Source organism: Microvirga lupini (genome assembly GCF_014191055.1).
In the GTDB taxonomy this organism is placed as follows: Bacteria; Pseudomonadota; Alphaproteobacteria; order Rhizobiales; family Beijerinckiaceae; genus Microvirga; species Microvirga lupini_A.
Genome location: NZ_JACHWB010000006.1, coordinates 1 through 115,343, shown reverse-complemented (window position 1 = coordinate 115,343; position 115,343 = coordinate 1). Strand labels below are relative to the sequence as shown.

The window sequence follows — 115,343 nt, the reverse complement described above, 5'->3', positions numbered from 1 at the left end:
CCGTCAGCGCTCACCGGACGGCAGCGCAAGATCATTCACATCGACATGGACGCGTTCTTTGCCTCAGTCGAACAGCGCGATAACCCGGAGCTGCGCGGCAAACCCGTCGCAGTGGGTGGAGCAGGTGAGCGGGGCGTCGTGGCGGCTGCCAGCTATGAGGCCCGCGAGTTCGGTGTCCGCTCTGCCATGGCCTCGACGACGGCGCGGCGTCAGTGTCCTGACCTCATCTTCGTGCCACCACGTTTTGAGGTGTACCGGGAGATCTCGCAGCAGATCCGCACGATCTTTGCCGAATACACGCCTCTCATCGAGCCGCTCTCGCTCGACGAGGCGTATCTCGACGTCACCGAGAACCTCAAAGGCGTCACATCGGCCACGCAGATCGCAGAGGAGATCCGGGCGACGATCCGCGAGCAGACGGCTCTGACGGCTTCAGCTGGAGTGTCCTACAACAAGTTTCTGGCCAAACTCGCCTCGGACTACCGCAAGCCGGATGGCCTCTTCGTGATCACACCTCGGATGGGCCCTGCCTTCGTCGAGTCTCTGTCGGTGGGCAAGTTTCATGGCATCGGACCTGCCACCACGGCAAAGATGAACCGGCTGGCGATTCACACCGGCTTGGACCTGCGATCCCAGTCCCTTCCGTTCTTGCAGGAGCACTTCGGCAAGGCCGGATCTTACTACTACTGGATTTCCCGGGGCGTGGATTACCGTCCCGTGCAACCGAACCGGATCCGCAAGTCGGTTGGAGCGGAAAACACCTTCTCGAACGATCTCATTGCCTTCGAAGAGATGACGCAAAGCCTCGTACCGATCATCGACAAGGTCTGGCGGTACTGCGAGGGAACAGGTGTCCGTGGGCGCACGGTCACGTTGAAGGTCAAGTACGCGGATTTCCAGCAAGTCACCCGCAGCCGTTCCTTTGCAACCTCGGTGGACAGCAAGGCTGCCTTGGAACACGCAAGCGTCGAGCTTCTGAAACCCCTGCTGCCCGTATCAAAGGGTGTGCGTCTGCTTGGGATCACCCTGTCGGCACTTGAGGCGGATAAGAACCAGGTGAGTCCACAACTGGCTCTGGCGCTCTGAGGTTTGGCGCAGCAGCAGCGCCCTGACCCACCAAGACAGTCGGTTCCCGTCACTATTGCTATGGCTGCTGCCACAGTTCCTCCCCGTTATCCACAGCCCAGGATCGGACCCCTCACGTTGACTCGATCCGTGAGAGTATGTTCATGTTTTGTTCCATTTTGTCGCAGTGAGTCATGGAGCATGACGGTGTCCCCAAATTCCTCGTCGCCCGCCCGTCCCCTGAGCCTCGCTGCCATGCCGGCATGAGCAGGACCCATGCATGCCAAGCCCCCAGAGGCCATTGCGGAGTTACGCCGGCAGATCACGCACCTCGAGCGTGGGTCGGAGCGCCGCAAGCCCCTGCCCTTCGGCGTGCCACCCATCGACGAACACCTGCCCGGCCATGGCCTGGCCCGTGGCACCCTGCACGAGATCATCGAGGCAGGACCAGCCTCCGAGTTTGCTGGTGCAGCCACGCTATTCACGGCCGGCATCGCAGCCCGGCTCAAGGGGCCAGTACTCTGGTGCCTGACCCGGCGCGACCTCTTCGCCCCGGGCCTGCTGCGGGCCGGCTTGCATCCGGATCGTGTCATCTATGTCGAGACCTCCCATGACCGTGATGTCCTGCCCCTCGTTGAAGAAGGCCTGCACGAGAGAGGCCTTGGAGCTGTCGTTGGCGAGGTCACGCGGCTCGGCCTCACCGCCTCACGCCGACTGCAGCTGGCAGCGGAGGCCTCAGGCGTCACTGCTCTCCTGCTGCGGCGCTGGTGGACCGTTGCCGAGAAGGACCTGACCCGGCTGCCCACCGCCGCGTCCTCCCGCTGGCGTGTAGCGCCGGTGGAATCCGAACTCCTGCCAGCTCCTGGTCTCGGCCGGGCCCGTTGGCAGGTCGACCTCGTGCGCTGCCGTGGCGCTGAACCCCGATCCTGGATCCTGGAGGCCTGCGATGCGAAGGGTCGTCTCGCTGTACCTGCCGACTTGGCCGACCGACCGGATCCGGCGCAGGTTCGGCGAACCGCCACGCGATAAGCCACTCGTGACCGTGGGTGCCACGGGATCCCGCCGCCTGATCGCAGCCGTTGACACAACGGCGGATGATCTAGGGCTTCGCGTCGGTATGCCACTCGCTCAGGCGCAGGCACTCGTGCCTGACCTGCGCGTGTGTGATGCCACGCCTGACGACGACGAGACATCGCTGCGGCAACTCGCCTGCTGGGCCATTCGCTATTCGCCTGTGGTTGCGCCCGATCCGCCTGACGGTCTTTGGATCGACATCGCCGGAGCAGACCATCTGCTCGGCGGAGAGGAGGCCTTGCTGGCCGATCTAACCACTCGTCTCAGTGATCGAGGCATCGCTGCGCGGGCTGCTGTCGCTGACGCACCCGGAGCGTCCTGGGCCATAGCCCGTTACGGCAAGGGCTGCGTCGTGCCGTCCGGGCGTACCGTCGATGCGGTGGCTCCCCTTCCCGTTGCCGCCCTCCGTCTGTCCTCCGAGACGTTGAATGCCATGCACCGGCTTGGCATCGAGCGGGTCGGTCAGCTGGCCGCCATGCCGCGGGCCCCCATGGTGCGGCGGTTCGGCAAGGAGGTCGGGCTACGGCTCGATCAGGCGATGGGCCATGCCTTTGAGCCGATCTCTCCGCTGATCCCACAGGAGACGGCAATCGCCACCCTCACCTTCGCTGAGCCGATCGCACGGCTTGAGGACCTGAAGCAGGTGGTGCGCCGGCTCTCCCAGGATCTCTGCCGCAAGCTGACTCAGCGGGGAGAAGGCATCCGCCGGCTCGATCTGGTGGTCCGCCGAGTTGACGAGAAAGGAGCGTCCCTGCGTGTGGGAACGGCGAAAGTAACGCGGGATCATGTTCATCTGGCAAGGCTGTTCGACGAGCGCTTGCCGACGGTCGATCCAGGCTTTGGCATTGAGGAGGCGGCTCTCATCGCCAGCCACACCGAGCCGCTCGTCGAGCAGCAGACGGAGGTTCCTGGTATCGCCCAGGACGACACCGTTGATGCAGACATCAGCCGGCTCGTCGACCGTCTCGGCGCGCGCGTGGGTGCCCATCGCGTCTACCGTCTTGCTCCGATCCCAACCCTGGTGCCGGAGCGTATGGCGCGAAAGATCTCGCCTCTTGCACCACCCACCGGTTCTGTTTGGCCCGAAACTCTGTTGAGGCCAACACGGCTGCTTGATCCGCCGGAGCCGGTCGTGGCGACCGCCCTCCTCCCGGATCACCCGCCGGCCTTCTTCATCTGGCGCAGGCTCCGTCACAAAGTCGCCAAGGCCGATGGCCCGGAACGAATCACGCCGGAGTGGTGGAACGGCGACAAGCGCGCGGCTCCACGGGACTACTACCGGGTTGAGACGGACCAGGGCGGGCGGTTCTGGATCTTCCGTGACGCGCCGGCCGACCAGGGCGGGCGCTGGTGGCTGCACGGGTTGTTCGAGTGAGTGAAGGAATTGCCGAATGAGTTACGCGGAACTGCAGGTCACCACCCATTTCTCGTTTTTCCATGGCGCCTCGAGCCCCCACGAGCTGTTTGCGCAGGCAAAGCAACTCCGCATCACCGCACTCGGCATTGTCGACCGCAATTCGTTGGCCGGGATCGTGCGCGCCTACGAGGCGTCGAAGGAGACCGGAGTTCGGCTCGTCATCGGCTGCCGGCTCGACCTCACAGACGGAACGTCCCTGCTTGTTTATCCAAAGAGCCGCGCCGCCTACTCCCGCCTGTGCCGCCTTCTCAGCATCGGCAAGAGCCGAGGTGGGAAAGGCAAGTGCCTCCTGACTTGGGACGATGTGGTTGCCTGGAACGAAGGGATGATCGCCATCCTGCTGGGCGACGAGGCGGGTCATGAACTCAAGGCCAACCTCGTTCGCCTGAGAGCCACCTTCGGCGATCGCGCCTACATGGCCCTGATCCGGCGCTTTGCTCCCAACGAGCATCTCCGGCTCTATTACATCGAACAGATGGCCCAAGCGGCATGCGTTCCGACAGTCGCCATGGGCGACGTGCTCTACCATCATCCCGACCGCAGACGCCTGCAGGACGTGGTTGCCTGCATCCGACAAGGCTGCACCATTGACGAGGCGGGCTACCGGCTGGAGCGTCATGCCGACCGCTACCTCAAGGAGCCGGTCGAGATGCGGCGCCTTTTTGAGCGGCACGAGCAAGCCTTCGAGCGCATCCAGGAGATCCTGGACCGATGCACCTTCTCTCTGGACGAGTTGAGCTACCAGTACCCAAGCGAAACTGGGCCGAACGAGACAGCTCAGGAGAAATTGGAGCGGCTGACCTGGGACGGAGCGAACCGCCGCTACCCCAACGGCATTCCCGATGGCGTCGCCGGTACGATCCGGCATGAACTTCACCTAATCGAAGAGTTGGGCTATGCGCCCTACTTCCTGACTGTCAATGCAATTGTCCAGTTTGCCAAAGGCCGGGGCATCCTGTGCCAGGGACGCGGCTCCGCGGCGAACTCCGCCGTCTGCTTCGTGCTCGGCATCACATCGATCAACCCTGTCGAGCACGACCTCCTGTTTGAGCGCTTTGTCTCTCAGGAACGCCGCGAGCCGCCTGACATCGACGTCGACTTCGAGCACGAGCGGCGGGAGGAGGTGATCCAGTGGATCTACGACACCTACGGCCGGCATCGGGCGGCGCTCACGGCCGTTGTGTCCACGTACCGAGCCCGTGGCGCCGTCCGCGAGGTCGGTAAGGTGCTGGGCGTGCCCGAAGATGTCACGGCCGGTCTCTCGGGACTTGTTTGGGGTTGGGGCAATGATGGCGTGTCAGAGAAAGAGGCCAAGGAACTCAATCTCAATCTCGATGATCCGCGCCTGCGGATGACGTTGGAGCTCGCGCGCGAACTCATCGGCGCGCCGCGCCATCTCTCACAACATCCGGGCGGGTTCGTGCTCACCCAGGATCGTCTCGATGATCTCGTGCCTATCGAGCCGGCGGCGATGGAGAACCGTCAGGTGATCGAGTGGGATAAGAACGACATCGATACCCTGAAGTTCATGAAGGTCGATGTGCTCGGCCTCGGCATGCTGGGGTGCATGCGGCGAGCCTTCGATCTGCTGCGCGAACACAAGGGTGAGGACCGCGACTTGTCGACGATCCCGCTCAACGATCGCCCAACCTATCAGATGATCCAGAAGGCTGACACGGTGGGCACATTCCAGATCGAGAGCCGCGCCCAGATGGCGATGCTGCCGCGGATCAAACCGGACAAGTTCTACGACATCGTGATCCAGGTCGCGATCGTGCGTCCCGGTCCAATTCAGGGTGACATGGTGCATCCGTACCTGCGCCGCCGAGAGGGTCACGATGCACCCGAATATCCACGCCCTGAACTCAAACGCGTTCTGGAGAAGACGCTCGGCGTGCCGCTCTTCCAGGAACAGGCCATGCGGGTCGCCATCGAGTGCGCCGGCTTCACGCCCTCCGAGGCCGATCAGCTTCGTCGTGCCATGGCGACCTTCAAGCTGACAGCCGGCGTCACCAAGTTCCGCGACAAGCTGGTTCGCGGCATGATCGCCCGCGGCTATGACGCGGCCTTTGCCGAGCGCACCTTCAAGCAGCTCGAGGGCTTTGGCTCCTATGGCTTTCCGGAGAGCCATGCAGCGAGCTTTGCCAAGATCGCCTATGCCTCGTCCTGGATGAAGTGCCATCACCCGGACGTGTTCTGTTGTGCCATCCTGAACGCGCAGCCCATGGGCTTCTATGCTCCGGCACAACTCGTCCGGGATGCACGCAACCACGGGGTGGAGGTCCGGCCGGTCGATATCAACCATTCGCGCTGGGATTGCACCCTAGAGCCGACCCGCAGCCCGAGGCGCTTTGCCGTCCGTCTTGGGCTGCGCCTGGTGCGAGGTCTCGCGAATGCCGATGGCGCGATGATCCCGCTGGCCCGAACTGAGCACCCGTTTACCTCGATCGAGGATCTGTGGCGGCGTGCAGGAATCCCCATCTCGGCTCTGGAGCGCCTGGCGGACGCCGACGCTTTTGGTTCGATCGGCATCAGCCGACGAGACGCTCTCTGGACGATCCGGGGCTTGTCCGACGAGCCGTTGCCGCTCTTTGCCGCTGCGGACGCACGGGACACGGTCATCCGGCCCGAGGGAGAAGAGCCAGGCGTTGAGCTCGTTCGAATGACCGAAGGACGCGAGGTCGTGGAGGATTACCGGGCAAAGGGATTGACGCTTCGACAGCACCCACTTGCTTTCCTGAGGCAGGAGTTACGGGAGCGCCGGATCCACCGCTGCTCGTCTCTGCGGAGCATCAAAGACGGTCATCGCGTGACGGTCGCTGGCTTGGTCCTCGTGCGCCAGAAGCCGGGCTCGGCCAAGGGCGTAATGTTCATGACAATCGAGGATGAGACGGACGTCGCCAACCTTGTGATCTGGTCCTCCCTCTTCGAAAGGCAGCGCTGGCTCATTCTGTCCTCGGGAATAATCGCCTGCCGGGGGCGTCTGCAGCGTGATGGCGGCGTAACGCATCTCATCGCTGAGCACCTCATGGACCTGTCACCTCTGTTGCGCGGCCTCAGCAACCGGGATGAAGCTTTCCTGGTTCAGCCTGGGCGTGGCGACCAAGCCAGGATCGGAACCCGTGACAGGCTGCGACCGGGAGCCAAGGAGATGATAGATCAGCCAGATGAAGATGTAATGGAACATGTGAGTAGGCCGACGATCCGGCTGTCAGTCAGAGACTTTCGGTGACAGCCCTCAACGGGAGCGAATCACAGAGCCTGCCCTACGTTCCTCTAAACGCAAGGCTCATACGACGAAGGAGAGCGCACTATATGTGTAACCTGTACTCCTCCTATACCACTCAGGAGGCCATGCGTCGGGCATTCGAGGTCAGTCGCGACAGTGCGGGCAACATGCCTCCGTTGCCAGCGATCTTTCCCGACCAAATGGCCCCCATTGTCCGTCTCCACGAGGGTGAGCGTGAATTGATGCGGATGCGCTGGGGCTTCCCGCCGCCGCCGAAGGTCGGCACGCAGCCAGTCACGAACGTCCGCAATGTGTCCTCGCCGTTCTGGCGCGCCTGGCTCAAGCCCCAGTATCGGTGCCTGGTGCCGCTGACCTCATTCTCCGAATACAAGGACACCAAACCACGCAAGACTCCCGTGTGGTTCGCCTTGAGCCAGGATCGCCCGTTAGCCGCCTTCGCAGGCATCTGGCGACCATGGACGGGCGTTCGCGGCACGAAGTCCGAACCGGTCGAGGGCGAGCATCTGCTCTACTCGTTTTTGACTTCCGAGCCGAACAGCGTCGTGGCTCCAGTCCATCCGAAGGCGATGCCGGTGATCCTAACCAGTCCAGAGGAGTACGAGACCTGGCTCACCGCACCGGCGGAAGTCGCGCTCAAACTGCAGCGGCCGCTGCCGGACGACATGCTCAAGATCGTCGCGGAAGGCGCTCGATCCGATCAACTCGAGGGTGAACGAACCGCGGTCAACTCACATGCCTAAGGAGATCGGATACGCGGTCGTGGGGCTGGTGACCGACATTCTTGGAGCCTCCACAACGGCAACGTCCGAATGGCTAGTGCGTCCCCGCCGGGTCGAGTGCGGCGATCGCTGGCCACTCGACTGCACGATTTATTCGGAGCTGACTGGGCTCAGGCTCGACGGCGGCAGCTGCGGCCGGTCCATGCCGCCGCTGTTCCCCGGCGATGGAGGTCGGCATCGGCAGCGTAGCTTTCGAGACGCTTTGACCGACATCCTCGCGCCCCGCTACGGATTCTCGCCGACGCTGCGGATTGCGGACTTCGAAGTGAAGGACTGGATCAACCAGCCCGACCACGTGGACAGGATGCGGCAGCTTCTTGCGGGACGCATGTGAAAGGCTGATCAGATCAGGTTGACGTTGGCAGCCTCAGCAGCCCGAACATCATTTTCCAACCGTTCGGTGCATTCACACCAATTTTATCGATGGCCTACGTACCATGAAGGTCGGCTTACCGCCTCGGTGCAGAAGTTCGGTTTACTTCCGACAAGTGCCAACTGCGGTCATTCAGCCCCTTGCTGGCAATGGCGAAGTCCCAGTCACATGGCTTTCTGGTTCGAAGTTCGGCGGATTTGACCTTCAGGACGCCTGCACCTCTTCCAATAGCCAATTCCGGAAAGCCTCCAGCCCCGGACGCATGGGGCGATCCTCCGGTGTCGTGAACCAATAGGCGTTGCGGCTTTTGAAGCCGAGACCTGCTGGATTGACCAATCGTCCTGCCTCGAGTTCCTCCTGCACGAGTCGGCGCGGAACAAGTGCGAGGCCCTGGCCGGCTATCGCCGCACGGATGACGAGCGAATAGAACCCGAACCGAGTCGTATGCACGGGCGTGAAGTCATCGAGCCCATGGGCCTCGGCAAACTCGCTCCAGCGCAGGGGCGTTTGAAAATGATCGAGTACGGTATAGCGGCGCACATCCTCCGCCGTTTCGATGCCGCCCAAACGCGCAACGAAGGAGGCTGCGCCAACGAGGGCAACATCGCGGCCGAATAGGTAGCTGCCTCGATGCCCCGGCCACTCACCCTCCCCGAACCGGAAAACCCCATCGGCCGCTTCCTCCGTATCCGTCGTCACGAAAGTCGTGAACTGCACGTCGATCTCTGGATAGCGTTCCGCAAAGCGCGAGAAGCGCGGTACGAGCCACCGATCGCCAATGATCGGCAGCACATGGAGCCTGACGGACCAAGGCGAAGCCTTGAGGGCAGAGACCTGCGCGTTGCCCGCTTCGAGTTCCGCTAGGGCCCGGCGAACATACTTCACGTAGATCCGCCCGGCCTCCGTCGGCACGAGACCACGGTTGCCGCGAGCGAACAGGGAAACTCCCAATGTCTCCTCCAACCCGCGTAGATGTTTGCTCACCGCGCTCTGAGACAGGTTGACGGCCGCCGCAGCGGCGGAGGCCGTGCCGTGCTCGGCAACGGCGAGAAGGACGCGCAGGGCGGTCATGGAGCCTGGGAGGCGCTGGATCGACATGGAACAAAATAACCGAGGAGAGAAGAAGACCGAGGGCTCCTTCTATTCTAAAATAGAATATCAAGACGACATAATTTCATTTGCCAGCCGAAGTTCCCCTTGGGAAACCGAAGGAAAGGAGATTGGCATGACATCAACCAACGTTCTGTGGGCCTCACGCTTCCGCTCGGGCCCTGCCTCAGAGCTCATGGCCCTCTCGCGATCCGATGCCAGCCATTTCCGCCTTACAGCTTATGATCTAGCCGCCTCCTTTTCCCATGCGCGCGAGCTTGTGAGAGCCAAGCTCCTCACCCAGGAGGAGGGTGAGGCAATCGAGGCGGCCCTTGGAGACCTCAGGGCCGAGATCGACGCTAGAACCCTCATTCCATCGGAACAGGATGAGGATGTACACACCTTTCTGGAGCGTAAGCTCACGGAACGGCTCGGCCCCCTCGGCGGCAAGCTCCGGGCCGGACGCTCCCGCAACGATCAGGCGGCCAACGATCTCAAGCTCTATCTGCGCGATCAGGCTCGCCGCATCGTCACCGATCTGCTGGCCCTGCAGGATGCTCTTGCGCTTCAGGCGGAACAGCATCTCGAAACTATAGCCCCCGGGTTCACCCATCTTCAGCCCGCGCAGCCGGTGAGCTTTGCGCACCAGCTCCTTGCTCATGCTCAGGGCTTCACCCGCGACATCGAGCGCATGCAGGATTGGGATCGGCGCGCGGCGCGTTCTCCGCTCGGGGCGGCGGCGCTTGCCGGATCGGCCATTGCCAAATCGCCGGAATCCTCCGCCCGTGAGCTCGGTTACGACGCACCTTGCGAAAACTCCATTGATGCGGTTGGCAGCCGCGACCATGTCGCGGAGTTTCTCTTCGTAACCGCGATGACCGGCGTAAACCTGTCCCGTTTGGCCGAGGAGATCTTCCTCTGGTCCTCGCGCCAGTTTCGCTGGATCGCGCTCGACGATGCCTATGCCACCGGTTCATCCATCATGCCGCAGAAAAAGAATGCCGACATTGCGGAATTGACTCGCGGCCGGGCCGCGCGCCTCATCGGTGCACTCGGGACGATGCTGACGGCCCTCAAGGGATTGCCCTTTGCTTACAATCGCGATCTCGTCGAGGACAAGCGGGCCGCATTCGAAGCCATCGATACCCTCGCCCTAGTACTTCCGGCCATGGCCGGAATGGTTCGGACGATGCGGGTCGATGTGGATGAAGTGCGCCGCCAAGCGACCGATGGATTCACGTTAGCCACCGAAGTGGCTGACTGGCTTGCGCGCCAGGGTGTTCCGTTCTCGGAGGCCCACGAGATCACCGGCCGACTGGTTCGATATTGCGAGGACCGCAATATCGGCCTTGAGGATCTGAGCGCCAAGGATCTATCGATCGTGGATTCGCGCCTGGACGCAGCCCTTATGACGAACCTAACGCCGGATGCCGCCATCAGGGCCCGAGACGGCTATGGCGGGACGGCGCCGCTTCGGGTCACCGAACAGCTTGCCCGCCTGCGCATGGATTTTGTTAAACAGCGCGAATGGGCGATGCATTACGACGGCCCTCGGGTCTGAACAGGCACGAATGGAGAGAAACGGAATGAGCAGCACCACCGCACCCTCCTCAATCGGTACGGGGCAGACCGCGCGCTTCGATCCGTCGATCGCGCACCTGACCCATGTACCGCGCCGCCATTACGGACGCTGGATCGCCAGCGCCTTGATCCTCGCGGCGTTCGCCCTTGTGGTGAAGTCATTCGCTGAAGGACAGATCGACTGGGCCGTGGTCGGCCAGTTCTTCACGGCCCAGTCCATCATCAGCGGCCTCGGCAACACGATCATCATGACGATCTGCGCCATGGCCCTGGGCATCACGCTCGGCGTTCTGTTCGCTATCTTGGTGATGTCGCCCAACCCGGTCCTGAAGGGCATCGCCGTCTTCTACATCTGGTTCTTTCGCGGAACACCCCTCCTCCTTCAGCTCCTGCTCTGGTTCAACCTTGCTCTCGTTTTTCCGCGCATCGGCATCCCTGGATTGTTCGAGGCGCGCGTGGTCGATGTGATGACGCCTTTCGTGGCAACCCTGCTCGGCCTCGGCATCAATCAGGGTGCCTACACGGCCGAGGTCGTCCGGTCAGGCATCCTGTCGGTGGATGCAGGCCAGACAGAGGCAGCCAAGGCCATCGGCATGACGCGCCTGACCACCCTGCGCCGCATAGTCCTTCCCCAGGCCATGCGGGTGATCATTCCGCCGGTGGGCAACGAAGTGATCAGCATGGTGAAGCTCACGTCTATCGCCAGCGTGATCGGCTTCGCCGAAGTTTTGCGCAACGCGCAAACGATCTATTATGCCAATGCGCGGGTGATCGAGCTTCTGATCGTTTCCGCGGGCTGGTATCTGATCATCGTTACGGTCCTGAGCATCGGCCAGCATTTCCTTGAACGCTACTTCGCGAGGGGCTCGGGCCGGCGGTCTCGTCCTGCCGCGCCCTCGGCTGTGGAGAGCTGAGCCATGATGCCTATCGTCGTCGCAGCTGATGTGCGCAAAACCTTTGGGTCCGTTCAGGCGCTCAATGGTGTGTCGATGGAAATCCCCGCCGGACAGGTGCTCTGCATCGTCGGCCCCTCTGGGTCGGGAAAGAGCACGCTCCTTCGCTGCATCAACCAACTCGAGCGGATCGATTCCGGAGCCATCTGGGTCGATGGCGAACTCGTCGGCTATCGCCGTGTCGGGGACAAGCTCTATGAGTTGACAGATTCAGAGATTGCCCGCCAACGGCTAACGAGCGGCATGGTCTTCCAGCGGTTTAACCTGTTCCAGCACATGACGGCCCTTGAGAACATCATTGAAGGCCCGGTGACGGTGCAGAAGCGCCGCCGCAACGAAGTCACTGACGAAGCAATGGTGCTTCTGGAACGTGTGGGGCTCTCGGCAAAGCGCGATGCCTATCCGTCAGAGCTCTCCGGCGGTCAGCAGCAGCGCGTCGCCATTGCCCGCGCACTCGCCATGAAGCCCAAGCTGATGCTGTTCGACGAACCGACCTCGGCGCTCGACCCGGAGCTGGTCGGCGAGGTTCTTGCTGTCATGAAAGATCTGGCGCGTTCGGGCATGACGATGATCGTCGTGACGCACGAGCTTGGATTTGCACGCGAGGTCGCGAACGAAGTTGTCTTCATGGATCGGGGAGCCATTGTGGAACGGGGCTCACCGCAAGAGGTGCTGGTGCACCCGCAACAACAGAGAACCCGCGATTTCATCGCCGCGGTTCTCGCTTGACAAATGTTCCCCTCAGGAAAGGACAGACGACAATGAAACTGACAGCAGGTCTGCTCGCGAGCGTGATCGCTCTGGGCTTTGCAGCCCCGTCCCACGCAGCGGAGCTACCGGATCGCATCAAGAAGGCTGGCAAGATCGTCGTCGCGACGATGCCGAATTACGCGCCCATCACTTTCAAGGATCCGGCTACGAACAAGCTTACGGGCTTTGACATTGATCTGGGCGAGGCTCTCGCGAAGGAGCTCGGCGTTGGAATCGAATGGCAGGAAATCGCCTTCGCTCAGATGATCCCATCGCTTCAGACCGGACGTGTCGACATCGCGCTCGCCGGCATGAGCGATCTCCCGGCCCGCCGCGAGATCGTCGATTTCGTCGACTACATGAAATCCGGCGCGCAGTTCTACACTTCACCCGCCATGGCGGCGACCATCAAGGTGCCTGAGGACCTGTGCGGCAAGAAAGTCGGCGCGAGCCGCTCCACCAACTGGCCCCGCCAGATCGGCGAATGGAGCCAGGCCAACTGCGTGGCGAAGGGAAAGCCGGCCATTGAGGCCATCGGCACCGAGGGATCGGCTGATGCCCGCACGCAGCTGAAGACGCAGCGCCTCGATGCTGCCGTCCAGGGCAACGAGACCCTGCCGTACTTCCAGTCGCAGGAACCCAACAGCTATGTTCTCATCGGCGAGGCCTTCACGGTTTCCCTTTCCGGCATTCCCGTTCTGAAGACCGAAACCCAACTGCGTGATGCGATCAAGGAAGGTCTTGAGCGCCTTCAGCAGAAAGGCGTCTATGATGAGATCGTCAAGAAATATGGTCTCCAATCCAACAAGCTGACGCCCATCGGCATCAATCAAGGCACGGACTAAATCTGGACATGGGCTCACGCATCACTGCGTGAGCCTTTTCCTCATGTTCGGTTCACGCCAGCGAACATCGCTGCGCATTCAATGATTGCTCTTCCGCTCCTGGGCCATGAGCGCCGGCAGATCATCCCAGACATAAAGATAGTTCTGGGAGCGCCATACAGGACCCGGATCGGTATAGCTCCCGGCCCTTTCTCCTCCCATTCGTTCGTAGAACGCGATGGCCGGATCGTTCCCGACAACCACACCAAGTCCGACGCCGTTGTAGCCGGCCTCCATCATGTGGCGCGCAAGGTGAAGCAGCAGATTACGGCCAACGCCTTTGCGGTTGAAGGCGGCTGCCACATAGAGAAACTTGACCTCGGCTCGGCCCTGAAAGATGTCGTCGGAGGCTGGTCCGGCTGCACCGAATCCTGCCATTTGCCTCTCCGCTTCGGCAACCATAACGATCCGCTCGCTTTCGGCGTTTGAAAGCATACTCTGCCAACGGGCCAGCCTGACCTCCTCCGTCACCTCGTCGTATGCAGTTTGCGGAGCAAGACCGCGATAGGTCTCCCGCCACGTATGAAAATGCAGCCGCGCAATCGGCAGAACATCGGTCTTCTGTGCCAAACGGATCGTGATGGTCATTTTATACCTTGTGACTTCATGGCAGCTGTTCTGCTCCCACGTCTCCTATGGGTCAAAATCGGCCCTTAAGCTTGGCCGTGTGAAGGTCAGCTCATCGCGCAGTTGCAGACACTTTTGCTGTCCAGCGCTGCTGAGGCGGGAATTGCGCGAATTGTGTCTGCTGTTACCCGTGGCGTTACCCGAGAGAAAAGTCGGCCCAGACCCTCAGAGACAGAAAATCCACGAAACCCTTGCCTGTTAAGGGTTTGATGTGGTGAGCTCGCTGGGACTCGAACCCAGGACCCTCTGATTAAAAGTCAGGCAGCAGCGCATTCCCGGCGATTGATGATGATAGCTCAGTGAGCATAAATAGCTGATATCCTTAAATTTCTGTGGGTTGATCATTCCTGGCAATGGCTCTGCTTGCAAAATTCTGGCTACCTATTTGCTGTCCAGGTAGCCATACACGAGCCCATCCGCCATGCCCACTTGCAAGCTCACCAAGCGCACCATCGATACCCTCCCCGCCCCTGTCGGTCGTGATGAGATCTGGTGGGATGAAGACCTGAAGGGCTTTGGCCTGAAGATCACTCCAGCAGGGCGCAAGGTCTTCCTCGTTCAGTACCGGCCCTCTGGCGATCGCCGCAATCCTCGCAAGTACACGATTGGGGAATATGGCCCGACCACGCCTCATCAGGCCCGCGTCGAGGCCCATCGGGTCCTGGCCGAACGGGCGGCCGGGCGTGACCCTCAGGCTGAGAAGCAGATCGCGAAGCGCCGGATCGCCTCTGAACAGGTGGCAGACCTTGCTGCGGAATTCATCGCTAGGCACGCGTCACAGAACCGGACGGCCGCCGAGACCACCCGCATTCTGGACCGGGAGGTCCTACCCTACTGGGGCTCCTGGACGGTCGCCGAGGTGCGCAAGAGGGACGTCATTGCCCTACTCGACCGTGTTCGCGAGCGAGGCTCACCCATCATGGCCAATCGGGTGCTGGCCGCCGTACGCAAGTTCTTCAACTGGTGCATAGGACGCGGCATCCTAGACATATCACCTTGCGCCGGCATTGCAGTTCCAGCTCGAGAGCAAGCACGTCATCGCACTCTGACAGACTCGGAGCTTGCTGCAGTGCTTGAGGCCGCACGGTCGATCGGCTTTCCATTCGGTTCAATCGTTGAGACACTCATCCTGACAGGACAACGCCGAGATGAGGTTGGACGGATGACTCGGGAGGATCTGGATCTTGAGCGACAGATTTGGTTGGTTCCGGGCGAGCACGCTAAAAACGGGAAACCACACATCGTGCACTTGAACCAGCCCTGCCTTTCAGTTCTGAGGAGCATTCCCCAAACAGGAGACTTAGTCTTCTCAGTCAATGGCAAGGTCGTCTTCCAAGGTTTCTCGAAGGCCAAGAGACGCTTGGATCAGATATCCGGGGTGGAAGACTGGACTTTGCATGATCTGCGGCGCACTGTTGTCTCCGGTATGGCTCGACTCGGAGTAGCACCTCACGTTGCTGACAAAATCCTCAACCACCAGACCGGAACCATCTCAGGGGTTGCTGCCGTGTACCAGCGGCATGAGTTCATTTCAGAGCGCAGAGATGCCCTTCATCTTTGGGGAAGACACGTCGCAGGGCTTTTCCCAAAAGCAGTAGCAGCATGACTTTCAACCAAATATCGTAGTTTCGGCTCCCACTCTCAACGCCTAATCCGTTGTCATCCATGGCCATCTATTCGGGTCGTCCTGGTCACCCCGATATTGACCCTAACAAAGCGAACCGTCAGCGTTTTGGGCACAGCCATTAGATACAACAATTCATAACACGGCAGAAATTTCGAGAGGCCTGAGTCAAAGGTTCTAATCGTATTGTGCGTGCTTATTGCGGCTGGGACGAGCTACGCCCCCCTTCGGATAACGAGGCTGCATCGTTTCCTCGTAGGCCTTTTCGACCCACGTCTGGATGACTCGATCTGCTTCGGACAATGATAGGATGGTGGGCCATTCTGGAGGCTGTCGCCAACCTCTACCCCAAGTGCTCCGTTCTCCAAGTAACTTATCTAAAGCCTCGCAAGCGCCAAGCTCCCTATCGCCCAGTTGATACAATCCTTCCTTAGCGAGCATTAGTTTAACGGTGAATGGGTACACAAAGGCAGCTATCACAAGATGCTGCCAATCCTTCCAGTTCTGACTGAATTTCGGGCGATTGCCTCGATGAGCCATCGAACTGCGCGCTTCGTAAAGCTCTTTCATCCACTTCCGATGCAGTGGCCAGTTCTGCTGCGCGCCAGCGAATTTCGGATCGTTATCGGGTTTGATCCTACCCTTCGTATCGGAAATCGTCTGTCCGGTGAAAGGCTCCCATACAGTTGCGAAGGTCCTCGCTAAGGCATGTGCAGTGCCCTCTCCCTGTTCCCGCTTTGGCTCAAGCAGTCTCTCAAAAGCCATTGCGGAAAGCATTATGCAGGTGTCCCAACTAAGCTCAGGCGTCTCCGAGTGACCAAGGAGGAACAGTTCCAAAGACGATGCGATCCGCTCCGAAAGCTCAATTTTGGCGCTTTTGGCCTTATCTAGCGCCTTCGCAAGGCGCACGCCGACTACCCTGCATTCCGTGCCTTCGATTTGAGATGGCCTTTGAAAGACTACATCCTTGAAGCGCGCGCCCCCGACACGTAGCCCGCCATCCCGCCTAGAATAGAACAATCCTATCTTGTCTGAGCCAGCTACAATGTTGTGACCAATGAGATTAAACATCGTAGCGTTGAGGTGCGGACTGCCATGACCATCTAAAAATCGCTGCTCTGCCAAGCAGGCTAAAGCCAGAGTTTCCGCCGCAGTCTGCGCTCGCCTCCACATTCGCTCGGGAACGTTCCAAGCTTGCTGGTGCCGCAACCGGAGAAGGATGGTACATGCCTTGATCGGGTAGCCCTTACGGTCGACATAGAGCCGGAGAACTGATGCAACCGTATCAGCGATGTCCGCAGAGACTACTGCCGCTGGATCGTTGACCGTTATTGGTGAGAACCGAAAACCTCCTACGCTAATAGGTTCGGGTAGCGTTACCCACGGCAAAATGAGTATTTGGCCAGCGCAAGACACTATACTTTACCATCCACCGTTGACAGCCTTTTGCAGAGCAAGACGTACTGTCTCGTGCAGTTGTTGGTCATCCTCTGCGAGCCGTTGCTTGGCCTTTCGTATAAATGCTTCATAGCTATACAACTTTTCAATGCCAGGCTCATCGGTACTGAAACTTGCCCCGAATAACATTAAGGCAAGGCCATCGACCGCGCGCTTATCCTCCAACATTTTTCCTACTTGGCTGCGGCACTCATCATCCCACAACTTAGTATCCATCATGGCGTAAACCTGTTGTAGGCTCCAGTGGCATGGAATGAGCTTCCCAGATAGATGGGCCTGCTGCCACTTTTGTGTCAGTTCAAGTGCGTATTCACTAGTCTGCTCAGCTGTCAGGAACCACTTTTCGCCACCACGTTTCTCTCTACCAAATAGGCCATAGACGAAGATGTGGCGTCGCAACCATTGCGCGGTCAGTTCGCTTTCACCTGCATCGGCAAGTGCTTTGAAAACTGCAGCGCCCTCCGCCCGCAATTCGTTCCTCCGCCTCATAGAGCGGTCAAGCGTTGACGCGAGGCTACGAATAATTTCGTACATCGGCTGGTAGGCAGCTTGCCACTCGCAGTCGGGCTTCCTCACAAATTTGGCGATCCCATGCCAGAATGCGACGTGATCGATAGATGATGCTAGATCCACGTAGACGTCATCAAGACGATCTATCAGATGCTCTAAAGTACCGTCCGAGAATGCCCGCTGAAGCCGTCCTTCGACTTCGAAAGGTGAACCGCTTGTTAGCGCGATAATGTCGTCTCGTGAAACTGCTCCCGGAAGTAGGCCGAGTCGCAAGGTCGTAAGCAACGGCCGACGAAATCTGATCGCATCAGAGTGGTTACTCCGATTCCCAGGATCTTCAGCAAAATACGGGAACAAAAATCCAAGAAGAGCCGTGGTCCCGACATGTCGTTCTGAACTCGGGACGATTTCGCCAATACGGTCCTCGCGAGACTTGGTCCCATCATTGATGTGCCGGAGGATGCCGCGTTCTGAGATGGGATTTTCAACAACAAGGTCGGGTTCCCTCCGAATGCTCTCGCAGGTTCGAGGAGCCTTTATCGATAGGGCGGAGAAACCTAGAAGGTCGATCCAATCGACCTCGCCTTGGAGCATTCCAGCAAGGACATGGTAAGTTCCTACCAGACGTCGGACATCTCGGGGGGTGTCAATGACATCTTCTATTAGGAGCTGAACAAGTTCCCTATAGCGGTCAATTTGATCAAAGGCCTCTGGAATTGATAGTTCCGACGCTAACGTCGCAATCTCAGCATTAAGCAGTCGGGTTATCTCATCGGCAAACGTTATTGGCAACGGCAACTGAAGCTGGACGATCTTCTCAAGGTATGCCCTGCCTCTCTCTTCCCGGTTCTCCGGTGAAGCCCCAGAGCCGAGTGCCTGTACAACTCGGTCGGGATCATAGGCGAGTACGTAGGAAATTCCTGGGAAGTCGGCCACAGATCTCACGAGTTGTGCAACCGTGCGAATTTCATCATCTTCGACGCGGTCTATCTCGTCGATCAGGACCACAATCGGACCTTGGATCGCATCAAGATCGTCTATCAAGCGACGACGTAGGACGTCCAGGCTTTCTTTCTGTGAAAGCGCATCCTTGAGTGAACGCAACCCTCCCGCGAGGATCGTTCCGAAGCCAGGTTTCCAGAGATTGCCTATTGGAGCGAGTTGCGCCCCATAGTCTGCCAAATTCGCTGCTAGCTTCTTGTATTTACCCAGCCGTTTTGCGTCAGCCCTGATGGTGCCGATAAGTTCCCCAAGGAATTCCCCGATAAGGTCGTTACGCCCCGACACAAGCCAGGGATCGAAGCGTACTATTAGAGCATCCTCATATTGGGTTTCGAGGTGATCCTGCAGAAGGTTAAGGATAGATGATTTACCACTGCCCCATGGGCCTGTGACACCGACGACGACACCTGTAGCCTTCCGGGTGGTTGGATTGACCAACGCCGCCGCTAGTCTCCCGATGAAGCGTGAGCGATCTAATCTATCGTCAGGTGTTTTCTGAATAGGCCTCTCAGGATGGGGAGGTGTCGGCGACATATGAAGCTCATCGTTCCTTCTTTGGAGTTCGACATACCACTTATCGATGATGCTTGTCTTCCGCCGCTTGAACTCGTTAAGAATGTGTAAATACCGTCTAAGTACGACGTGGAATGCGACTTCGATTGGCTAGCTGCTTCAAATTCCCAGGCTAGCTCCAACAACCTATCCAGCTCGCAGTCGCTTCCAAAGCTTTCTAATTTTTGGGCGCGCCCAGTCTTCGGAGGGAGCTCCACCTGCACAATTTGCCTCTACGTATGCATCGAGTGCACGTCTCCGAAGATCAGCTTCTGTCTTAGGAGCTGGATTACTCTCATACAAAATTCTAAAGGCTTCCATTAGAAAAGCCTCTGCATCGTACTTGGTAGGAGCTCCACCTCGATTGCGAGCCTGATCGTATACGCTATTCCTACGTTCATAGTCAGCTGAGAGCTTTGCGAGCACTGTGATCTGCTTCCGCGGGACGACCACCTTTCCGGAAAGCTGATACTCAATGTGCTGATCAGTGATGCGCTGCGTTTCGGTGACTTCAACGGTGGGGCGCTCATCCCAGAATTCAGGCGGGAGCGAACTTAGTGAGCCACTCTCGTTCTCAAAATACCCCTGCAACGCGCCTTTGAGCAGCAACTCCCGTAACAGAGTTGGTATACTCTGAGGCAAACGTCTAATCTGATTTTGGGCTGGAGACTCACGAAGCCTTCCCTCGCCCCAACTCCTCTGCCTGTCTGAAGGGGAAGGTTCAAGGATATCCACATGGGAAGTTGATCGGTTCTCCAATATGGGTTCATTCCGCCAAAGCGGTGATGCGTCCGCAAGTTCTTGCGAAGCCTCTCGCAAAGAGATGTAATTCGATGGGGTACGAGACCGGAAGAGTTTCCACATCCTGCAATTATGACTCAAATCCTGTGACGGCTCACCGCGGGGGAACGTCGCGGAAAGGACAGGGCTCCGGAGCACTCAGGGGCCCTCCCCAGACGTCACCGAGTTGTTCCAGGTTCCTCTAGGTTCTTCAAGGACCGCCATCTCAAACGCGGGTACTCCTCAGGGCAGAACGGCAGCTTCTCAGCAGTTCATATCAAGGAGAGTGAGATGGTGAAGGCATATGGCGCCGCGCAAGGTTCTGAGGATTCCCTCACTACTTCACAAGCGGCCAAGTATCTCGGAATGAGCGCCAGCTACCTGGCGAAGGCCAGGATGGACGGCACAGGCCCTCGCTTTATGAAGATCGGCCGCTCAGTTCGATATCGTGCAACAGATCTCGACGATTTTCTGCGCTCGTGTACGCGGAGTTCGACTTCCCAAGGCTGACCTAAATCGCACTGCGCAAGATGGCAACGTCACGTTCTCGTGAAAATTAAAGTGTCTGCGCATAACCATCCATCGCGATCTAACAAGATATACGAACGTATACTTCAGTAAATTAAGATTAGTATTCTTTACTACAGTACCATGCAATGGTATTCACTTGACGTATTCACAATACGAACTATCGTCAATCGTAATACATCTTGGGGAACACCCAGCTATCTTCAGGAGATCATAATGAGCCCTGCCCAGGAGCCATCTTTCCAGGATCTAATTACCGCCCTCACCAATGACAGGACACTCCCGCTGCCGCGGCGGCGCCAGTTGACTTGCTCCGTTCGGAGGATCGCAAAGGCCCTGGATCGCAGGCCTGACGAACTGCCTGCTTCCTGGAGCAGGGTGCGCTCTCGTGTTGAGCAGATCCACCCGGCCGAACTCGGGTGGACTCCTCAGACGGCCGCCAATCACCGCTCCGGCCTACGCAAGGCCCTGCAGTGGTTCCAGCCCAACCCTACGTCTCAGCAGACGGGCAGGACACTTACTCCAGCATGGGCGGCGGTTTGGGCGCACCTCGCGGATGAGACCCTGAAGAAGCGGTTGGGGTCGCTGATCAAGTACTGCTCGGCCCGGGACATTCGGCCTGAGGACGTTGGTGAACCGGTTCTCGATGCCCACATGCGCTACCGAGAGGAGGAAACGCCAGAAGCCTTCGGTGTTTCTGAGCGACGGCAGATCGCCCGGGCATGGAACCGTTGTGCCCAGTCCATCGCAGGCTGGCCCCAGCAGCAACTCATCGTGCCGCCTGACCGGCGCTACAAGGGGCCAGCTTGGACCGACTTTCCCAATAGCCTCCGGGCCGAGGTCGAGGCCTACTTTGATGGTATCACGTGCCATCCGCAGCGGCTTGGAACAGGCAATGCAAGACGTTGCTCGCCCAGAACCATCCAGACCCGGCGGCGGGAGCTCATTGCCTTTGCCGGCAAAGCGGTCTCAATCGGATATTCGATCAAGACCCTCACCTCCCTGTCGGTCCTCCTGGACCCGGCCTTGGTCCGCGATGTGGTCGAGGCGTATTGGGCGGAAGACGGTGAAAAGCCTAAGCGCTACACAGTCGACCTGCCCTGGCGGCTTCTCGTCATTGCCAAGGGAACCCAATGCTTGAAGCCAGAGGCCCTGAGGGAACTGTCGGAGATCCGGTCCGCAGCACAGAAGAAGCAGCCACGTGGCCTGACCGAGAAGAACCGGAGTGTCATCCGATCGGTCAAGTCAACCGATGTCTGGGCGCGGGTCGGAGCGCTGCCGGCGATCCTGATGCGGGAGGCACGGCGGCACAAGGCCAGCAGCCCCTACAAGGCTGCCCTGAAAGCGCAGATCGCTGTTGCAATTGCCATCCTGACGATGGCGCCGGTGCGCATCGGCAATCTCGCAGCAACCAAACTCGATCAGCATCTCGTCCGTGTCGGCGGGCCTAAAGGGCTCTTCTGGCTGCTGTACGAAGCCCATGAGGTGAAGAACCACATGGATCTCGAGTTCACGTTTGATGCTGAACTGACGGCTCTCGTGACCGAATACATCGAGATGCACCGACCGGTCCTACTGCGTGGTTCAAACGAGCGCTGGCTCTTTCCGGGGATGAGAAGGGGACGGTTCAAGGCCCCTCACCTGCTGAGTGCCCAGATCCGCAATATGGTCGAGAAACGTACCGGCCTGAGGATCACGGCCCACCAGTTCCGGCACGTCGCGGCGGCGATGCTGCTCAAGAAGTTTCCTGGCAACTATCCGCTCGTCGCGAAGGTGCTCGGGCACAAGAGTGTGGTGACGTCCGTGAACAGCTACATCGGCCTTGAGACGCTTGAGGCCAATCAGATTTTTGCGGCGCTCGTTCGCGAGAACACGTGCTCTCTTCAGCTGGCATGAGGTGACTGAGATGATCCGTTCGCTCCCCCTCTCCTCCTGGCCAGACGACGACCAGCGGGCCTGGGCTGAGGCGTGCCGTCCGACACAGCGGCTTCGTCTTGGTGGCCGTGCATCGCATATGAAGCCTGTGTCCCAGAACGATCTCGCGCGGCGCTATGGCTATTTCCTCTGGACCTTGATGCAGACAGGGCAGCTCGATTTGGATGCCCCTCGAGGCGCTCAGGTGACTTCGGAGGCCGTGGCGCAATTCATCGCGAGGGTCGAACCTCATTGGAGCAGCGTCACCCGATCTCAGTCCGTGTTCAAACTGCGGCGGATGACCGAGATCTTGGCGCCCGAAAAAGACCTGGTCTGGCTGCGTGCGATCGAGGCGGATCTGCGGTCCGAGGCACGCCCGAAGCGCCGACGCGAGAACGTAACGACCAATGAGCTGCTGCAGGCCGGGGAAGCGCTGTTCCAGGAAGCCGAGAATGCCTCCCACTTCAGTCCGAAGAAACGCGCGTGTCTGGCGCGCAATGGGCTGATGGTGGCCCTGCTCGCAGTCGGCCCCATTCGGCACAAGAACTTTGGCGAATTGACGCTGGGAACCAGCTTCCGCCGTCTTGAGGGTAGCTGGTGGATCATCCTCGAGGCCGAGGACACAAAAGCCGGCCGAGTGGACGAGAGGCAGGTGCCGGAGTATCTCAACCTGCTGGTGGAGCGATATCTCGCCACCTACCGGCCTATTCTGCTGGCCCGACAGGCTGCCACCTCTGACTGTGAAAGGGCGCAGGCCAAAGCCACGCGATTGCTTCTGGACTGCTCATTAGAGGTCATGTCCGGCCCGTTATGGATCGCAGTCACGGGAGAGCCCCTCACCTACTCGGCTGTCGGCGCTGCAATCACCGACACCGTCGAAGCCACAATTGGGGTCCGGCTGAGCCCGCATGCGTTCCGCCGCGCTGTAAGAACAACCGTGACGTATTCTGGCGGGGAGCATCGCGGCCTCACGCGAGGGGTACTGCAGCACAACAGCACGCGTGTCGGGGATGAGCATTACGACAGCGACTCAACCCGGCGAGCAGGCCTCGAGCTGACCGCAATCATACGAGGGCTCACGAAGTAGCTCTCTATGCGTGCTCTGGGGAGCCCCTTCAAGTCAGGACCGAAGCTGCTGATCTAATTGGTCAGTGGAGCGACACCACCGCAGGCCTCTGAGGGAAGGAGGAGCAAGGGAAATTCCCTGCCCTTTCGGACGTCCGCTTTATGCCTCTAACCTGACCAAGGCCTTAGGTCTCAGATGTGCCAGTTTCCGACATTCCCGGGTCGGCCCGGCCTCAGGAGAAGCGGAGATCGACGGGCCGTTCACCGCGCAGTTCCCGCAGCGTCTCGGCGTTGGGGCAGTACCCGCGGTAGGTCAGCGACGCCTGTCCCTGATCGAGGTCCCGTCGGCAGCGGGCGGCAACCGCACATTCCGAGCAGGTCACGCTCATGTCGCGCATCAGCGCGGCCCGCTCGTGCCTGATCCCTTCGGGGTCGAGGGAGAGTACCTGCATCAGCCGCGGCAACTCCTTGCCGGCTTGGGCGCCACGTGCCACGAGGCGGACCACCACGTCCTCCGCCACCCCGATGTCGCGGGCCAGTGCTTCCCTCTGGTCCGGACCGAGGGCATCGAGCTCGTGCGCCCGTGCCCGGTTTGAATGCCATTGCCTGATCGTCTCTGCCAAACCCATGTTCGCCTCCATGCTGCCGGGCGAGGATGCCGGAGGCCACGGGTCCGGACGTTGATCCAGCGCAAGCTCAAGACCGCTTTTCCGGTCTCAAGCGGCCAAGCCCGGGCCGGTGAACACCTTCCAGTAGGCCAGGGCGAAGCCGACGAACGCTCCTGCCCACGCGCCGCCCGCCACATGCAGCAGCGCGTCGCTCCAGGCCGGGTGGATCGCGGCGCAGACCCGCGCGAGCGCGGCCGTGACGAGCAACAGGTAAATTCCCTGCATGGATGCCGTTGCAACGAGCGCCCTCCCCGTATGACCGAGGCTTGCCCGGGACATCACCGCCAAGGTCATGATGCCCATGGCCCCGCCCGTCCAGGCATGGATGCCAGCGCCAGACGGCAACAGCCCTAGGGCCAACAGGCCGACCAGGATGAAGCCGAGCGGCACGAACGCGTAGGCGACATGCAGGATCAGGACGAGGCGGTTACGCCAGGTGCGCTCGCCCGCCCAGCGCGCCAGCCGAACAGCCTGGAGCACGCCAGCGGCAATCAAGGCTGCGCCGGTCACGCTCCAGTCCGGAGCGGCAATCCAGGCCAGGAGCGCGACGCCCGCTGCGATCAAGGAGGCCACGTCGAAGCGTCCGAACGAGGCCGGCAGGCGGCCCGGGTTCTCGCGCACGATCCAGTTGCGGGTGAAGCTCGGGATGATGCGCCCGCCGACCAGCATGATCAGCATCATGGTGGCGGCGATCCCGAGGCGGATGCCGTAGTCGGCGGCGCCGAGGAGATGCGCTTCGACATGGAAGACGATGTTGCCGACGGTGAGCACCCCAAGCGCGATCAGGACCTTGAGGTTGCGCCAGTTCTTCCCTCTGATGATCTCGCGGCCCATGGCGGCCGCGACAAGGACCAGAAATGCGCCGTCGATGACGGCGGCCGCTTCCCAGCCGATCCAGGCGGACGTGGTGACCGCGATCCGGCCCGCCGCCCAGACCAGAACGAGGACGAGCAACGGTCGTCCCTGGAGCGGCATCTGCCCGGTCCAGTTCGGGACAGCCGTCAGCAGGAACCCGGTTATCACGGCAGGAAGGTAGCCGTAGAGCATCTCATGGATGTGCCAGTCGCGTGGCGCGAAGGCCGTCGACAGCTCCAGCTCGCCGTAGAACAGCGGCAGCCAGGCCAGGATCGCGAGGCCGGCATAGAGCGATCCGAAGAGGAAGAATGGCCGGAAGCCGTAGGAGAGAAGCGCGGGGCCCTTGTAATCCCGCAGGCGGGGAATGGGAGCCATTACCGATCTCCTTTCAAGCTCTCGCAGCCGGTCGCGGCTTGGACCGCGCGAAGACATTGGCGCCGCCGCGACGATGCTGCCGCGGCGGCCCATGGGTCATACGTGAGTGTTACTTCGCGGCGGTCTGGGTCGCCGCGAGCTTGTCGAACAGGTTGGTGAAGGCCTGCTTGGCCTTGCCGGGATGCGTGGCGGCCTTCGCCTGGTCCGCGTTCGTCGGCTCACCCACCACGATCATGCCCACCATGCCCATGCCGTAGTGAGGCTTGCACTTGTAGCCGTACACGCCGGGCTTGTCGAAGGTGATGGCGAGTTCCTCGTTGACCTTGCCGACGAACTTCTGCCCACCTTCCGGCAGCATGCCGTCGACGGTCTCGACGTTGTGGCCCTTGTCCGAGGCCACGAACTTCACGGTATCGCCCGGATTGATCTTCACCAGCGCGGGTTCGAACACCATGACGCCTTCGGTGCCCTTGTTGAGCATCTTCACCTCGACCTCGGCGGCGCTGGCCGCACCTGCGAAGCCGAAGGCCGCCACGAGAGCGCCGAGTACGATGATCTTCCGCATGATTGTCTCCTGTTGCTATGCGAAACCCTGAGCCTCTGTCCGAAGCTCTTGAGAGGGTGATACGCCCCGCCGATCCGACCGTACTTGCGCTTGCGCAATGAGTTGGCGCATTTGCCTAGAACCCGATGAGAGACAAGGGACTTGGTTGCGCCACGGCAAACAGGCAGGTACAGGCATCCCGTCGATCCCCTCGGCAGACGGTTGGCCCGTTCGAACGGAACCTGGCGCTCGTCCGTTGTCCCGGCGCGGACCGTTTCAATGAAAGGCAGGTGGATGGCCGGCGTCGATCAATCCCTCGTGGCGGACCTTCCGATGTTCGCCGGCCTTGCGCCGGAGCAGGTCGACCAGTTGCTCCAGGAGGCGCAGTCGGTGCGCTACCCGAAGGGAACGAACGTGTTCCAGCAGGACGGGGATGCCCATTCCTTCTTCATCCTGCTGCACGGCCATCTCAGGGTGTTCAAGCTCACGCCCGACGGGCAGCAGGTCGTGGTCCGCTTCGTCTCGCCCGGCGAGGTGTTCGGCGTCGCCATGGCGATCGGCCGCACGACCTACCCGGCGACGGCGCAGGCGGTGGTGGACAGCATCGCCCTGGTCTGGCCCTCCGCCGCATGGCCCCGCCTCGTGGCGACCCATCCGGGACTGGCGGTCAACACGCTCCAGACCGTGGGCAGCCGGCTCCAGGACGCCCATACCCGTGTGGTGGAGATGTCGACCGAGCAGGTCGAGCGCCGCATTGCCCATGCCGTACTCCGGCTCGTGCGGCAGTCCGGGCGCAAGGTCGAGGCCGGAGTGGAGATCGACTTCCCCATCACGCGCCAGGACATCGCCGAGATGACGGGCGCCACGATGCCCACCGTGAGCCGCGTCCTGAGCGCCTGGGAGAGCCAGGGCCTCGTCGCGGGCGGCCGTCAGCGGATCGTGATCCGGGAGCCGCACAAGCTGTTCCTGCTCGCCGAAGGCTTGCCTGACTGACGGAGCGGCGACCGCCGAACTGCCTTGACTGGTCCCATCACGGCCGCGCCGGACCTGCGATGTCATCGGAGGCGGCAGTCGCCCTGAGTTCGGCCAGGAAGGCCGCACGATCGACCCTGTGCTCGTCGCAGGCGTCGTCGACGGTGTGGAAGCAGGCGATGGGACACCCGACGCAGCGCATCCGGTGATCCAGGAACACGCGGATGGTCGCGGGCCATCGCCGCATGACGTCGTCGACGAGGTGGGTGGATGCGATGGTCATGTGAGCCTCCGGCGGTAACGATCGGACATCAGGTCTAAGCCGCCTCCCCGCATCGGTCCTTGTCCCGGCGCAACGATGCTGTCGGGCGATGCCGGATTTCGCTGCGGTGCTTGCGCCAGGGCAAGGAGCGGCATCGTCCGACGGGCGAAGGTCAGGACCAGCGACGGAGGGAAAGCCATGACCGGACATTCGACGAAGAACCAAGCGCTTGATCCCGACATCCTCGACTGCCTTCTGGAGGTGATGGATCCGGAGGTCGGCCTCAGCGTGGTCGACCTTGGCCTCGTCTACCGGGCAGTGCGCGGCGACGACGGCATCGAGGTAGCGCTCACCCTGACAACAAGGGCCTGCCCGCTCGGCGAGATGATCGTGGAGGACGCGCGCGAACGCCTCTCGCGCCGGTTCCAGGACGTGCCGCAGGTCACCGTGAGCTTGGTGTGGAGCCCGCCCTGGAACCCGGATCGCATCACGGACAGGGGACTCGAGCTTCTGGGCCATTGCCCTCGGGAGAAAGCCTGATGAGCACCCCGACTGCTGCGTCAGCCCCCTCTCCCATTGTCCCCTCGCCGTTGGGTTCACGGACGGGGATGAGAGCCATGCTCCTTTCCTTCGGCATCCTTGCCCTGCTGGGCGGCCTATGGGGCGCGCTGGCACGGCTGGGCTGGGACTTGCCGCACGGCTCCTCCCTTGCAGCCCTGCACGGGCCGCTGATGATCTCAGGGCTGTTCGGAACGCTGATTGGCCTCGAGCGCGCCGTCGCGCTCGATCGTGGCTGGAGCTACGCCGCTCCCGCGTTCTCCGGCCTCGGGACGCTGGCCCTGCTGGCCGGAGTGCCGGAGGCCGTGGGCGCAGGCGCCTACACGATCGCGGCGGCGGTGCTTGCGGGCGGATCCCTGCTGATCACGATCCAGCAGCCTGCGGTGTTCACCGGTGCGCTCCTGTTCGGTGCGCTCGCCTGGCTTGCCGGGAACATCCTTTGGCTGACGGGGCAGCCCGTGCCCGACCTGGTGGGCTGGTGGCTCGCCTTCCTGGTCCTGACCATCGCGGGCGAGCGCCTGGAGCTCAGCCGCCTCATGCCGCAGCGCCGCGGCAGCGAGGCCTTGTTCCTGTTCGCCGTCGGACTGCTCGTCGTCGGCGCCCAGAATAAACTCATGACCGAGAACGGCGCGATCCTGTTCGGCATCGCCCTCATCGTCACCACCCTGTGGCTGCTGCGGCACGACATCGCCCTACGGAACGTCCGCAGGACCGGGCAACCCCGCTTCATGGCGGCCTGCATGCTCGCGGGTTACGCCTGGATGGGTTTTGCGGGTGTCTCGCTGATCGGTTTCCCTCCCGGCGAGAGCAGCTTCGGATACGACGTCGCGCTCCATGCGGTGCTGATCGGGTTCGTGCTCTCGATGGTGTTCGGGCACGCGCTCATCATCCTGCCTGCGGTTGCGCGCGTCGGGCTTCGCTACGCACCCCTCCTCTACCTGCCACTCATGCTGCTGCACCTCTCCGTTGCGCTGCGCGTCGGCGGCGGACTGGCCGGATGGGAAGCGGTACGCCAGGGAAGCGGCATCCTTACGGTCGTCGCCCTCGTGACGTTCGTCGGCGCTCTGGTCATGGCCCGCCGCCGTGACGGGGAGCCTTCCCGCCGCCAAGGCCGCTCGGAAGTGCCGAGCGTTGATCCCGCGGCATAGGAACCTAGGTTCAAGGCGATGGACCGTCGGCGGAACGTGAGGAGCTGGTGCAGGCAGGCGACCGCGCTGGTCGCGGCCCTGTCCCTGATCCTGCACGTCGGCCTCATGGCCCTCGCGACGCAACCACCGTCACTTCCGGCGTTCGGAGGGGCCGACTTCGCGCGGCACGTGCATTATTCCGGCGACGCGAACGGATCGCATCACGACAGGCCCGGGACGACGGCCGGCCATGCGAAGCCGTGCTGCATCCTGAGCCATGTCAACGGCATGCCTGCGCCGCCTGCGGCCAGTCTCCCGATCCCGCCGTACGCCATCCCATCCGTTCCTGACTTCGAGGACCGGTCCCCGTCCGGGGCGGCGCGATCCCTCACGTCCTATCCTGTCGGTGCCCGTGCGCCACCTGCGTTGGCTTGATCGTCAACACCCGACCGATCCCGAACGCAGGACAGAACCATGATCACGATGCTTGCCCGCGGGGCGCTTGCTGCCGCCCTCCTTTCGCTTGCCGTACCCGTACAGGCCCATACCACCCTCGAAACGCAGCAGGCCCCCATCGCCTCGACCTACAAGGCGGTGCTGCGCGTCGGCCACGGCTGCGAGGGAGCCCCGACCCTGAAGCTGCGCGTGCGCATTCCCGAGGGCGTCATCAACGTCAAGCCGATGCCCAAGCCGGGCTGGGAGATGGAGACCGTCAAGGCACCCTACGCGAAGGCGTCCGACTACTACGGCACCGCGATGTCAGAGGGCGTGCGCGAGATCGTCTGGACGGGCAAGCTGCTCGACGAGCACTACGACGAGTTCGTCTTCCGTGCCTATCTGACGGACAGCCTCAAGCCCGACACCATGCTCTACATCCCCGTCGTGCAGGAATGCAGCGGAGGCAAGGCCGACCGCTGGATCGAGATTCCGGCCGAGGGCAAGAGCGCCGACGACTACCAGTATCCGGCACCGGGGCTGAAGCTCCTGCCGGCCAAGGCCACCCACTGACAAGGGAGCGGGGAGCCGTCACGCGGCTCCGCGTACCGCCATGCTCCGGGCCATTCTCATCATGCTCTGGCTGGCGCTCGCAGGGCTGTGGGGCAGCGATGCCGCCCTCGCCCACGCGGCGCTGGTCGAGTCCCATCCCGCAGACGGTGCCGTCGTGGAGGACGTTCCGTCCACCGTCCGCCTGCACTTCAACGAGCCCGTCTCGCCCATCGTCGTCAGCCTGACCGATGCCCGAGGTCAGGTGCATCGCGGCCTTCACGTTGCCGCACGCAACGAGGTGCTGGAGGTGGCCATGCCAGGGGACCTTCCCCGCGGCAGCCATGTCCTGAGCTACCGCGTCGCGTCGGGCGACGGCCATCCGATCGGCGGGTCCATCGTGTTCGCGGTCGGCGCCGCAACGGGACCCGGCACCAAGCCTCCCCTCGGGGGAAACGACGCAGTCCGCCGTGGTCTCTGGCTGGCGCGCGTTGCCCTTTACCTTGGGCTGTTCGCGGGCGTGGGAGGCGCGTTCTTCCTGGCCTGGCCCGCGCCCGGCCTCGAGGCAGGCCGGACCAAGCGCGTCCTGATCGGCTTTGTCGCCTTCGGCGTCCTGGCGGCCGCGACGTCGCTGGGCCTCCAGGGCATCGATGCCCTCGGAGAGACGCCCGCGTCCCTCGGCACCGCCGCAGTGTGGGTGGCCGGGTGGCGGACCGCGTTCGGACCGACGGCCGCGATCGGGGCTGCCGCTCTCCTCCTCGCCGGAACAGGCCTGTACGGACCCACGGGTTGGCGGCGGGGATGCAGCCTTGCCGCCATGGCCGGGGTCGGCCTGTCGCTGGCCTGGAGCGGCCATGCCAGCGCCGCCGCCCCGCAATGGCTCACGCGCCCGGCCGTGTTCCTCCATGCGGTGGGCGTCGCCTACTGGGTCGGGGCGCTGATCCCCCTCGCCTTCGCGGTCCGGCAGGATCCCGCCAACGCGCTTCCGGTCGTCCGCCGGTTCTCCACCGGCGCCCTCGTCGCGGTCGCCCTGCTGACGCTGGCCGGGCTCGTGCTGGCGGTGATCCAGGTCGAGGCGCCCGCGAACCTGACGGAGACGGAGTACGGGCGGGTCCTGATGGCCAAGATGCTCCTCGTGATCATGCTGATCGGTTTGGCGGCACTGAACCGCATGCGGCTGACACCTGCGCTGGCGGTGCCGGGAGGCTCCGGCGGCACGTGGCTGGTCCGCTCCGTCGCCGCCGAGATCGTCGTGTCCGCCTGCATCCTCGGGGTGGTCGGGCTGTGGCGGCTCACCCCGCCGCCGCGGGCGCTGGCAGCGGCTACCGAGGCCGCCGCATCCGCCAGCGTCCACCTGCATTCGCCGCGGGTCATGGCGCAGGTCACCCTGTCGCCCGGGCGGGCCGGGGCCGCGCGGGCGCGGATCGTCGTCGCCTCCGGACGCGCCGAGCCGGTCAGCCCGAAGGAAGTGACCCTCGTCCTGGCCAAGCCGGAGGCCGGGATCGAGGCCATCGCGCGTCCGGCACGTCAGGACGGCCGGCAGGGATGGCTGGTCGTCGGCCTTGTCCTACCGCAGGCCGGCGCCTGGCAGGTCAAGGTCGACATCCTCGTCGACGACTTCGAGAAGGCGAGCCTCGAAGGGAGCATCACGGTCCGCCCCTAAGTCCCGCCGCTAGCGCCGCTGCAATTCCGGAAGGTCGTTCCTCAGCCACGCCAAGCGGGCGATGGCGCGCCCGGCCAGGGCCTGGACCTGATGCAGGGACTTCTCGTCGAGCAGGGCATCCCCGGCCTCGAGGTAGCGGTCGGTGAGGTGCTCGGCCAGGGCCACCGGATCGCTGGACGTTCCCTTCGCAGGCCCTGACGCCCCCATGGCGATGGGCGACCGCCCAAGCTCGTCCGCGTGACTCCTTGCCTCCTCGATGAAGCCTTGGAGACGGGCGCGCTCCTGCGGTGGGGCCTTGGCGGCGAGAGGTTCGAGCAGGTCCGCAAGCCGCCGCTCCAGGGCCGCGGCGTCCGGGCCACCATTCGTGTCCCCTGCCCCGTCGTTCACCTGCCTGCGTTCGGCATGGAAGGCGCTCCGCCGCTCGCGGCGGAGGGTCGCCACGTGTCCCAATTCCTCGTGCGCCATGGCTTCCGCCGCCTGCCGGACCTCGTCGGTCTCCGCATGGGCGGCGACATAGCTCCAGAAGGCGAAGGCCCGCTCCTCGTTGCGCACCGCCATCGAGAGCGCGCGGTAGGCGCTCAGAAGCCGTGGGTGAGCCGTGGCGACGCCTTCGTCGTCGAAGGTCTCGGGAGCCTCCCAGCGGATCCGGGCGGAATCGGGCGCCTGGCCCTTCGTTCGCTCCGACCAATGCACGACGCTGTCGAGGTGGCCCTGCTCGTCGGCCGACAGGCGCTCGAACACCTCCGCCAGTGCGGGATCGCCCTCCTGCCGCATGCGCGCGGCGATCTCGGCATAGCGGGTCGCGGCCTCCTGCTCCATCGCCGCCGCGATCGCGAACAGTTCCTCCAGGGACTTCACGGAACCGCCGGGTTCGGATTTCAGAAGGGACATTGGCACTCTCCGCACGACGCAGGAAATCGGCATGAAGGGTTGACAGGGCAGTCTCGCTTCGGCCAGTTTGACGCAGATCAATGCCCGCCCGAACACCGAATGACATGATCGTTCTGGGCCTCGCGAGATCGATTTCAACAGCCCCGGAAAGATCGCGACCTTCCATCGGAACCAATTCCGGCTGGAGACCGTTAGCGTTTTTCTGTTCAGAAGCACAAGCGCAACTCTGGACGGTCCCCTGGTGGCAAGAACCCATTCGCCCGGTCCCACCCGACATCTTGCGAATACTCGTTTTACGTTTTCTTGGATTGCGGTCCTGCTCGGGGCCATGATGCTTCTCCTCTGGGTGTCTCCCGGCATGGCGGCAGGCCGGGTGCAGGAGTTCCTCCCGAAGGCCCAGCCGGCCGACTTCTTCCCCGGCGCCGATCGGTTCGGCGCGCCGCAGGGCGATCCGCCCCTCGTCCCGGTCCACCAGGGCGACCGCCTTCTCGGCTACGTCTACCTCAACTCCGACATCACGAGCGCCACCGGTTACTCCGGCAAACCGATCCATCTCCTGGTCGGCATCGATCCGAACGGTGTGATCACCGGAATCAAGCTCGTCGACCACAAGGAACCCATCGTCCTCATCGGCATCCCCGAGCGGCGCATCGTCGACGCCATGAACACCCTCATCGGGCGTGACATGAAGCCGATCTCGAGCGGCGCCGAGCGCCCGCCCCAGGTTGACATCGTCAGCGGCGCCACCGTGACGGTGCTCGTGATGGGCGACAGCGTCGTGCGCTCCGCCGTGCGCCTCATCCGCAGCGGCCGTCTCGGGACGGGCGGAGCGCAAGCCGCCGGAGCGGCCACGCCTGCTCCCGCCCCCACGAGGACCGTCGACCTTTCGAGGAGCGAGGTCCGCGATTGGCAGACGCTCCTTGGCGACGGCTCGGTCCGCCGCCTGTCGCTGACCGTCGGCGAGATCAACGAGGCCTATGCCAAGGCGGGCAACAAGGAGGCGGCCAACAACGCCGAAACGGGCGACCCGAACGACACCTTCATCGACATGTACGTCGCCCCCGTGAGCGTGCCCACGATCGGGCGCAGCCTGCTCGGGAACGCCGCCTACGAGCAGCTCAAGGCCCGGCTCAAGCCCGGCCAGCAGGCCATCGTCGTGGCCGGTGACGGCGTCTACTCGTTCAAGGGCTCGGGCTATGTCCGGGGCGGCATCTTCGACCGCATCGAGCTGCTCCAGAACGGCCAGGGAGTCCGCTTCCGCGACCGCAACCACACCCGTCTCGGCGATCTTGCCGCGGAGGGCGCCCCGGCCCTGCGCGAGATCGCCCTGTTCGTGGTGCCCGAGGACTTCGATCTCGACCTCACCGAGCCGTGGCAGATTCAGTTGCTCGTTCAACGCAACGTGGGTGCCCGTGACCGGGCGTTCCTGACCTACACTCTCGAATACACGCTGCCTGACCCGTATCTCCGGATCGAGCAGCCCACCGCGCCGGCACCAACGCCTGCCCCGCCGCCATCGCAGCAGGCCCAGGTTCAAGGTCAGCCCAATGCACCTGTGCAGTCGGCACCGCCTGCCGAGCCGTCGCTGAATGATTCTGACGCGCTCGCGGCCGGGGAGATTGAGGAGCCACTCTGGCTCAAGATCTGGAAGACCAACACCGTTTCCATCGGCATCGCCGCCTTCGCCCTTCTCGTCCTCACCGCCATCTTCTTCTTCCAGGATGCCCTGGTGAAGCGCCCGAAGGTCTATGTCTGGGTGAGGCGTGCCTATCTCACCTTCACGCTGGTGTGGCTCGGCTGGTACGCCAACGCACAGCTCTCGGTCGTTAACGTCCTGACCTTCACCAACTCACTGATCACCAACTTCAACTGGGAGTTCTTCCTCGCCGCGCCGTTGATCTTCATCCTCTGGGCGGCGGTCGCGGCCGGGCTTCTGTTCTGGGGCCGCGGTCCCTTCTGCGGCTGGCTCTGCCCCTTCGGCGCATTGCAGGAACTCACCAATAACATCGCGCAGTGGCTCAAGGTGCCGCAGATTACCGTGCCTTGGGGCCTGCACGAGCGCCTGTGGCCGATCAAGTACATCATCTTCCTCGGTTTGTTCGGGTTGTCGTTCTACTCCGTCGCCCTGGCCGAGGTCTTCGCCGAGGTCGAGCCGTTCAAGACCGCGATCATCCTGAAGTTCGTCCGCGACTGGCCCTTCGTCATCTATGCCCTGACGCTGCTCGCGGCCGGCCTGTTCATCGAACGCTTCTTCTGCCGCTATCTCTGCCCACTCGGTGCCGCACTTGCCATTCCGGGCCGGATCCGCACCTTCGAGTGGCTCAAGCGCTGGCCCGAGTGCGGCTCGCCCTGCCAGCGCTGCGCCAAGGAATGCCCGGTCCAGTCGATCCATCCGGAGGGGCAGATCAACGTCAACGAGTGCATCTACTGCATGCATTGCCAGGAGCTGTACCACGACGACCAGCGCTGCCCGCACATGATCCAGGTCCGCCTCAAGCGCGAGAAGCGCGAAGCCCTTTCGTCCCCGTCCATGCGCCAGAACAAGGACGGCGGCAAGGGACCTGCTAAACCGATCATCACCCACAAGGGCAAGGCTGTCGGCACGCCCACGGACGAGCCGACTACGGCCGACTTCCCGACAACCGCTTCATGACAGAGGAGCCTCCCATGGCAAGCGAAGAGAAGAAGAATGGACTGAGTCGCCGCGACATGCTCGGCACCACGGCTGCGGTCGCGGTGGCCGGAGCGGCAGGCGTGGCGGGCGGAGTTTCACTGAAGGACACGGGCGTGATCACCCCCGCCGAGGCTCAGACGGCCCCCGGTGCTCCGGCCGCGCGGCCCGCCGTCGCCAACAAGTACGAGGTCAAGCCGGGCGAACTCGACGAGTACTACGTGTTCTTCTCCAGCGGCCAGACAGGCGAGGTCCGCATCGTCGGCCTGCCCTCCATGCGCGAGTTGATGCGCGTCCCAGTCTTCAACCGCGACAGCGCCACCGGCTGGGGCCAGACCGACCAGAGCCGCAAGATCCTCACCGAGGGCCTGACGCCGCAGAGCGTCGAGTACCTGAAGGACAAGGGCGGGGTCTATACCGCCGGCGACCTCCACCACCCGCACCTGTCGTTCACCGACGGCACATACGACGGGCGCTACCTCTTCGTGAACGATAAGCTGAACACCCGCGTCGCCCGCATCCGCCTTGACGTCATGAAGTGCGACAAGATCATTCAGCTCCCGAACCAGCACACCGTGCATGGCCTGCGCGTGCAGAAGTACCCGCGCACGGGCTACGTGTTCTGCAACGGCGAGGACCGCGTTCCGATCCCGAACGACGGCAAGATCCTGGACGATCCGAAGCAGTACTCGTCGATCTATACGGCGGTCGACGGCGACACCATGAAGGTCGCCTGGCAGATCAGGGTCGACGGCAACCTTGACAACACCGACGCGGACTACCAGGGCAAGTACTCCTTCGCCACCTGCTACAACTCGGAGGAGGGCGTGACGCTGGCCGAGATGATGGCCAAGGAGCAGGACTGGGTCGTCATTTTCAACCTCAAGCGCATCGAGGAGGCGGTGAAGGCCGGCAAGGCCGAGATGATCGGCGGCGTGCCGGTCCTCGACGGGCGCAAGGGCTCGCCCTATACCCGCTACGTTCCGGTCGCCAACAGCCCGCACGGCATCAACACCGCGCCGGACGGCATCCACTTCGTGGTCAACGGCAAGCTCTCGCCCACCGTCTCGGTGTTCGACGTGCGCAAGCTCGACGACCTGTTCGACGATAGGATCCAGCCGCGCGACGTCATCGTGGCGGAGCCGGAACTCGGCCTCGGTCCGTTGCACACTGCCTATGACGGCAAGGGCAACGCCTACACGACCCTGTTCCTGGACAGCCAGGTGGTGAAGTGGAACATCGACATGGCGATTCGGGCGTTCAAGGGCGAGAAGGTCAATCCGGTCATCCAGAAGCTCGACGTGCATTACCAGCCGGGCCACAACCACACCTCCATGGGCCAGACCAAGGAGGCCGACGGCAAATGGCTGATCTCGCTGAACAAGTTCTCCAAGGACCGCTACCTCAACGTCGGCCCGCTCAAGCCCGAGAACGACCAGCTCATCGACATCTCGGGCGACCGCATGGTGCTCGTGCATGACAGTCCGAGCTTCGCCGAGCCGCACGACGCCACGATTGTCCATCGCTCGAAGATCAATCCGTTGCACACCTGGAAGCGCGACGACCCGTTCTTCGCCGACGCAGTGCAGCAGGCCAAGGCCGATGGCATCACCTTGGAGACGGATTCGCAGGTGGTTCGCGACGGCAACAAGGTGCGGGTCTACATGACCTCGTCGGCACCGGCGTTCGGGCTGGAGAGCTTCCAGGTGAAGCAGGGCGACGAGGTGACAGTGTTCGTGACCAATGTCGACGAGGTCGAGGACCTGACCCACGGCTTCGCGATCGTCAATTACGGCATCAACATGGAGGTTGCGCCCCAGGCCACGGCCTCGGTCACGTTCAAGGCCGACCGGCCCGGCGTGTACTGGTACTTCTGCTCCTGGTTCTGCCATGCGATGCACATGGAGATGAAGGGCCGCATGTTCGTCGAGCCGCAGGCGACCTGACGCCATGATGGCAAATCGTACCATGGTACGTCTGGGACTGGCGACGGCATTCGCCGCCGGTCTCTCCATGCCCGCTTGGGCGGAGCGGATCGCGGTTTCCGTGGGAGACAACCCGCAGGCTGTCGTTGAGGTGGCGGCGGACGGCGACGTGGTTGTGTTCAAGGCCGGCGAGCATCGCGGACCGATCCGTGTCACGCGCAGGGTGACGGTCGAGGGGGAGAAGGGCGCCATCCTGATCGGGCCGGGCCAGGGGAGCGTGGTCACGGTCTCGGCCCCCGGGGCGGTCGTGCGTGGCCTGACCATCCGCGGCTCCGGCACGAACCTGGAGAAGATGGATGCCGGTGTCTTCGTCGAAAAGACGGCCACGGGTGCCTTGGTCGAGAACAACCGGATCGAGGGCAACCTCTACGGCGTCTATCTGCACGGGGCGGAGAACTCGATCGCGCGCGGCAACACCATCGTTGGGATCGAGGAGGGCCGCCTCAACGAGGCCGGCAACGGCATCTCGGTCTGGAACGCCCCGGGAGCCAAGGTGCTCGACAACAGCGTCCGCTTCGGGCGCGACGGCATCTACGTGATCACCAGCAAGCGCAACGTGTTCTCAGGTAACCGCTTCCAGGATGTACGCTTCGCGATCCACTACATGTACACCAACGACAGCGAGATCACGGACAACGTGTCGGTCAACAACGCGGTCGGCTTCGCGATGATGTTCTCGAGCCGCCTGAAGATCACCGGCAACGTCTCCGACGGCGACCGCGACCACGGCTTCCTGTTCAACTACGCGAATGCCTCTCAGATCACCGGCAACACCGTGCTGGGCCGGCTCCAGCCCGCCGAGCGCTGGACCACCGGCGGCACGCGCGGTAAGGACGACAAGGAGCACGGCCTGCCGACGCCGGACGCGGGCGAGGTCGCACAGGGATCCGACGCACGACCCGGTCCCACCAAGTGCGTCTTCATCTACAACGCCAACCAAAACAAGTTCCGCGACAACTGGTTCGAGGGCTGCGAGATCGGCATCCATTTCACCGCCGGGTCCGAGCGCAACGAAATGGTCAATAACGCCTTCATCAGGAACCGAAACCAGGTGAAGTACGTCAGCACGCGCTATCTCGACTGGTCCAAGGACGGGCGCGGCAACTACTGGAGCGACAACCCGGCCTTCGACCTCAACGGCGACGGGCTGGGCGACAGCGCCTACCGCCCGAACGACCTTGTCGACAAGGTGCTCTGGACCGCTCCGCAGGCCAAGGTGCTGATGAACAGCCCCGCCGTGCAGGTGATCCGGTGGGCGCAGGCGCAGTTCCCCGCCCTGCTGCCAGGCGGCGTGGTCGACAGCCATCCCCTCATGGCGCCGCCCGCGCGTCCGAAGACCGTCGCGGAAGGAGGCCGGCCATGACCGGAACGGTGGACATCCGCGACGTCGTGAAGCGCTTCGGCAAGGTGGAAGCCGTGCGCGACGTCTCGTTCAGCCTGCTGGAAGGCGAGACGGTGGCGCTCGTCGGCCACAACGGCGCTGGCAAGACCACCCTCATGAAGCTCATGCTGGGATTGATCCGGCCGACGGGCGGCAGCATCGCGGTGCTCGGCGATGATCCGGCGGCGGGACAGTTTGGGGGACGACGCAGGCTCGGCTACCTGCCCGAGAACGTGTCGTTCAACGCCGCTCTGACAGGGTCCGAAACGCTGGCGTTCTATGCCCGCCTCAAGCGGGAGCCGGGCCAGTCCGTCGCGCCCCTCCTCGATCGTGTCGGCCTCACCCATGCGGCCGACCGCCGTGTGGGCACCTACTCCAAGGGCATGCGCCAGAGGCTTGGTCTCGCGCAGGCGCTCCTGGGCGAGCCGCGGGTTCTGCTCCTTGATGAGCCGACCACCGGCCTCGATCCAGCGCTCCGCCAGAGCTTCTACGAGATCGTCGAGGAGCTGCGCGGGCGAGGCGCGACGGTCCTTCTGTCCTCGCACGCCCTGACCGAGCTCGAGGAGCGGGCCGGGCGCGTCGTCATCATGAACCGCGGGGTGAAGGTCGCCGATGGCACGCTTGACGAGTTGCGCCGCATCGCGCGCCTGCCGACCCGCATCCGCCTCAAGGTCACGGATGCTGGGCTTGCCAACGTGCCGAACTGGCTCGGTCCCGTGGAGGCATGGCGTCGGGTCAACGGCCACATGGTCGAGATCGACGCCTCGCCGGAGAGGAAGATCGAGGTCCTGCGCCGTGCGACCGACGAAGGGGCGCCCGTCGAGGACCTCGACGTAATCCCGCCGACCCTCGACGAACTCTATGCCCACTTCCTCCTGTCTCAGGAGACCGCACGATGAAGAACATCCTGATCGTTGCGCGTAAGGAAATCCAGGAGGGCCTGCGCAACCGCTGGGTTCTTGCCACGACCTTGCTGCTCGCGGGTCTTGCCCTGTCCCTGACCTTCCTTGGCAGCGCGCCCACGGGCACCGTCGGCGTGCGTGCGCTCGACGTGGTGATCGTCAGCCTGTCCAGCCTCACCATCTTCCTGCTGCCGCTGATCGCCCTGCTGATCTCGCACGATGCCATCGTGGGCGAGATGGAGCGCGGCACCATGTTGCTGCTCCTGAGCTATCCGGTCGGGCGCTGGCAGGTGCTGCTCGGCAAGTTCGTCGGGCACCTGTCCATCCTGGCCTTCGCGACGCTGCTGGGCTATGGCGCGGCGGCGGGCGCTTTGGCCGCGACGGGTGCGGAGATCGACGCCCAGAGCTGGACCGCCTTTGCCACCATGATCGGCTCCTCGATCCTGCTCGGCGCCGCGTTCATTGCGGTGGGCTACCTGGTCAGCGCGCTGGTACGGGACCGCGGCACAGCAGCCGGCATCGCCATCGGCATCTGGCTGGTGTTCGTGCTGATCTACGACATGGCCCTGCTCGGGCTGCTCGTGGTCGACCAGGGGCAGGTTCTCTCGGGTGGCTTGCTCAACACCCTGCTCCTCGTCAACCCCGCCGACGCCTACCGCCTGTTCAACCTGACCGGATCCGCAGGGGTCAGCGCATTCTCCGGCATGGCCGGGGTGGCGCAGACCGCGACCTTGAACCCCTCCACCCTCCTCGCCGCGCTCGCCGCCTGGGCCCTCGTGCCGCTCGCGCTTGCCGCACTGGCCTTCTCCAGGAGAGAGCTATGAGAAAGACCTTCCTTCTCGCCGCCTTCGCGGGCGCGCTCGCGCTTGCCGGGTGCAACGACGAGAAGACCGCGGAAGCCCCGCCACCCCCACAGGAGATGACGGCCGCCGCCATCGGCCACTACTGCGGCATGAACGTAATGGAACACACCGGACCGAAGGGGCAGATCATCCTGGCCAGCCGCAAGGAGCCGGTGTGGTTCTCGTCGGCGCGGGACGCGATCTCCTTCACGATGCTGCCGGAGGAGCCAAAGGACATTCGGGCGATCTACGTGTCGGACATGGCCAAGGCCCCGGACTGGGACAAGCCCGGGACGACGAACTGGGTCGATGCGAGGCAGGCCACGTTCGTGATCGGCAGCCGCATGAAGGGCGGCATGGGCGGCGACGAGGCGGTGCCGTTCTCCGACAAGGCAGCCGCGGAGAAGTTCGCGGCCGAGAACGGCGGCAAGGTCGTCGCCTTCGCGGAGGTGCCGAAGGACTATGTGCTGGGCGCGACCGCCGAGATGACGGGCGCCGTCGGGGAGAACCCAGGTTCGGATGGGCAGCATGACGGCCATGGAGCCCCTGCCGCGACGAAGGACGGTCACGCTCACTAGGAAACCACGATGTCCCCTCACCTCTCCCGCAGGCGCTTCATCGGGGTTACGGCCGCTGCGGCGGGCCTGGGCCTCGTGCCGTTCGGACTTGCGGCAATGGCCGACGCCCACCTCGTGACCTGGCACGGCCAGGCAATGGGCGCGGTGGCCACGCTGCAAGTGCATCACCATGACCGTGCCGTCGCCGTGCGCCTGGTCGAGCGCTCCCTCGCGGAGGTGCGCCGCCTGGAGGCGGTGTTCAGCCTCTACCGCGAGGACGCCGCCCTGGTGGCGCTGAACCGGCACGGCATCCTGGTCGCCCCGCCGCCAGACCTGGTCGCGCTCCTCGCCGAATGCCGCCGCTGCTGGGAGCTGACGCAGGGTGCCTTCGATCCGACGGTGCAGGCGCTGTGGACGCTGTACCGGGATCACTTCTCCAGGCCTGATGCCGATCCTTCAGGACCGCCCGCCCCTGCGCTCCGCGAGGCACTGGATCGGGTAGGCTTCGGCCCCGTGGCGTTCGACGCGAACAGGATCGTCCTTCCCCGGCGCGGCATGGGCCTGACGCTGAACGGCATCGCCCAAGGCTACGTCACTGACCGGGTCGTGGACATCCTGCGCGCGGGGGGCATTGAAAGCAGCCTCGTCGACATGGGCGAGCCGCGGGCGGTGGGCTCGCGCCCCTCGGGCGAGCCATGGCGCGTCGGGGTTGCCGATCCGGAGCATCCGGAGTTGGTCGGTGACGTCCTCGAGGCAACTGACCGAGCCGTCGCGACTTCCGGGGCTTACGGCTTCCATTTTGATCGGGACGGCCGTTTCAACCACCTGTTGGATCCTCGGACGGGCACATCGGGCCGCCTGTACCGCAGCGTGACCGTCTTGCTGCCGACGGCGACAGCCGCTGATGCGTTGTCGACCGCGTTCAGCCTGCTTCCTCCCGAGGACATCAGGCACACCATCCAGCGGCTTGGCGAAGGGCAGGTCCACCTGCTCACGGTATCGGGGGACGCCGTCATGCTCCAGGCCTGATCCCGCAGCGGGCCAGGAACCGGGCCCGCTGCGGGATCATTGACCACCCACCCCAACGGCAGGAGATTCGACGATGAAGGCACACCTCACGGCCACCGCACTCTGTACCCTGCTCATGGCCCTACCGGCTGCGGCCCAGCAGGAGCAGCCCCGCTCCACGACGCCGTCTCAGGCCGAGCAAACGCCTACCAGCAACCCTATGGCGGATCCACACAAGGACGGCGGCAGGCCCGAGAGCCACGGCGGAACCGTCCATGCGCCCCAGGCCAACGCGGCCACACCGCTTCCGGCTGACATGAAGCCGACTGCCGAGAGCCTCGCCCGCAACGCGGTCACGGCGCAGCAGTACGGCAACCTCGCCTCCAAGCGCCACACGAGCGGCGCCGTGCACGATCTCGGCGACAGGATGGTGCTCACGAACAGCCGGATCAACCGGGCCCTGACCGCGACGGCGCCCGAGCTCGGCAACGTGCAGATCCCGGAGAAGGAGCGCGGCACCTTCGACAGCCTGGCCCGTGATGCCGACGAGACGCAGTTCGGGGCTAATGTCGCGCAGTGGGTCGTGCAGTCCTATCCGCAGGCGATCGGCGACCTGGAGAAGCTGGGTCAGCAGGGCCAGTTCGCCGAGCTCGCATCCACGGCTGTCCCTGAGATGAAGGACCAGCTCTCGGAGGCGCAAAGGATCCTACAGAGCGCGAGCGTGTCACCGAACGGGCAGCCGACCGCGACAGGCACCGTCACCGACCCGAAGAAGAAGTCGGACTGACCCCGTCCCCCTCCCGGGTTCAGGTGTCGGATCCGGCCCGGGATGCCTCCATCGATCCCAGGGTCCGACCAGCCAGCAAGGAGCCGTCCATGCGTTTCGCCCTCATCCTCCCCCTCGCCCTGGCCTTCGGCCCGTCGCTCGCCCAGGCCCAGGATGCCGCCAACGGCGAGAAGGTGTTCGCCCAGTGCCGCGCCTGCCACCAGATCGGCCCGACCGCCAAGAACGGGGTCGGCCCCGTACTCAACGGCGTCATTGGCCGCAAGGCCGGAACGGTCGAGGGCTACAACTACTCGCCCGCCAACAAGAACTCCGGCCTGACCTGGGACGAGGCGACGTTCACCGATTACATCAAGGATCCCAAGGCCAAGGTGCCCGGCACCAAGATGGTCTACGCGGGCCTCAAGGACGAGAAGCGCATCGCTGACCTGATCGCCTACCTCAAGCAGTTCGATGCCGCCGGCCAGAAGGCCGCGGCAGCCGAAGGCGCGATCACCGTAGCCGGCCACTGAACCGTGTCCGCCGCGTCGCACTCGCCCCCGTCCTGGAGTTGCCCATGCTCACCGCCGCCGACGTCATGACCACCGTCGTTACCGCGTCTCCCGAGACCCCGGTCCCCGCGGTCGCCCGCCTCCTCCACGAGCGCAGCATCAGCGGCGTGCCCGTGGAGGATGCGGGCGGGAAGGTGGTCGGCATCGTGAGCGAGGGCGACTTGATCGGGCACGCCGCGGCCATCGGCGAGCAGCGCCGCTCCTGGTGGCTGCGGCTGCTCACCGGCGAGGACGCCCTGGCCCGCGACTACGCCAAGACCCACGGCCGGAACGTCCGGGACGGCATGCCCCCCGGGTGATCACCGTACCGGAGACCGCGTCCCTGGCCGACATCGCCCGGCTCATGGAGCAGCACGGGATCAGGCGCGTGCCCGTGGTGCGGGACGGACGGCTGGTGGGCATCGTCTCGCGCGGCAACCTGCTACATGCCTTGACCGCCGCCGACGTGTCGAAGGACGTGAACGCCGACGACCGGACGATCCGGGAGCGGCTCACTGCCGAGTTGAAGGCCCAGCCCTGGGCGCACCTGCTGACCAAGAACATCGTCGTGGAGAACGGCGTTGTGCATCTGTTCGGCTTCGTGCGCCGCGAGGAGGAGCGCCGGGCCCTGCGGATCGCGGCCGAGAACATGCCCGGCGTGACCGCGGCGGTGAAGGATCACCTCATGCGTCACGAGCCGAGTGGCGGCATCTGAGCCATCCGCCGCCCGGCGTTAGCACGCCTGCTGCCGAAAGCCACGGCCCACTTGCGCGAACGCCGAACGGGAGGCTGTCCGTTCACGGGTTGCCCCGTGGTCGTGTCCTGGTCCGGGCCGCAGCCAGGGCGGCCCGGATGTGGTCCAGCAGCGCATCGTCCTCAAGCGGCTTCTCGAGCACCTCCATGATGTCCGGATGGACACCGCATTCCGCCACACCGCGCGCCGACCCCGACGTGATCAGGATGACCGGACAGTGCTGGTGACGCTCCTCGAGCCGCTCCACCAGCTCGATCCCGTTCATCCCCGGCATGTTGCAGTCGATCACCAGGCAGCCGCACGAGGCAAGGTCCGGGTCCGCCAGGAGTTCGGCTCCACCGCCATAGGTACGGACGGTCAACCCCTCCATCTCGAGCGCGAACCTCAGCGACTCGCGCACGGCAAGGTCGTCGTCCACCACCAGGACGCATTCGGCGATTCCGGGCATGCCTCCCTGCCTCCGTTCGGCACGGGTGTCCGCAGGATGCGGTCCGCTGCCGGAGAACCATGGCGAAGATGACCCATGGGCTCCAGTCAGGTATTGTCCTTAAGGGAGCGCGGCGGATATCCAGTTCTTGCGTTGGATCAAGGATGCTTACCCGGAAACCGGCTATCACGCACGGTTTGCGGTAGACTTTGACCGGTCGCCGGAATTCGCGGATGCGTTTCGGGGTACTCGGGCGGTTCCTGTCGCAGCTCCGCGAGGGCTCCGGTCCCGATCGCCAGATGGGGATGGATGGCATCAAGGGAGGCTCGCATGATGACGATGCCCGCGATCATGGCTGATGAACTCGGCAAGCACCTCGCGGAAGACTTCCGTCGGCTGTTCGGAGCCGCGCACCGGGATGAGGCCGAGCGGCTCGACGGCATCGCGCGGGTGGCGCTGGAATGCCTCGGTAAGAGCGATGCCCTCTACCACAACGTCGAGCACACCTTCCTGGTCACCCAGGTGGGTCGGGATATCCTCCGCGGGCGCATGCTGACCGAGCGCCTCGAGTCTGAGGACTACTCGCACCTGATCGTCGCCTGCCTGCTGCACGACATCGGCTATGTCAGGGGCATCCTCAAGGGCCACGGCAAGGACAACTTCGTCGTCGATGCGGAAGGCCGGACCGTCACCCTGGAACGCGGCGCGTCGGATGCGGCGCTTGCACCCTACCATGTCGATCGGTCCAGGCTCTTCGTCATGGAGCGGCTGGGGGCATCGCCGACGATCGATGCCGAGCGGGTGGCGCGGGCGATCGAGTTCACCCGCTTCCCCACTTGCCAGCCTTCGGTGGAGGCACCCAAGGATCGCGAGGGGCGGCTGGTCCAGGCCGCCGACCTGATCGGCCAGCTTGGCGATCCGCTGTACCTGAAGAAGGCCAACGCGCTGTTCTACGAATTTCAGGAGATCGGGCTGAACCGCCAGCTCGGCTATGCCTCCCCGGCTGACCTTGTCGAGCGCTATCCCGACTTCTACTGGACCCGCATCTCGCCACACCTGGAGGAAGCCGTCGGCTATCTGAACGTCACGGCGTCAGGTCGGCAGTGGATCGCCAACCTGCACAGCCATGTATTCTGCGCCGAGCACGCCTTCGCCCTCATGGGGCCGCAGCGGCAGTGATTTTCTGCGGACACGTGTCTCGAGGAGCAGGCTCCTGCCAGACGGTCCATTAGGTAATGATTGCCGCTCCGAGGGCACCGACGCCTTAAGCCGCGCCCCCACAAGTGCCGTACGAGTATCTCCAGCCCGAGCCGATCCAGCAGCGTCCGGTGAAGAAGGCGCGGCTGGCCTCGACCGCGAACAGCGTGACGAGGGCAAGCGCCGTTGCCGTCGCGAACCGCACGCCACCGAGCCACGGAAGCAGATAGGCGAGCAGCGGAACGGGATCTGCCGGGGCAAATCCGAGAAAGGTCACGAGGCCATGGCCGGCTGCGGCGACCATGGTCGCTATGGCGCCGTTCTGCACGTCCGAGCGGCGCGACAGGAGATTGCTGCCGCCCATGGTTCACGGGATCGTGTCGAGTATAGCAGCCTTCCGCTCGATTGGTTCGGGCTGGATCAAGGCCGAAGGCGGCCAAGCCGTCCGGAATGCGTGCGCCTTGTGTCCTCAAGGCCAGCCGCCGAGAGTGCCAGACAAACTGAGTCCAAGCCACGAAGGCTATGGCCCTCCACGCGGCGCACGCTCGGTTCTCGACGAGCGGCCCTGTCCTCTCTCCCGTTCCGGGTCGAGTCCGTCTGTCGGTGGAAGCCTTCTCGCCGTGATGCCAACGGGACTTGGACAGCTTCTGATCGGGACGGCCAGCTAAGGGATTTCCCTGAGTTGGGTGGATCCACGGATAGGCTCATGCTCCTCGCGGCGCGGAGTTCTCGCACTATGGAGTTCCAACATGATGGAGCGCCTCGCGACGAGGTGGTCCTGTACCAGACCATGCTAGAACCAAATAGCCTCCCAGATTGTCATTGCATTGGAGACAATTGATGTACGCTTGACGTCTCGCCGATAGCTTCCGATTGTGGAAGCTTAAGCAACCGACTCGAAACATGACAACATCGTCCGTAGTCGCGCAGACTTAATGATAACCCCGAGGGCGCGAATGCTTCACGTCCACAACGAGAGATCGGCATGGTTCAGCAGCTAACCTCCGGCGAACGCCAGAACGCCCTGATCATCCTCCTTTGCGTCTTCGTCGCGGGCTTGGCCATGGCCGCAGCCGGAGGCTCCGATCCGCTTGGCATGCACGGGGTCATCGTCATGCTCTTCGGCGCGAGCCTCGGCGCCCTCGTCATGCGTTCGTACTACGATCGCCAGCCGGACCCGGACCGCCTCTCCCACTACTACGACGATCCGATCAAGGCCGGGGTCGCCCTGACGCTGGCCTGGGCAATCTTCGGCATGTTCATGGGGGTATGGACCGCTGCCCAACTGGCCTGGCCGGACCTTTCCTTCGATGCGGGCTGGTCGACCTTCGGACGCCTGCGCCCGACGCACACGACGGGCGTGATCTTCGGCTTTGGTGGCAATGCCCTGATCGCCACCTCCTTCCATGTCGTGCAGCGCACCTCCCGCGCCCGCCTGGCGGGCCAGGTCAGTCCCTGGTTTGTGCTGCTCGGCTTCAACCTGTTCTGCATCCTCGCCGTCACCGGCTACTTCATGGGCGTGACCCAGTCGAAGGAGTACGCGGAAGCCGAATGGTACGCCGACCTTTGGCTGGTCGTGGTGTGGGTCACCTACTTCGTGCTCTTCCTGCGCACCATCGCCCGGCGCAAGGAGCCGCACATCTACGTCGCCAACTGGTACTACATGGCGTTCATCGTCGTGGTGGCGATCCTCCACATCGTCAACAACCTCGCCCTGCCGATCTCGTTCGGCCAGGCCAAGAGCTACACGATCTGGGCGGGTGTCCAGGACTCGATGGTGCAGTGGTGGTACGGCCACAATGCTGTGGCCTTCTTCCTCACCGCCGGCTTCCTGGCGATGCTCTATTACTACCTCCCGGTCCGGGCGCAGCGCCCGATCTTCTCCTATAGGCTGTCGATCCTCAGCTTCTGGGGCATCACCTTCTTCTACATGTGGGCCGGGTCGCACCACCTGCACTACACCGCCCTGCCCCACTGGGTGCAGAACCTCGGCATGACCTTCTCGGTGATGCTGCTCGTCCCCTCCTGGGCCTCGGCCGGCAACGCCCTGCTCACCCTCAACGGCGCCTGGCACCGGGTCCGCGACGACGCCACGCTGCGGTTCATCTTCGTGGCCGCGGTGTTCTATGGGCTGTCGACCTTCGAGGGTTCCTTCATGGCGATCCGGCCCGTGAACGCGCTCTCCCACTACACCGACTGGACCGTCGGCCACGTCCACGCGGGAGCGCTGGGCTGGGTAGCGTTCATCACCTTCGGCTCGATCTACACCCTGGTGCCCTCGCTCTGGAAGCGCGAGCGGATGTATTCGCCGGCATTGGTCGAGGTCCACTTCTGGCTCGCGGTGGCGGGCACCCTCATCTACGTCTTCTCGATGTGGAACTCGGGCATCCTCCAAGGCCTGATGTGGCGCACCTACACGCAGGAGGGCACGCTCGCGTACTCCTTCCTCGACTCGCTCGTCGCCATGTATCCGTACTACATCGCGCGCGCCTGCGGCGGGCTGCTCTTCCTGCTCGGCGCCATCGTCGCCGCCTACAACATCTGGATGACCGTGCGCGCCGTTCCGGCCTCCGCCGCCGAGAGGCAGTCGGACGTCCCTGATACTGGACTGGCGCCCGGCGCCGCAGCAACCCCGGCGGAGTGAGATCATGGCCGAACTGTTCCATCGCAAGCTCGAGCGCACCGCCATCGGCTTCGTCGTCGCGATCATCGCGGCCGCCAGCGTCGGCGGCATCGTCGAGATCGCGCCGCTCTTCACCATCCACACGACCGTCGAGGAGGCGCCGGACATGCGTGTCTACACGCCGCTGGAGCTGGCGGGGCGCAACATCTACATCCGCGAGGGCTGCTACGCCTGCCACAGCCAGATGATCCGCACCCTGCGCGACGAGGTCGAACGCTATGGCCCCTACTCGCTCGCCGTGGAGTCCAAGTACGACCGCCCGATGCTGTGGGGCTCGAAGCGCACCGGGCCGGACCTCGCCCGCGTCGGCGGCAAGTACTCCGACTTCTGGCACGTCGCACACCTTAACAACCCGCGCGACGTGGTCCCGGAGTCCAACATGCCGGCCTACCGCTTCCTCGCCCGGACGGCCCTGGACACGGGCGATCTCCAGCGGCACCTCCGGGCACAACAGGCGCTCGGCGTGCCGTACACCGACGCGATGATTGCCAATGCCGCCTCCGACGCCTTCGGGCAGGCCGCGCCCGACAGCCCGTTCGCGGCCGGGGTGACCGAACGCTATGGCGAGAAGACCCAGGTCAGCGCCTTCGACGGCGTGGTCACGCAGCTCACCGAGATGGACGCGCTGGTCGCCTATCTCCAGGTGCTCGGACGTCTGACCGACGCCGCCTACTCGAACACGGCCGCCCCGGAACAGGCGCCCGATCCCACCAATTGACGAAGGCGAAGGAGGACGGCTGATGGACATCGATCACGACACCCTCGTCGGCTTCGCCAAGAGCTGGGGTCTCTTCTACTTCATCGCGTTCAGCGTCTGCGTGATGATCTACGCGTTCTGGCCCTCGAACCGGAAGAAGTTCGACGACGCCAAGCGCAACATTCTCGATAGGGACGACAGGCCATGGCAGTAGAGGAACGCGATCCGGTCAGCGGTCAGAAGACCACCGGGCACGAGTGGAACGGCATCAAGGAGCTCGACACCGCCGTGCCGCGCGGCGTGCTGATGTTCCTCGTCGTCACGCACGTATGGGCCGTGCTCTGGTGGCTCCTGATGCCGACGTGGCCGATGGTCACGACCTATACCAAGGGCATCCTGGGCATCGACCAGCGCCAGATCGTGGAGCAGGACCTCACTGCGGCCCAGTCCCAGCGGGCGTCCTGGCTGAAGTCCATCGAGACGCAGGACTACGCGCAGATCCAGTCCGACGAGAACCTGATGAGGGTCGTCCGCTCGACGGGGCGCCAGCTCTTCGGCGACAACTGCGCCGCGTGCCACGGGGCCGACGGCAAGGGCCGCGCCAACTATCCCGACCTGACGGATAACGACTGGCTCTGGGGCGGTGAGGTGGAGCAGATCGCCGAGACGATGCGTCTGGGCATCAACTCGCGGCACCAGAACACCCGGGTCGCGCAGATGCCGGCCTTCGGACGCGACGCGATGCTCGACCGGACCCAGGTCGCGAACGTCGCGACCTACGTGCAATCCCTTTCCAATCCGGCAGTGACCACCCCGCAGAACGGCCCCCAGGTCCAGGCCGGGCGGGAAATCTTCCTCACGACATGCGCTGCCTGCCACGGCGAGGACGGCAAGGGCAACCGGGAGGTCGGCGCCCCCAACCTGACCGACCAGTTCTGGGTTTACGGCGGCGACATGCAGACCCTGATCAACACAATCCACGGCGGGCGGCAGGGGCACATGCCGACCTGGGACGAGCGCCTGACCCCGGCAGAGATCAAGATCCTGGCGCTCTACGTCAACTCCCTGGGAGCCGTGAAGCCATGACGGAAGCCAACGCACTGAAGCGGACGAGGTGGCCCCTTGTGGCCTGGAGCCTGGCGGCGGCCGTAGTGCTCATCGTGGCGGTCGCCAACGCGCACCTCGTCTACGTCGCGGTGGCCTCGCAGCCCGACTGCGTCGCCCACCTGAAGCAGGCCGGCTCCAGGGAAGGCGCCTTCAGAGCGGCGAAGCCAGCCTGCTGATGATGTTCGAGTGATGCGCGATTTCGGGGAAGACAGATGAGTGAAACGGACAGATCCTACGGCTTGCTGACCCAGACCTCCGGCATCGAGGAGACGCGCAACCCGTCCCTGCAACGCCATCTCCCGGCGCAGGCGGCGCTCGACTGGCTGAAGGCGGGCTGGCGCGACCTGATGGTCCGGCCCGGCCTTAGCATCGCCTACGGCGTGGCGGTCTTCACCGTCACGCTCTTCCTCGCCTGGTCGCTGTTCGCCTCGGGGCGGGACTACATCCTGTTCCCCGCCATCGCCGGGTACCTGATCGTCGCTCCCGTCCTGGCCATCGGTCTCTACGAGAAGAGCCGTGCCCTGGAGGCCGGGGATAACCCGACGCTGCGCACCATGCTGCTCGTGCGGCCCAGGGCCGGGGCGCAGATCTTCTATACCGGGCTGCTGCTCTGCCTGCTGATGCTCCTCTGGAACCGGGCCGCGGTCCTGGTCTACGCTCTGTTCTTCGGCGTGCGTCCCTTCCCGGGACTCGACGGGATCGTCGCGATGCTTCTCACGACCCCGGTCGGCTGGGCCATGCTGGTCGTGGGAACGCTCGTCGGCGGCCTGTTCGCTGCCTTCGGGTTCGCGATCAGCGTGTTCTCGATCCCCATGCTGCTCGACCGGCGCACCGATGCCCTGACGGCCATGGGCACGAGCATGGCCATGGTGTGGAACAACCTCACCCCGACGATTGCATGGGGTACCGTCGTGATGGCGCTATTCGCGGCCAGCGCCATGACGGGCTTCCTCGGCCTCATCGTCATCTTCCCGCTGCTGGGCCATGCCACCTGGCACGCCTACCGGGCCATGCGCTAATGCGGACCCGGCAAGACCGACACGGCGACGGACGGCCATGACCTGTTGCGCACCCATCGACGTGCAGGCAGCGCTAGGGGACGCCGGGCAACCCGGCTCCTCGCTGGCGGAGATCAGGCTCGCCAGCCGTGATCTCGGCGGCGGCACGCGCCAGACCGACCTGTCGGTGCCCAGGGTTCATTGCGCCGCCTGCATCGCAGCGGTCGAGCGGACGCTGAGGAAGCTGCCCGGCGTCGTGGCGGCACGGGTCAACCTCTCCATGAAGAGGGTCGCCGTCACCTGGCGCACCGACGATGGTATGCCTCCCGACTTGATCACCACGTTGCGCGGCATCGGCTACGAGGCGCACCTGTTCGCGCTCGACCAGGACGCAAAGGATCCAGAGCTCGCGCGTCTGATCAAGGCTCTCGCGTTAGCGGGCTTCTGCGCGATGAACATCATGATGCTGTCGGTCTCGGTCTGGTCGGGAGCCGACGCCGACTCACGGCAAGCGTTCCATTTCATCTCCGCTCTTCTCGCCCTCCCCGCCCTCATCTACTCCGGCCGGGTCTTCTATGCCTCGGCATGGTCGGCGCTGCGGCACGGACGCACCAACATGGACGTGCCGATCTCCATCGGCGTGACGCTCGCCTTTGCGCTCAGCCTCTACGATACGGTCCACAACGCACCGCATGCCTACTTCGACGCCGCGACCTCCCTGCTTTTCTTCCTGCTCATCGGGCGCACGCTCGATCATATGATGCGCGAGAAGGCTCGCTCCGCTGTGGCAGGCCTTGCAAGGCTTGCTCCCGCTGGCGCCACCGTCATCCACGACGGTCGGCCGCTCTATGTCCCGGTGTCTGAGATCGAGCCCGGTGCGTCCTTGCTGATCGTCGCCGGAGAGCGGGTCCCGGTCGACGGCTTGGTCACGCATGGATTATCAGAGGTTGACCGCTCGCTCGTATCCGGCGAATCCGCCCCGGGGCGCGTTGCTCCTGGTGAACCTGTGCAGGCGGGCGTGATGAATCTTACCGGGCCGCTGACGGTTCAAGCGACGGCAAGGGCAGAGGATTCCTTCTTGGCGGAAATGGTCCGCCTGATGGAGGCTGCCGAGGGCGGGCGAGCCCGTTATAGGCGACTGGCTGATCGTGCTTCCGCTCTTTATTCGCCAGTTGTCCATTCCATGGCCCTGCTGTCCTTTCTGGGTTGGCTGCTCCTCACCGGGGACTGGCATGTGTCCATCTCCATCGCCATTGCCGTACTGATCATCACCTGCCCGTGTGCCTTGGGGCTGGCTGTCCCGATCGTGCAGGTCATGGCTGCGCGGCGCCTGTTCGAACGGGGGATCATGGTCAAGGACGGCTCGGCTCTGGAACGCCTCGCCGAAGTCGATTCCGTTGCCTTCGACAAGACCGGCACCCTGACGCTCGGACGCCCCTCCCTCATCAATGCGGGGGAGATTCCACAGTCAGCCATGGAAATCGCGCATGGGATTGCTATTGGGTCACGACATCCGGCAGCACAGGCAGTAGCGGACGCAGCCTCCCGGGGCCCGGAACCGATCATGGCGTTCGATCGCGTCGAGGAGGTGCCCGGCCTTGGCCTCGAGGCCTTCAAGGATGGTGACAGGTATCGGCTTGGCAGGCCGGAATGGGCACTGGAGGGTGGGAGCCCCACGCTTGCCCCCGCCGCGTCTATGTCCTTGCTGGCGAGGAACGGCGAGCTTTTGGCATCTTTCATCTTGGAGGATCACATACGTCCCGACGCAGGGGAAACCGTAGGCGATCTGGTGGGCCATGGCCTAGGGGTGGAGATCCTTTCGGGCGATCGGGACGCAGTGGTCAGCGGTCTGGCTTCAAAACTCGGCATGCGTGACAGCAAGGCCGAACTCCTGCCCGCCGGGAAAGTGAACAGGATCGAGGCTCTTGGAAGGGAGGGCCGGAAGGTCCTGATGGTTGGGGACGGGCTGAACGATGCGCCCGCCCTGTCAGCCGCTCACGTGTCCATGGCACCGGCTACGGCGGCAGACATCGGCCGGAACGCTGCGGACTTCGTGTTCCTGAACGAAAGTCTCTCGGCAGTCACGGACGCCCTCGGGATCTCGCGCCGGTCGCGCCGGTTGATCTTCCAGAACTTCGCCCTGGCTGTCGGCTACAACGCCTTGGCGGTGCCGATTGCAGTACTGGGCTATGTAACGCCGCTCGTTGCGGCCATTGCGATGTCGCTGTCCTCGATCATCGTTGTCGCCAACGCAATGAGGCTGACCACGGGCCGCAGGGTCTCATGACGTCGAGGACCCGAAGAGAGATCGGATGGGTTCCATGTGGTGGTTGATCATCATTGCGCTCGCCATGGGCCTGGCGGGCCTGGCTGCCTTTCTGTGGTCTCTCCGCAACGGGCAGTACGATGATCTCGACGGGGCGGCGGAACGGGTCCTACTCGAAGAGGACCCCGATGTAACAGGAGAGGACCGTCAGGAAACGAGACAATCCCCGCCTCTCCGATCCGCGTTAGCGGATGGCGGAGAAGGCGGGACAGCCCGAAGGAAGAGGTTACGATGATTTTGCTACTGGGAATTTAGCAGTCGGGTGTGGTGCGTAGCCTCTCTGTCACACGAGGGCCATGATCACAGACACCAGCGTCATGCTGAGAGCCACGAGACTTGGCACCATCACCGCGGCGCCCGCAGCAACAGCGAGTACCGTCACCCAGTCAAACGGCCTGTCAACGAAGCGAGCCACAATCCTCTCCCCTTTCCCTACTCCAAATCCAACGGATCCCAAACCGCTTCCGTTCCAGAGGCAACATCGTGGTCGTACTGACTTGGGGTGAAGCTGCTTCAAACGGCAAGACTGGGGCTGGGCCGATGCGCACAGTTCCGACTGTAGCGACCTTCGTACGCGGCGAGGGCTAATAGTAAGCCGTATGTTGCAGACTGATTGAAGTCTTATCCCGTCTGGTCTCCGATGACGTCTCAACTTCGCCGAAGATACGGCCTTGGTGCGCCAAGGCAGACGAACGAAGGTCTGGACCGGGTCAAACTGGGAAGTTCAGGAGTGTCAGGTGAAGGTTTGCTCACGGCGAGAGACCGGACCTTTCAGGCCTCATCATAGGTGGCCCCGCCGAAGATCTACAGATCTAGCCGAAGTGGACACGACGCACGCGCGGAGCGACTCACCTCGGCCTTCCAGCTCGGAGGTTGCTTCGACTTAGGACGCGCTCGAGCCCCGCCCGTTTGAAACGTCTGGCTACCTATTGGCTACCTGGAATGAAATCGCTCAAAGGGCAAGTGCCGGTAACCCTTTGATATTATTGGTGAGCGCGCTGGGACTCGAACCCAGGACCCTCTGATTAAAAGTCAGAGGATCTCCAGGTGAGAAGCCACGAAAGCTCAAGGCTCATTCTATAAGCTGGCTCAGCAGGCAGAGGTCTGCCTAAACCGCAGCTTGCTGTTAGGCGAATAAGCGGGGTCCGACTGCCTTCAAGGTCGAGTAACACGCGGCACCAGGATCGGCCTGCTCCTAGAATATACCAACAAACCATCCCTGAAACTTCGAGAACAGAAAGTTGTCGGTTTCAAACGTGGGCCTCGGTGCATTCTGTTGAGCAGACTCCATTCGGGTTCTCACCTCCTCCGTCGGGAGGTCGTTCGCCTGCCGTCCGATGGCCAGTGCGCCCTCCAGAACCTTGAGACCTTCCCGGAACGGGAGACACCATCTCATGCGCGAGGCGATGTAAGCTTCCCGCTCCCGCTCCACAGCCGGCGTGTCAGCACAGGCCAAGCGCGTGACGAAGGGCAGCAGATGCTGCCGCTGCTCGTCATTGGCTTGGTCGTTCAGCTGCATCGCCAGCCGGCAGATCGGACGCGAGAAGCACGCCGGCATGTCCTCCACCGAGCGCACCGGCTGATACGGGAAGCCGGCCGCCACGATGGCGGCTTCGTTGATGCAGGTTCCGCCGTCTTGCCCGGGAAACGTGTGCGAGCCGTGTTTCAGTCGCCAGTTCAGAATGTGGCCGAAGCTGTCCATTGTGACGCTCCTTGTGGAGTTCCCACTCAAGGATCGTGATCCTCCGGCGCCTCACCTGTCAACAAGCAGTAGTGGCCAACGTCAGTGTCCTATCCGTTGTAGTGGGACTACAAAGGCTGATGACAAAATGCTGAGGATGATGGGCCGCGATATGTCGAGCAGAATGTCCGTTCCGGCAGGGTGAATGCACGCCACTGGCACCCGGCTTCGCATGACAGCTGTCAAATCTTCTGCTGCGGTGACGGCAAGCCCTCAGGACGAGCGGGTTGGATCCGTCAGGGGTTCGGTGAGGTCATGGGTCTGAGATCCAGGACCCAGGGCTGGCCCGCCAGTCTGGCGCTCGATCATGCGCCGCACGCGTGGCCGACCTGGCCCCTGATGCAACTCCCGGAGCCGTTCTCCCACAGTAGCGTCAGCCTGCGTGATGCGTTGGTTGTGCCGCACGTAGTCCAGCCATGTCGGGTTGTGGTAGCGCTCGATCCAGATCTCAGGGTTCTCTAGATCCCGCAGCAGCGTCCAATGACGTGCGCCGTCCCGGCGCCGAATCCGCCGCCGCTCTGCCATCACGGCAAGGAAGGCCACCACATCGGCTTCCCGGATCGCGTACTCGATCGTGATCACAATGGGGCCGCTCCGCGGGAGAATGTCTACCGCAATATCAGGCTCGGTCCAGCGGTTGAGAGGGTCGAGGTTCAGCGTCTTCAGCTCGGGCAAGGGAAGCCGCAGGCCAAGGGCGGCTCCAGCCACCAGCACCCCTGCTGCGATCAGCAGAGCGTCCCCCGTTCCATACCGCTCGGCTGCCACGCCCCAGATCCAGCTACCGAAGGCCATGCCGCCGAAGGTCATCATCTGGTAGAGCGCCAGAGCCCGTCCGACCACCCAGCGGGGCGAGGACAGCTGCACGGTGGCGTTGAAGCTGGAGAGCGCCAGCACCCAGCTGGCCCCACCCAGAGCCATCGCGACGATCGTCAGGAGTGCAAAGGGGCTCGATCCCGCAACCGCTGCGCAGACGGCGAAGCTGAGGAACGCAATCCGCACCAGAGCCTCAAGGGACAGGGCCTGCCTCAGACGCGTACTCAAGAGGGCTCCACCGACCGCCCCTGCGCCGAAGGCCCCGAGCAGGAGGCCAAAGGTGAGCGGGCCACCCTGGATCAGGTCGCGCGCGATGAGCGGCATTAGCGCCTGGACGGCAATGGCCGCGATGCCGAACACGGCTCCCCGTAGGAGCACCACACCAAGATTGGGCGACATGGCCACATAGCGGATCCCGGCCGCCATGGCCGATCCGAGCGTTTCGGGTGGCAAAGCCCTGGGTGGGCGGACGGGCTGCCAGCGCGCCAGGACCACGATCAGTCCGAGATAGCTGATCGCGTTGACGGCAAAGGCCGCGAAGGCGCCCACAGTTGCGACGATGATGCCGCCGAGCGCCGGGCCGACGCTGCGGGCGATATTGAAGCCCATGCTGTTGAGGGCAATCGCTGCCGGCAGGTCGGAGCGGGGCACCATCTCGCCTACCAGCGACTGCCAGGCGGGTCCGTTGAACGCTGTGCCGCAGCCGACCAGGAAGGTGAAGGCCAGCAGGAGCCAGGGCGTCACCAAGCCAAAGTAGGTGCACAGGGTCAGGGCCACTGACACCACGAGCAGGAAGAGCTGCGAGGCGAGCATGAGCTTGCGCCGCTCGAAGTTGTCGGCGATGGCGCCAGCCATGAGCGAGAACAGCATGATCGGCAGTGTCGTCGAGGCCTGCACCAGGGCGATGAGATCGGCCGAGGCGCCGATCGACGTCATCAGCCAGGCTGCGCCCACCGACTGGATCAGTCCGCCGAAGTTGGAGGCGAGGCTGGCAATCCAGACAGCGAGGAAGATGCGGTGCCGGAACGGCGCCAAAGCCGATGGTTGGCTGTCCGGTCCTTCAGCATCTTGTGGCGGCATGAAGAACTCGATGTGAGGGCAGGGCCAGAGCCAGCCCATAGGCGACTAAGTAGGGCTAGCAGCGGGGCCTGCTAGGTGGGAGCCAAGACGCTGGAGATAGCTGACGCTGGAAGGGCGCTCACCTCCTCGCCTTAGATATCGGAGGAGCCCTGCTCGCCACGGCGCTGGGGTATCAATGGACGAAGCTCCTCGCCTTTGTGCTGGAGACGGTTTGGCTGCTTGGCCTGCAAAGAGGCCGCCACACCACTTGGCTGACGGGGCTTCCTGTTCTGTGTCCTCGGCCTCACGATTGTTTGCATGCGCGCCAGCGCGCTCTGAACGTCGGGCCGGCTGGAAACCTCTCGGGCAGAGAACTCGTGCCGGCACAGGCGGCAGGTCAGATCCGCCCCGAACTGGAGCTTGCGCAGCCGGACCTTGAACTGCTGCTGGCAGTGAGGACAGGCCAGATCGATCCGTGTGCTCCCGTGATCCTCGAACAAGCCGACTCCTCCGGTTAAGGTTCACCGGGAAGCTCTGGACCATGGCAGTACGGCGACAAAGAGGCGTCAAAAGAGGCGTTAGTTGTGTGGTCGGGTAGCCTTACACGATGCCCCAGGCGCGGTAGCGGGTTCGGCCGGTGAGCTCCCGCGGGAGCGCGCCGCCGAGCTGCGCCAGCATCAGATCAATGGCTTTGGGCGTGACCTTCAGCAGCTTGGCCCCGAGCGGCACCGTCACCAGCGGGCGCGACAGGAACAGCTCGACCAGCTCCGGCAGCCTGGAGTTCGAGCGGGTCTTGACTGTCACCCGGATCATCAGCTCACGGGCGAGCACAAGGCGGTCGAGGTCCTTGTGGGCGATCACAAGCGCCTCCTCGAGCACCTGGCAGAAGCCCTCCAGCGTCTCGGCCGCCCCTTCCCGCCCCTGCGGCCGGAACTTCGACTGCTTGAACCCGGCCGCCAGCGGCAGCAGATGGTGGGTGAGGCCCCTCGCCCGCAGGATCGATGCCGCCATGATCAGACCGAGCCAGGGCAGGCGGGTGTAGAGGTTGAGATCGAGCCACGCATTCCACGCCACAGCGGCCGCGGCAATGGCCGGTGTCGCTTTGCCTTTAAATCTAAGATTCGTCGCGTTGGATGCCGAAATGAGAAATTCTTAGCCCTTAAAGATGAGATGCCGATCAGGTTTGTTCTCTGCTCCTTGATCCCGTGGTGTGAACTCGGTGCTGTCTCCGGCACGCAATACGCTCGACAGAGGCGAGCAATCGAGCCTCCTTGTGATAAGTCTGGAGCAAGCGGACACAGGACTGCAGCCAGCCGCACGTTCCTGTAAACTCTGTCTCACTTTTAGAGGCAAAATCTCGAGCTTAAAGGCAAAATCTCACATTTGACGGCAAAGGGTCGCCGTTGATTTTATCGAGTTCTTCATCTCGCCTTTAGAGGCAAAGTGACAGCGCAACAGATTGGGCCACCTCATCCTTCTGATCCCATCATGGGAGAGCCCGAGAGCTGATCCCGACGAGAAGCAAGACCCGCGAGTGACGTGAAACATCGGAGCGGTAAAACAGCCCGAAAGTGCTTGACCTTAAACCGCCGAATAGAGAAGAGCCCGCCTGAGAGTGGAAGCTCAGGAACTCTTTGACCCAATGTAGCGATATTCGAGAGATCGCGGTGAATCCTTGCCAGACGTGATGTCGGCATAGATGCGACGGGCGTCGCCCAGAATGTCGGATGTCAGAGCGGAAAGATGCTCGTTGGTCAGGTAGGCGAGGTCAGGATCCTGGACCGGCCGATAGCTCGTATAATTAAGATCGCGTGCGAGGCGATAGAGCCGCTTGTCGATGTCGGACAGATCGTTGCTCGTCCGGTTGGGACGGACGATATCTGCGATGATCTGGCGGCGCCTTTCCAAACCGGCCTGCGCCGTTTCCTTCTGCTGTGGTGTGTGGGCTTCCAGCGCCGTAATCAGGGCATAGAGCTTCTTCAGGCAATAATGCGCCGAATCGCTATCGATTGGATCCGGGAACGTCCCGCCTTCGTACCAGTATTTTGTGAAGAACGTTTCCCGGCTGAAGGGGGCCATGATCTGGAAATATTCATCGAACCTGCTGATGAAGCGTAATATTTCGACCATCAGATCCTTGCACTTGAAAGACAGATAGTCGAACGGTGTGAGGATCGGCGTGGGTGACGTGACGCTTATGCTCATCCGCCGCTCCTCGACATCCCGATAGAGATAGTCGCTGCGCGATTGGTTCGCGGCTGCCCATCGCGTCATGTCCTTGTTTTCAGGTTTCTTGAATGGATCGCCGAACTCACCAAGGGTGAAAAGATTATCCGGATGCTCTGGCCCCAACTCCCGGGTAGGCCCTTCCTTCTTCGAACGGTTGTCCTCTTTCGACCAGGTCTTGAAGTCGAATTTCATCTCTCCGGCCCAATAGCGGATGGGATGAGGCGCTTTGTCGGCCGAGCTTATTCGCGGCACATGCTCCTGACGAGTGAGGCCTCCTGCGACGCCAACATAGACAAACCCCAGCCATTTCCGATTGCGGTCCCACTCACGGACCCATTGAACGAAGTTCTGTGGATCGCGCTCGTTGTTGAGACGTGCGTTCATTGTATCCCAAATCCATCCCCCGATCGCCGGCTGGTATTGACCAGCAAAAGGATCGGCGATGGGGGCCGCGCTCTCGAAGAGGAAGGCATAGATGCGCCGCCACTCCCGCTCGTCGGCCTTTCGCCTGCGCTGATCCCAATCGTAGAGCCACAAGGCCAGCTCAAGGAGGATCTCAAGCTTGGTGAGAGGGATGAACAGTCCGACGGCAACTTTGCCGATCGTCTTCGTTAGGGATAGGACGCGCGCGAGCTTCCCAACCTTCGCGACATCGGCGGCTCCCGCCGCCAGCTCGCGCACGGGCCGGCCACCCTCAATCGCCCTAGCCTTCGTCGCGTCAACTGCGCCTTCGGTGGCCCTTGCCGTGTTTGCCCGAGCCTCGACGAGCTCGCCGGCCTTCGTGCCGGGATCAGCCGTTGCGGCCGCCCGGCCGGCGTCCAGATCCGTTGCGCGACTTGCCTTGGGTCCGGCGACTATGCCTGCTTGCGCCGCAGCGGACGGTACAGGCTGGGCCGCGGTGCTCGCCCGCAGCTTGCGAACTTCGGCGCCCACTTCCCTGATCTTCTGACGAACCTCAACTAGCTTCTGCTTGATGTCGTCGACGGCCTGGTTGGCATCCTTTGCCCTGGTTTCCAGGCGAGTCACTTCGGCCTTTTCGGCAGTTACCTTGGCCTCCAGCTTGTCCTTTGTCGTTTGCCAGGTTCTTGGCTTCTGGTCAGCTGCGAGCTTGTTCTTCTCGGCTGTCTTCAGACGTCCTTTCGCCCGGTTCAACTCGGAGTTGGCTTTCCCGCGTTCCGTATCGAGCCGGTCTAACTCCTTCTTAAGACGCGTCTCGTCCGACTGGTGAATTTTGAGCATTCGTTCGACGGGTGGTCGCTGTTCCGTAACGCCTGTCTTCACGGGAGCACCATTCACCACCGATCCCACCTCGCTCCCCTTAGGTATCGTATGGTTCGCAGTAACGCCGCGGTGCGCGTTCCATTCATCGCTATGGTCGAGGATCTCCAATGCGACTTCGGCCGTGCGGGCGCCCTCGGGGGCGCGAATGACCAAAGCCCGTATCTTTCCCGTGCGCCAGCTCGCTTCGAGTTCCGCCGCGAGCCGCCGCGATGCGGGATCACCCTTCGGGCCCCTCATCTCGGCCAGGCGCTGCTCAAACCAGGTCGGCGAGAATTGCTGAACGTCCCCGGGAATTTCCAGGAAATAGGCGCCGCCGCCGGGCTCGATCATAAGGACCCGGCCCTTGGTCCAGCCCAGCTGAGACTTCGCGGCCTTCGCCTCGACGACGACGAATTCACCATTGGCGGTTTCGAACAGATAGTCGAGCACGGGGACGCCGCCCGGCCGCACCATGACAGCCCGGAGCTTGGCTTTGCCCTTGTAGGCGGAAGTGACCCAGTCGCGGGCGACGACCTCGCCGACCAGCGCCTCGCTGTAGTTGGCGACCGCGCGCTTGTCGTATCCGACGATCTTCCGCGCCTGTTCCAACTCGTCCCGATTGATCGTGGCGCGAGGGCCGTAATACTTACGATTAACAATCGGCGGCGGTGGCGGGCTCATGGCTCAGCCGGCGCCGTCATTCGTCGCCATCGTGTGGCGCTGGTCCGTTATAGTAGACATTCTTGACGCTCTCGATATCCGGATCGGCGAGGTCCTCATTCAGGATCATCTCGGCACGTCGGATATTGTTGAGCTCTTTCGTGCGCAGGTCCGCTTGCGCGCTCTTCACGTCGATGATGCGATGCAGTTGCTTGAACTGCTCCATCACTGAATGGGTACCAGGTAGGGCCTCGATATAGAGGCCGTCCTCGCAAGGGATGACAATGTCCTCGTCGCGTCGCGAGCTCTGGAGCAGTTTTCTCAGCGCCTCTTGGAGCTCCGGCTTCAGCTTCTCGAACACTTCCGGCCGATCTTGCTCCTCATAATGTTTCTTGAGGCAACAGACATAATCGGCGAACTCACTCAGGGTCATGTTGCCGATCGGGTCGGGGTCGGAAATGCCATACTCGCCTTCGGCCAGCTTTACATAGGGTTCCATCATAAAGTCGGTGATGGGATTGGCCTCGAACATCGGGAAGATTAGGAAGTTGGCCCAGCATCCTAGCCTCTTGTAAATGTTGGCGACCTGCGAAAGCGGCACGGTCTTGATCTTGTCGGCCTCACTCACAGGCGGCTGCTTGATCCCCAGGCCGCTCTTAGCATGGACCCACTTGGTGTCGATCGCCGACAGGTCCGTCGCCGCCGCGTGGACGGCAGGATTGATTTTGATCGTCTTCGATTTGTCCTTCTCGAAGACTGGAACCGGAACATCCTTGAGAATCAGGAAAAGCTGGTCGTCGGGTATGTGAGCCCAGATGGCCTGCATGTAGTAGAGGATGTTCTGCCAGATATGATCGATCAGCCGGTGCACTTGGCCGAGCTGCGAGAGATGCCGCGAAAGTCGATCCGTATAGTCGCGCTGCATCGTCTCCAAGGTGGAAGTGGCGCTCAGCATGCGTGAGGCGAGATCCTGCTCCTCGCGCTGCTCGCGTTCATAGGCGTCCCGCGCTGCGCCCTCGCGCAGCTGGTCGGCCTGGCTGACCTGGCCTTCACCCGTAATCATGTCGAGCGCGCCTTCGACGATGTCACCGACGATTGGGACGCCGCCCGCAATTTTGCCGATCCCGCCGACAATATCGCCAAACAATCCGCCGCCGCCTTCGGATGACTCGGCCGTCCGCTCAATCTGCTTCTGCAGGGCTGCGTAGCGCAGGCCGGCGAGTACGCGTCGGTCGGCCAGGTCTTGCTTCAGCTCCTCAACCAGCTTGCGCTGACGAAACAGTGCCTCGCGCATCTCACGAAGGGTGACGTCGTCGCTAATCAGCGTCGTCGAGACGTAGCCGAGCGCAGGTGCGTAAGACGGATCGAGTAGCACGCGGCTCAAGATCCAGTCGTGGCGGATCAGCCAGGCATACGTGAGCTCACTCGGAGCGGGTACCTCCATGGCGACTAGGGCAACCGACTGGAGGCCGTGCAGCTTCTCTTCTATGCCGATCAGGCGCTCCAGTTCATAGAGCAGGTAGGTGCACGTAATCTGGTTGTTCGGGTTCTTGAGCACACCGGACTGGGTCACCTCCTCCTCAAACGTATCCTCAGTGGTGATCTCGGTTTTGCGCTCGTTCTTGATCTCGTCGGTCGCCTTGCGGATCGACTCGTTGAACTCCTTCTTGACCGCGCTCGAATGCTTTTCGACGTCGCGCGAGAAAGTGGTCGTATTGGATCCGCTGACGCCCATGCCGCCGCCGCTGCTCTGCTCGCCGCCACCCCCGCCGCCGCCGCCGGCGCCGTAGCTCACCGTTCCGGTCGAACTCATCGAGAAGTTTGTCTTGGCGGTGGCGCGGTGAATGATCTCGGCCTCGACGCGGGAACGCGACTCCGTCTCGCCGGTGCGCCGCTCATAGAGGGATTCGACTTCCTGGACCGCGCGCTTCGTCTTGCGGACTGTCCGGCGCGAATACTTGCGCTCTTCGTCCGGGGCCATGGGTATGGTGCCGACCAGCTCACCCACCTGATAGGCCTTCAGCGTCCAGATCTGCTTGTAGGTGACGAGCAATCCGAAATTGACGCTGCGATAGCGGGAACTCGCCGCGAAATGGCGAAACGGATAGGCCTTGCTGTGCTGCTGTTTTAGCTCCTCGATGATGGTGTGGGTGGGGCGGAAGGGGCGACCCGCTTCGACCTCCAAGACCAGCCGTCGTGCTAGGGCGACGATTCCCTCGGCGTCGGACTTCAGGAGCTGGAGCTTGGCGCGAAGCTCGATCGTGGTCGGGCTAAGGAATGGCGCGAGGCCAGCCTTGATCAGCGATGAGGTCGAGCCTCCGGCCAGCAACAGCTCCAGGGGCGACATGGAGCCGTCGATGCTCTCGACGATGTCGGTGCGCAGCTGCGCCATCTGGGCGGAGATCTGGCTCAGATAGGTCTTGGCCGGCGCGGGCAGCGCGTTCCATTCTTCGCGCGTGATGATGACGACGCTGGCGACATTGTCGTAGGCCGTGTCCGTTACCGTGCCAATATCGAGCAGCTCGTTGAGGAAGATGTTCGGATTGAGGACCCCCGAAAGGCCGAGTAGACTTTTGATCCGGTTGACCGCAGGGGCCCCGCCTCGCTCCACGAACTTATCGTAGGCGGCCTCGACATCCTTGAGGAAGCGGTCGTCCAGCGCCTCCTGCCAGATCGGCTCGAAGGCGACCTGGAGGTCGTTGAAGAAATGCACCGCAGGAACTTCGGCCGGCCCCGGCGCGAAGGTCAGTTTGGCGATAGCACTTGAGATGCCATCGGCCTTGAGCACGGGTTCAAGCAACTGGTCCTCCTCATGGAGTCCCGGACCGAAGATAAGCGGGTCTTCGGGGGAAGCCTGCCGCTCCATCAGCGCATCGATCGCCTTGCGGCTGCTATAGGTCGACGCCGAGCCTTCTTCCTCTTCCTCGGGATCAACGGGAGTCTCAGGCTCATGATGATGGTCCTCGCCATCGAGACAGGCCTCGGCCTCGGTCTTTGGCCGGCACGGATCGTCGACAAGCGAGCGGCGGAAGATCGACGCAGGTTTGTCCATCGAGACTTCAAGGAGTTCCTCCAACTCCGCCTCGGTTATTTCAACGGGCTGGGTGCCGCCGCCGGGCAGCTTTGCGATCTGCCCTTCGGTGAGGAGCAGCCTTGCGACGCGCTCGACCGGCGCTCGCCCGCCCGCCTCCGGGTCGCGCTGGCCGAGGAGAACTCCCAGATCCATCTTGATGGCGTTTTCGCTGATCGTCGGAATGTCATCCGGCGTCGGGACGAAGCGGCCCCGTTGGCGCTCTTGCGGCGTCACCGTCGACATCGACTCTTCAAGTGCGCTACGGATATTCTCGCGGAACAGGTCGCGCCGTTCCTTGACCTCGGTGAGCTGCGTCTCGAACGCTTCTTCGTCTGCCTTGCGCAGGGCGGCGCGGCGCGCGTTATCGGCGGCCGCCGCGGCGGGCTCAATGCGACCGGTTCTGGCCGGGCGACCTCTGGCGAGACCCGCTCGCTCGATCGATTTTTGTGTCAGCTCGATAATAAAATGTTCGCGTGGCGCTGCATGATCGCGGACCTCGGTCTCGAAGAGCAGGCGCTGCTTACGCTCGACGCCGGGCTGATCCGGCGCGAAAACCCGCAGCCGAAGATTGATCGGCTTTGCGGCCGATGCGATCTCGACGGGGAGGGACATCGAAAACGTGCCCTGCGGCTCGACCGCCGTTGAGCTCAACCGAACCGTCTGATCGCGTCCGCGGATGTCGAGCGCCTCGACTAGGAGCCCGCCGACACCGCTGCCATTTTCTTGAATGATCCGGCCGGTAACGACATGAGACACACCCGCCACTTCGGACGGCGGCTTGCCTTTACGGTTAGGGGATTTACTACCCACATCGTTCATCTGCCGCCTCCTTCGGTGGTTTCCGGCAGTTGAAACGAATGTGGTTCTCAGCGTGTCATATCCAAAGGCGGAGCGATCGAACTCCGCATCGGTCCGTGAATCGCGCTGAGGTTCAAGAGATGCCCTTCAGGTTTTTGGTACCGGAAGGTTGGTCTCCAAACCCCATCCGCTCCTCCTGATCCTAGAAGTCGTTTAGTACAATTAGATCGCTCCACGGAAAAAGCGATGGTTGTGTCGTTCTTCACCTACCTTGGGGACCGGCTCGGACTGAACACCGGGCAGCCGAAGATCCCGCCGTTGGCCGTTCTTGTGGCCCGAGCAGCCTGAGGTCCCCGCTGCCCACAATCTGCCCTGCTGCCGTTCAGGCGTTATCCGCTGATCAGCCTGGCAAGGAGACACATCATGCACGAGGACAGTCCCACCACCCGCACGGCGATGGTCCTCCGATCCAGATTGTCGCGCAATACCCTGGCCGCCGTGCTGTTTGTGATGATCGCTTACGGGTATGGGGCAACGTCAGGCCCGGGAGGGTTCCCATCGGCTCAGGTGGAGAGCCGGAGCTACGAGTGGGCACGATCATCCATCGGTTGGATCACGAATCCCGGTCTGCAGGGGGCCCTTGCCCCCTAATCTGCCCCGCTTACGCCAATGCCACGCTTTAGCGCGTAAGCTAAGCTACTGAATCAGAAGAGCTAGAGTTGAACAATAAGAGATAAAACGATAATAGCTACGGTCTGATAGGTGGAGGCGCGCTGTTTTGCTGGATGGGTGTGCGGGCTGTTTTATTGGCGATCTAAGTGCGAGCACCTATGCCCGCTTTTCATTGTGAGCCAACTCGCTAAAGCCATTGAGTTCAATGCATTTTCGCCGGCTTTCAGGAAGCCCTCCCCTCCACAAGTAATTAACAAATTGGCTTGAGAAACGTCTCCAAACGATCAGTTGCTCGCAATAAGCGAAAGTGTACAAAGGGCCTGAAAATGGCTCCGGGAACCGGTTAATGGCCCCTCCCCTCTCGAAAGCTCGCTTGATCGGCTACGCCCGCGTGTCAACTGAGGATCAGGCACACGATGCTCAGCTTGACGAACTGCGCGCAGCGGGCTGCGATGTGATCCATCAGGAGCACGGATCCGGCGCAAGCCGTGCCCGGCCGGTGCTGACGCGGCTCATCCGTGAGATCAGGCCGGGTGAGGTCCTGATTGTGGTACGCCTTGATCGCTTAGCCCGGTCGGTGAGCCACCTTCTGGAGGTGATTGAGACGCTGGAGGCCAGGAAAGCCCATTTCCGATCCCTCCGTGATCCCATCGACACCTCAACCCCACAAGGTATATTTTCCCTACAGGTGCTCGGTGCGGTGGCGCAGCTCGAGCGCTCGCTCATCTCAGAGCGGACACGAGCCGGCATTAAGGCCGCGAAGGCACGAGGGAAGCGGCCGGGCAATCCGGGCATGCGCGAGCGCCGGCCGGAGGCGATCCGGAAGGTCGCCCTCGCCCGCGAGAAGGTCTACTTGGACGATCTGATTGCCGGCGCGGATCGTTGGATGCCGACGGTTCGCCGCATGCGCCCGCAGCAGCCCTGGGAGGATGTTGTTCGCGTCCTCGGCAACAGTGGCCAATCGTGGACTGTGGCCCGGCTGCGGCGCGCTGTTGGCAGGCTCGTGTCACAGCATATGGCGGACCCTGCCCTCCTCCGCCCTGCCCCACGCAAGAGCCCGCAGGACCGCCTTATGACGCTAATCGCCGGCATCGCCATAGCTGACCCGAGCCTCTCGCTGCGGGACATCGGAGCGCAACTGGAGCGCATGCGCGAGCGGCCGCCGCGCGGCGGCCTCACATGGTCAGCCTCCTCAGTGAAGAAGCAACTCGACTTGGCGAAGAAACACGGGCTTGCGCTCCCGCCAGAGGCTCAGGGCGAGAGCTGACATCCTCCCCGCTTCAGCCAGTCTGGAGGGACGAAGCTCATCGCGTAGGCAAAGATGATCAAGGCGGCGCGAGCGACGAGAAGAATTGGCATATCCCCTCACTCTTCCGGAGGACTTTTCCTTGGACATGATGAGCGTAACGGGATCGTCGGTCTCTACCGGGTTCGTCCGCTGGACTGCCGCGATCTTGAGGCCCCAACGCCGACTGATCCAGGAGGCTCCGCGAGCCCCGATCGCGCCGGCGTCGCCAGTTCTTCAGTCGGTTCAAGCAGCCTTTAGCATAAAGTCGACGTGAACGGCGTCGTAGGGAAACACGACCAGTCCCTCGCCCGTTCTGTCGATGACGCCGGCCTCGAGAAGCGCATGAACGTCCCCGTGCACGGCCTTCACGTCACGATCGACGCGGCGGGCGATCTCGCGGATTCTTAGAGGGCCCTGCCCTGTCATGACCTTGAGGATCTCCCAGCGCTTCTTCGTCAGCGTCTGCCAGAGGAGTTCGACGGAAGCGAACGAGATATGCGCCCCCTGAGCCTCGCCCCCGAAGGCGGCAAGCGCGCGCTGGGTTACGTCCTCACGAGATGCGACGGAAAGGGTCACTGTGGTCATTCGGGCCTCCATTGGTCGACGTCGCGCCAGAAGTCAGCGAGCAGCTGGGCTGGGGTGGTGAAGCGGTAGCCAGTCTCAATCGGTCCGACGTGCTTGTGATCGCCCTTCCCGGCCTCGTTGTCGTAGCGAAGCACGCAAATTCCCTTTACGACATAGGCCAGCGCGTACTTGTACTCGTGCTCCGACCCGCACACCGGGTGTGGGACCCGCCAGACGCGCAATTCGACAAAAGCGTTGTCCGCAGTCTGGTGGCGCTGACGGAGCAGGAGTTCAGCCTTCATGTTGGAGTTTATGCCAACAGTCAGGTGTGTTGTCAAATACTCCAACGCTCAAGGGCTGTGTTTGTGCCGTGTGAACGTTCATTTAGGGGGAGCGGTACCGCGTGACGTAGCCCCGTCTCTGCTTGCGGCGCAGTCAGGTCTCAAGAGCTTCGACCGCTCTGCCCGCGCCTTCGTACAGTTCGATCTTGCGTTGTCCCGAAGTGCCGATACGGCGGCCCCACTCGCGGATAAAGCCGCATCGTCGAAAAGGCTCGTTTCAATGGAAAGTACCTAGAACCGGGCCATGTTGGCATCTAAGTTGCAACGGTCAAGCACCAGATATTGGATCTTGTCGTCAGGCATACTCCAGTGTCGCGTCTGTGTGCGACATGGTCCAGTTCAAATAAGAAATCGATCAACGAAGAAAGGACTCAAGGCATCGATAGGTTTTTCAGGATAGGGAGCCTCGTCTGGAAACACAGGGTCCTAAACCTGAGACAAGTACTTGAAATAGTCGAGCATTAGTCAGCGCAGAACCTGATCTACTCGAACCCGTATAGCCGTTTGATTAATCAATTCAGACATTGTCCGATTATTATCCAAGGGCGCATGTCGCACAAAGACGATCACGGCAGGGCAGGGTTGCCTTTGTCTTGGCGCCAGGGCAGGCGGCTATGGCCCCTCATGGGTGGAGGTAGTTCGCCGAGCTCACTTCAGGGTTAATCTTCCGCAACGTCCCAAAGGTCGGCTCCGTTGAGGCGAATCCTCTCAACTAGCAACTGGTCAATCTCATCCTGAAGAAGCGTTTTCGGATGGTCGCAGAGGATCTAGCGGATTTCAGCGCCCGTGTGCTGAGGCCAGGCTTTGGAACTCAAACCGGATGGGATCTCGCCACTGGACCTTGCGCCAATCAATTCACGAATCGATCCCACAGGCAGCCAGATACTACGATGAGCAGGAGCATGCTCAAAGCAAATCTGCCAGAAGAGATCTTCATTCGTCAGACAGCTAACGTTAATCAAGGGAACCAAGTTTGTAGCTGCAAACCAGCCATAGAGGCGAGGGCACATTGGGATTTGATCTCGATAGGCCCTAAGCTTCAGATGTGTCTGAACGACCTACGTTCCATAGCCTCGATAAGCTTTTCAGCTGTAAGCTGCGCCGTGGACCAATCATAGGTCTAGAAGTTGCGCACCATGAGACTACGGATGAATCCACAGGGTAGGATTTTGGCGGCACGCCTAGGAAGTCTCTAGCTGCAAACGAGATCTAGTGGCGCGGAAGAATTTCTAGCAGAGCCACAAATGTTGGTCAGCCCTCCAAGGAGTTCTAGCGGTTTGGGTCGCGGACATTTCCATGTTTGTAGGTGCAAACCGGCAACGTGGCCATCGATAATGCATCGATTTAGCAGGCAGGGTGGCTTCTAGATCATTATCGGTAGGTCGAAGACTCGGTAGTTTGCAGCTGCAAACCAAGTCCAGTTGCTGCACGCCCACCTTGTCTCCTTCTAAGAAACAACGTTTCAATATGCGTCGCAGTTGTCATATCTGGTCCGCTAGTCACGTCTGATCTAAAGGCGGCTTGCAGAGGGCCTAAACTTCAACTCTCGTGACAAGCTGGGAAGACCTAGTTTGCAGCTACAAACTGCCAATCCGTCCCCAACGCTTGCATAGAATGACGTCTCGATAAAAAAATTCTCAGCCAGACTGGCAGTGTTAACAAATCGGAAAGGATTTCAGGGCCATCTACGGAAACAGCTAATTTTTTGGCCCGTTTCCGTATCTATGAGGAATGCCATGGCTCTCGCGCAGCAGAAAACTGAGGGACTTGTCAGTGAGTCCCAGTGGGTAGATGAACTGATTGGCATTCATGCAAGGGATCTTTCCAAGCAGCTTCAATCCCAACGTCTTGCTCTCTATCCGCCGCTCGCGCGCAAAACACTTCGAAAGTTCACGTCTGGCGAGGCTGCCAAGATTCTTGGTGTTGCCGATGCGTACCTGCGTCAACTCTCCTTGGAAGGGAAGGGGCCTCAGGCCGAGATGCTGCCGAATGGGAGGAGGCAGTATAGCTTGGAAGACCTCCACGCACTTCGGCAGTACCTTGATGAGACGGGCAAATCCGACCGGCGCTACATGAAGCACAGAACCGGAAGCGAGCATCTGCAGGTCATTTCCTGCGTAAATTTCAAGGGTGGAAGCGGAAAGACCACCACCTCTGCTCATCTCGCTCAATACCTTGCCCTGCAAGGTTATCGGGTCTTGGCTGTCGATCTCGACCCTCAGGCAAGCCTCTCGGCACTCCATGGAATCCAGCCAGAATTGGACCTGGATCCGAACCAGACTCTCTACGGATCTATACGCTACGATGGGGAACAGCGACATCCGGAGGAGATCATCCGGAAAACCTACTTCCCTGGCCTCGATATCATCCCGGCAAATCTTGAACTTATGGAGTTCGAGCACGAGACACCTAAGGCGCTGTTGGACCGGCAGAACCCGTCAACGCCCTTCTTCAAGCGCATAGGCATGAGCCTCAAAGCAGTGGAGGAGAGGTATGACGTTGTCGTAATCGATTGCCCACCGCAACTCGGGTTCCTAACGCTTGCGGCGCTCAGCGCCTCCACGTCGATGGTCGTTACTGTTCATCCCCAGATGCTCGATGTCATGTCAATGTGCCAATTCCTGACGATGGCCTCCGAAATGCTTCGCGTCGTTCGGGAAAATGGCAGCAGCATGAAGTACGATTTCACTCGCTACCTGATCACGAGGTTTGAACCAGGCGACGGGCCTCAGAGCCAAATGGTCGACTTCATGCGTACGATGTTCGGACAGCACGTTCTGACGAACGCTATGCTAAAGAGCACCGCGATTTCGGACGCCGGTCTGACGAAGCAAACCATCTATGAGGTGTCGCGGGAGCAATTCACGAAATCCACGTTCGACCGCGCGATCGATGCGATGAACAATGTGAACAGCGAGATTGAAGCACTTATTAAACAGGCCTGGGGGAGGGTCTAATGGCACGGGATTTGCAGGCGATTTTGAAAGCTAGCCTGGAACAAACCGACGAGGGAGAAAGCCTCAAGGCGGTTGTCCAGATGCCAAAGCAACCGCAGCCGACCGTTGACGAGAAACGTTCAAGGTTCGCTGCGATGATGTCTGAAGGCCGCGCCCCTGTAGGCGCAATGGGAGCTGCCCTTGAGAACATGAAGGGGCAATCAGAGGCTGAGATTGCAGCTCTCAAAGCTCAGATCGAGTCCGGCCACACCGTTGTCGAGATCGAAACTGACAAGATCGATGAGTCGTTTGTATCTGACCGAATGGACAGATCAGATGACGCCTTGGCTAGTCTGAAGGAGCAGATTAAGAGCCAAGGGCAAATCGTCCCCATCCTTGTACGACCTCACCCAGAGATCATCGGGCGGTATCAGATTGCATTTGGTCATCGCCGCGTTGCCGCCGCTGCAGCCTTGGGTATCAAGGTCAGAGCCGTCATCAAAGATCTGAGCGATGAAGATCTAGTGATTGCCCAAGGGCAGGAGAACAACGAGCGTCTGGATCTGTCCTACATTGAGCGGGCACGTTTTGCGGCGACCCTTGAGGAGCGCAAGTTCACACGCGCAACGATTATGGCAGCTCTTTCTGTAAGGAAGGGTGATCTATCGTCACTTGTGTCTATCGCAACCAAGATCCCTGCAGATATCATCAATGCAATTGGACGTGCACCAGGCATTGGTAGGCCGAGGTGGTTGGACTTCCTTGCACTTATTCTCGAAGCTAATGGCGTAGACCGAGCCCGTGAAATCATCACAAAACCAGACTTTCTGAAACTCGAATCCGACGAGAGATTTCTGACGCTCTTCGCGAAGCTGTCAAAGAAGGAGCGTGTAGCTCCACAAAATTTGCCCTCAGAGTTCAGCTTCTGGAAAGACCCGGATGGGCGTCGTCTCGCGAAAGTCAATGATACAGAGACGAAGTACACCCTGCAGATCGATAAAAGCATAGACCCGGAGTTCGGTTCATTCGTGTTTTCAAAGCTGGACGAACTCTATGCAACTTACAAAGCGAACAAGCAGTGATGGCTTGGGGCAGGACCTCAGTGTTCTGCCCCTCCTGCGTTGCGCCCGTCCTCAAAGGTCTTCTTGTCATTGCGAAATGCGCTGATTTATCAAAATTGTGGGACTGATCCGAGCAGCAGTAGGTGACCACCAACCTAACTGCAGGCGCAATAGGAGAGGGCGCCGCAGCCATGTCAATCATGCCCAGAGGGCTGTACAAAGATGGGAGCGGCACTCAACCGATCGTTTGCAGATGTCTTTTAAGCCATTTTGTAACCGCCTTGGCAGAGGAGGGCTTTCCTAAGCTCTTTGAAACTGGCTTAAAATAAGAGCTTCTACGGCCACCTTGCGCCATCATTGAGTGCCGAAGCTCCACCCGGAGCAGCTCGCCAACACGACGGCCCCGACCTCTGGGCCCTCCGCTTTGCAGCATGCCGACCAGCCTCACCTCACATCGTAGCAATCCCTTGCTTTGCTTCCTCAGGCTAAGCTATAGCTTGCTTCATCAATGACTTAGCTTGAGGGTGCAGGTGTGGCTTTCGGCAGCAGGGCAGGGGACTTCGACGACGAGCCGTTCCTGGTGCCCCGTACCTACGCTCTGCCGGAGCTGCCGTGGCAGACCATCGCTGGCCGGCTTGAGCCGATCACGATTGCGATCCTGCGCTTCGATGCCCGGCTGGAGGCCTCGGGTCTTGCGGCCGGCTGGCAGTCGCGCTGCGACATGACCGAGGCCGTGCGGGCGCTGCTGCTCGACGGCCACCTGGTCGATGTCGGTGATCTGGTCCTGCACGATGCCGGCATGGACGTGCGCCATCCCACCCATGAGCTCACCCGGGCCGCCGCGGCTCTCCGCGCCCGCCGCACCGCCCTGGCCCGCAAGGCACCCTGGCCGCTGTCGATCGACGGCCTGGCCGCCCTGCGCGGCATCGGCCCTGTGGCCGAGGACAAGCCCGCCCGGGCCAAGGGCAAGAAGCCGGATCCGGAGAACGAGGAAGCCTACCCGCTCTTTGCCAACGATGCCGATCCGTGGAAGGCGCACTTTGCCGAGATCGACGCCCTGCTCGAGCGCACCGGCAAGGTCTTGGCCGGCGAGACCCCGCTGCCCAGGAGCCGCTCGCCCCTGGTCTATGACCCGGACCAGGACGAGGCTGAAGCCGAGGACCTGTGGCTCGATCTGGTGAAGCGCACCAGCGGCTGGCCGGCCATTGCCGCGGCCGCGGTGGCCTGGAACGCGTGGCTGGATCTCAACCTCTACACCCGCCTGCCCTGGCTCGGCCTGATCATGGCCGCCTCCATCCTGCGGGCGAGGGGACTCACCAGCCACCTGCTGCCGCTGGCGGCTGGCTTCAAGCAATCTAGGTTCCGGCCGCAGGGCAGGGAAGGGGCCGCCGAGAAGCTGGAGGGCTTCTGCGAGGTGCTGGAGGAGGCGCTTGTCCTTGCCCACAAGGATCTTGACCGGCTCATCCTCGCCCGCGAGCTCATGAGCCGGGTCACCAAGGAGTGCCGCAGCAACTCCAAGCTGCCGGGGCTCGTCGAGCTATTTCTCTCCCGCCCGCTGGTAACGGTGCCGCTCGGGGCCAAGCTGCTCAAGGTCACGCCCAAGGCCGTCGACCTGATGCTGGCGCAGCTCGGCGGCGCGCTGCCCCGCGAGCTCACCGGACGCACCCGCTACCGCGCCTGGGGCATCGTGTAAGCTTCTCCTTAACGCAGATGCAGGTCTGTCATTGGCGGTTCATCTTCCATGAGATAGGGCTGCACACCGTTCTCAAGGGACAGTTTCGCATGTTGATGTGGGGCACAGTCGTCGCACTCTTCCTTTCGCTCCTGGCGGTGGGGCCCCTACGCGGGAGCTCGCCATCCTGGCTCCTGTCCGGGGCGGAATTGGTGGCGGTGATCAGCCTCTTTGCTTTGGTGTGCCTGCTCGAATCCAGCGGCAACAACACCGACCGCTCCAACCCCGCATCCTGACCCTCCTTCCTCCTTCTGTCATTATCAGCGGAAGCAGCCGCAAAGTTTGGTAACAAACGGCGGTCTAACGAGCTGTTCCCTCACTCGGTCGGATCGGAGACAGCACCATGAGAGGCCTCCCGCTTGCCGCGATCGGGATTGCTCTGGCGTCACCAACAGCCATTGCCGACGGCATGAGTCTTGCAGGCTCTCTCTGGCGATGCACTCGTGCATCCGATCAGTCCCAGTTCGTGGTCACCTTCTACCCTGGCGGTGGCGTGGGAGGTGGCGAGATGGAGGGCAGCGAGGTGAGCCCCTACGTCTTCGATGCCTCCCGCACCAAGCCGGGGGAGTGGCCGGGCCATTGGGAACAGACAGGTCAGCGCTTCACATGGGCGTTTCTGTCATTCGGCTTTGAACTCAGACCCTTTCGCTTGCCAAACGTAAGCGTCTCAGTGACTTGAGGTATTTCTCAGAGCGCGAGGGTCACGAGCGGCGCCGACGGTGACCCCTCTGTCATAGCTGTTTGTTTCGCATCTTCAGTCGGTTACACGTGCTCTGACAGGGTTCATTGTTTCGGTGCCGATCCACAGCCACAAGGAACTCCTGTGCTTCGTCAACGGGCGAGATAGTCCCTGATCACGGCCGTGACCCGCCTTCTGTCATCCAACATCGTTGCGTGGCCCAGGTGCGGGCAGACGCACCGGAATGGTGCTGGCTCTTTCCCGGAAAAGAAAGACAACTTCCGACGAGAGTTCCGGAAAGCCCGCTTCGCTATGCTTCTCGTGTTCTTGGCAGGCGGGACCTGAGCGGCCTCTCCGGCCGGGATGAGGAAGGAGCCATCCACCACCGAGGGATATTTCCATGACCAGCCATCTTCTGTGCCGCGCGGCCGTCGCCGCCAGTCTTCTTGCCTTCGTTGAGGCCTCAGTGCTCCCCGCCGCAGGGCATGACGGCCACGATCACACGGAGCCTCGGGCGCCGGCGGCCTATGATGCGGCTGGCGGCGGGCCGGCACCGGGCGAGCCTGACTTGGCCGCGGTCCGCCAGGCAACCGAACGCTTCCGGGACGTCAAGGTCGCGCTTGCCGAAGGCTACGTCCGCGACCCCGGTGATCTCTGCGACACGGCCGAGATGATGGGCCAGCCTGCGGCGCTGGGGGCCATGGGCATCCACTTCTTCCGCCCGGATCTGCTCGGCATCACCGCCCCGCCTAACCCGCGCGTCGACGGGACTGGGACCCATACCGACTTCCGTAATCCCGCGATTCTGATCTACGAGCCGCAGGCGGATGGATCGCTCGAGTTAGTGGCGGTCGAGAATCTCGTCTTCCGCCAGGCCTGGCATGCCGCCGGCCATCGCGAACTCCCGGCCTTCCATGGGGTGGCTTACGACACCATGGCGGATGATCCGGCAACAGCCGTTGACGAGGCCCACCTGTTCGAACCGCACTACGACCGGCATGTCTGGATCTACCGGGCGAACCCCAATGGGGTCTTTGCTCCATTCAACCCCCACGTAACCTGCCAGGATCACCGCGGTGGCAGCCACCAGCACGCCAGCCGCTGATCAATGATCTGGCGGGCCAAGACAGCGAGCTCGCCGGGCCAGTAGCCTACATCCTAAGGGAGCGGTGTGCGGATGGTGTTCCCGATGGGCAATGAGACAAGGGCGCTGGCGGCCTCCAGTGCAACAAACCTGTCAGGAACACCATGGGGCAGCTCGCGCGAGCTCTCTTCGGCTAAAACACGCGCGCATCCAGCGCCAATCGACCCCACGCTTCGGCGAAGATCCGACCGCGGCACGAAGCTGAAGTAACGCTTTGGTCAGTTCATGACGCGGCAAGCGGACCGCCATTCCATTTGCTGTTCGTTACTCTTTGACCCGGAACTAACCTTCAACCGGGTGAGGCGTTTCCGATTGCTCCTGAGCGGACACGATACTCGATTGATGATGAAGGCGACGCTCAGGACTCCTATTCTGGTATGCCTGCTTTGCGAAGGCCGTCGACGAAGACGTCACAATGCGCAAACCTGTGCATATGCCTGCGGACCAGATTCAGGCTCAGGGGCGCCCCACCCATACGGTTTCGAACGGCGATCAGTTCCCGGGCCTCTTCAATCAACCCCAGATGGCCGCAGCAGCTGATCAGGGTGTTGAAGGGTCCGGTGTAATCCGTGAAGCTGGAAACGGACGCCCTGAGGAAGGGGAGCGCCTCCCCGAAGCGCTGCGCCGCCAGAAGAGCAAGGCCGTGGGTGGTCGTGTAGAACCCGGAGAAGCTGTCGAGCGGACTCATGCGCAGGGCCCATCCGGTCTCGACGAGCGCATCTTCGAACCTGCCTGCTCTCAGGAGCGCCCATCCGAGCGCGGTGTGACCGAGCGCAAAGCTCGGGTTGAGCGTCAGGGCGCTTCCGAGCTCCGCCAGTGCCCGCTGGTGCTGACCGGCCGTGCTGAGGCACAGCCCTGATACCATTCTGGCCCAGGGCTCGCCAGGATCGAGCGCAAGAGCGTCCTGGGCGTGAGTGGCCGCTTGCTCGTAGCCAGCCTCTACGTCGGGCGTCCACAGGCACATGGAGGCCCACCAGATCGCCCAGCTGAGGAGAGCATACGCCCGCGCATAGCGAGGCTCCAGACCAATCGCGCGCCGCAGGAGCAGCTGGGCCTCCGCGTTCTGCGTCCGCTCCACCGCGTTGAGAAGGGTCATGGCCCGGACCACAAGGCCCCAGGCATCGATGCTGTCCGGCTGCTGCGTCGAGGCGCGGTATCCTTCCTCGGCATAAAGGTGCGGCTCGACCGCGGCAACGACCCGCTCGGCGATGTCGTCCTGAACGGCGAAGATGTCCTGCATCTCGCGGTCGTACTTCTCGGCCCAAATATGCTTGCCCGTTGCCGCGTCAATGAGCTGGCCGGTGACGCGAATGCGCGAACCGACGGTTCGGACGCTGCCCTCCAGGACATACCGGATCCCCAGATCCTGGGCGACCTGTCGGACGTCCACGGCCTTGCCCTTGTAGACGAAGGTGGAGTTCCGGGCGATGACGAACAGCCAGCGCAGACGTGCGAGAGCCGTGATGATGTCCTCGGTGATGCCGTCCGCAAGGAAATCCTGCTCTGGATCTATCCCCATGTGCACGAAGGGCAGAACGGCGATGGATGGCTTGTCGAGGGGCTTCAGGTCTGCGACCCTGGGCAGCTGGCGGGTCGTGTCGTCCGGAAGCCGGATCGATCCACCGCTCATGGGCCGCAGGGACAGCTGCGTCTGGCTTTCGACGATCGACAGCGTCTTGTCCGAGAAGTGCCCTGTCAGCAGTTTGTCGACCGTCGACTTGCCCAACTTCGTCTTGAACGCGAACTGCTCGCGCGAGATGCGTTCCCGCGCGATGTAGTCCCTGATCACGGCCGCAATCTGTTTTCTGTCGTCCAGCATCACCCCGCCTGCTTGTGGGCTCCCGGAAAATGGTCGGGCAACTTTCGGAAAATACAGACAACTTCTGCCAAGAGCCACGGAAAAGAATGCTCGTTACAACCCCCGCATTGGCGAGGCGGCACGCCAGCAAGCGCATCCCCCGACGAAACATCAGGAAGGAAGACCATGTTCGATTGTATCGTGCAAACAAGCGAGGCCTTGAGAAGAGCCGCGGAACGAAGCTCCGAGACGCTGTTCCCGGCGCTGTGCGGCTGCGAGGCATGTGGGACCACGCAGCTGATTGCAGCCCCTTCGATCGGCACCTGCGCCGTGTGTGGAGCCGAACTAACGGTGCTCACATCCGCAACGATCTCGCGGGCTTCCGATCAGGAGCTGGAGGTGCTGTCGCCATTCGCAGCGTAGCGATACTCCACGTTTCCAGTCCGAGTTGTTCCACGGGCGCCTCTGACACGACGAACGGAGCAATCCGGTCACAGCCCGACAGGGCTGGCGCAACCACCGTGCAGGAGATCAGGCGCAGGGCCTTGCGCAGCGAGACGCTGCTCGGTGTGTGGAAGCAGCGGTCGTTCTGGAGACAGGTGCACATTGTATGGACTAACACCGCTGCCTGATGCGGGTTGCCCAATGAGGCAGATGGGATTGCAGTCATCGACAGGCCGATTTGGGCTTCGGCTACCCCCGAAAGAGTTCGGACACATACATTGTGGGGCTCCGGTGGCAGCGCGATAATGGATCACTCAGCCAGAACTGCGAAGGCGACGGCTTTCTGGAGACACGGCTATGCCACAGGGCACCGACACCATTCTTGTTACTGGCGCGACCGGCAACCAGGGTGGCGCCGTGGCGCGGGAGCTGCTTGCGAGCGGCCACAAAGTCCGGGCGATGACCCGCTCACCGGAGGGGACAGCGGCGCGGGCGTTGGCGGCGCAAGGCACCGAGATCGTCCAAGGGAACCTGGACGATGCGGCCTCGTTGGAGCAGGCCCTCGCCGGGGCATGGGGCATCTTTGCCGTGCAGAACACCTGGGAGGCTGGGGTTGAGCGCGAGGAGGAGCAAGGCAAGCGCCTTGCGGACCTCGCCCGGCGGCAGGGCGTTCAGCACTACGTCTACTCCTCAGTCGGCTCGGCGCACCGCTCCACCGGCATCCCCCACTTCGACAACAAGTGGCGCGTGGAAGAGGTGGTGCGCAGCCTCGGCTTCCCTTCTTACGTGATCCTGCGACCGGTCTTCTTCATGGAGAACTGGCTCTCGCCCTGGTTCAAGCCGGGCATCGACCAAAGCAAGCTCATGGTGGGTCTCAAGCCGGACACTGTCCTGCAGATGATTGCGGTCGAGGACATCGGCCGCTACGGGCGTTTGGCGTTCGAGCGCCATCAGGAGCTGAACGGCCAGGCTATCGACATCGCAGGCGATGAGCTCACGATGCCGCAGACCGCTGTGGTCCTCAGCGAGGTGACGGGGCGGACCATCACGTTCGAGCCGGTTCCGCTGGAGCAGGTGCGCCAGTTCAGCGAAGACTTTGCCCTCATGCTCGAGTGGTTCGACGCGGTCGGCTACAACGCAGACATTGCCGCACAGGAGGCGCAGTACGGCATCCGCCCGACCCGCTTTCGTGATTGGGCCGGGCGCCAGACCTGGAGCTGAGAAGGCGGCGGTTCAAGTTATGGAGGACTGATTGTAAATCACAGCGTCGCTGCAACAGAGCCGCGAGGTCTGTGGGAGGGAGCCCCCAGTTCAGAAAAAGGGAAATTCAGCCGGAGTGTTGGTGGGCAGCACCCAAGGGAGTTCAGCATGCTCACGGGCCAGCTTGCACTGCTTGTCGCCGCCGTGTTCTCGGGCGCCGCCTTATACATCAACGTAGCCGAGCAGCCGGCTCGCCTGGGGCTGGACGACCGCGCCCTGCTGGCCGAGTGGAAGCCCGCCTACAAGCATGGTTTGGCCATGCAGGCGCCCCTGGCCATCGTGGGGTTCCTGCTCGGGCTCGCCGCGTGGTGGCAGGCAGGGCATGGCGGTTGGATTCTTGGCGCTCTGCTCATGATCGCGAACTGGCCTGTGACGTTCTTCGCCACCATGCCCACGAACAACAGGCTCATGGCCACTGACCCGGCAGGCGCTGGTCCCGAGAGCCGGGCGATGATCGAGCAATGGGGTTCGCTTCATGCGGGGCGCACTGCGCTTGGCTTTGGCGCCTGCCTTGCGGTCCTGTGGGCCTCCCTCTCCTGAGCAGGGTGGTCGGGTGGAGACTCTGATGTCGGTGATGGCGCAGGCCGGCACTCTCCTCCAGGATGAAGGCTGGCACGGCAAAAGGTGTGCTACCCGACACATTCAGGCTGAGCGTTCCGCCGTACCTTGGGACAGGTGCGATCAAGCGCCTTACACGTCCTCGGCGCCGTCGAGGGCACATCGAGCGAGGGGGGTACCATGGCTGCGGGCGATACATCAGCATCACCGTCAGGCAGACTGAGGGCATCAGAGTGGGCTGCTGTTGTCACTTCCCTTGCCTTCATCACGCTCTGGCTCGGACTCTCTTTTGCCTGACGGGCGTGCCTGCGAGAGTCTGAGCGACGCAGCGCGGTTAGCCAGCGGCCAGTAACCGAGGCTGCCGGAGAGGGGAGGCGATCATGAACCCAGAGCTACGCCCCGCCACGCCCGCCGATGCCGAGGCCTGCGGGCGCATCATCTTCGATGCCTTCAGGGGGATCGCGGACCAGCACGGCTTTCCGTGGGACTTCCCCTCAGTCGTGATCACGATCGAGTACGCGATCCGGGAAGCCGATGTGGTGGCTTTCCTTGCCGTGATGGAAGAGCGGCGGCGGATCCGGCGCCGGGACGGTGCACGTCATTGGACGCTGCTGCGGGATCTGGAGAATCCTGAGATCTGGATCGAGCGCTACCATAACCCGACATGGCTGGACTACGTGCGGCACAACCAGCGCATGGTCTTGTTTCGGAAAAATGGAGAGCACTTCTTGTATGAAGCAGGAGGATCTCCATGCCCCAGACACGCTTTACGAAAGAGTTTCGGGATGAGGCTGTTCGGCTCGCCCTGACCAGCGGCCGCAGCCGACGAGCGATTGCTGAGGATCTCGGCGTCGGCCTGTCGACTCTGCGCAACTGGATCGACCGCCGCCGTGAGCGCCAGATCGACGATCCACCGGCAGATCGGCAGGAGGACATGGTAGCCGAGCTGAAGCGGCTGCGGCGAGAGAACGAAATCCTGCGCCAAGAACGGGAAATTCTCAAACGAGCTACCGCTAATGGCATGGACCGGCCGTGCTCCCGGGTGGAGCATGGGAGGGCGGGATTGTCCCGCAGGCAAGGAGCCATGCCATGTCACACCAGACCACAACCGAGGCCATCGCCACGATCGGCATCGACCTGGGCAAGAACATCTTCCACCTGATCGGCATGGATGCCCGCGGCAAGATCCTGCTGCGCCGCAAGATCGCGCGGGCAGCTGCAGTCCTGCCTGGCCAACGTCCGGGTCTGCCTGATCGGAATGGCGGCCTGCGCGGGCGCCCATCATGTTGGGCGTCAGCTCGCTGCCCTCGGTCATGACGTGCGCCTGCTGCCGGCCCAGTACGTGAAGCCGTTCCTCAAAGGACACAAGAACGACTACCGCGATGCCGAGGCCATTGCCGAGGCGGTCCAGCGCCCGACCATGCGGCCGGTGCCGCTGAAGTCGGCCGAACAACTTGATCTCCAAGAACTTCATCGGGTGCGCCGCCGCCGGATCGGCCAGCGCACGGCGGTGATCAACCAGATCCGCGCCTTCCTGCTCGAATGCGGCCTTCCGGTGCGGCAGGGGCTTGCGGGCTTGCGCGAGGCGCTTCCCACGCTCCTGTCTCAACGCACGGACGTGCTCTCGCCGCGGATGATCCACCTGATCGAAGATCTGGCGGGCGACTGGCAAGGGCTCGATGAGCGCATTGGGACGCTCAGCCGTGACATCACGGCTCTGGCGCGACAGGATACAGGCTGCCGCTGGCTGATGGGATCCCAGGAGTTGGGGTGATCACCGCCAGCGCCATGGTAGCGGCAGTAGGGACCGGGGCCGCTTTTGCTAAAGGGCGCGATTTTGCTGCCTGGCTTGGGTTGGTGCCTAAGCAGATCTCAACCGGTGACCGGACGATCCTGGGTGGCCTGTCCAAGCGCGGGAACCGCTATTTACGCACCCTGTTTGTCAGCGGCGCACAAGCTCTCCTGCAGCGTCCGCAATCCTGGGGAGGGCACGGCTTTGGGCGTTGGCTCCAGGCAGCAGGCCCGCGGTTGCACCGGAACGTTCTCACCGCGGCGCTCGCCAATAAGCTCGCGCGGATCGCTTGGGGCGTGCTGTATCGCGGGTGCGGCTACGACGCGGAGTATGCGACCCGCACAGCCTGAGCCAGTCACCGCAACAGAATCCTGCCGAGGTTCGCGAGAAGGATGTGACAGGATGGACGAACGGTTGCCCGGCGCACCGGAAGCCTGAACAAAAAAATGGCCCCTTTAGGTCGCGGCGTCTACTCTGTTGTACGAAATATCGTGGCAGCACTATCGATCGGCATCACGAAAACCGACGCGCGCGAACTATTGAGCCGGCAAGTTTGCCGTTGACACGCAAAAGATCGGTGCGATTATAGAATACGCAGTATTCTAATGAAAGACAAACGGGTTGAGTGTTCGTCCACTATCCTCCGTCCTGAAGGCGTTCACTGCCTTGGACATCATTGCTTCGTCCAATGAACCTCTCCGCCTAGCTGATGTGGCACGCAGGCTCGGAGAGGCCCGAGCAACCACACTCCAACGGCTAGTAACGCTTGTTGAAGCGGGATGGATCGAACAGAGCGAGGACAGCCGCTATCGGCTCAGCCTGAAGGTTCTTCACCATGCTGCAATTGCCCTAGAGCAGGCAGGAATCGGTACACGCCTCCTGGACGTTCTGCAGGAGGTGGTCGCCGACAGTGGCGAGACCGCGTCCCTGGCTGTACTCGACGGGACAGATTCCGTCATTATCAATCGGGTCGAGTCACGAGGACTGCTGCGAGCGGATCTTCGGATCGGTACCCGACTCCCGCTCTCCGACTCGGCGACAGGGCGAGTTCTGGTTGCATATGCCTCGCCAATGACCCTGGATCGCCTCAAAGGATCGGGTATTGAACTTGGCGATCCTGCGGTCTTCTCTGAAGTGCGCGAGCGCGGGTTCGCCGTATCCGGTCCGCTAGGTCCACGAACAGTAACGGCTGTAGCCGCGCCAATCTTCGACGCCCGGGGTGATTGTATCGCTGCCCTTTCAATCTCCGGTCCAACCAACGGCTTCGACTATGACATGAGTTCGAGAATTGTCACGCAAGCCGCATCCAGAGCCACAGCCCGAATCCGTGGAGCCAAAGAGTGACTGCAGCCTTGAAACTCGATCATCGGGAGAACCATCTCCTCCATCAGCTAATGCGGACCGCTTCGGAGTTGATGACGCCCGATCGATTAGCGGCGATCCAACCGTCTCGAGTGAGTGCATCCCGCGCTTTCATGAACCAAGCGGTTCGTGAGCGTTGGCAAATCAAGTGCAAGCGCTTCGACATCGACGAGCGCGCTCGAGGCACTGCTCTCTATCTGATTGAGGCCGGTGGGTACCGGTTCTCTTTCCCTGTCTACTCCTTTGAACCGTCGCCCGAAGGGCGCAGCGGGCGGATTATCGGACGCGCATGGGACATGATGGGAGCCCTGATCGAGGGCGAGATCAGCTCAGAGGATCTAGAGACGACGCGAAGGGAGCTTCCAAAGCTCTACGAAGGCCGGGCGACGCCCGGCACATTGACTTGGTGCCGCTCCAATCGCAGTGCCCGGTTCTTCGACTATGCGCTCGACGCTCTTTCATCCGGCCGCCAGCCGGAAGTCGCCCCATTGGGCAAGACTTGCTACCTCATGCGCAATACGGGCCTCGATGGAAATGGGACTTTCGGTACGCGGAGCTTCCTGACGCTTGAGCGCGGCCACCCACTCAGGTGGTCTCTGGCAGCACAGATGCTCTCCGCTTACATGATGCGGGTCTTTGCGCAGGACCTGCTGAACCATTTGGCAAGGCTCCGTTCCCCGAAAGCTGTGCCGATGGCGGAAGAACTTGCCCGCTATTTGGGCGTGGGCAACGGCTCTGCTCTTGGGCTCATGCTCTTCGTCAACAATCACCCGCGGCTTATCGATCGCTGGATTTTCATCAGGGAAGAAGCCTTGGCGCGAGCAAAGATGCTCCGGCCGAACTCGGATGGCGGGGAAGTGGGCCAACTCATCGCCCTTCTGCGAAAGGCCATCCAATTCCGCAGGGAGGACCGGGTTGTCTATGAGGCATTCACGAAAAGCGATGTCGTTGCGGACAATCTGGAAATCGCTTTGCAAGAAGCGGAACTCTTGTTCACCCGCTATGCAAGGCAACAGAAAACGCCGGAGTTGCCCTTTGCGGAACTCTGCCGAACGCTGCAAGGACGCATCCACGACGAGGCGCTAGAAACTCTGCACTCTCTCCTGATTGAACTTGTCCCCGATGTCGCCGACGAACTCGTTCAGACCTTGGTGGTGGACGAAGAGGAGACGATCAGGCCGGAAATGAATGTCCGACGGCTTCGCGAGATCGTCCACAATGACTACGCCTGGGCCTTCCGAATGGATTTGCACTCGGAGCGATCGAGACGATACGTCTGGTACAAGTCCCAGACCGCCGAAGAGCCGCGGCGGGGGCCAAGAGAAGAGCTCGGCCAGGTCGTCAACCTCGGCCTTGATCTGCCAAGACTGATAATACGGCTCGACGCCGACCTTGCCACCTCAGACCCTGAGGGGAGCGTGGCGCGCTTCCTTCTCGCCCATCCTCGGCACCGGGCGATCATCACAAGGGTCCAGGCGCTCGCCGGACTAACCTACCACTCGGTTCACGCAGACATCATGAGCGAGGACTTCGTTCCCGCCCACATCACTCGCCTCCTCAATGTCGGCATACACGGCATCGACAAAGCACGTGACTTCCTGAACCGGAACCTCCGCGGCGTCCTATTCCATGGCGCACCGACGGCACAGGATCTCATCAAAGGCGACAGCAACACGCAATGGTTTTATCCCGCGGAGCCAGTTCTATGACCGAAGCTCTTGAGAACAGCAGAAATCTCCGCGTCAGCCTCCGGGAATGCCGAATGGTGCTCGAGCGTCTCATGCATGTTGCCAATCTTGACCCGGGCCAAGTGGCATCGACGCGTGAAAGCGCCTTATATTCGGCAGCAATGGGTTTAGGTGGCTTTGCAAACCTGCGCTACAACGTCGAGCAGTTGAAAGCCGCAAAAGCCTGGGCGGTTACATTGGAAACGGATGAGCAGTCGATGAAACTCGACTGCGCCGGCCAACACGCCTGGATTGTCGCGCCTCTGCTGGCTGACCTGCTGGTCGATGCCTATCGGCGTCGTAAAATTGGAAGAATAGAGGTCGTCGACCTAACGGCTCGGGACGAGATCCCCGTGGTCGAGGCATTCCTGCAGCGTCAGGGGTTCACGGGGGTGATCACCCTAGGTCCCGGCCCTGATGAGCTTCTAATTTCGATACAGCCGCTGTCTTCAGAAAAAGACCGCAATGTGGTTGATGAAATTCGCCGGAATGGCCTACTCGTCCAAGACGCGCTCTGGTGGGAACTCTTCCAACTATCCAACGAAGCCCTGGCGCCAGATTCGTTCGAGTCTCGGCGGCACGCAGGCGCAATTATCGTCGAAGCCGACGGCCGGGTCATCGGCCGACAAGACGAAGACGACACGGACCTTTCCCTGCTGGCCGAGCGGATGAGAGGTTCTGTTCAGGATGCTACACCTTCTCAGAGGACGGAATAGCAACGATGCTGATAGATGGACTTCAATGCGGTCACTTCACGCGTGAAGTGTTCTTAGATCTCAAACGCGGGGGCTTCACATGCGTGACCCCGACCTTGGGGTTCTGGGAAGGTACAATCGAGTCCCTCGACGCCATTAGTCAGTGGCGTGAGCTGGAGCGATCTTCATCCGATCTCGTTCTGATCGCGAAGAATGTCGCGGACATCACGAAAGCCCACGAGACCGGGCGCGTGGCGGTCTTGCTCGGGTTCCAGAACACCAATCTCTTCGAAGATCGCATTGCATTCGTCGAGTTGTTCGCGGACCTCGGGGTTCGGGTTGTTCAGCTTACCTACAACAACCAGAATGAACTCGGCGGCAGCTGCTACGAAGAGAGCGACAGCGGTCTTTCCCGGTTCGGACGAGAGGTTGTTCGTGAGATGAACCAAACCGGGATTCTTATCGATCTTTCGCACGTTGGTGACCGAACCACCCTTGACGTGGTCCGTTTCTCGGATCGGCCGGTCGTGATTACACATGCTAATGCCGCAAGCATCTTCCCCCACAAGCGGAACAAGAGTGACGCGGTCTTGAAGGCCCTCAAGGAGAATGGCGGCGTCATCGGATGCGCCACATACCGCAATATCACGCCGGAGGACGCGTGCGCGACCGTTCAGGGCTGGTGCGAAATGGTCGCCCGAACGGTTGAAATCGCCGGAATCGATCATGTCGCAATCGGAACCGATGAGGGTCACAACACCACTCAGGCAGACCTGAACTGGATGAGAAAAGGCCGTTGGACCCGAGGGGTTCAATATGGCGCCGGCTCCGAGGCGAGGCCCGGTAAAGTCGCAAAGCCTGAATGGTTGTCCTCGCCGGGCGATCTCGGTGTTGTCCGCGACGGGCTGGCAGCTGTCGGTTTTTCTGCTGAAGAGGTTCAGAAGATCACATCAGGGAACTGGCTGCGGGTTTACGGCGCGGTCTTCGGGTGAAGAACGATCGGTTCCGGAAGGCGCCGAGAGGGGATGCCATATCACGGTACGGGAGGACAACGATGACTAAAGAGAGTTCAATCAGGACCAAAGCTGAGATATCCCGCCGATCGTTCCTGGCGGCCGGGGCAGGGGCGGTGCTATCCATGCCCTTCGTCAAACGGGCCGAGGCATCGGAGAAGGTACTGTACGTCAACACCTGGGGCGGCCTTTGGGAAGAGGTTGCACGGGATGTCTGGTTCAAACCTTTCACTAAGGAGACTGGAATCGAAATTCGGACCGTCTCCCCGGTTTCATTCGCGAAACTGGCCGCGCAAGCCCGGACGGGAACCTACGAGTTTGACGTGACAACTCTCGGTGTAGCGGAGCTCGGAAGAGCTTATGCAGCGAAGATCATCGAGCCGGTCGAAGGAAGCGCTCTTGACCGGTCAAGCCTCTGGGATGGCGCTGTGGCGATGAATGGCGTGAAGTCCCACGCCTTTTCCAACGCAATTGTCTACCGGAAAGACCATTTTCCGAGCGGAGGGCCGCAAAACTGGCGGGACTTCTGGGACGTCCAGAAATTCCCGGGCTCGCGGTCACTGCAGCGTTATGCTGCCCGAACCATGGCATTCGCGCTTCTTGCCGATGGCGTTGCACCCGAGAACCTCTTTCCATACGACCTCGACCGGGGCATTGCAGCCCTGGACCGACTGAAGCCGGATCTACGTGTCCTATGGACCCAAGGACCCCAGTCCGCGCAGCTCGTCCGTGACGGCGAGGTCGAGATGATCGGAATGTGGACCGGGCAAGCAGGAAAACTCGTCGAGGCGAACGTGCCAGTCGAGATCGTATGGAATCAGGCGCTCCTTGATCAGGCGTTCTGGGTGGTCGCCAAGGGGACCCCGCGCGCGGAGAACGCCTGGCGCTTCATTCAGTCGGCGGTCCGGCCAGAGCGGCTCGCGGAGTTCTGCATCAGAGACAAGAACGGCCCGCTCAATCCCAAGGCTTTTGACTTCATCGGCGCGGAGCAGGCGAAGTTGATGCCGACATACCCGCCGAACTTCAAGCAGGCGATCGTTCTGGATCCTGAAAAGATCGCTCCACAACTCGACGAGCTCAATCAACGCTTTGATCGCTGGATCGCAAGTTAGCGGCGACCTGGAACGGGAGGGTGACCGCGATGAGGCGGAAACGGTGGATCCATACGAGCCCACTTTTGCTCGGCTTGCCCGCAGGCATTTTCTTGCTGGCGTTCTTCATTGTCCCACTCGGGTACGTCACCCTCTTGAGCTTCACCGAACCATCATGGGGAATAGGTAACTATCGGGATCTGTTTAACTCCCGATTGTTCCTGGCCACGTTGGGGAACACCTTCTGGACAGCCATCCTTGTCACTGGATTAAGCCTCCTCCTTGCCTATCCTCTTGCCTATGTCGCGGCGACATCCAAAGGAACAATCAGTCGAACTATCCTTCTTGTCGTTGCGCTGAGTTTCTGGACCAGTTATCTCGTGAGGACTTACGCATGGATGGTGATCCTTGGAGTACAGGGACCCCTTCCGGCCTTTATCGCGGTCTTCGGCTACTCACCTCCCCCGCGTCTTCTCTTCACGAATTTTGCGGCGACACTCGGCATGACCCATGGTCTTATTCCATTCATGACAATGGCACTCTTTGCAGTCATGAAGCGTATCGACCCCAGGCTTTTGGATGCCGCCGGCAGCCTCGGCGCAAAGCCGTGGCGGGTATTCTGGCACATCTACCTCCCGCTAAGCGCACCAGGCATCATCAACGGTATCACGCTCGTCTTCATCACCTGCCTTGGCTTCTATGTGATGCCGGTGCTGCTCGGGAGCCCGCGTGAGCAGACGATCGCTGGTCTCATCGGAGACCGTATGGAGCAGGTCCTCGACTTCGGTGGGGCTGCAGCGATGGCCTTGATCCTCCTGGCGGTCTCGCTCGGCCTCTTTGCTGTCTACAGCCGGTATTTCGGGATGGATCGTCTGTGGGGAGGAAGGGCATGATGCTGGTTCGGTTCGCCGCCATTCTTATCGCAGTTTTCCTGGCTGCCCCGCTCCTGGTAGTGGTGCCAATGTCGTTCAGCACCGCGCCATCGCTCCAATTCCCACCGCCTGCCCTCTGGCTCGGGTATTACGAGCGGTTTTTCTCGGACCCGAACTGGACCGGTCCGCTCCTCAATAGCATTCTCATCGGCGCAGCAACGGCAGGCTTGACCATGGTCGTTGCCGTCCCGGCTGCGTTCGCTCTCGTCCGCTACCGGTTTCCCGGGAGAAGCATGTTCAATCTCCTCCTGATGACGCCCCTTATCGTGCCGCACATCGTGATGGCACTCGGCTACTATGTTTATTTCGGAGAGCTGCGACTGCTCCAAAGCTATCTCGGCGTCATTCTCGCGCACACTTGCTTCTCGATCCCTGTTGCCATGCTGATCATTACGGCTGCGCTAAAGGGCTTCGATCTCTCCCTGGAACGGGCGGCCATGAGTCTTGGCGCTCCTCCCCTTACCGTGTTTCGTCTCGTTACGATGCCGATCCTCGCCCCTGCCTTCGTAATCGCTGGCCTGTTTGCATTCATCCACTCGTTCGATGAAACCGTCGTTGCTCTCTTCATCTCCGGGCGGGACGTGGCAACGCTGCCACGCCAGATGTTCAACAGCTTCCGGATGGAGGCAGACCCCGTCATCTCGGTGGCATCTTCATTGTTGCTTGCCGCGGCGCTCGTTGGCGTCATGGTCCCCACAGCCGTAAACTCGGTTCGACGGGCCTTGAACACTCGGCCCTCCACCATTGCTTCCTGAACGCCGACCAAAGGCTCTCACACCATGACTGCCCGTTCTCTCTCCCTTACCAACCTGATGAAGCACTACGGCGGACTTCAGCGAGCCGTAGATGATGTATCGCTTGACGTCGCCCCAGGCGAGTTCATCACATTCCTTGGCCCGTCAGGATCGGGCAAGACGACGACCCTGATGATGATCGCCGGTTTCCAGGAGCCATCAGGTGGACAGATCAACATCGCGGGCCGCTCAGTAGAGCATATCCCGGCATACGAGCGAAATATTGGCGTCGTGTTTCAAAATTACGCTCTATTCCCCCACATGACCGTGGAGCACAACGTTGCATTCCCCTTGAAGATGCGTGGGGTGGGTAAAAAGGAAAGGGAGCCAAAATCCAAGGATGCCCTGGCTCGCGTGGGGTTGCAGGGATTTGCCGACCGCCATCCAGGTGAGTTGTCCGGCGGACAACAACAGCGCGTTGCCCTTGCTCGTGCTCTGGTCTTCGAGCCTGATCTGATCCTTCTGGATGAGCCGCTCGGCGCTTTGGATAAGAACCTTCGAGAGCACATGCAACTCGAGCTCAAGCGGATCCACCGCGAGGCTGGCGTGACCATGATCTACGTGACCCATGACCAGACCGAGGCGATGACGATGTCGGATCGAATTGCTGTCTTCAACTCGGGCAGGATTGAGCAGGTAGGCACACCCCTCGATGTCTATTTCAAACCGAAGACAAAGTTCGTCGCCTCATTCGTTGGCGATAGCAATCTTATCGACGCCGACGTCGTTGGAAGGGATGGATCCGTCAAGGCTAGCGACCTTGGTCAGTTCAATGTGGATCTGAGCGACCACCGGCCTGGTGAGCGAGTAAGCCTTCTCATTCGACCCGAGATGATCCGACTTCGGAAAGATAGTCACCAGGATCCGAATGTTCACTCATGCCAATTCACAATCGAGTCCATGGTCAACTACGGTGACAACATCCTCGTAATCGGCACGGCTGGACAGACCAACCTCCGCGTCCGCGTTCCCAGCTTGGACGGTAAATGGCTGCGTGAGGGAATGATGTGTATTGCGGAATGGAACCGTGACAACGTCCACGTCGTGTCCGGGCCCTAAGCACAGGACAGATCATATGCAATGTTTCTGCCGTAGCAGAAAGGGGGCTCCTGCTCCTTTTTCGTGCCGGGTGCCATCCGCCAAATCGCCCGGTCGGAACTGCAGAATGCCTGGCTAGAGCGGATTCGATTTAGGTGAACTCGTATCCGCAGTTGCTGAGATAGTTCTGGCACTCCTCGGCGGGGAAGCTGTCGAGCAGTTCTCCGATGGTTGTCCAGAGCGCCTCCTTGGTGCGGGCTGCCGCCTTGCGCAGCAATGCCTTGAGCTTGGCAAACACCTGCTCGATCGGGTTCAGGTCGGGCGAGTTCGGCGGCAAGTACAACAGGCTCGCTCCCGCGGCCTGGATCATCTCGCGGATGCCCGCCACCTTGTGAGCGGCCAGGTTGTCGAGCACCACCACGTCGCCGGCCTGGAGTTCCGGCACCAGCACCTGCTCCACATAGGCGCGAAACACCTCGCCGTTCATGGGCCCGTCCAGCACCATCGGGGCGATCAACCCGCTGGCGCGCAGGCCAGCCACGAAGGTGGTGATCTTCCAATGACCCCACGGCGTGGCATCCACCAGCCGCTCGCCTCTGGGACAGCGCCCGTAGCGGCGCACCATGTTGGTGGGTGTGCCGGTCTCGTCCAGAAACACAAAGCGGGCCGGATCCATAAAGCGCTGCCACACGCGCCAGTGTCGTCGCTCGCGCGCCACATCGGGCCGGTCCTGCTCGGCGGCTCTCAGGCTCTTTTTTTGGTGATGTCACGTTAACGGAACTCGGGCGGAGCGAGGCAAGCGCGGTCACATGTTGGGCTCACTGTGCAATGCAGGCTGCAGACTTCCACGCCGCTATGGCATTGAGGCGGTGAAGGCGGGTGGCAACGGCAGAGCGGCGGGAGCGAGGGGTAACGAACAGGTTGCGGACGGCAGAGAACCCACTGACAAATCTTTGTAGCCCGCCCGGCGATCGAAAGCCCTGCATCGCCCGCTCGCGCCGACGCAGCGGCAGGTGTGAGTTCTCTGCTCTGTTATTTAACCCCTTGTGTGAGCGGTGCTCGACTGCCGGCATGATCTGGCGCCGGGCAGCAGCGTAGGAGCCGAGTTTGTCGGTGATCATCCGTCGTGGAAGGCAGCCCTGCTTCTTCAACAGGCGCCTCAGCAAGCGCTTGGCGGCCTTGGTGTCGCGTCGGCTCTGGAGAATTTCATCGAGCACATAGCCGTCCTGATCAATCGCTCGCCACAGCCAGTGTTTCTGGCCCGAGATCGTGACCACGACCTCATCCAGGTACCAGATGTTGCGGCAACTTGGAGTCTTGCGCCTGACGCGGCGAGTGTAGTCCGGCCCAAACTTCAAAGCCCAGCGGCGGATCGTCTCGTAGGAGACGCGAATACCGCGCTCGAGCAGCATTTCCTCAACCAGTCGAAGACTCAGAGGAAATCGGAAGTACAGCCAGACCGCATGAGCGATGATCTCGGGTGGAAAGCGGTGGCGCTTGTAACTGACGGACTTGATCATGCCGACCCATCTACACGGTCGCAGTCAAACCCGAGTTAACGTGACAACACCCAATCAACCTGGTCCAATTCCACCCAGTCAGGTCAAAGTTGAGTATAGCCGCGCACCGGAGTTTTTGGAGGGCTAAAGGCAGTTGTCTGGAAATATACAAACAGACGGGCACGTAGGGATTACCTCGAATCATCTCATTAAAATTTTCGGAATAGGGGCATGCTAGCTTCGACTGCTTTCAGCCAATTTGGTCCTTGTCCGCCAATTCCCATGGGAGGCCGCAGTAATGCCCTCGCACAAGGCTGTAATTGCTAAGTTTGTTGGCCAAGATTTTCTGCTGGACAAGGTTGTAAAGCGTGCCAAGGCTGTTTTTCTATGGTCGTACGTTGATGGACTGATCCGGTGGCCCAAGAGCATCGGACACCCCGACATAGCTGACTTTGGCAAAGCTTTCCGAATCTCGTTCGCGAGAAGTCAGATTATCGACCGCGACGGCCCTGGTCCGCAGGATCCACAGGCTTTGTACTTCCCCTACAGTACCATACATGGAGTGATGGGTGCCGAGAGCGCGCGCTATTTTCAGGTATCGTTCCGTGAGTTCATAGACGACACGCCTAAAGGCCCTCTCGACCCGCGTTTCTATGTAGACCCAGATCTCTACAGGCATCGTATCATCATTGAGCTTGCGGAAAACGTACGCTGGCTTGCGCTCGACGGCACGCCGTCAGCGCGAGGGGCTGTTATCAATCCCCCACGGCTGTTCTTTCACAAGAAAGGCCGTACCGTGTTGCCACCTTTCGAGGTGCGGCTGGCATAAGGCGCAAGGATTTCAGGAGCTATATTGCAAACAGATTGTCGCAAATGGTCGACAGCCTCCATCAAACCATATCCCTCAACACTTTCACTCATCCACGATCTACGAACTGAGATCCGACTGTGGTCCCACCTTAAGTAATTCAAGCAAGCGAATTCTGATCAGAACGAGGTATCTCCGGAAAATACATCATCTATCGCGAAGATATTGACATTGATCCAAGACAAGTGCGTAATCCTTACGCTGCATATTGAATTGCGGGGTAGACGCCATGCGTATCTCAGCCAGTGCATGCGTTCTCGTGCTAGGTTGTATCGCAAGTGCTCAGGCCGATCCCGTTACAGCACCGAGCGGTGCGGCAGCAGGGGTCTTCGGCTCCTCCGTCGCCAATCAGGCTGCCGTAGAGCCTGTGCGAGGAACACTCACGTATAGCTACCGATTTGAGATGCCAGCGGCGCGCGGTCTCGCGCAGCCTTCCCTGGCTTTAACCTATCGGTCAACTACGGGAGATTCCGACGCCGGATATGGTTGGAGCCTCGATTTGCCCTCTATCGAAGTCAGTCCTCTATCGGGATGGCCTGAGTCTCCCCCCAATGGTGCGGCGATCGAGGAGCGTTTTGCTGCGAATGGGGAAGCCTTGGTTGCTGTCTGTACAACTGGAGCGCAGATGGATGCAGCCGTCCCCGTGTGTTCTGCTGCTAACATAGACCTACCGAGTTGGGCGGCTCCCCAAGTAGGCCGAGGCTGGGTCTACTATCGCGCCCAAACGGATACTGATTACACGCGCTACTTCCTCAGCCCCGACCGGAGAACATGGCGGGCGCAACGCAAAGGCGGCATTCTTCAGGAATTTGGGGCCCCCCTGACTGCGCCGGAGCTCGCGCGCGAGGCCTTGGAGGAACGGGATGGCACGATCTATCGGTGGCGGCTCGTACGGGCTCTGGAATCGGCTCGCCCCGAGAACTTAGTCGTGTATGCATGGGATCGGATGGGACAGCGCGGACTGCTCTATCTCACCGACATTTGGGATACGCCACGAGCACGGGAAGCGCTGCAGCTCATCCGCTTCGCCCACCATACTCAGCTGACCTGGGAGTCACAGCCGTTCTCGACCGCCTCATATGCACCTCTTCACAAAGCCACTCCCGACATGCGCCTTGCGCGCGTTGCGACGGCGAGCGCTGACTGGGAGGCGCAGGACGCACGTGAGGTCACGCGTATCTATCGTCTGGGCTACTATTTCAATCGCGATTTTCCCTACGATCCAGATATACAAGCGCCGCTTTTCCACCGGTCATTCCTGAGCCAGATCAACCGGGAGGGACGCTGCCGCGTCCGCGAGACGCAATCCGGCAGCATCCCAGGAGGGGCCGAGTGCCAGACGCTGCCGGCCGTAACCTTCAAATATCAGGGATCGACCTTTGGTGGTCTCGGCATACTGACGCCGCTGCAGGGCGGTCCACCAAACCTCGATGTGAACTACGGGGTGCTTCCCTATCTCAGCAGCGCCTCCGTTCTGGACTTCAACCGCGACGGACTTCCGGACGTGGTGCAAAGCTGGGAAGCGGAGCCGCAATGCTTCAACGCGCCGGGCGCTGTGCGCATCCTGGTCGAGCGCAATGACGGAACGGCTGACCCGACCCTCGTGTGCTACCAGCCGGGCGAGAATCCTCAGACGATCCGCAGCGCGCGACCGATGACGGGATGGCTGAACGCCGGCACGTCAATCTGGTCCCTAGCCCTCGCCCACCAGTGCATGGATGCCGGGGACGGGTCGCCAGGCACTGTGCCATGGTTCGTCCGTCAGAGCCTACCGGGTGGCCCGCGTCTGGCGAACTTCCTGACCAGCCAGGGTGCTCCGACGATCGTGGGCAGCTATGGCGATGGCGTTCTGATCTGGGGCGGAGGAGAGGCTGGATTCCGGCCGTTCCGCGCAGAGCCAGTTGCATCTGAGGCAGCGTTCTGCCCCACACCTATGACCTCTCCCGGATGGCGCTGGACCACCGGTTCACACGATGGGCTCGCATGGCCGCACAGCACGGGCGCAATCACTCCCGAGGATCCGGTCAGCGGTCCGCGCTGGTACACGGATATCGATGGCGACGGGTTGATCGACTCCCTCGGGACAGGATCAGCTCAGCGCCTGAACGTTTTTCTCAGGGAAGCAACTCCATTTTTCAGCCGCCGCTACGGCACAGACCAAAATCTTCCGGGGGGCGGTGCCGGCCCAGCACAGATCCCGTTCATCTCTCCAGGAGATCCGGTCAGCGTCGTACCGGATAAGGATGCACCGGCGGGAACACGTTTTTTCTACACTGATGTCAATGGCGACGGATTGGTGGACTTGGCCTATTTCCGGCCGTCCGGCGCGCTCGTGGTCCGCCCCGGCGACGGCTACGGCAGGTTCGAATGCCAGACAGCCCGTGAGCCGCTCGGCTGCAACGGGGCTGAGTACGAAGCAACGACGGGATCGACGATCACGCCTTGGACGCCAATCAACGGCCCTTCCTGGGACGATCGCGAAGAGCGCTTCCTGCACGACGTGACGGGTGATGGCTTGGCGGATATCATCACCTACAAGGACGATCCTTCCAACCTCAACCTGTCGAGCATACTGCGCCTGTGGGTGAACGTCGATGGGCACACCTTCCGCTGCGCAGATCCCACCGGTACCGTTCCCTGTGCTGTCGGGCGCGTGGTTGACAATGTTCACAATAGCACTGTTATCGGCGACCATCGCGTGGCGTTCGCCGATATGGATGGCAACGGAGTCGACGACGTGGTGGTGCTCGCCCGCCAAGGCATCATAGTCGCAAGCCTCACGGCTCCCGGCTATGGAACGAACTCGCGGGCTCCCCACCCGGGCCTCTTGATTCAGGTCGACAATGGTCTCGGTGGGGTTACGGACATTCGCTATGAAACGATTCAGGAGCTGATGCGGGAAGCGGCTGGACGTGGCGAGGCTTGGCGTCATGTCGTGCCAGTAGTCGCCAATGTGGTGACCCGTGTGCGCACGCACAACAATCCAACGGCGAATACCACGCTGCCAAAGCCTTACGATTATGAGCGTACGACAACCTACCGGTACCGCGATCCCGCCTACGACAATTGGACGCGCAGCTTTGTCGGATTCCGGCAGGTCGATCTTCAAATCGGCGGTGAGATGGCTGTCACACGGACGACGCACTGGTTCGGTCCATGCCAGCAGGATACCATTCGGAACACTTGCCTGAAGGGCAGCGATAACGACGAGTACAAGCCGCTTATTGGCCTGCCGGTAAGAATTGACCGTCTGTTGCCCGCCATTGGCGAACGCCCGGCGCAATGGCTGTCCTCGACGGAACTGTTTTATGACAATCGCCTGCTGTTCGACCGCAGGCGCGACGTTCGCTCCGCGCATGTTACGGCGACCGAGACTTACGACTACGATCCTCAGAAAACGGTGACGCTCCGGCCCGAAGCCAGTACAGCTGGCGACCCGCGGATGCCTTCGCCGATCCAGGATGAGCAAATCCCGATCACCGTCGATTACGACACCGATGAGTATGGCAATATAACGAGGGTGCGTTCGCATGGCCGGCAGCGCGATGGCCTCGCAGCAAACCTCACAGGTGCCGCAAGCCTCGACAACGTGGTTGTGACTTGGATGGGGAGCAACGGCGCAGGTGATATTCCGGGGCCGTACAGGTGCGATCCCGAACATTGGCGCTGCTTCGTCGACCGGGTCACAATTACCACGGACCAGACCAACGATCATGGATACCTGACGGAGCGGCAATTCCGCTTCACCTATACTCCGCAGGGCGATCTGACGAGTGTCGAGGGATGGCTCAATGCTGCATTCGACCAATTAAACCGGGTTCATGCTGCTGGCGGCGCCGTGGCGCCGCTGCCGCCTGGTGCTGCATCAGGATTTGGCTGGCGCCAGCTTGCAAGCTACGCCTTCGACCCGAGTTTTGGTGGAGCTCTCCAAACTGAGCGGCCCGGCTCGCCCGCATCTTGCACGTCGATCCGATACGACCGAGCCTTTGAACATCTCCCCGAGCGCATCTCCTCTCACACCAACGGATGCACCGGCGCATCACTCGTGACGCGTTTGACCCATGACAGGGGCTTCGAGACTATAACGCGGCAGGAGGATCCCTCCGGCGCGACTACGGTTGTGGAACTCGACCCGTTTGGCCGCGTGGCCGCAATGCGTCTGCCCAAGCCCGACGATCTGGACCTACGTTCTTCCATTGAGGCGCTGACATTCACCTACACCGACCGCGCTCCCTTGAGCTGGGTCGAGATCCGGCGCCGTCTCGGCTCATCCGACTCCACGATCATCGAGGTGATGAACGGATTGGGCGAGCGCCCTGTGCGGTTCGTAGAGGATGAGGGGCGTTGGGTGGTCGAAGGCTGGCGTGAGACCAACCAGGCAGGTCGTAGCGAGCGCACCTACATGCCATTCGCTGTTGCTGTGGACCCACGCCCCTTGTTGATGGCAGCAAACAGCCCAGGATTGGGGCCACGTCGTCTCGACTTTTTCGAGGATATTTACGGCAGGCTGGCGACTATCCGAGAAAATGGCTCCACGGATGTTGCGTCATTCCGCTATCGCCCGCACGAAATCGAGGCTCGCGACGCGGCGCAGCTTCAACCGGGCGCCACATCCTATACTCTCCTTCGCTACGATGGCTTCGATCGGATCAGTGAGTGGGTGGATTTCCTTGGCACAACGGACGTCCGGACGCGTCTCACCTATGCGCTAACCGGAGAGCTGCTGAAAATCAGCCGTCAGCAAGCAGGTGGCTCCGAGCAAACAGTCAAGACCCGTAGCTTCGATAGCATGGGCCGGCTTGTAGCTCAGAGCGAGCCGAATTCCGGCAAGTGGACCTATGCCTGGGATAACGGAGGACGTCTTGTCGGCACGAGCGATCCGCGAGGTTGTGGGGTTAATCTTCATTACGACGGCATGGATCGGCTGATCGGCGAGGACTACTCGCCCTGCGCGGCGCACCACAGGACCTACAGTGCGCCCGATCAGACAACCAAGGCCGGCTTCGAGGTTGCGTACAACTATGACGCCTATGAGCCAGGGCAAGGTGCCGCAGACAGCCTCTTCCTGGATGATCCAGCCTTTGCTGCTGGGCGTCTTGTGGCGCGCCGCGACCGTGGCTCAGAGACCCGCTTCTCGTACGACAATCGCGGCCGCGTCCGGCGCATCGACCGCCGCTTGGCGGATCCCACCTCCACCACGCTCTCCTATACGGCGCGCCGCTACGAGGCACGGCTGGACTACGATAACGGAAACCGCCTTTCCCGGCGCACGACCGGCGTGCCTCTAACCGAGTTCCTCATCGGCGGCACGAGCAGCATGAACCTGTCCTATACGCTGCGCGATCAAGTCAAGAGCGTGACGAGTTCCTATGGTTCTCTAGTTCAGTACGCTACCTATGATCCTGACGGCATGCTTCGGAACATTGTCTACGGAGACGCCGCAGCAACGACCGCATCACTCACCTATGACGCACGCCGGCGTCTCGAGAGATACACCCTCTCGAGAAATGCGCCGGCTATCTGGTCGCAGGCGGTTCAAGGTTACACGCTCCCTGGATTCGAGACCACCCAGACTGACTTGATGAACCTTAAATACGCTTATGATCCCGTTGGCAACCCGATCAATATCGAGGACCTCACCACATCAACGTGGCCAGCCGTCGCGGCTCCCCAGCGACAGCGGACTGCCGCCTATGGCATCGGAAGCCGGTTGCGGAGCATCGACACGCAATACGCTACGCCAACAGGCGCAGCGCCGTGGCAGTCGCCGTTTCTGCCCGAGATTACGGCCGCAACGGGCCAGCCCCTGCCGCTGGCGAATGCTCAGACCCGGCCGCGACGTCAAGAGTTCGACTTTGATGCCGTTAACGACCTTCAGCGGTCAGCCGACGATCTGATGCTTCCGTTCGACCGTTCTCTCGGCACCCTGACCAATGGGGCGAACGGCGCCACTGGCCAGCTTATCTCCGCTTCGGGGGTGCGGACAGCCTTTGACGCCGCGGGACAACTCACCCGACTTGCCCTCGACCGCACCGGCCGTTGCGACACAGGCTCCGGAAGCGTCTGTGACCAGTGGTTCGCATTTGACTGGGACGAGGTTGGACAATTGTCGCGGGCACGGCGGTGGGACCTACCCGACGGTGCTCCAATTCCTGCGGCAATTACGGACGTTCCAACAGCGGTGCCTACATGGGAGCGGACAAACTTCTTCAGCTCGGGACGACGGCTTATCAGCGCCCTCCGTAAGCAAGGTGGACCCGCAGAGAATTACGTAGACGTTCTGCCGACACTCGAATTCAGAGGGGTGCCTGTTGCCGGTGGCGAGTACGATCTTTCCCCCGACAAAGTGAGCGCATCTCTCGGGGGGCTTGCGACCGTAGCCTATGACCGCAACGGCGTGTTGCCGCGAAGAACCACTAGCCTGGTCCATACGTTCCTACATCTGCCCGACGCGCTCGGCTCGAATGCCATCACCTTGGACCGAGACACGAGCGAGCTCGTCGAGCGCACCACCTACTTTCCCTTCGGAGCGGTAGAGAACGATTACCGGCCGGGCAGGTGGGGCCAGTACCGTGCACCGAATAGGTTTTCGCACAAGCAGGATGATACCGAGTCGGGACTGATTGATTTCGGTGCCCGGTTCTATCATCCGTATCTTGGACGCTTCATGAGCCCAGATCCTCTGGTCGTACATGGCGCTCTCGGCAACGGTAATCCCTACAACTATGCTAGCAACCGCCCGCTGGGACGCGTTGATCTCCATGGCTTCGTCACAAGCTGCGGGGATGGCTGCTATGACTTCAGCGATCAGCCGGATGTCATTATTGGCCAGCGTCAACTTGAAAGGGCCGAAGCCCATGCGGAAATTGGTGCATCAAATGCAGAAAAGCTGGCCAGCCGACAGATTACGGCGAAGAACCTGATCCTTGGTACAGCGCGTATTCCGATCCCGGGCACTGATCGGGCCTACTTCACGCCCAACGGCCTCCGCAAGGTAACCGTGAACGCCGTAACCGGGACGGTTTTGAGCACGCTCGATCCGTTGCATTACGCCGACTTGCTGAAGAACTTGGGCGGTGTGGACGTCTACAAACCCTTTATGATGAACGTTGCGGAGGACAAGGACGATAAGAGCCAGATTGTCGGAGGCGTCGGCGTCGTTATCGCTGCACTGGCGGCTGGGAAGGTCGGCGGCCCGGGTGTCGCGTTGGCGGCCGAGGATGCCGAACTCATGCAACTCGCCAATCAGGTGAAGAACGCTGAGCGCTTTCCCTTCCGATATTTCCGAACGATTGCCGTGTCGACCACAAAGGAGGGGCCGATCCTGGTTGCCGGTGGCGCAAGTGACCTCTCGGCGGCACAGATCGCAAAGGCTGAGTCTCTTGGCCTGACGGCTGTTCCTCCCGCACCCTATACACATGCCGAGGGTACGCTGGTCTTCGGTGCCGGCGAACTAGGCCTAACTCCCGTGCGCGGCGTGGTGACGAGCAATATCTGCGTGGGATGCGCTAGTTTCATCCTCGAGGAGTTCGGTGGCGTCATAACAGGGAAGCGGACGTTTCACTTCAAATAACGGTGGTCAACCCGCTCGCTTCGATGCTTGCAAGGAGCAACTGCTCCCTCCGGTTGCCTCTCCACGTTGCTCAGCCGCTAAAGCATCGGACGATTACAGGGACGCATATCCGGCGGCCTTGAGGAAGTTCCAGCACTCCTGTGGCTCGAAGAGATTGCAGATGTCACCGAGGGCGCGCCAGAGGGCACCGTTGCAGTAACTTAAAACGACAAACGAACCCCGTCGATCAGATCATTCAGGCTGCCAGACCGAAGAGCTGATCAATGAGACGGACTTCGCCTGTCGCCTGACGTTTTCGCTGGATGCAGTGACCGCGGCGGATCATCCGCATGGTTTCGAAGCCCATCAGGGTCACGGAAGCGGTTTTCATCGTCTGGAAGCCACGCGTCGGCCGGATCACGCGCTTGAGCGGGCCATGGTCGGCTTCGATGATGTTATTCAAATATTTCGAGGTGCGGTGTTCGACATCCTGCGGCAGCAGCCCTTCGTCCTGCAAGCGTCGGATGGCTTTCGGATACGAAGCCAGTTTGTCCGTCGTGATGGATGAGGGAGGATAATCTCTCACCGCTCGCAGGGCTTTGCGCAGGAAGCGATACGCCGCTCCGGTATCACGCCGACCGGACAGCATAGAGGCAATCAACCGACCATGTTTATCGACTGCTCGAAACAAGTACAGCCAGCGCCCGCCCACTCGCACATAGGTGTCATCCACGCGCCATGAGCCTGATCGATGTCCCTGGTAGGGACGCACCCGCTTCTCGATCTCCGGGGCATAGCGTTGAACCCAGCGAAAGATTGTGCTCGGATCGACGCTAACACCGCGCTCGGACATCATTTCTGCCAGATCGCGATAGCTGATCCCGTACTTGCAGTACCAGCGCACGCACAGCAGGATGATCGCGACTGGGAAACGGCGGCGCTTGAACAAAGACAACAGGGCGGCTCCTCGATTGGCCGCTCTGGATTATACTGCCGAGGTTACTGCAACAGTGCCGGTTGCATCGCAACGCGCTAGGTCACTCCCAAAGCATTATTCGGATGTCGAACAAGGCCATCATTCGATGACCGTATCGGCACCGCTGATCAGTGAGGGCGGGATGGCGATGCTGAGGGCCGTCGCGGTTTTCAAATTGAGCGCCAGCTCGACTTTCGTGACGAGCTGGACAGGTAAATTGGAAGGCTTTTCGCCGTTCAGGACCTGCGCGGCATAGGTGCCGGCACGGCGATGGGATTGCGCGAAGTCGCCGCCATAGCTCATCAGCCCTCCTGCCATAGGAAAGTCGCGAGATTGCGTGACTGCGGGCATGGAATAGCGAAAGCACAGATCGGCAAGCTGTGTACTGCGGAAGGCGAAGTAAGGATCCGAGGTGAAGACGAGTCCTCCTGCCTGTTCCCGCGTGGCGGCCAGGAACATCGCTTCGAACTCGCCTGCAGTGCTAGCATTCATGACATGGAGCCGAATCCCGAGAGCCTCGGCGGTCGTCTGGAGGTTCCGCACCTGCGACCCTGAGGTTGGGCTAGTCGGGTTGACGGCAACGGCGAAGGACGACGCAGCCGGACGCAAATCATGCATGAATTCCAGCCGCTTGCGCGAGACTTCAACGCTCAGACTCGACACGCCGGTAAGATTGCTTCCTGGCCGCGACAGGCTGTCGACCACGCCGAGCGCGACGGGGTCGCCTCCCATCTCGAAGACGATAGTGATCGTCTTTGTCGCCGCTTTCGCCGCGAGCGCGGCCGGTGCGCCGCCGGATGCGACAAGGACGGCGACCTGTCGGCTGGCGAGATCGGCCGCCAGCACCGGCAAGCGGTCATACTGACCCTCCGCCCACCGGTATTCGATTTCTACATTGCGGCCCTCGACATAGCCGACATCAGCAAGGCCTTGCCGGAACGCTTTGAGGCGACTGTCGAACGGTCCGGGCGATTCCGGCGCGAGATAGCCTATGACGGGCATGGCCGGTGTTTGGGCACGTACCGGGAGCGTCCATGCTGCCGCGCTGCCGAGCCATGCGAGGGCGTCCCGCCGTCTCATCGCATAGGTATCCAGGCGTGAAGGCCAGGAACATACGCGAGATGAGATTTCGTTCCAGCTGGTGTCATCCGGTCATCCTGTGTGTTCAGGGGCATCCGACGACTTGGCGCCATCATAGCCGCAACAGCCGTCTCACGAAACTGATTTGAGCGAGCTCTGGAAGGGGGCGATCAAGAAGCCTCAGGCCGCTCGGCGAAGGCGACGCGGTACACTAGGAACGCTTCATCATATCCCTTCATCAGGCGCATGCCGATCGGGTGGACTTGGTGCTTGTCCTTGACCGCTTCCGCAACGGTTGCATCAGCGAGGATCTCGCGATCCGAAGCCGACGCACACAAGCGGGCGGCGAGGTTTACGACGCTGCCGATGGCCGTGTAGTCGAACCGGCTCTCGTAGCCGATCCGCCCGACCGTGGCTGGCCCCATGGCAAGTCCCATCCCGAAACCGATCCGGTAGCCTCGCTCCTGCCAGCCGACGATGAGCTTCTGCACGCTCATCTGCATCTCCACCGCAAGGTCGACAGCCCGCAGGGCCGGCTCGGCGACGGAAACAGGGGCGTTGATCAGCAGCATCAGCCCATCACCCGAAAAGCTCGTGAGAGTGGCCGCATACCTTGTGATGATCTGGCCCAGAGCATCATAGTACTCCGACAGGACGAACATCACCTCTTCGGGGGTCGCTCTTGCCGAAAAAGCCGTGAAGCCCCTCAAATCGCAGAAGACCGTCACCACCTCGGTTCGGCGGCCTTCGAGCACGTCGTCGTCGCCGGTGCGGTCAACCAACTCCGCCACCTGAGGCGCCAGAAACCGCTTGAGTTTGGCAATCCGCTCCTGACGTTCCTGCGATTCTGCGAGTCCAGCCGCCATTGCGTTGAAGCTTTCGGCCAGCCGCTGAAGCTCGTCTCCTGTCCTGATGTCGATCCGATGACCGAACTGTCCGGCACCGATGCGTTCGGTACCTTCCTCGAGCAGGTGGATTGGTTTGATCATCCGGCTGGCGAGAGCATAGGCCATTAGACCTGCGATGGCGACACCGACGAGAAGGAACCCGACCGTCCGCCACAGAGCTGCATAAATCGGACGGAAAGCTTCGGAGAGAGGCTGCTCGATGACAACGGTCCAATGAGGGCCTGTTACAGGAGCGGCGGCTGCTGCAACGGCGATACCGCTTGCGTTCCGGCTCGTCGCCACATCTGCGCCAGCGCGCCTGACGGCCTCCCAGACCTCCCGAAACGGAGCGAGTGTGGTTTCATCGGCACCCCGCAGCACAAGGCTGATGTCCGGATGAGCGACAAGCCGTCCCAACTCATCGAGCACGAAGGCGTAGCCTGTCTGTCCGATTTTGATGGCCGCGATCACGTCCCAGATCAGCTTCAGGTTCACCTCGGCAACTACTACGCCGACGGAGGGCCGATTGCCGGCCATTGCAATCGTCATGTAGGGCTCAGAATCTCGATAGTAGTTTACCTTACTGTACCAGAGCCCGGCCGAGCGGGCTCCTGCGACCGCCACATCGGCTGAGCGGTCCACCCGGCTCTCGTTCCGGTTCAGGCCTATGCGCGAGACATACAGACGTTCGCGACCATTGCCGTCGATCAGGGTTAGACTGACGATAGCCGGCACCTGTCGCAGCAGACGCAGAGCATCGATGCGCCGCCTCTCGTCCGGTTCTCCGGTCCAAGGGAGTTGAACCAGCCAGCCCAGCTGATCAGTGATTCCGTCAACGAAGCCCTGGATCTTGGCTCCCGCAGATCTAGCCTCGACGCCTAGAAGCTGCTCGAGCCTCGTCCGTTGATCGCGATAGCCGAACCAAGCCTCACTGAGGCCATTGGTTGTGAGTGGCATGACCACGGCCAGAAACAGAACGAGGAAGTACTTTTGGAAGAGACCGTGGATTCGGAGATGCTGCCCGGCCATGATCCATGGTCCTCAGCCAGTTTCGCCGAACAGACGCCAGGGCGGCAAAGCAGAGTAGTCATCCAGGCAGTCAGGAAACAGGGTCGATTGCCGACGGTCCTCACGATCAACGAAACGTCTCATCTCGACCTCCGCTCACCATGATCAGCCTAGCAGATCAAAGCGTTCCCACACAGGCTGCACCCGAAGAAGACGTTCAGGTGTTCTTTTTCTGGCTGGTTCTGTCAGGTTGGCCAGTGTTCGGGTCCGCGACTATCCACTCACGCTCGATAAGCTCATCGACCGCCTACCCGAAGCCGTCTGAGATGCCCCTTTGTTTATACTCCAGGTTATATATATATGCCCGCTGGGAAAAAGCAGACAGGAAGCGATCTCAACCCGCCCTCAGGACCGCGGGCCCGCCTCGCATATCTAATGCCCTGCGGGCCTGGAGCGGAAGGGCTGCTGATGGCACATACGCGAGCTAGACTGAAGGTCTGCTAACAAACGGGACTACAGACATTCCCGAGGCGTTCGCAATTTCGCCAAGTGACCCATTCCAGACCATTGCGAGGCGCTGCATTTCCCGCCAGATTCAGCGATAGGTCCGTGCGCGTCCTCGGCAGAGGAAAATCCGACTACGGGCCCTGGTTCGGTTCGAGCAGCCAGTCCCGAAGTGCCTCGGTGACGGCGGCAGGGTTCTCAAGCGGAGTCATGTGCCCGCTCCCGGGGATGACGACCAGCTTCGCCTGTGGGACCAGGCGGGCCATCTCGCCGTGGTCTGCCAGGGGCGTCACCAGATCGTTCTCGCCGCACAGGATCATGACGGGGCATGTTAGGGACCGAAGGACATCAATACCGTCCTTTCGTTCGATGCCGTTCTGCCGGACGAAGGTCTCCACGCCGAGTCGCTCCGTCATCCCCCTTATCGTGGCAACGATCCGCTCATCTGCGACATGGGAAGGATCGAGGTAGGTGGTCAGAAGGCGATCGCCGAAACCGTGGAACCTGCCCGGCGCAAGGGCCGCCTTGTTGAGTGCATGCCGACCCGCCAGCCGCTCCGGCGTATCGGGGCGAAAGGATGTATCGAGGAGGGCGAGGCGCGTGATCTGGTCAGGGGCAAGGCGGGCAATCTCCTGAGCCACATATCCCCCAAGGGAGAACCCGGCAAGCGCAAAGCGCGCCGGTGCGTCGGCCAGCACGCTCTGGGCGAGTTCTCTGAGGGTCCGGCCCTCGGTGATGTCGGCAACATGGCACGTCGCGATCCCGGAAAGCCCGCTGACCTGATCGCGCCAGAGTTCGGCATCGTTGAGCAGGCCAGGGATCAGGATCAACTCGGCTCGTTCGGCACCGGCCAAGCGGCTCTCCGTCCGGCCCTCCACCCTCCGTTCCATCCCATGCTCTCCTTGCTGCCGGACCACGCGCATTCCTGACACCTCACACACCGCAGAACTTCCGCTCGGGCGAGTAAGGGCATGAAGCCTGACCCTGCGCTTGGGCTTTGCTGCCGAGAGGCCAAACAGGAAGGCAATAAGGTTGTTCTCTCTGCCCGGCGGTGGATCCCATAGAAGCCTGAGAATTCAGACGCGGGCAAACGGCTTATGGTACGCTTGAGTACCTAGCGCATCGTGCTCAACGATGCACTCTTCAACAAGTGGAGCATCGGACCCACTTTTGGGTCCGATGCTCTAGCAGCCCAAATCGGAGCGGCTAGTGCCGCAGGTCGGCGAGAAAACGTTGCGCGCGCGGATGCCTGGGGCTGGAGAAGAACGCGTCCGGCTTCGCGTCTTCCAGAAGGACGCCTTTATCGAGAAACCAGACACGGTCCGCCGCCTCACGTGCAAATCCCATCTCGTGCGTGACGCACATCATGGTGATGCCCGTGTGCGCGAGGCCCTTGATGACGGCTAGCACCTCCCCGACCATTTCCGGATCGAGCGCCGAGGTCGGCTCGTCGAACAGGATGATCGGCGGATCCATGGCGAGCGACCGGGCAATGGCGACCCGTTGGCTCTGCCCGCCGGACAACTGGCTGGGATAGGCTCCGGCCTTGTCCTCCAGGCCCACGCGGACAAGCAACGTCCGCGCCTTTTCTTCGGCCTCGGCGCGGCTCATGCCACGGAGCTTACGCGGAGCGAGGGTGATGTTGTCCATCACGCTCATGTGCGGGAAGAGGTTGAACTGCTGGAAGACGAATCCGATGTCCCTGCGCAGACGGTTGACGTCAACCGACTTGGCATGGGTCTCCTGTCCGTTGACCGTAATCGTTCCGCTGTTGATCGGCTCCAGGCGGTTGATGGTGCGGATGAGCGTGGTCTTGCCCGACCCTGAGGGGCCGCAGAGGACAACCACCTCGCCCTTGTTGACCTCGGCGGTGATGTCATTGAGGACCTGAACATCCGGCCCGTACCATTTGTTGACTTTGTCGAAGCGGATCATGGCATCGGTTCCGTGGCCAGAATATCTGTCTGGGGTTGCGCCTCGCGTCTCCCGGGCCTGCCTTGGCGGCTGCGCGCGATACGCTGTTCGAGCCAGCGTGCCGATTGCGTAAGCGTGAAGCAAATAATGAAATAGGTGATGGCGAGGATGGTGAAGACTTCCACAGGCTGGACAAGGAGCTGACTGTTCAGCTGGGCGGCCGCATAAGTGAATTCGTTGACCGAGATCACATAGCCGAGCGAGGTCTCCTTGATCAGCGAGACAAACTGGCCGATGAGCGCGGGGAGCGAATTGTAGAGCGCCTGCGGCAGGATCACGAGCGCGAGCGTCCGGAAGTAGCCGAAGCCCAGCGAGCGAGCCGCCTCTTCCTGCCCCTTCGGCAGCGCCTGTATGCCTGCGCGGATGACCTCGGCCAGATAGGCGCTCTCGTAGAGCACCAGCGCTCCGACAAGCGTCCAGAAGCCGCTGAGCGGCCGTCCGATGAGGACCGGCAGCGCGAAGTAGCTCCAGAAGAGGACCATCAGGAAGGGAGTGCCCCGCACCACGTGAACGATGGCGGCTGCTGGCAGGCTCACCCAGCGAAACGGACTGATACGGGCAACGGCAAGAAGCACCGCCACGGGAAACGCCAGTGCAAGTCCGGCGATCGCGAGCAGAAGCGTCGCGACGATGCCCCCCAGCGGACCGTTCGGGTACTGGCCGATGAGAAGCAGCATCCAGTTGTTCTGAATGATCTCCAGCATGGTTACCGTACCCCCATGCCAAGGCGGCGTTCGGCAAGGTTGCCGACAGCCATGATGATGAAGGAGAGAACGAGGTAGAGGACCGTCGCGACCAGGAATATCTCGAAGGTCCGGAACGTGTCGCTGTCGATCTGACGCGTCTGGTAGGTCAGTTCATGAACGCCGATCGCGATTGCGATCGAAGTATTCTTGAAGAGCAGGAGCGAGTGATTGACCAACGGCGGTATCGATAGCCGGAGGGCCTGCGGCACCACGATGTACGCCATCGTCTGAATGTAGTTGAAGCCGAACGAGCGCCCAGCCTCGTATTGCGTTACCGGCACCGCACGGAGACCGCTCCGGAGCGCCTCGGAGATGTAGGCGGCGTGACAGAGTGCGATTGCAATCATCGCGAGAATGAACTCGCTGTTGTTGCGGTTCAGCCATTCACGCCACGATTCCGGAAGAATCTCCGGCATGGCGAAGTACCAGAACAGGATCTGCACGAGTAGCGGGATGTTCTGGTGGATCTCGACGAAGGTGGAAACGAACCAGACAGCGGGCCGGAAACCCGTCGCCCTCAGGACCGCCAAGGCTGTGCCTACGACGAATGAAAGCGCCCATGCGCCAGCCGTCAGCAGCAGCGTGACACGAAGACCCGCCAGGAGCCAGTCGATGTACTGGTCTGTTAGGACGGCCGAGAAATCGAACTCATAGCCCATGGCGATCCTCTGGATGCAGTCAGTCCCCGGTCACAGGACCGGGAACTGACGCTCACGATACCTGTATCAAGACGCCGGGCGCAGGACCGGATCGCTGACAGCCTTGTCGAACTTGAACGGCTTCTTCATTTTGTAGGCGGTCGTTTCGCCAAGCCATTTGTCGAAGATCTTCTGCCCTTCGCCGCTCTGCTCAAGGCGCTTCAGCGTCGCGTTCACCTGCTCCAGAAGAGCTGGCTCGTTCTTGCGAATGCCGAGGCCCCAGAACTCTTCCGCCACGGGCTGGTCGATGAACTTGAACTTCTGGCCGGTCTGCGCGACGAACTTCTCCGCGTTGATCTCGGACAGGATCATTGCATCAACCTTCGATTGAGCAAGCGCCATGAACGCCGATGGCGGATCCTGGAAGGTCAGCAGCGTCGCCTGGGGGAGAGCCTCACGCACATAACGTTCGGAGCTTGACCCTTTGGGCGCGCTGATCCGGCTTTTCGCAAGATCGTCGATTTTGGAGAAGTCGGAATCGGCCTTCACGAGAAGCTTCTGAAGGCTGACGAAATACGCCGTGGTATAGGCGATCTGCTGGGCGCGCTCAGGCGTGTAGCCGAGGTTTCCGGCAAGGACATCGACGCGTGCCTGAACGAGCTCGGGAATGCGCGCCTCGACCGACATCGGCTTCATCTGCAGCTTCACGCCGATGTCATCGGCAATCGCCTTGCAGAGGTCGATGTCGTAGCCGACGATCTCGCGGGTGCTGGGATTGGCAAAGCTGAACGGCTCGGCCGTTCCCAGCGTTCCGCAGATCAGCGTGCCGCGGGACTTGATGTCGGCCAGCTGGTCGGCGGCGGCGGTGGCGACGGACAGCGCCGTGGCCATTAGGGCAATGGTGAAGCACTTGAGTTTCATTGTTGCATCTCCCTCACGTTGTCATTTCGGCTTAGACAGGCTGAAAGCCTACAGTTGTCAGGCCCTTGCGTAGGCTCCAACATAAGTTCCTTCGGCGATCTGCCGAAGCATTTCTTCTTCCTTGCGCTCCTGGATGCGGACCGCCTGGAGGAGCTCGCCGGCTGCCGTTACCGGGAACGCGACCACCCCGTCGGCATCACCCACGACGATGTCGCCTGGGTTGATAACCATTCCGCCGATGCAGACCGATTCTCCGATAGCTCCCGGACCGTGCTTGTATGGCCCCCGGTGGATGGCCGCGCGCGCGAAGACAGGGAAATCGTCGCGACCTATGGTGTCGCTGTCGCGGATGGCGCCATCGATCACGAAGCCAGCGAGCTTCCGGCTCTTGGCGATCGCAACCATGATTTCACCGATGAGCGCACGGGACGTCTCGCCTCCGCCGTCCACCACGACAACATCGCCCGGTTGAGCTAGGTCCAGTGCCTTGTGGATGAAGAGGTTGTCGCCTGCGGCGACTTTGACGGTAAGCGCCCGGCCGACCATCGTGCCGGCGACGCGATGGAACGGATGCAGGCCGACCGCGCCCGGCAGGCGCTCAAGATTGTCACTGATCACCGCCGTCGCCGCTGTGCGGAACTCGGACAGCAACGCATCGGAAAGATCATCGTGGACTGCAGCTGTCGACATCGTTGTCCTCTTGTTTCGGAATTGCGTCGGACCACCTGTCCTAAACGAGCGCCTCGCAGGCCTTGCGGATGGCCCGGCAGCCGGCCTCTATGTCTTCCATCGCTCCGCCGAACGACATCCGAAGGTAGGGAGACATGCCATAGGCGCCGCCGTCGAGGACAGCCACATGGGCGCCGTCGAGCAGATAGAGAGACACATCGAGGTCGGACGTCAGAACCTTGCCGTCGGGCGTGCATTTCCCGATGAGTCCGGCGACGGACGGATAGAAGTAGAACGCCCCTTCCGGCTTGCGGATGTCCATGCCGGGAGTCCCGTCCAGCAGCTCGAACATGCGGTCGCGGCGCTTCCGGAATGTCTTGGTCGCCTCTGCCACACAGGCTTGGTCGCCGGAAAGGGCAGCGGCCGCAGCCGCCTGGCTCACGGAACTCGCACACGACGTGCTCTGGCCGATCAGCTTGTTCATGGCGGCGATCAGAGCGGCCGGACCGGCCGCGTAGCCGATGCGCCAGCCCGTCATCGCATAGGCCTTGCTCACGCCGTTTATGATCAGGAGACGGTCCTTCAGGTCCGGCGCCACCTCGCCCAGGCTCAGAGCCTTTCCTTCGTAGGTGAGGTGCTCGTAGATCTCGTCGGTCATGACCGACACGTGAGGCGACCCGCGCAGCACCTCCGCCAGCGCCGACAAGTCCTCTCGGGAGTAGACCGCGCCCGTTGGGTTGTTCGGTGAGTTGAGCACCAGCCACTTCGTCCGGGGCGAGATAGCAGTCCTCAAGGCCTCCGGCGTGAGCTTGAAGCCGTTCCCTTCCGGACAGGGCACGATAATAGGCCTGCCGTCGTGGATCGTGGCGATGTCGGGGTAGCTGACCCAGTAAGGTGCCGGGACGATTACCTCGTCGCCCTTGTTCAGGGTCGCGGCGAAGGCCTCGTATATGAGCTGCTTGGCGCCGACGCCGACGATCACCTCGTTCAAGGCGTAGTCCAGGGTGTTGTCTCGTCTGAGTTTCTCGATGATCGCCTTGCGGAGAGCCGGCGTACCCATCGGAACGGTGTAGTGCGTGTCCCCGCCTTCCGCGGCCGACGTGGCCGCACTGACGATGTGGGCTGGCGTATCCAGGTCGGGTTCGCCGATGGTGAGGTCGATGACCGTCTTGCCTGTGGCCTGCAGTTCCAGGACCTTCTGCTTGGCACCAATGCTTGCCGAAGGTTTTAACGCGATCACGCGTTCCGCAAGCCCGATCGTCATCTCACGTCTCCCCCTCAGAAGGACTTGGACGAACGTCAGGCTAGTGTTGACCAATTATTGAAAAAAGAGATATTAAATCATGTCGATCCATCACTTTTTGGCATGATAATGCTCTCGCTCCGGCAAGTTGAAGCACTGGTCTGGGTCGCTCAGCTCGGAACGTTCGAACGTGCTGCTGCCAGACTCAACACAACTCAGTCAGCAATTTCGAAGCGCATGAACGAGCTAGAGGCTACCGTCGGCTTCGCGCTTTTTGATCGGTCCCAGCGCGGTTCAAAGCTAACGCAACGTGGCGAGGAAGTACTCGAGATCGCGCGCAAGATGCTCGAGCTTCGGGATGAGGTCGCAGCGATCAAGTCCGGCAGTCGCGCGAGGATCCAGCGCCGGGTGCGGATCGGCGTCACCGAGCTGACCGCCATCACTTGGCTGCCTCAGCTGATCTTCGCAATTCAAGAAAGGTACCCGGGCATCACAATCGATCTTGAAGTCTCAAGCAGTCGCACGCTGTATGAGAGCCTTCAGAGCGGCCAGCTTGATATCATTGTCTGTCCCGATGTATTCAACGAACCTAACGTGAAAACAGTCCACTTGGCGAAGGTCGACTTCGGGTGGATGGAAAAGCCGGGCTTTACAGGACAAAGCCGGGTTCTTCCCGTGCAGGAGCTAGTATCTTATCCGCTGCTGCTGCAGGGAGGCCGTTCCGGAGCGGGATCTCACCTGGCCAAGTGGCTCCTGTCCGAGCGGCTCGTATTTGAACGCGTTTTGATCACGGACAGCTTGATGGCAGTTGTTGGCATGACGGTATCCGGTCTCGGCATCAGCCACTTGCCACGGCTCTGCTTTAAGCACCTGATCGACGATGGAAGGCTGAGGATCATCGATACGAAGCCACTGCTGCCTGAGATTCCATACCTAGCCATTTTTCGGCAAGATCATCCCTCGCAGTTCATCGGGGCGCTCGCGGAGCTAATGCGGGAGCTTTGCGATTTCTCGGAGGGCCTCGCGAAACCATAACCATCGCCTGTTGACGCCGCGCCGAAGTCAGTACTCCGCACAGCCGATCAGGATGTGGGCCAACGCCCGGGTGAGAAGATGCCGGGTAGGGCGCAGGGCCGCGAGCAGCTTGCTGGCGATATCACTGGTCATCATGCGCCGGGACCGTCCCTAATGACCATGCTGCATGTGATCGGACCTCCGGGGCGGGGCGGCACGTCAGCCGGGATGCCGTGGATTGATGCCGGTTCGGCCGCGGACGTATCCGAACGAGAGTGCCGATGCCAAACGCGCGATCCGCTGCTCCAGGATCTCCTGCTCGACGAGGAGGGCCCTGATCGCTAGTTTCGGGTCACCTTCGCAAGCTTCGATCACGGCTATGACTTGAGCGTTCATCTCGTCCGTGTCGAATACGGTCTGTGTCTGGTCAGTCATTGTCACCTCCATCATGGAGAGCGAGGTTACTGATTCCAAGGCTGGGACACTACCGAAATGTTCGTGCTTTGTTCGGCGTTTGTGGAATGTGGGGACAGCCCGAAGGTTTGTAGAACCAAGTTCAGGCATCTGGCGTTCATGCGTGCCTGAGTGGATTGGAATTCGCCAACTGCTGAAGGTCTGGAAATGGCACAGGGCTGACGAAAGCCGGACTTCCGCAGGTATAGGGCAAGCGGACCTTGATAAGGCCATGCCAAACGGCTCAATTTGGGACGCGCCGGTCGGTTGTCTTGTGGCTGCTTGAGCCTCAGGTCCGGACCTTGTTCCCTGACACGAAATAGCTCTGAGGCGGCTCGTCGGGAGGCCGCCTCAGGCGCTTAGATCTCAACCTGCTCCGCGATTAGAAGGGCATCGTCGACGTCAATCCCAAGATACCGCACGGTGCTCTCAATCTTGCTGTGCCCCAGCAGGAGCTGGACGGCTCGGAGGTTGCCCGTTCTCCGATAGATCATCGATGCTTTGGTTCGCCGTAGGGAATGGGTGCCGTAGGCGAGAGGATCGAGGCCTATGGCACGGAGCCAGGATGCCAGCAGGCGGGCGTACTGGCGCGTTGTCATCGACCTCTGCCGATTGATCCGGCTCGGGAATAGCGGCTCGCCTTTATGCAGGCCCTTCTTCTCGAGCCAGCGTCCCACAGCTTCGCGGGTCTGCTCGGTGATCTCGAACTGGACGGGTCGGCCTGTCTTCCGCTGCATGACAGTGGCGCGGGACCGTACCCGCCCATTGAGCGCCACATCATCGACCCGGAGCGCAACCAGGTCACAGGCGCGCAGCTTGCTATCGAGAGCGAGGTTGAACAGGGCCAAATCCCGGGTGGAATTGGCAACCTGGAGCCTGACCCGAATGGACCAGATTTCCTTGGCTTTCAAAGGCGGCTTGGGTCCGATCAGCTTGCCCCGGTTCCAAGGGGCGTTGGTTCGGCCAGTATGGTCAGCGATAGATCTTTGCATTGCAGTGCTCCTGAAGCGAAGCCCCCGCAATGAACCTCGGCTGTTCTGCCGACGAAACCCAGACTTGGTGTTCCTCCGGAGAGTCTTTGTCAGCTTACCAGGGTAAGTCCGACGTCCCGCTCTTTGCACTGATCTCCTGCTCGTGACCGAGGCTGTGTCAAAACTCGAACACCCTCAGTCTCGACGAACTATTTGTACAAGTCGACGCTCGTGCACCGAGGATCTTCCGGTCTATTAGGCTTTGCGGGAAATTAAATTGCTTTACGGAGAGACCCTTCCGCGTTTTGACCCAGCCTCGACCCTTTACCGACCTTTGTTGTTCAGGTTGGAATATGTGTGGCTGCTGCGGCCTGTCTCGGCTTTTCAAGAAGAATTCGTACATCTGGGTGAGGGTGTGACGGCGGTCTCCGGAGACCGCCGCCGATCGCATCATTGCTCCTCGTGTAGAGGCCTCGGTGCGGTTGCGAGTTTCAGTTCTTCGGTTTCTCAAGAACCGGGAACTTGATCCCTAGCTGGTCCAGGTACGTCGCGTGCTTGGACGGGTCATAGTAGTACTTCTTCATCTCGGGCCGGTATCTGGCCATGATGTCGGCGTTGAGATGGATCTGCGGCTTGTCCTCCGCCGAGATCATCGGGACGTACTTCTGGTTCTTCTGCTGCTCGTTGGCGAAGTACCCCTTGGCCTGCACCAGAAGCTCCGGCTTGGACAGCAGGTCGATGGTCGTCATCGCCATCACCTTCGCCCCGGCGACGATGCCCTTGTGAGCAATGGGCGTCGCCATCGACATAGCGTTCGCCCAGTGGTGCCCCGGCAGGTTGGGGATGTTGGACGGGTAGTTCAGCGTGATCGTCGGGACCGTCCAGGAGATGTCGCCGATGTCATCAGAGCCGCCGCTCTCCGGCTTCTCCAGCGGCGGTTCGAGCTTCTTCAGTTCGACGGCAAGCCCTTCCTCCTTGTCCTTGACCGTGCGCTGCACGGCCTTGGCGAAGGCCTGCTCGTCCTCGGTCCATTGCGGCAGCCCAACCTGCTGGATGTTGGCATAGGCAGCCTCAGCGATCGGCTTGTTGAAGTGACGGGGCGCCGCCGTGCCGATCACCTTTCGGGTGACGGTGGTGTCCGTCATCTTCGCCGCGGCTTCCGAGATGGTGTTGGCGATGTCGAAGTTCTTGCGGATATTCGCAAAGTCCTGCTCGCGGATGAAGTACCAGACGCTCGCGACCGACGGCACGACGTTGGGCTGGTCACCCCCGTCCGGGATGACGTAGTGCGAGCGCTGCTCAGGGCGCAGGTGCTCACGGCGCATGTTCCAGCCGATGTTCATGAGCTCGACGCCGTCGAGTGCGCTGCGTCCCCGCCAGGGAGCCGAGGCGGAGTGGGCGGACTCGCCGCTGTACGTGTACTCGACGGAGACCATGCCCGTGCCGCGGGGCTGGCCCCAGGTGGTCTCGAGATTGTTGCCGACATGGGTGAAGAGAACCGCGTCCACGCCGTTGAACACGCCGTCGCGGACCATGTAGGCCTTGCCCCCGAGAAGCTCCTCGGCCACGCCCGGCCAGAGCATGATGGTCCCGGGGATCTTCTCCGGAACTGTCGCAAACTGTTCAGTAACTGAGTTCGGCCTACGCGTCCGGCAAGCTCCGGAGGATTATGATGTTCAAAGGCCGCCATTTCGATCGCTCGGTAATCCTGCTGTGTGTCCGGTGGTATCTCGCTTACGGCCTGAGCCTCCGGAACTTGGAAGAGATGATGGCCGAGCGCGGTATCTCAGTCGATCATGCGACCATTCACAGATGGATCGTGCGCTATTCGCCCGAACTGCTCGATCAGTTCAATCGGCGTAAGAGAGCCGTCACCGGGAGGTGGCAGATGGACGAGACGTACATCAAAGTCCGCGGGCGTTGGATGTATCTCTATCGCGCGGTCGACAGCAACGGCGATACGGTCGAGTTCTGGTTCAGCGAGAGGCGCAATCTCGCTGCGGCTAAGCGTTTCCTGCGCAAAGCGCTTAAGCGGCATGGCCGGCCGGAGCGGATTGTGATCGACGGCAGTCAGACCAATCGTGAAGCGGTCCTGTCCTGCGATACGGAACACCGGCTCCAGGATCGGTCAAGACGCCAGTTGAAGCCGATCCGGATCCGGCAGAGCCAATATCTCAATAACCGCATTGAACAGGATCATCGCGCCGTCAAACGGCGCATTCGTCCGATGCTCGGGTTTAAGTCGATGGCGTCTGCTCGGACGATCTTGAGCGGCATTGAGATGGTTCACATGATGCGGAAAGGACAGGCGAAGTATGCCTGCAAGCCGCAGCCTTCACTGGCAGAGCAGTTCGATCTGCTTGCTGCCTGACCCTGTGACGGAGCTTCGGCCGTCTTCCTGTCCTTGCTCGAAATTTGCGACGCAACCCTGCTGCAATGGCTTCCGGCGTCGAGGCACATTTGCCACGCCAGAGCGCCTTCCCATGCTCATCGATGATGCAGACGGCCGTCTGCTCCAGCGATACATCCAACCCAACATATTGCTTCATGAGGATACTCTCCGTTGGCTTCCACTTTCGGCCTGATCGCATCAGACCTCAGTTTGCCGTCGAAGGGCACCAGGCCCGGAATAACCCCATGTTGCATTAACCTCGGCCGTATAGCGAGGAGCGGTTCATCAAGGATCCGCTCCCGTGTCTCTGTTCAAGCGCCGTCGCTTTCCGGTTGAGATCATCCTGCTGTGTGTGCGCTGGTACTGTACGT

The 115,343-nt window shown here is 61.8% G+C and carries 95 protein-coding genes and 4 pseudogenes (1 of these 99 running past the window's edge); 64 read left to right on the top strand and 35 right to left on the bottom strand.

Annotated features, from left to right (window positions below; all coding sequences use genetic code 11):
• From dinB to FHR70_RS19260, 6 genes are all read left to right on the top strand, one after another.
• Positions 1–1,086 carry the 3' portion of a DNA polymerase IV gene (dinB, locus tag FHR70_RS19285; protein WP_183453214.1) on the top strand. It extends 63 nt beyond the left edge of the window, so 1,086 of the gene's 1,149 nt are visible here — the last part of the coding sequence; its start codon lies beyond the left edge, outside the window; the stop codon is at positions 1,084–1,086.
• Positions 1,087–1,341: 255 nt separating this feature from the next.
• On the top strand, positions 1,342–2,094 hold the full coding sequence (locus FHR70_RS19280; RefSeq protein WP_183453212.1) for an ImuA family protein: 753 nt from the start codon (positions 1,342–1,344) through the stop codon (positions 2,092–2,094).
• The gene (locus FHR70_RS19275) at positions 2,012–3,514 is read left to right on the top strand and encodes a DUF6504 family protein (RefSeq protein ID WP_183453210.1); all 1,503 of its coding nucleotides are present in this window, start codon (positions 2,012–2,014) and stop codon (positions 3,512–3,514) included. The genes FHR70_RS19280 and FHR70_RS19275 overlap by 83 nt, the downstream gene beginning before the upstream one ends.
• Positions 3,515–3,530: 16 nt before the next feature.
• Positions 3,531–6,788, top strand: coding sequence for an error-prone DNA polymerase (locus tag FHR70_RS19270; protein WP_183453208.1), 3,258 nt, complete (start codon positions 3,531–3,533; stop codon positions 6,786–6,788).
• A gap of 83 nt (positions 6,789–6,871) precedes the next feature.
• On the top strand, positions 6,872–7,546 hold the full coding sequence (locus FHR70_RS19265; RefSeq protein ID WP_183453206.1) for an SOS response-associated peptidase: 675 nt from the start codon (positions 6,872–6,874) through the stop codon (positions 7,544–7,546).
• A complete protein-coding gene (locus tag FHR70_RS19260) occupies positions 7,539–7,919 on the top strand; it encodes a hypothetical protein (protein WP_183453204.1) in 381 nt (126 codons plus the stop codon). The genes FHR70_RS19265 and FHR70_RS19260 overlap by 8 nt, the downstream gene beginning before the upstream one ends.
• A gap of 243 nt (positions 7,920–8,162) precedes the next feature.
• On the opposite strand, the gene FHR70_RS19255 is transcribed toward FHR70_RS19260, so the two are convergent.
• Positions 8,163–9,056: a LysR substrate-binding domain-containing protein gene (locus FHR70_RS19255; protein ID WP_183453202.1), complete on the bottom strand. Its 894-nt coding sequence runs from the start codon at positions 9,054–9,056 to the stop codon at positions 8,163–8,165.
• Positions 9,057–9,183: 127 nt separating this feature from the next.
• Here FHR70_RS19255 and argH point away from each other — a divergent pair, with 127 nt between their 5' ends.
• From argH to FHR70_RS19235, 4 genes are read left to right on the top strand one after another with little or no spacing between them, the layout of a single operon-like run.
• A complete protein-coding gene (argH, locus tag FHR70_RS19250; RefSeq protein ID WP_183453200.1) occupies positions 9,184–10,608 on the top strand; it encodes an argininosuccinate lyase in 1,425 nt (474 codons plus the stop codon).
• A 25-nt stretch (positions 10,609–10,633) separates the two neighbouring features.
• Positions 10,634–11,542, top strand: a complete 909-nt coding sequence (locus FHR70_RS19245; RefSeq protein ID WP_183453198.1) for an amino acid ABC transporter permease — start codon at positions 10,634–10,636, stop codon at positions 11,540–11,542.
• A gap of 3 nt (positions 11,543–11,545) precedes the next feature.
• Complete coding sequence (locus FHR70_RS19240) at positions 11,546–12,310, top strand: amino acid ABC transporter ATP-binding protein (RefSeq protein ID WP_183453196.1); 765 nt, start codon at positions 11,546–11,548, stop codon at positions 12,308–12,310.
• 32 nt (positions 12,311–12,342) lie between these two features.
• Positions 12,343–13,176 (top strand): ABC transporter substrate-binding protein, encoded by an 834-nt coding sequence (locus FHR70_RS19235; protein WP_183453194.1) that lies wholly within the window; start codon positions 12,343–12,345, stop codon positions 13,174–13,176.
• A gap of 78 nt (positions 13,177–13,254) precedes the next feature.
• Here the strand turns inward: FHR70_RS19235 and FHR70_RS19230 are convergent, their stop codons facing one another.
• Complete coding sequence (locus tag FHR70_RS19230; protein WP_183453192.1) at positions 13,255–13,803, bottom strand: GNAT family N-acetyltransferase; 549 nt, start codon at positions 13,801–13,803, stop codon at positions 13,255–13,257.
• Between the two features lie 460 nt (positions 13,804–14,263).
• Between FHR70_RS19230 and FHR70_RS19225 the strand changes: the two genes are divergently transcribed.
• On the top strand, positions 14,264–15,448 hold the full coding sequence (locus tag FHR70_RS19225; protein WP_183453190.1) for a tyrosine-type recombinase/integrase: 1,185 nt from the start codon (positions 14,264–14,266) through the stop codon (positions 15,446–15,448).
• 195 nt (positions 15,449–15,643) lie between these two features.
• Here the strand turns inward: FHR70_RS19225 and FHR70_RS19220 are convergent, their stop codons facing one another.
• Both FHR70_RS19220 and FHR70_RS19215 read right to left on the bottom strand, forming a co-directional pair.
• On the bottom strand, positions 15,644–16,375 hold the full coding sequence (locus FHR70_RS19220) for a hypothetical protein (protein ID WP_183453188.1): 732 nt from the start codon (positions 16,373–16,375) through the stop codon (positions 15,644–15,646).
• Positions 16,376–16,888: 513 nt separating this feature from the next.
• A complete protein-coding gene (locus FHR70_RS19215) occupies positions 16,889–18,970 on the bottom strand; it encodes a KAP family P-loop NTPase fold protein (protein ID WP_183453186.1) in 2,082 nt (693 codons plus the stop codon).
• A gap of 1,089 nt (positions 18,971–20,059) precedes the next feature.
• Here FHR70_RS19215 and FHR70_RS19210 point away from each other — a divergent pair.
• The 3 genes from FHR70_RS19210 (at position 20,060) to FHR70_RS19200 (ending at position 23,297) form a co-directional block, all read left to right on the top strand.
• Positions 20,060–20,278 carry a helix-turn-helix transcriptional regulator gene (locus tag FHR70_RS19210; protein ID WP_183453184.1) on the top strand — a complete coding sequence of 73 codons (219 nt, stop codon included), beginning with the start codon at positions 20,060–20,062 and terminating at the stop codon, positions 20,276–20,278.
• A gap of 396 nt (positions 20,279–20,674) precedes the next feature.
• On the top strand, positions 20,675–22,192 hold the full coding sequence (locus FHR70_RS24545) for a tyrosine-type recombinase/integrase (protein ID WP_183453182.1): 1,518 nt from the start codon (positions 20,675–20,677) through the stop codon (positions 22,190–22,192).
• Positions 22,193–22,319: 127 nt separating this feature from the next.
• Complete coding sequence (locus tag FHR70_RS19200; protein WP_183453180.1) at positions 22,320–23,297, top strand: hypothetical protein; 978 nt, start codon at positions 22,320–22,322, stop codon at positions 23,295–23,297.
• Positions 23,298–23,508: 211 nt separating this feature from the next.
• Here FHR70_RS19200 and FHR70_RS19195 read toward each other — a convergent pair whose 3' ends face one another.
• The 3 genes from FHR70_RS19195 to FHR70_RS19185 all read right to left on the bottom strand — a co-directional run bounded on the left by FHR70_RS19195 (position 23,509) and on the right by FHR70_RS19185 (position 25,738).
• The gene (locus FHR70_RS19195) at positions 23,509–23,904 is read right to left on the bottom strand and encodes a hypothetical protein (RefSeq protein ID WP_183453178.1); all 396 of its coding nucleotides are present in this window, start codon (positions 23,902–23,904) and stop codon (positions 23,509–23,511) included.
• An 87-nt stretch (positions 23,905–23,991) separates the two neighbouring features.
• Positions 23,992–25,173 carry an NnrS family protein gene (locus FHR70_RS19190; RefSeq protein ID WP_183453176.1) on the bottom strand — a complete coding sequence of 394 codons (1,182 nt, stop codon included), beginning with the start codon at positions 25,171–25,173 and terminating at the stop codon, positions 23,992–23,994.
• Positions 25,174–25,282: 109 nt separating this feature from the next.
• A complete protein-coding gene (locus FHR70_RS19185) occupies positions 25,283–25,738 on the bottom strand; it encodes a pseudoazurin (protein WP_183453174.1) in 456 nt (151 codons plus the stop codon).
• A gap of 273 nt (positions 25,739–26,011) precedes the next feature.
• Between FHR70_RS19185 and FHR70_RS19180 the strand changes: the two genes are divergently transcribed.
• Positions 26,012–26,710 carry a Crp/Fnr family transcriptional regulator gene (locus tag FHR70_RS19180; RefSeq protein ID WP_183453434.1) on the top strand — a complete coding sequence of 233 codons (699 nt, stop codon included), beginning with the start codon at positions 26,012–26,014 and terminating at the stop codon, positions 26,708–26,710.
• 37 nt (positions 26,711–26,747) lie between these two features.
• On the opposite strand, the gene FHR70_RS19175 is transcribed toward FHR70_RS19180, so the two are convergent.
• Positions 26,748–26,972, bottom strand: a complete 225-nt coding sequence (locus FHR70_RS19175) for a DUF1858 domain-containing protein (protein ID WP_183453172.1) — start codon at positions 26,970–26,972, stop codon at positions 26,748–26,750.
• A 177-nt stretch (positions 26,973–27,149) separates the two neighbouring features.
• On the opposite strand from FHR70_RS19175, the gene FHR70_RS19170 reads away from it, so the two are divergent.
• The 5 genes from FHR70_RS19170 to FHR70_RS19150 all read left to right on the top strand — a co-directional run bounded on the left by FHR70_RS19170 (position 27,150) and on the right by FHR70_RS19150 (position 31,283).
• Positions 27,150–27,491 carry a metal-sulfur cluster assembly factor gene (locus FHR70_RS19170; RefSeq protein WP_183453170.1) on the top strand — a complete coding sequence of 114 codons (342 nt, stop codon included), beginning with the start codon at positions 27,150–27,152 and terminating at the stop codon, positions 27,489–27,491.
• A gap of 77 nt (positions 27,492–27,568) precedes the next feature.
• Complete coding sequence (locus tag FHR70_RS19165; RefSeq protein WP_183453168.1) at positions 27,569–28,657, top strand: hypothetical protein; 1,089 nt, start codon at positions 27,569–27,571, stop codon at positions 28,655–28,657.
• Between the two features lie 18 nt (positions 28,658–28,675).
• A complete protein-coding gene (locus FHR70_RS19160; RefSeq protein ID WP_183453165.1) occupies positions 28,676–29,071 on the top strand; it encodes a hypothetical protein in 396 nt (131 codons plus the stop codon).
• 48 nt (positions 29,072–29,119) lie between these two features.
• The gene (locus tag FHR70_RS19155) at positions 29,120–29,644 is read left to right on the top strand and encodes a YcnI family copper-binding membrane protein (RefSeq protein ID WP_183453432.1); all 525 of its coding nucleotides are present in this window, start codon (positions 29,120–29,122) and stop codon (positions 29,642–29,644) included.
• Positions 29,645–29,684: 40 nt separating this feature from the next.
• Positions 29,685–31,283: a copper resistance protein CopC gene (locus FHR70_RS19150; RefSeq protein WP_183453163.1), complete on the top strand. Its 1,599-nt coding sequence runs from the start codon at positions 29,685–29,687 to the stop codon at positions 31,281–31,283.
• A gap of 9 nt (positions 31,284–31,292) precedes the next feature.
• Here the strand turns inward: FHR70_RS19150 and FHR70_RS19145 are convergent, their stop codons facing one another.
• On the bottom strand, positions 31,293–32,174 hold the full coding sequence (locus FHR70_RS19145; protein ID WP_183453161.1) for a ferritin family protein: 882 nt from the start codon (positions 32,172–32,174) through the stop codon (positions 31,293–31,295).
• A gap of 331 nt (positions 32,175–32,505) precedes the next feature.
• Here FHR70_RS19145 and FHR70_RS19140 point away from each other — a divergent pair, with 331 nt between their 5' ends.
• From FHR70_RS19140 to FHR70_RS23770, 11 genes are all read left to right on the top strand, one after another.
• On the top strand, positions 32,506–34,827 hold the full coding sequence (locus tag FHR70_RS19140; RefSeq protein ID WP_246408328.1) for a 4Fe-4S binding protein: 2,322 nt from the start codon (positions 32,506–32,508) through the stop codon (positions 34,825–34,827).
• A gap of 14 nt (positions 34,828–34,841) precedes the next feature.
• Positions 34,842–36,791 carry a TAT-dependent nitrous-oxide reductase gene (nosZ, locus tag FHR70_RS19135; protein ID WP_183453159.1) on the top strand — a complete coding sequence of 650 codons (1,950 nt, stop codon included), beginning with the start codon at positions 34,842–34,844 and terminating at the stop codon, positions 36,789–36,791.
• Positions 36,792–36,798: 7 nt separating this feature from the next.
• On the top strand, positions 36,799–38,193 hold the full coding sequence (locus FHR70_RS19130) for a nitrous oxide reductase family maturation protein NosD (RefSeq protein WP_183453428.1): 1,395 nt from the start codon (positions 36,799–36,801) through the stop codon (positions 38,191–38,193).
• The gene (locus FHR70_RS19125; RefSeq protein ID WP_183453157.1) at positions 38,190–39,110 is read left to right on the top strand and encodes an ABC transporter ATP-binding protein; all 921 of its coding nucleotides are present in this window, start codon (positions 38,190–38,192) and stop codon (positions 39,108–39,110) included. Before FHR70_RS19130 ends, FHR70_RS19125 begins: the two co-directional genes overlap by 4 nt.
• The gene (locus FHR70_RS19120) at positions 39,107–39,937 is read left to right on the top strand and encodes an ABC transporter permease subunit (RefSeq protein WP_183453155.1); all 831 of its coding nucleotides are present in this window, start codon (positions 39,107–39,109) and stop codon (positions 39,935–39,937) included. Before FHR70_RS19125 ends, FHR70_RS19120 begins: the two co-directional genes overlap by 4 nt.
• Positions 39,934–40,533, top strand: coding sequence for a nitrous oxide reductase accessory protein NosL (locus tag FHR70_RS19115; protein ID WP_183453153.1), 600 nt, complete (start codon positions 39,934–39,936; stop codon positions 40,531–40,533). The genes FHR70_RS19120 and FHR70_RS19115 overlap by 4 nt, the downstream gene beginning before the upstream one ends.
• Positions 40,534–40,542: 9 nt before the next feature.
• Entirely contained in the window at positions 40,543–41,541 is a 999-nt protein-coding gene (locus FHR70_RS19110) for an FAD:protein FMN transferase (RefSeq protein ID WP_183453151.1), read from the top strand.
• Between the two features lie 73 nt (positions 41,542–41,614).
• The gene (locus tag FHR70_RS19105; RefSeq protein ID WP_183453149.1) at positions 41,615–42,307 is read left to right on the top strand and encodes a DUF4142 domain-containing protein; all 693 of its coding nucleotides are present in this window, start codon (positions 41,615–41,617) and stop codon (positions 42,305–42,307) included.
• 89 nt (positions 42,308–42,396) lie between these two features.
• Positions 42,397–42,816, top strand: coding sequence for a c-type cytochrome (locus FHR70_RS19100; RefSeq protein ID WP_183453147.1), 420 nt, complete (start codon positions 42,397–42,399; stop codon positions 42,814–42,816).
• 44 nt (positions 42,817–42,860) lie between these two features.
• Entirely contained in the window at positions 42,861–43,154 is a 294-nt protein-coding gene (locus FHR70_RS23775) for a CBS domain-containing protein (protein WP_210277708.1), read from the top strand.
• Positions 43,151–43,549 carry a CBS domain-containing protein gene (locus FHR70_RS23770; RefSeq protein WP_210277707.1) on the top strand — a complete coding sequence of 133 codons (399 nt, stop codon included), beginning with the start codon at positions 43,151–43,153 and terminating at the stop codon, positions 43,547–43,549. The genes FHR70_RS23775 and FHR70_RS23770 overlap by 4 nt, the downstream gene beginning before the upstream one ends.
• Positions 43,550–43,631: 82 nt before the next feature.
• Here the strand turns inward: FHR70_RS23770 and FHR70_RS19090 are convergent, their stop codons facing one another.
• Complete coding sequence (locus FHR70_RS19090) at positions 43,632–44,036, bottom strand: response regulator transcription factor (RefSeq protein ID WP_183453145.1); 405 nt, start codon at positions 44,034–44,036, stop codon at positions 43,632–43,634.
• A gap of 309 nt (positions 44,037–44,345) precedes the next feature.
• Here FHR70_RS19090 and FHR70_RS19085 point away from each other — a divergent pair, with 309 nt between their 5' ends.
• Complete coding sequence (locus FHR70_RS19085) at positions 44,346–45,194, top strand: HD domain-containing protein (protein ID WP_183453143.1); 849 nt, start codon at positions 44,346–44,348, stop codon at positions 45,192–45,194.
• A gap of 85 nt (positions 45,195–45,279) precedes the next feature.
• On the opposite strand, the gene FHR70_RS19080 is transcribed toward FHR70_RS19085, so the two are convergent.
• Complete coding sequence (locus FHR70_RS19080) at positions 45,280–45,576, bottom strand: VIT1/CCC1 transporter family protein (RefSeq protein ID WP_183453141.1); 297 nt, start codon at positions 45,574–45,576, stop codon at positions 45,280–45,282.
• Between the two features lie 621 nt (positions 45,577–46,197).
• Here FHR70_RS19080 and ccoN point away from each other — a divergent pair.
• Genes ccoN through ccoS form a run of 8 tightly spaced genes read left to right on the top strand, consistent with a single transcriptional unit; the run spans position 46,198 to position 53,258 of the window.
• Positions 46,198–47,856, top strand: coding sequence for a cytochrome-c oxidase, cbb3-type subunit I (ccoN, locus tag FHR70_RS19075; RefSeq protein ID WP_183453139.1), 1,659 nt, complete (start codon positions 46,198–46,200; stop codon positions 47,854–47,856).
• A 4-nt stretch (positions 47,857–47,860) separates the two neighbouring features.
• Complete coding sequence (ccoO, locus tag FHR70_RS19070; RefSeq protein ID WP_183453138.1) at positions 47,861–48,613, top strand: cytochrome-c oxidase, cbb3-type subunit II; 753 nt, start codon at positions 47,861–47,863, stop codon at positions 48,611–48,613.
• 22 nt (positions 48,614–48,635) lie between these two features.
• Positions 48,636–48,806 (top strand): cbb3-type cytochrome c oxidase subunit 3, encoded by a 171-nt coding sequence (locus FHR70_RS19065; RefSeq protein WP_183453136.1) that lies wholly within the window; start codon positions 48,636–48,638, stop codon positions 48,804–48,806.
• A complete protein-coding gene (gene ccoP / locus FHR70_RS19060) occupies positions 48,797–49,678 on the top strand; it encodes a cytochrome-c oxidase, cbb3-type subunit III (RefSeq protein WP_183453134.1) in 882 nt (293 codons plus the stop codon). Before FHR70_RS19065 ends, ccoP begins: the two co-directional genes overlap by 10 nt.
• Positions 49,675–49,875: a hypothetical protein gene (locus FHR70_RS19055; RefSeq protein ID WP_183453132.1), complete on the top strand. Its 201-nt coding sequence runs from the start codon at positions 49,675–49,677 to the stop codon at positions 49,873–49,875. The genes ccoP and FHR70_RS19055 overlap by 4 nt, the downstream gene beginning before the upstream one ends.
• 36 nt (positions 49,876–49,911) lie before the next feature.
• Positions 49,912–50,718 carry a DUF2189 domain-containing protein gene (locus FHR70_RS19050; RefSeq protein WP_183453131.1) on the top strand — a complete coding sequence of 269 codons (807 nt, stop codon included), beginning with the start codon at positions 49,912–49,914 and terminating at the stop codon, positions 50,716–50,718.
• Between the two features lie 37 nt (positions 50,719–50,755).
• Positions 50,756–52,984, top strand: a complete 2,229-nt coding sequence (locus FHR70_RS19045) for a heavy metal translocating P-type ATPase (RefSeq protein WP_183453129.1) — start codon at positions 50,756–50,758, stop codon at positions 52,982–52,984.
• A 25-nt stretch (positions 52,985–53,009) separates the two neighbouring features.
• Positions 53,010–53,258: a cbb3-type cytochrome oxidase assembly protein CcoS gene (gene ccoS / locus FHR70_RS19040; RefSeq protein ID WP_183453127.1), complete on the top strand. Its 249-nt coding sequence runs from the start codon at positions 53,010–53,012 to the stop codon at positions 53,256–53,258.
• A gap of 48 nt (positions 53,259–53,306) precedes the next feature.
• Here the strand turns inward: ccoS and FHR70_RS24400 are convergent, their stop codons facing one another.
• From FHR70_RS24400 to FHR70_RS19015, 6 genes are all read right to left on the bottom strand, one after another.
• Positions 53,307–53,438, bottom strand: coding sequence for a hypothetical protein (locus tag FHR70_RS24400; RefSeq protein WP_281381384.1), 132 nt, complete (start codon positions 53,436–53,438; stop codon positions 53,307–53,309).
• Between the two features lie 780 nt (positions 53,439–54,218).
• On the bottom strand, positions 54,219–54,725 hold the full coding sequence (locus FHR70_RS19035) for a hypothetical protein (protein WP_183453125.1): 507 nt from the start codon (positions 54,723–54,725) through the stop codon (positions 54,219–54,221).
• 252 nt (positions 54,726–54,977) lie between these two features.
• A complete protein-coding gene (locus FHR70_RS19030) occupies positions 54,978–56,657 on the bottom strand; it encodes an MFS transporter (RefSeq protein ID WP_183453124.1) in 1,680 nt (559 codons plus the stop codon).
• A gap of 579 nt (positions 56,658–57,236) precedes the next feature.
• Positions 57,237–57,725, bottom strand: coding sequence for a helix-turn-helix domain-containing protein (locus FHR70_RS24540; protein ID WP_343058852.1), 489 nt, complete (start codon positions 57,723–57,725; stop codon positions 57,237–57,239).
• A gap of 534 nt (positions 57,726–58,259) precedes the next feature.
• Complete coding sequence (locus FHR70_RS19020; protein WP_183453122.1) at positions 58,260–60,575, bottom strand: hypothetical protein; 2,316 nt, start codon at positions 60,573–60,575, stop codon at positions 58,260–58,262.
• A 247-nt stretch (positions 60,576–60,822) separates the two neighbouring features.
• A complete protein-coding gene (locus FHR70_RS19015) occupies positions 60,823–64,677 on the bottom strand; it encodes a hypothetical protein (RefSeq protein WP_183453120.1) in 3,855 nt (1,284 codons plus the stop codon).
• 402 nt (positions 64,678–65,079) lie between these two features.
• Here FHR70_RS19015 and FHR70_RS19010 point away from each other — a divergent pair, with 402 nt between their 5' ends.
• Positions 65,080–65,307, top strand: coding sequence for a hypothetical protein (locus tag FHR70_RS19010; protein WP_183453118.1), 228 nt, complete (start codon positions 65,080–65,082; stop codon positions 65,305–65,307).
• A 367-nt stretch (positions 65,308–65,674) separates the two neighbouring features.
• Entirely contained in the window at positions 65,675–66,595 is a 921-nt protein-coding gene (locus tag FHR70_RS19005) for a recombinase family protein (RefSeq protein ID WP_183453116.1), read from the top strand.
• A 264-nt stretch (positions 66,596–66,859) separates the two neighbouring features.
• On the opposite strand, the gene FHR70_RS19000 is transcribed toward FHR70_RS19005, so the two are convergent.
• Complete coding sequence (locus tag FHR70_RS19000) at positions 66,860–67,201, bottom strand: HVO_A0114 family putative DNA-binding protein (RefSeq protein ID WP_183453114.1); 342 nt, start codon at positions 67,199–67,201, stop codon at positions 66,860–66,862.
• Entirely contained in the window at positions 67,198–67,482 is a 285-nt protein-coding gene (locus FHR70_RS18995; protein ID WP_183453426.1) for a toxin-antitoxin system TumE family protein, read from the bottom strand. The genes FHR70_RS19000 and FHR70_RS18995 overlap by 4 nt, the downstream gene beginning before the upstream one ends.
• 1,775 nt (positions 67,483–69,257) lie before the next feature.
• On the opposite strand from FHR70_RS18995, the gene repA reads away from it, so the two are divergent.
• From repA to FHR70_RS18970, 5 genes are all read left to right on the top strand, one after another.
• Positions 69,258–70,478, top strand: a complete 1,221-nt coding sequence (gene repA, locus FHR70_RS18990; protein WP_183453112.1) for a plasmid partitioning protein RepA — start codon at positions 69,258–69,260, stop codon at positions 70,476–70,478.
• Positions 70,478–71,539 (top strand): plasmid partitioning protein RepB, encoded by a 1,062-nt coding sequence (repB, locus tag FHR70_RS18985; RefSeq protein WP_183453110.1) that lies wholly within the window; start codon positions 70,478–70,480, stop codon positions 71,537–71,539. Before repA ends, repB begins: the two co-directional genes overlap by 1 nt.
• 511 nt (positions 71,540–72,050) lie before the next feature.
• Complete coding sequence (locus FHR70_RS18980) at positions 72,051–73,211, top strand: RHE_PE00001 family protein (RefSeq protein WP_343058847.1); 1,161 nt, start codon at positions 72,051–72,053, stop codon at positions 73,209–73,211.
• Positions 73,212–73,593: 382 nt separating this feature from the next.
• On the top strand, positions 73,594–73,929 hold the full coding sequence (locus tag FHR70_RS18975; RefSeq protein WP_246408303.1) for a hypothetical protein: 336 nt from the start codon (positions 73,594–73,596) through the stop codon (positions 73,927–73,929).
• Positions 73,930–74,329: 400 nt separating this feature from the next.
• On the top strand, positions 74,330–75,034 hold the full coding sequence (locus FHR70_RS18970) for a hypothetical protein (protein ID WP_210277706.1): 705 nt from the start codon (positions 74,330–74,332) through the stop codon (positions 75,032–75,034).
• 406 nt (positions 75,035–75,440) lie between these two features.
• Here FHR70_RS18970 and FHR70_RS18965 read toward each other — a convergent pair whose 3' ends face one another.
• Complete coding sequence (locus FHR70_RS18965; RefSeq protein WP_210277705.1) at positions 75,441–76,892, bottom strand: tetratricopeptide repeat protein; 1,452 nt, start codon at positions 76,890–76,892, stop codon at positions 75,441–75,443.
• 780 nt (positions 76,893–77,672) lie between these two features.
• On the opposite strand from FHR70_RS18965, the gene FHR70_RS18960 reads away from it, so the two are divergent.
• The 13 genes and pseudogenes from FHR70_RS18960 (at position 77,673) to FHR70_RS18900 (ending at position 89,598) form a co-directional block, all read left to right on the top strand.
• Positions 77,673–78,536 carry an NmrA/HSCARG family protein gene (locus FHR70_RS18960; protein WP_183453108.1) on the top strand — a complete coding sequence of 288 codons (864 nt, stop codon included), beginning with the start codon at positions 77,673–77,675 and terminating at the stop codon, positions 78,534–78,536.
• Positions 78,537–78,683: 147 nt separating this feature from the next.
• Positions 78,684–79,115, top strand: coding sequence for an anthrone oxygenase family protein (locus FHR70_RS18955; protein WP_183453106.1), 432 nt, complete (start codon positions 78,684–78,686; stop codon positions 79,113–79,115).
• Positions 79,116–79,630: 515 nt separating this feature from the next.
• Positions 79,631–79,828 (top strand): annotated as a pseudogene (locus FHR70_RS24145) (MFS transporter); the annotation flags it as partial.
• A gap of 56 nt (positions 79,829–79,884) precedes the next feature.
• Positions 79,885–80,148 (top strand): annotated as a pseudogene (locus tag FHR70_RS18945) (transposase); the annotation flags it as partial.
• A gap of 74 nt (positions 80,149–80,222) precedes the next feature.
• Positions 80,223–81,275 (top strand): annotated as a pseudogene (locus FHR70_RS18940) (IS110 family RNA-guided transposase).
• Between the two features lie 271 nt (positions 81,276–81,546).
• Positions 81,547–82,269, top strand: a complete 723-nt coding sequence (locus FHR70_RS18935) for an IclR family transcriptional regulator domain-containing protein (protein ID WP_183453104.1) — start codon at positions 81,547–81,549, stop codon at positions 82,267–82,269.
• Positions 82,270–82,319: 50 nt separating this feature from the next.
• Positions 82,320–83,996, top strand: a complete 1,677-nt coding sequence (locus FHR70_RS18930) for a hypothetical protein (protein WP_183453421.1) — start codon at positions 82,320–82,322, stop codon at positions 83,994–83,996.
• Positions 83,993–84,730 (top strand): hypothetical protein, encoded by a 738-nt coding sequence (locus FHR70_RS18925; RefSeq protein ID WP_183453102.1) that lies wholly within the window; start codon positions 83,993–83,995, stop codon positions 84,728–84,730. Before FHR70_RS18930 ends, FHR70_RS18925 begins: the two co-directional genes overlap by 4 nt.
• 5 nt (positions 84,731–84,735) lie before the next feature.
• A complete protein-coding gene (locus FHR70_RS18920; RefSeq protein ID WP_183453100.1) occupies positions 84,736–85,701 on the top strand; it encodes a membrane dipeptidase in 966 nt (321 codons plus the stop codon).
• Positions 85,698–86,834, top strand: a complete 1,137-nt coding sequence (locus FHR70_RS18915; RefSeq protein ID WP_343058846.1) for an ABC transporter substrate-binding protein — start codon at positions 85,698–85,700, stop codon at positions 86,832–86,834. Before FHR70_RS18920 ends, FHR70_RS18915 begins: the two co-directional genes overlap by 4 nt.
• Before the next feature lie 29 nt (positions 86,835–86,863).
• Complete coding sequence (locus FHR70_RS18910; protein ID WP_183453098.1) at positions 86,864–87,706, top strand: ABC transporter permease subunit; 843 nt, start codon at positions 86,864–86,866, stop codon at positions 87,704–87,706.
• Complete coding sequence (locus tag FHR70_RS18905; RefSeq protein WP_183453096.1) at positions 87,703–88,500, top strand: ABC transporter permease; 798 nt, start codon at positions 87,703–87,705, stop codon at positions 88,498–88,500. The genes FHR70_RS18910 and FHR70_RS18905 overlap by 4 nt, the downstream gene beginning before the upstream one ends.
• 24 nt (positions 88,501–88,524) lie before the next feature.
• Positions 88,525–89,598 carry an ABC transporter ATP-binding protein gene (locus FHR70_RS18900; protein WP_183453094.1) on the top strand — a complete coding sequence of 358 codons (1,074 nt, stop codon included), beginning with the start codon at positions 88,525–88,527 and terminating at the stop codon, positions 89,596–89,598.
• A gap of 130 nt (positions 89,599–89,728) precedes the next feature.
• On the opposite strand, the pseudogene FHR70_RS18895 reads toward FHR70_RS18900, so the two are convergent.
• Positions 89,729–90,337: pseudogene (locus tag FHR70_RS18895) on the bottom strand (IS630 family transposase); the annotation flags it as partial.
• A gap of 58 nt (positions 90,338–90,395) precedes the next feature.
• The gene (locus FHR70_RS18890; RefSeq protein WP_210277704.1) at positions 90,396–91,097 is read right to left on the bottom strand and encodes an IS6 family transposase; all 702 of its coding nucleotides are present in this window, start codon (positions 91,095–91,097) and stop codon (positions 90,396–90,398) included.
• A 277-nt stretch (positions 91,098–91,374) separates the two neighbouring features.
• Between FHR70_RS18890 and FHR70_RS18885 the strand changes: the two genes are divergently transcribed.
• Together FHR70_RS18885 and FHR70_RS18880 are read left to right on the top strand one after the other, a co-directional pair.
• On the top strand, positions 91,375–91,905 hold the full coding sequence (locus FHR70_RS18885) for a hypothetical protein (protein ID WP_183453090.1): 531 nt from the start codon (positions 91,375–91,377) through the stop codon (positions 91,903–91,905).
• Between the two features lie 268 nt (positions 91,906–92,173).
• Positions 92,174–99,517 carry a toxin TcdB middle/N-terminal domain-containing protein gene (locus tag FHR70_RS18880; protein ID WP_183453088.1) on the top strand — a complete coding sequence of 2,448 codons (7,344 nt, stop codon included), beginning with the start codon at positions 92,174–92,176 and terminating at the stop codon, positions 99,515–99,517.
• A gap of 235 nt (positions 99,518–99,752) precedes the next feature.
• Here the strand turns inward: FHR70_RS18880 and FHR70_RS18875 are convergent, their stop codons facing one another.
• The 10 genes from FHR70_RS18875 to FHR70_RS18830 form a co-directional block, all read right to left on the bottom strand.
• On the bottom strand, positions 99,753–100,451 hold the full coding sequence (locus FHR70_RS18875; RefSeq protein ID WP_183453086.1) for an IS6 family transposase: 699 nt from the start codon (positions 100,449–100,451) through the stop codon (positions 99,753–99,755).
• A 120-nt stretch (positions 100,452–100,571) separates the two neighbouring features.
• The gene (locus tag FHR70_RS18870) at positions 100,572–101,552 is read right to left on the bottom strand and encodes an ABC transporter substrate-binding protein (RefSeq protein WP_183453084.1); all 981 of its coding nucleotides are present in this window, start codon (positions 101,550–101,552) and stop codon (positions 100,572–100,574) included.
• Between the two features lie 170 nt (positions 101,553–101,722).
• The gene (locus tag FHR70_RS18865; protein WP_183453082.1) at positions 101,723–103,468 is read right to left on the bottom strand and encodes an adenylate/guanylate cyclase domain-containing protein; all 1,746 of its coding nucleotides are present in this window, start codon (positions 103,466–103,468) and stop codon (positions 101,723–101,725) included.
• Positions 103,469–104,085: 617 nt separating this feature from the next.
• Entirely contained in the window at positions 104,086–104,841 is a 756-nt protein-coding gene (locus FHR70_RS18860; RefSeq protein ID WP_183453080.1) for an alpha/beta fold hydrolase, read from the bottom strand.
• 316 nt (positions 104,842–105,157) lie between these two features.
• Positions 105,158–105,886, bottom strand: coding sequence for an amino acid ABC transporter ATP-binding protein (locus tag FHR70_RS18855; protein WP_183453078.1), 729 nt, complete (start codon positions 105,884–105,886; stop codon positions 105,158–105,160).
• A complete protein-coding gene (locus tag FHR70_RS18850) occupies positions 105,883–106,629 on the bottom strand; it encodes an amino acid ABC transporter permease (protein ID WP_183453076.1) in 747 nt (248 codons plus the stop codon). Before FHR70_RS18850 ends, FHR70_RS18855 begins: the two co-directional genes overlap by 4 nt.
• A gap of 2 nt (positions 106,630–106,631) precedes the next feature.
• On the bottom strand, positions 106,632–107,330 hold the full coding sequence (locus FHR70_RS18845; RefSeq protein ID WP_183453075.1) for an amino acid ABC transporter permease: 699 nt from the start codon (positions 107,328–107,330) through the stop codon (positions 106,632–106,634).
• A gap of 66 nt (positions 107,331–107,396) precedes the next feature.
• A complete protein-coding gene (locus FHR70_RS18840) occupies positions 107,397–108,230 on the bottom strand; it encodes an ABC transporter substrate-binding protein (protein ID WP_183453073.1) in 834 nt (277 codons plus the stop codon).
• A gap of 57 nt (positions 108,231–108,287) precedes the next feature.
• Entirely contained in the window at positions 108,288–108,920 is a 633-nt protein-coding gene (locus FHR70_RS18835; RefSeq protein ID WP_183453071.1) for an RraA family protein, read from the bottom strand.
• A gap of 40 nt (positions 108,921–108,960) precedes the next feature.
• The gene (locus FHR70_RS18830; protein WP_183453069.1) at positions 108,961–110,163 is read right to left on the bottom strand and encodes an aminotransferase class I/II-fold pyridoxal phosphate-dependent enzyme; all 1,203 of its coding nucleotides are present in this window, start codon (positions 110,161–110,163) and stop codon (positions 108,961–108,963) included.
• Between the two features lie 24 nt (positions 110,164–110,187).
• Between FHR70_RS18830 and FHR70_RS18825 the strand changes: the two genes are divergently transcribed.
• Positions 110,188–111,177, top strand: coding sequence for a LysR family transcriptional regulator (locus FHR70_RS18825; RefSeq protein WP_246408296.1), 990 nt, complete (start codon positions 110,188–110,190; stop codon positions 111,175–111,177).
• A 198-nt stretch (positions 111,178–111,375) separates the two neighbouring features.
• Here the strand turns inward: FHR70_RS18825 and FHR70_RS18820 are convergent, their stop codons facing one another.
• The 3 genes from FHR70_RS18820 to FHR70_RS18810 form a co-directional block, all read right to left on the bottom strand.
• On the bottom strand, positions 111,376–111,591 hold the full coding sequence (locus tag FHR70_RS18820; protein WP_183453067.1) for a hypothetical protein: 216 nt from the start codon (positions 111,589–111,591) through the stop codon (positions 111,376–111,378).
• A 377-nt stretch (positions 111,592–111,968) separates the two neighbouring features.
• Positions 111,969–112,601, bottom strand: coding sequence for a tyrosine-type recombinase/integrase (locus FHR70_RS18815; protein ID WP_183453065.1), 633 nt, complete (start codon positions 112,599–112,601; stop codon positions 111,969–111,971).
• A gap of 470 nt (positions 112,602–113,071) precedes the next feature.
• On the bottom strand, positions 113,072–114,163 hold the full coding sequence (locus tag FHR70_RS18810; protein WP_246408295.1) for a peptidase dimerization domain-containing protein: 1,092 nt from the start codon (positions 114,161–114,163) through the stop codon (positions 113,072–113,074).
• Between the two features lie 89 nt (positions 114,164–114,252).
• On the opposite strand from FHR70_RS18810, the gene FHR70_RS18805 reads away from it, so the two are divergent.
• Entirely contained in the window at positions 114,253–114,951 is a 699-nt protein-coding gene (locus FHR70_RS18805; protein ID WP_183453416.1) for an IS6 family transposase, read from the top strand.
• Positions 114,952–115,343 lie beyond the last annotated feature (392 nt).

What these genes read in the sequence shown, in the direction of transcription:
- FHR70_RS19085 (WP_183453143.1), top strand. Translation starts at nt 44,346, where the DNA reads ATGATGACGATGCCCGCGATCATGGCTGATGAACTCGGCAAGCACCTC.
- FHR70_RS18855 (WP_183453078.1), bottom strand. Translation starts at nt 105,886, where the DNA reads ATGATCCGCTTCGACAAAGTCAACAAATGGTACGGGCCGGATGTTCAG.
- FHR70_RS19140 (WP_246408328.1), top strand. Translation starts at nt 32,506, where the DNA reads ATGCTTCTCCTCTGGGTGTCTCCCGGCATGGCGGCAGGCCGGGTGCAG.
- FHR70_RS19185 (WP_183453174.1), bottom strand. Translation starts at nt 25,738, where the DNA reads ATGCGGAAGATCATCGTACTCGGCGCTCTCGTGGCGGCCTTCGGCTTC.
- FHR70_RS18840 (WP_183453073.1), bottom strand. Translation starts at nt 108,230, where the DNA reads ATGAAACTCAAGTGCTTCACCATTGCCCTAATGGCCACGGCGCTGTCC.
- FHR70_RS19245 (WP_183453198.1), top strand. Translation starts at nt 10,634, where the DNA reads ATGAGCAGCACCACCGCACCCTCCTCAATCGGTACGGGGCAGACCGCG.
- FHR70_RS19050 (WP_183453131.1), top strand. Translation starts at nt 49,912, where the DNA reads ATGAGTGAAACGGACAGATCCTACGGCTTGCTGACCCAGACCTCCGGC.
- FHR70_RS19090 (WP_183453145.1), bottom strand. Translation starts at nt 44,036, where the DNA reads ATGCCCGGAATCGCCGAATGCGTCCTGGTGGTGGACGACGACCTTGCC.
- FHR70_RS19145 (WP_183453161.1), bottom strand. Translation starts at nt 32,174, where the DNA reads ATGTCCCTTCTGAAATCCGAACCCGGCGGTTCCGTGAAGTCCCTGGAG.
- FHR70_RS19150 (WP_183453163.1), top strand. Translation starts at nt 29,685, where the DNA reads ATGCTCCGGGCCATTCTCATCATGCTCTGGCTGGCGCTCGCAGGGCTG.
- FHR70_RS18890 (WP_210277704.1), bottom strand. Translation starts at nt 91,097, where the DNA reads ATGATCAAGTCCGTCAGTTACAAGCGCCACCGCTTTCCACCCGAGATC.
- FHR70_RS18815 (WP_183453065.1), bottom strand. Translation starts at nt 112,601, where the DNA reads ATGCAAAGATCTATCGCTGACCATACTGGCCGAACCAACGCCCCTTGG.
- FHR70_RS19275 (WP_183453210.1), top strand. Translation starts at nt 2,012, where the DNA reads ATGCGAAGGGTCGTCTCGCTGTACCTGCCGACTTGGCCGACCGACCGG.
- FHR70_RS18830 (WP_183453069.1), bottom strand. Translation starts at nt 110,163, where the DNA reads ATGACGATCGGGCTTGCGGAACGCGTGATCGCGTTAAAACCTTCGGCA.
- FHR70_RS19255 (WP_183453202.1), bottom strand. Translation starts at nt 9,056, where the DNA reads ATGTCGATCCAGCGCCTCCCAGGCTCCATGACCGCCCTGCGCGTCCTT.
- FHR70_RS18955 (WP_183453106.1), top strand. Translation starts at nt 78,684, where the DNA reads ATGCTCACGGGCCAGCTTGCACTGCTTGTCGCCGCCGTGTTCTCGGGC.
- FHR70_RS18860 (WP_183453080.1), bottom strand. Translation starts at nt 104,841, where the DNA reads ATGGAACGGAGGGTGGAGGGCCGGACGGAGAGCCGCTTGGCCGGTGCC.
- FHR70_RS18925 (WP_183453102.1), top strand. Translation starts at nt 83,993, where the DNA reads ATGACCGAAGCTCTTGAGAACAGCAGAAATCTCCGCGTCAGCCTCCGG.
- FHR70_RS19230 (WP_183453192.1), bottom strand. Translation starts at nt 13,803, where the DNA reads ATGACCATCACGATCCGTTTGGCACAGAAGACCGATGTTCTGCCGATT.
- FHR70_RS18965 (WP_210277705.1), bottom strand. Translation starts at nt 76,892, where the DNA reads ATGCTGGACGACAGAAAACAGATTGCGGCCGTGATCAGGGACTACATC.
- repA (WP_183453112.1), top strand. Translation starts at nt 69,258, where the DNA reads ATGGCTCTCGCGCAGCAGAAAACTGAGGGACTTGTCAGTGAGTCCCAG.
- FHR70_RS18865 (WP_183453082.1), bottom strand. Translation starts at nt 103,468, where the DNA reads ATGGCCGGGCAGCATCTCCGAATCCACGGTCTCTTCCAAAAGTACTTC.
- FHR70_RS19270 (WP_183453208.1), top strand. Translation starts at nt 3,531, where the DNA reads ATGAGTTACGCGGAACTGCAGGTCACCACCCATTTCTCGTTTTTCCAT.
- FHR70_RS19055 (WP_183453132.1), top strand. Translation starts at nt 49,675, where the DNA reads ATGACGGAAGCCAACGCACTGAAGCGGACGAGGTGGCCCCTTGTGGCC.
- FHR70_RS18970 (WP_210277706.1), top strand. Translation starts at nt 74,330, where the DNA reads ATGACCAGCCATCTTCTGTGCCGCGCGGCCGTCGCCGCCAGTCTTCTT.
- FHR70_RS18975 (WP_246408303.1), top strand. Translation starts at nt 73,594, where the DNA reads ATGAGAGGCCTCCCGCTTGCCGCGATCGGGATTGCTCTGGCGTCACCA.
- FHR70_RS18900 (WP_183453094.1), top strand. Translation starts at nt 88,525, where the DNA reads ATGACTGCCCGTTCTCTCTCCCTTACCAACCTGATGAAGCACTACGGC.
- FHR70_RS19265 (WP_183453206.1), top strand. Translation starts at nt 6,872, where the DNA reads ATGTGTAACCTGTACTCCTCCTATACCACTCAGGAGGCCATGCGTCGG.
- FHR70_RS19210 (WP_183453184.1), top strand. Translation starts at nt 20,060, where the DNA reads ATGGTGAAGGCATATGGCGCCGCGCAAGGTTCTGAGGATTCCCTCACT.
- FHR70_RS18845 (WP_183453075.1), bottom strand. Translation starts at nt 107,330, where the DNA reads ATGGGCTATGAGTTCGATTTCTCGGCCGTCCTAACAGACCAGTACATC.
- FHR70_RS19100 (WP_183453147.1), top strand. Translation starts at nt 42,397, where the DNA reads ATGCGTTTCGCCCTCATCCTCCCCCTCGCCCTGGCCTTCGGCCCGTCG.
- ccoS (WP_183453127.1), top strand. Translation starts at nt 53,010, where the DNA reads ATGGGTTCCATGTGGTGGTTGATCATCATTGCGCTCGCCATGGGCCTG.
- FHR70_RS19225 (WP_183453190.1), top strand. Translation starts at nt 14,264, where the DNA reads ATGCCCACTTGCAAGCTCACCAAGCGCACCATCGATACCCTCCCCGCC.
- FHR70_RS19155 (WP_183453432.1), top strand. Translation starts at nt 29,120, where the DNA reads ATGCTTGCCCGCGGGGCGCTTGCTGCCGCCCTCCTTTCGCTTGCCGTA.
- FHR70_RS18880 (WP_183453088.1), top strand. Translation starts at nt 92,174, where the DNA reads ATGCGTATCTCAGCCAGTGCATGCGTTCTCGTGCTAGGTTGTATCGCA.
- ccoN (WP_183453139.1), top strand. Translation starts at nt 46,198, where the DNA reads ATGGTTCAGCAGCTAACCTCCGGCGAACGCCAGAACGCCCTGATCATC.
- FHR70_RS19180 (WP_183453434.1), top strand. Translation starts at nt 26,012, where the DNA reads ATGGCCGGCGTCGATCAATCCCTCGTGGCGGACCTTCCGATGTTCGCC.
- FHR70_RS19160 (WP_183453165.1), top strand. Translation starts at nt 28,676, where the DNA reads ATGGACCGTCGGCGGAACGTGAGGAGCTGGTGCAGGCAGGCGACCGCG.
- FHR70_RS19000 (WP_183453114.1), bottom strand. Translation starts at nt 67,201, where the DNA reads ATGACCACAGTGACCCTTTCCGTCGCATCTCGTGAGGACGTAACCCAG.
- FHR70_RS19125 (WP_183453157.1), top strand. Translation starts at nt 38,190, where the DNA reads ATGACCGGAACGGTGGACATCCGCGACGTCGTGAAGCGCTTCGGCAAG.
- nosZ (WP_183453159.1), top strand. Translation starts at nt 34,842, where the DNA reads ATGGCAAGCGAAGAGAAGAAGAATGGACTGAGTCGCCGCGACATGCTC.
- FHR70_RS19080 (WP_183453141.1), bottom strand. Translation starts at nt 45,576, where the DNA reads ATGGGCGGCAGCAATCTCCTGTCGCGCCGCTCGGACGTGCAGAACGGC.
- FHR70_RS19260 (WP_183453204.1), top strand. Translation starts at nt 7,539, where the DNA reads ATGCCTAAGGAGATCGGATACGCGGTCGTGGGGCTGGTGACCGACATT.
- FHR70_RS19010 (WP_183453118.1), top strand. Translation starts at nt 65,080, where the DNA reads ATGCACGAGGACAGTCCCACCACCCGCACGGCGATGGTCCTCCGATCC.
- argH (WP_183453200.1), top strand. Translation starts at nt 9,184, where the DNA reads ATGACATCAACCAACGTTCTGTGGGCCTCACGCTTCCGCTCGGGCCCT.
- FHR70_RS19130 (WP_183453428.1), top strand. Translation starts at nt 36,799, where the DNA reads ATGGCAAATCGTACCATGGTACGTCTGGGACTGGCGACGGCATTCGCC.
- FHR70_RS19005 (WP_183453116.1), top strand. Translation starts at nt 65,675, where the DNA reads ATGGCCCCTCCCCTCTCGAAAGCTCGCTTGATCGGCTACGCCCGCGTG.
- FHR70_RS19035 (WP_183453125.1), bottom strand. Translation starts at nt 54,725, where the DNA reads ATGGACAGCTTCGGCCACATTCTGAACTGGCGACTGAAACACGGCTCG.
- FHR70_RS19165 (WP_183453168.1), top strand. Translation starts at nt 27,569, where the DNA reads ATGCTCCTTTCCTTCGGCATCCTTGCCCTGCTGGGCGGCCTATGGGGC.
- FHR70_RS19105 (WP_183453149.1), top strand. Translation starts at nt 41,615, where the DNA reads ATGAAGGCACACCTCACGGCCACCGCACTCTGTACCCTGCTCATGGCC.
- FHR70_RS19215 (WP_183453186.1), bottom strand. Translation starts at nt 18,970, where the DNA reads ATGTCGCCGACACCTCCCCATCCTGAGAGGCCTATTCAGAAAACACCT.
- FHR70_RS18870 (WP_183453084.1), bottom strand. Translation starts at nt 101,552, where the DNA reads ATGAGACGGCGGGACGCCCTCGCATGGCTCGGCAGCGCGGCAGCATGG.
- FHR70_RS19195 (WP_183453178.1), bottom strand. Translation starts at nt 23,904, where the DNA reads ATGGGTTTGGCAGAGACGATCAGGCAATGGCATTCAAACCGGGCACGG.
- FHR70_RS19175 (WP_183453172.1), bottom strand. Translation starts at nt 26,972, where the DNA reads ATGACCATCGCATCCACCCACCTCGTCGACGACGTCATGCGGCGATGG.
- FHR70_RS18850 (WP_183453076.1), bottom strand. Translation starts at nt 106,629, where the DNA reads ATGCTGGAGATCATTCAGAACAACTGGATGCTGCTTCTCATCGGCCAG.
- FHR70_RS19120 (WP_183453155.1), top strand. Translation starts at nt 39,107, where the DNA reads ATGAAGAACATCCTGATCGTTGCGCGTAAGGAAATCCAGGAGGGCCTG.
- ccoP (WP_183453134.1), top strand. Translation starts at nt 48,797, where the DNA reads ATGGCAGTAGAGGAACGCGATCCGGTCAGCGGTCAGAAGACCACCGGG.
- FHR70_RS18820 (WP_183453067.1), bottom strand. Translation starts at nt 111,591, where the DNA reads ATGACTGACCAGACACAGACCGTATTCGACACGGACGAGATGAACGCT.
- FHR70_RS19030 (WP_183453124.1), bottom strand. Translation starts at nt 56,657, where the DNA reads ATGCCGCCACAAGATGCTGAAGGACCGGACAGCCAACCATCGGCTTTG.
- FHR70_RS19115 (WP_183453153.1), top strand. Translation starts at nt 39,934, where the DNA reads ATGAGAAAGACCTTCCTTCTCGCCGCCTTCGCGGGCGCGCTCGCGCTT.
- FHR70_RS19240 (WP_183453196.1), top strand. Translation starts at nt 11,546, where the DNA reads ATGATGCCTATCGTCGTCGCAGCTGATGTGCGCAAAACCTTTGGGTCC.
- FHR70_RS19065 (WP_183453136.1), top strand. Translation starts at nt 48,636, where the DNA reads ATGGACATCGATCACGACACCCTCGTCGGCTTCGCCAAGAGCTGGGGT.
- FHR70_RS19280 (WP_183453212.1), top strand. Translation starts at nt 1,342, where the DNA reads ATGCATGCCAAGCCCCCAGAGGCCATTGCGGAGTTACGCCGGCAGATC.
- FHR70_RS18910 (WP_183453098.1), top strand. Translation starts at nt 86,864, where the DNA reads ATGAGGCGGAAACGGTGGATCCATACGAGCCCACTTTTGCTCGGCTTG.
- FHR70_RS18885 (WP_183453090.1), top strand. Translation starts at nt 91,375, where the DNA reads ATGCCCTCGCACAAGGCTGTAATTGCTAAGTTTGTTGGCCAAGATTTT.
- FHR70_RS18810 (WP_246408295.1), bottom strand. Translation starts at nt 114,163, where the DNA reads ATGCTCTGGCCGGGCGTGGCCGAGGAGCTTCTCGGGGGCAAGGCCTAC.
- repB (WP_183453110.1), top strand. Translation starts at nt 70,478, where the DNA reads ATGGCACGGGATTTGCAGGCGATTTTGAAAGCTAGCCTGGAACAAACC.
- FHR70_RS18905 (WP_183453096.1), top strand. Translation starts at nt 87,703, where the DNA reads ATGATGCTGGTTCGGTTCGCCGCCATTCTTATCGCAGTTTTCCTGGCT.
- FHR70_RS19190 (WP_183453176.1), bottom strand. Translation starts at nt 25,173, where the DNA reads ATGGCTCCCATTCCCCGCCTGCGGGATTACAAGGGCCCCGCGCTTCTC.
- FHR70_RS18805 (WP_183453416.1), top strand. Translation starts at nt 114,253, where the DNA reads ATGTTCAAAGGCCGCCATTTCGATCGCTCGGTAATCCTGCTGTGTGTC.
- ccoO (WP_183453138.1), top strand. Translation starts at nt 47,861, where the DNA reads ATGGCCGAACTGTTCCATCGCAAGCTCGAGCGCACCGCCATCGGCTTC.
- FHR70_RS18960 (WP_183453108.1), top strand. Translation starts at nt 77,673, where the DNA reads ATGCCACAGGGCACCGACACCATTCTTGTTACTGGCGCGACCGGCAAC.
- FHR70_RS19015 (WP_183453120.1), bottom strand. Translation starts at nt 64,677, where the DNA reads ATGAACGATGTGGGTAGTAAATCCCCTAACCGTAAAGGCAAGCCGCCG.
- FHR70_RS19045 (WP_183453129.1), top strand. Translation starts at nt 50,756, where the DNA reads ATGACCTGTTGCGCACCCATCGACGTGCAGGCAGCGCTAGGGGACGCC.
- FHR70_RS18995 (WP_183453426.1), bottom strand. Translation starts at nt 67,482, where the DNA reads ATGAAGGCTGAACTCCTGCTCCGTCAGCGCCACCAGACTGCGGACAAC.
- FHR70_RS19235 (WP_183453194.1), top strand. Translation starts at nt 12,343, where the DNA reads ATGAAACTGACAGCAGGTCTGCTCGCGAGCGTGATCGCTCTGGGCTTT.
- FHR70_RS18920 (WP_183453100.1), top strand. Translation starts at nt 84,736, where the DNA reads ATGCTGATAGATGGACTTCAATGCGGTCACTTCACGCGTGAAGTGTTC.
- FHR70_RS18930 (WP_183453421.1), top strand. Translation starts at nt 82,320, where the DNA reads ATGCGGACCGCTTCGGAGTTGATGACGCCCGATCGATTAGCGGCGATC.
- FHR70_RS23775 (WP_210277708.1), top strand. Translation starts at nt 42,861, where the DNA reads ATGCTCACCGCCGCCGACGTCATGACCACCGTCGTTACCGCGTCTCCC.
- FHR70_RS19110 (WP_183453151.1), top strand. Translation starts at nt 40,543, where the DNA reads ATGTCCCCTCACCTCTCCCGCAGGCGCTTCATCGGGGTTACGGCCGCT.
- FHR70_RS19170 (WP_183453170.1), top strand. Translation starts at nt 27,150, where the DNA reads ATGACCGGACATTCGACGAAGAACCAAGCGCTTGATCCCGACATCCTC.
- FHR70_RS18835 (WP_183453071.1), bottom strand. Translation starts at nt 108,920, where the DNA reads ATGTCGACAGCTGCAGTCCACGATGATCTTTCCGATGCGTTGCTGTCC.